The sequence below is a fragment of the Mesorhizobium sp. M7A.F.Ca.MR.148.00.0.0 genome, assembly GCF_003997735.1.
GTDB lineage: Bacteria > Pseudomonadota > Alphaproteobacteria > Rhizobiales > Rhizobiaceae > Mesorhizobium.
In genome coordinates this window covers 1-110,038 of the sequence record NZ_RZTB01000001.1, presented here as the reverse complement: position 1 = coordinate 110,038, position 110,038 = coordinate 1, and the positions used below count along the sequence as shown (strand labels likewise).

Annotated in this window: 123 protein-coding genes, 2 tRNA genes and 1 pseudogene (1 of these 126 cut by a window edge); 71 read left to right on the top strand and 55 right to left on the bottom strand. The window is 61.6% G+C overall.

Translation table 11 applies throughout. The annotated features are described in order from the left end of the window. Positions 1–704, bottom strand: partial view of a DUF2336 domain-containing protein gene (locus EOB49_RS00635; RefSeq protein WP_127379841.1) — the 5' portion only. It extends 421 nt beyond the left edge of the window; the window shows 704 of its 1,125 coding nt (coding positions 1–704); it begins with the start codon at positions 702–704; its stop codon lies off the left edge, out of view. Positions 705–854: 150 nt separating this feature from the next. Here EOB49_RS00635 and EOB49_RS00630 point away from each other — a divergent pair, with 150 nt between their 5' ends. Together EOB49_RS00630 and EOB49_RS00625 are read left to right on the top strand one after the other, a co-directional pair. Beyond that, on the top strand, positions 855–1,307 hold the full coding sequence (locus tag EOB49_RS00630; protein WP_127379840.1) for a MaoC family dehydratase: 453 nt from the start codon (positions 855–857) through the stop codon (positions 1,305–1,307). Between the two features lie 3 nt (positions 1,308–1,310). Continuing rightward, positions 1,311–2,192 (top strand): CoA ester lyase, encoded by an 882-nt coding sequence (locus EOB49_RS00625; RefSeq protein ID WP_127379839.1) that lies wholly within the window; start codon positions 1,311–1,313, stop codon positions 2,190–2,192. Between the two features lie 7 nt (positions 2,193–2,199). Here EOB49_RS00625 and EOB49_RS00620 read toward each other — a convergent pair whose 3' ends face one another. Then, positions 2,200–2,874 carry an isoprenylcysteine carboxylmethyltransferase family protein gene (locus EOB49_RS00620; RefSeq protein WP_127379838.1) on the bottom strand — a complete coding sequence of 225 codons (675 nt, stop codon included), beginning with the start codon at positions 2,872–2,874 and terminating at the stop codon, positions 2,200–2,202. A gap of 107 nt (positions 2,875–2,981) precedes the next feature. Between EOB49_RS00620 and EOB49_RS00615 the strand changes: the two genes are divergently transcribed. Then, positions 2,982–3,713, top strand: coding sequence for a TetR/AcrR family transcriptional regulator (locus EOB49_RS00615; RefSeq protein ID WP_127379837.1), 732 nt, complete (start codon positions 2,982–2,984; stop codon positions 3,711–3,713). On the opposite strand, the gene EOB49_RS00610 is transcribed toward EOB49_RS00615, so the two are convergent. Next, the gene (locus EOB49_RS00610) at positions 3,710–4,318 is read right to left on the bottom strand and encodes a flavin reductase family protein (RefSeq protein ID WP_024505354.1); all 609 of its coding nucleotides are present in this window, start codon (positions 4,316–4,318) and stop codon (positions 3,710–3,712) included. The two genes, EOB49_RS00615 and EOB49_RS00610, sit on opposite strands and share 4 nt — an antisense overlap. Then, positions 4,319–4,903, bottom strand: a complete 585-nt coding sequence (locus EOB49_RS00605) for a nitroreductase (protein WP_127327453.1) — start codon at positions 4,901–4,903, stop codon at positions 4,319–4,321. 152 nt (positions 4,904–5,055) lie between these two features. Between EOB49_RS00605 and EOB49_RS00600 the strand changes: the two genes are divergently transcribed. Next, positions 5,056–6,018: a hypothetical protein gene (locus EOB49_RS00600; protein ID WP_127270173.1), complete on the top strand. Its 963-nt coding sequence runs from the start codon at positions 5,056–5,058 to the stop codon at positions 6,016–6,018. Between the two features lie 23 nt (positions 6,019–6,041). Here the strand turns inward: EOB49_RS00600 and EOB49_RS00595 are convergent, their stop codons facing one another. The 5 genes from EOB49_RS00595 to EOB49_RS00575 all read right to left on the bottom strand — a co-directional run bounded on the left by EOB49_RS00595 (position 6,042) and on the right by EOB49_RS00575 (position 10,812). Then, positions 6,042–6,980, bottom strand: coding sequence for a GNAT family N-acetyltransferase (locus EOB49_RS00595; protein ID WP_127327454.1), 939 nt, complete (start codon positions 6,978–6,980; stop codon positions 6,042–6,044). A gap of 84 nt (positions 6,981–7,064) precedes the next feature. Next, positions 7,065–9,041, bottom strand: coding sequence for a threonine--tRNA ligase (gene thrS / locus EOB49_RS00590; protein WP_127379836.1), 1,977 nt, complete (start codon positions 9,039–9,041; stop codon positions 7,065–7,067). 176 nt (positions 9,042–9,217) lie between these two features. Further along, entirely contained in the window at positions 9,218–10,045 is an 828-nt protein-coding gene (blaOXA, locus tag EOB49_RS00585) for a class D beta-lactamase (protein ID WP_127379835.1), read from the bottom strand. Between the two features lie 148 nt (positions 10,046–10,193). Then, a complete protein-coding gene (gene yidD, locus EOB49_RS00580; protein ID WP_127379834.1) occupies positions 10,194–10,568 on the bottom strand; it encodes a membrane protein insertion efficiency factor YidD in 375 nt (124 codons plus the stop codon). 79 nt (positions 10,569–10,647) lie between these two features. Beyond that, positions 10,648–10,812 (bottom strand): hypothetical protein, encoded by a 165-nt coding sequence (locus EOB49_RS00575; RefSeq protein WP_127322935.1) that lies wholly within the window; start codon positions 10,810–10,812, stop codon positions 10,648–10,650. 91 nt (positions 10,813–10,903) lie between these two features. Here EOB49_RS00575 and EOB49_RS00570 point away from each other — a divergent pair, with 91 nt between their 5' ends. Next, entirely contained in the window at positions 10,904–11,821 is a 918-nt protein-coding gene (locus EOB49_RS00570; RefSeq protein WP_127379833.1) for a LysR substrate-binding domain-containing protein, read from the top strand. Between the two features lie 18 nt (positions 11,822–11,839). On the opposite strand, the gene EOB49_RS00565 is transcribed toward EOB49_RS00570, so the two are convergent. Together EOB49_RS00565 and EOB49_RS00560 are read right to left on the bottom strand one after the other, a co-directional pair. Continuing rightward, complete coding sequence (locus tag EOB49_RS00565) at positions 11,840–12,286, bottom strand: cell envelope integrity protein TolA (protein ID WP_127379832.1); 447 nt, start codon at positions 12,284–12,286, stop codon at positions 11,840–11,842. Between the two features lie 2 nt (positions 12,287–12,288). Then, positions 12,289–12,735, bottom strand: coding sequence for an iron-sulfur cluster assembly scaffold protein (locus EOB49_RS00560; protein ID WP_127379831.1), 447 nt, complete (start codon positions 12,733–12,735; stop codon positions 12,289–12,291). A 240-nt stretch (positions 12,736–12,975) separates the two neighbouring features. On the opposite strand from EOB49_RS00560, the gene folE reads away from it, so the two are divergent. From folE to EOB49_RS00545, 3 genes are all read left to right on the top strand, one after another. Next, positions 12,976–13,611, top strand: a complete 636-nt coding sequence (gene folE, locus EOB49_RS00555) for a GTP cyclohydrolase I FolE (protein ID WP_127379830.1) — start codon at positions 12,976–12,978, stop codon at positions 13,609–13,611. Between the two features lie 34 nt (positions 13,612–13,645). Next, positions 13,646–14,107, top strand: coding sequence for a phosphoribosyl-AMP cyclohydrolase (gene hisI, locus EOB49_RS00550; RefSeq protein ID WP_127321550.1), 462 nt, complete (start codon positions 13,646–13,648; stop codon positions 14,105–14,107). An 84-nt stretch (positions 14,108–14,191) separates the two neighbouring features. Further along, positions 14,192–15,163 carry a patatin family protein gene (locus tag EOB49_RS00545; protein WP_127267650.1) on the top strand — a complete coding sequence of 324 codons (972 nt, stop codon included), beginning with the start codon at positions 14,192–14,194 and terminating at the stop codon, positions 15,161–15,163. A gap of 7 nt (positions 15,164–15,170) precedes the next feature. On the opposite strand, the gene recJ is transcribed toward EOB49_RS00545, so the two are convergent. The 8 genes from recJ to EOB49_RS00505 all read right to left on the bottom strand — a co-directional run bounded on the left by recJ (position 15,171) and on the right by EOB49_RS00505 (position 22,376). Further along, positions 15,171–16,955, bottom strand: coding sequence for a single-stranded-DNA-specific exonuclease RecJ (gene recJ / locus EOB49_RS00540; RefSeq protein WP_127379829.1), 1,785 nt, complete (start codon positions 16,953–16,955; stop codon positions 15,171–15,173). Between the two features lie 180 nt (positions 16,956–17,135). Then, a complete protein-coding gene (locus EOB49_RS00535) occupies positions 17,136–17,369 on the bottom strand; it encodes a DUF6434 domain-containing protein (RefSeq protein ID WP_127321553.1) in 234 nt (77 codons plus the stop codon). Positions 17,370–17,442: 73 nt separating this feature from the next. Next, entirely contained in the window at positions 17,443–18,426 is a 984-nt protein-coding gene (gene glpX, locus EOB49_RS00530) for a class II fructose-bisphosphatase (protein ID WP_127271399.1), read from the bottom strand. A gap of 204 nt (positions 18,427–18,630) precedes the next feature. Continuing rightward, positions 18,631–18,798, bottom strand: a complete 168-nt coding sequence (locus tag EOB49_RS00525) for a Thivi_2564 family membrane protein (protein WP_127379828.1) — start codon at positions 18,796–18,798, stop codon at positions 18,631–18,633. 71 nt (positions 18,799–18,869) lie between these two features. After that, entirely contained in the window at positions 18,870–19,226 is a 357-nt protein-coding gene (locus EOB49_RS00520) for a hypothetical protein (RefSeq protein ID WP_127379827.1), read from the bottom strand. Positions 19,227–19,358: 132 nt separating this feature from the next. After that, entirely contained in the window at positions 19,359–20,672 is a 1,314-nt protein-coding gene (locus EOB49_RS00515; protein WP_127379826.1) for a homoserine dehydrogenase, read from the bottom strand. Between the two features lie 47 nt (positions 20,673–20,719). Continuing rightward, positions 20,720–21,937, bottom strand: coding sequence for an LL-diaminopimelate aminotransferase (locus tag EOB49_RS00510; protein WP_023810473.1), 1,218 nt, complete (start codon positions 21,935–21,937; stop codon positions 20,720–20,722). A gap of 46 nt (positions 21,938–21,983) precedes the next feature. After that, positions 21,984–22,376 carry a hypothetical protein gene (locus EOB49_RS00505; RefSeq protein WP_127379825.1) on the bottom strand — a complete coding sequence of 131 codons (393 nt, stop codon included), beginning with the start codon at positions 22,374–22,376 and terminating at the stop codon, positions 21,984–21,986. Positions 22,377–22,473: 97 nt separating this feature from the next. Between EOB49_RS00505 and phaC the strand changes: the two genes are divergently transcribed. The 3 genes from phaC (at position 22,474) to EOB49_RS00490 (ending at position 26,140) form a co-directional block, all read left to right on the top strand. After that, positions 22,474–24,309, top strand: a complete 1,836-nt coding sequence (phaC, locus tag EOB49_RS00500) for a class I poly(R)-hydroxyalkanoic acid synthase (RefSeq protein ID WP_127379824.1) — start codon at positions 22,474–22,476, stop codon at positions 24,307–24,309. Between the two features lie 216 nt (positions 24,310–24,525). Further along, entirely contained in the window at positions 24,526–25,773 is a 1,248-nt protein-coding gene (locus tag EOB49_RS00495; RefSeq protein WP_127379823.1) for a YcbK family protein, read from the top strand. A 292-nt stretch (positions 25,774–26,065) separates the two neighbouring features. Then, positions 26,066–26,140 (top strand) — tRNA-Glu (locus EOB49_RS00490). A 378-nt stretch (positions 26,141–26,518) separates the two neighbouring features. Here the strand turns inward: EOB49_RS00490 and EOB49_RS00485 are convergent. Together EOB49_RS00485 and EOB49_RS00480 are read right to left on the bottom strand one after the other, a co-directional pair. Then, positions 26,519–26,821, bottom strand: a complete 303-nt coding sequence (locus tag EOB49_RS00485; protein WP_127327465.1) for a DUF1330 domain-containing protein — start codon at positions 26,819–26,821, stop codon at positions 26,519–26,521. A 114-nt stretch (positions 26,822–26,935) separates the two neighbouring features. Continuing rightward, entirely contained in the window at positions 26,936–27,178 is a 243-nt protein-coding gene (locus tag EOB49_RS00480; protein WP_127379874.1) for a hypothetical protein, read from the bottom strand. Positions 27,179–27,343: 165 nt separating this feature from the next. Here EOB49_RS00480 and EOB49_RS00475 point away from each other — a divergent pair, with 165 nt between their 5' ends. Beyond that, positions 27,344–27,535: a hypothetical protein gene (locus EOB49_RS00475; protein ID WP_164762344.1), complete on the top strand. Its 192-nt coding sequence runs from the start codon at positions 27,344–27,346 to the stop codon at positions 27,533–27,535. A gap of 36 nt (positions 27,536–27,571) precedes the next feature. Here EOB49_RS00475 and EOB49_RS00470 read toward each other — a convergent pair whose 3' ends face one another. Genes EOB49_RS00470 through EOB49_RS37240 form a run of 3 tightly spaced genes read right to left on the bottom strand, consistent with a single transcriptional unit; the run spans position 27,572 to position 28,926 of the window. Then, a complete protein-coding gene (locus EOB49_RS00470; RefSeq protein ID WP_127270088.1) occupies positions 27,572–27,979 on the bottom strand; it encodes a TadE/TadG family type IV pilus assembly protein in 408 nt (135 codons plus the stop codon). After that, positions 27,969–28,394: a TadE/TadG family type IV pilus assembly protein gene (locus EOB49_RS00465; RefSeq protein WP_127270090.1), complete on the bottom strand. Its 426-nt coding sequence runs from the start codon at positions 28,392–28,394 to the stop codon at positions 27,969–27,971. The genes EOB49_RS00470 and EOB49_RS00465 overlap by 11 nt, the downstream gene beginning before the upstream one ends. Positions 28,395–28,413: 19 nt before the next feature. Beyond that, on the bottom strand, positions 28,414–28,926 hold the full coding sequence (locus EOB49_RS37240) for a hypothetical protein (protein WP_245472385.1): 513 nt from the start codon (positions 28,924–28,926) through the stop codon (positions 28,414–28,416). Positions 28,927–29,102: 176 nt separating this feature from the next. On the opposite strand from EOB49_RS37240, the gene EOB49_RS37235 reads away from it, so the two are divergent. After that, complete coding sequence (locus tag EOB49_RS37235; RefSeq protein WP_245472384.1) at positions 29,103–29,453, top strand: hypothetical protein; 351 nt, start codon at positions 29,103–29,105, stop codon at positions 29,451–29,453. Positions 29,454–29,500: 47 nt separating this feature from the next. Here the strand turns inward: EOB49_RS37235 and EOB49_RS37230 are convergent. From EOB49_RS37230 to EOB49_RS00440, 5 genes and pseudogenes are all read right to left on the bottom strand, one after another. Continuing rightward, positions 29,501–29,596, bottom strand: a pseudogene (locus EOB49_RS37230) (hypothetical protein); the annotation flags it as partial. A gap of 327 nt (positions 29,597–29,923) precedes the next feature. Continuing rightward, the gene (locus EOB49_RS00455; protein ID WP_023810460.1) at positions 29,924–30,187 is read right to left on the bottom strand and encodes a DUF6074 family protein; all 264 of its coding nucleotides are present in this window, start codon (positions 30,185–30,187) and stop codon (positions 29,924–29,926) included. Positions 30,188–30,405: 218 nt separating this feature from the next. Next, complete coding sequence (locus tag EOB49_RS00450; protein ID WP_127271426.1) at positions 30,406–30,702, bottom strand: DUF982 domain-containing protein; 297 nt, start codon at positions 30,700–30,702, stop codon at positions 30,406–30,408. Positions 30,703–30,862: 160 nt separating this feature from the next. Next, a complete protein-coding gene (locus tag EOB49_RS00445; protein WP_127379822.1) occupies positions 30,863–31,102 on the bottom strand; it encodes a hypothetical protein in 240 nt (79 codons plus the stop codon). A gap of 111 nt (positions 31,103–31,213) precedes the next feature. Then, positions 31,214–31,636 (bottom strand): hypothetical protein, encoded by a 423-nt coding sequence (locus tag EOB49_RS00440; RefSeq protein ID WP_127379821.1) that lies wholly within the window; start codon positions 31,634–31,636, stop codon positions 31,214–31,216. Positions 31,637–31,835: 199 nt separating this feature from the next. Here EOB49_RS00440 and map point away from each other — a divergent pair, with 199 nt between their 5' ends. Then, entirely contained in the window at positions 31,836–32,663 is an 828-nt protein-coding gene (gene map, locus EOB49_RS00435; protein ID WP_013532002.1) for a type I methionyl aminopeptidase, read from the top strand. 26 nt (positions 32,664–32,689) lie between these two features. Here the strand turns inward: map and EOB49_RS00430 are convergent, their stop codons facing one another. Genes EOB49_RS00430 through EOB49_RS00420 form a run of 3 tightly spaced genes read right to left on the bottom strand, consistent with a single transcriptional unit; the run spans position 32,690 to position 35,672 of the window. After that, positions 32,690–34,015 carry a HAMP domain-containing sensor histidine kinase gene (locus EOB49_RS00430; protein WP_127379820.1) on the bottom strand — a complete coding sequence of 442 codons (1,326 nt, stop codon included), beginning with the start codon at positions 34,013–34,015 and terminating at the stop codon, positions 32,690–32,692. Beyond that, complete coding sequence (locus EOB49_RS00425) at positions 34,012–34,773, bottom strand: response regulator transcription factor (RefSeq protein ID WP_032900681.1); 762 nt, start codon at positions 34,771–34,773, stop codon at positions 34,012–34,014. Before EOB49_RS00425 ends, EOB49_RS00430 begins: the two co-directional genes overlap by 4 nt. Before the next feature lie 41 nt (positions 34,774–34,814). Then, complete coding sequence (locus EOB49_RS00420) at positions 34,815–35,672, bottom strand: MipA/OmpV family protein (RefSeq protein ID WP_127379819.1); 858 nt, start codon at positions 35,670–35,672, stop codon at positions 34,815–34,817. A gap of 234 nt (positions 35,673–35,906) precedes the next feature. Here EOB49_RS00420 and radC point away from each other — a divergent pair, with 234 nt between their 5' ends. From radC to EOB49_RS00385, 7 genes are all read left to right on the top strand, one after another. Next, on the top strand, positions 35,907–36,668 hold the full coding sequence (gene radC / locus EOB49_RS00415; protein ID WP_127379818.1) for a DNA repair protein RadC: 762 nt from the start codon (positions 35,907–35,909) through the stop codon (positions 36,666–36,668). A gap of 154 nt (positions 36,669–36,822) precedes the next feature. Then, a complete protein-coding gene (locus EOB49_RS00410; RefSeq protein ID WP_127321125.1) occupies positions 36,823–37,707 on the top strand; it encodes a cytochrome c oxidase subunit II in 885 nt (294 codons plus the stop codon). A 24-nt stretch (positions 37,708–37,731) separates the two neighbouring features. After that, positions 37,732–39,501, top strand: a complete 1,770-nt coding sequence (gene ctaD / locus EOB49_RS00405; RefSeq protein ID WP_127321124.1) for a cytochrome c oxidase subunit I — start codon at positions 37,732–37,734, stop codon at positions 39,499–39,501. Continuing rightward, a complete protein-coding gene (locus tag EOB49_RS00400; RefSeq protein ID WP_127379817.1) occupies positions 39,498–40,202 on the top strand; it encodes a cytochrome c oxidase subunit 3 in 705 nt (234 codons plus the stop codon). The genes ctaD and EOB49_RS00400 overlap by 4 nt, the downstream gene beginning before the upstream one ends. 12 nt (positions 40,203–40,214) lie before the next feature. Continuing rightward, positions 40,215–40,937, top strand: coding sequence for a heme-copper oxidase subunit III family protein (locus EOB49_RS00395; RefSeq protein ID WP_127379816.1), 723 nt, complete (start codon positions 40,215–40,217; stop codon positions 40,935–40,937). Between the two features lie 9 nt (positions 40,938–40,946). After that, complete coding sequence (locus tag EOB49_RS00390) at positions 40,947–41,348, top strand: cytochrome C oxidase subunit IV family protein (RefSeq protein WP_127379815.1); 402 nt, start codon at positions 40,947–40,949, stop codon at positions 41,346–41,348. Between the two features lie 177 nt (positions 41,349–41,525). Beyond that, positions 41,526–41,999, top strand: coding sequence for an aminoacyl-tRNA deacylase (locus EOB49_RS00385; RefSeq protein ID WP_127379814.1), 474 nt, complete (start codon positions 41,526–41,528; stop codon positions 41,997–41,999). Between the two features lie 49 nt (positions 42,000–42,048). Here the strand turns inward: EOB49_RS00385 and EOB49_RS00380 are convergent, their stop codons facing one another. From EOB49_RS00380 to tig, 5 genes are all read right to left on the bottom strand, one after another. Further along, on the bottom strand, positions 42,049–42,861 hold the full coding sequence (locus EOB49_RS00380) for a DUF2189 domain-containing protein (protein WP_127379813.1): 813 nt from the start codon (positions 42,859–42,861) through the stop codon (positions 42,049–42,051). Between the two features lie 337 nt (positions 42,862–43,198). After that, positions 43,199–44,170 carry a heme o synthase gene (cyoE, locus tag EOB49_RS00375; protein ID WP_127379812.1) on the bottom strand — a complete coding sequence of 324 codons (972 nt, stop codon included), beginning with the start codon at positions 44,168–44,170 and terminating at the stop codon, positions 43,199–43,201. A 137-nt stretch (positions 44,171–44,307) separates the two neighbouring features. After that, a complete protein-coding gene (locus EOB49_RS00370; RefSeq protein ID WP_127323209.1) occupies positions 44,308–44,688 on the bottom strand; it encodes a cytochrome c family protein in 381 nt (126 codons plus the stop codon). Between the two features lie 192 nt (positions 44,689–44,880). After that, positions 44,881–45,405 (bottom strand): hypothetical protein, encoded by a 525-nt coding sequence (locus EOB49_RS00365; RefSeq protein ID WP_127379811.1) that lies wholly within the window; start codon positions 45,403–45,405, stop codon positions 44,881–44,883. Positions 45,406–45,565: 160 nt separating this feature from the next. After that, positions 45,566–47,032 carry a trigger factor gene (tig, locus tag EOB49_RS00360; protein WP_127270945.1) on the bottom strand — a complete coding sequence of 489 codons (1,467 nt, stop codon included), beginning with the start codon at positions 47,030–47,032 and terminating at the stop codon, positions 45,566–45,568. 375 nt (positions 47,033–47,407) lie between these two features. On the opposite strand from tig, the gene EOB49_RS00355 reads away from it, so the two are divergent. After that, positions 47,408–47,492: transfer RNA gene (locus EOB49_RS00355), tRNA-Leu, on the top strand. Positions 47,493–47,582: 90 nt separating this feature from the next. Here the strand turns inward: EOB49_RS00355 and EOB49_RS00350 are convergent. Further along, a complete protein-coding gene (locus EOB49_RS00350; RefSeq protein ID WP_127379810.1) occupies positions 47,583–48,161 on the bottom strand; it encodes an NUDIX domain-containing protein in 579 nt (192 codons plus the stop codon). A 223-nt stretch (positions 48,162–48,384) separates the two neighbouring features. On the opposite strand from EOB49_RS00350, the gene EOB49_RS00345 reads away from it, so the two are divergent. From EOB49_RS00345 to EOB49_RS00335, 3 genes are all read left to right on the top strand, one after another. Beyond that, positions 48,385–49,488: an NADH:flavin oxidoreductase/NADH oxidase gene (locus EOB49_RS00345; RefSeq protein WP_127321241.1), complete on the top strand. Its 1,104-nt coding sequence runs from the start codon at positions 48,385–48,387 to the stop codon at positions 49,486–49,488. 247 nt (positions 49,489–49,735) lie between these two features. After that, positions 49,736–50,014, top strand: a complete 279-nt coding sequence (locus EOB49_RS00340; RefSeq protein ID WP_127379809.1) for a DUF982 domain-containing protein — start codon at positions 49,736–49,738, stop codon at positions 50,012–50,014. A gap of 30 nt (positions 50,015–50,044) precedes the next feature. After that, the gene (locus tag EOB49_RS00335) at positions 50,045–50,284 is read left to right on the top strand and encodes a DUF2188 domain-containing protein (RefSeq protein WP_127379808.1); all 240 of its coding nucleotides are present in this window, start codon (positions 50,045–50,047) and stop codon (positions 50,282–50,284) included. Between the two features lie 151 nt (positions 50,285–50,435). Here the strand turns inward: EOB49_RS00335 and EOB49_RS00330 are convergent, their stop codons facing one another. Next, positions 50,436–50,717 (bottom strand): hypothetical protein, encoded by a 282-nt coding sequence (locus tag EOB49_RS00330; RefSeq protein ID WP_084016230.1) that lies wholly within the window; start codon positions 50,715–50,717, stop codon positions 50,436–50,438. Positions 50,718–51,037: 320 nt separating this feature from the next. Here EOB49_RS00330 and EOB49_RS00325 point away from each other — a divergent pair, with 320 nt between their 5' ends. From EOB49_RS00325 to EOB49_RS00290, 8 genes are all read left to right on the top strand, one after another. Beyond that, positions 51,038–51,781 carry a competence/damage-inducible protein A gene (locus EOB49_RS00325; RefSeq protein ID WP_127327513.1) on the top strand — a complete coding sequence of 248 codons (744 nt, stop codon included), beginning with the start codon at positions 51,038–51,040 and terminating at the stop codon, positions 51,779–51,781. 81 nt (positions 51,782–51,862) lie between these two features. Further along, complete coding sequence (locus EOB49_RS00320; RefSeq protein WP_127379807.1) at positions 51,863–52,696, top strand: universal stress protein; 834 nt, start codon at positions 51,863–51,865, stop codon at positions 52,694–52,696. 132 nt (positions 52,697–52,828) lie between these two features. Beyond that, positions 52,829–53,329, top strand: a complete 501-nt coding sequence (gene gpt, locus EOB49_RS00315; RefSeq protein ID WP_057145797.1) for a xanthine phosphoribosyltransferase — start codon at positions 52,829–52,831, stop codon at positions 53,327–53,329. 211 nt (positions 53,330–53,540) lie between these two features. Beyond that, positions 53,541–54,029, top strand: a complete 489-nt coding sequence (locus EOB49_RS00310; RefSeq protein WP_023810435.1) for an NUDIX hydrolase — start codon at positions 53,541–53,543, stop codon at positions 54,027–54,029. Positions 54,030–54,264: 235 nt separating this feature from the next. Beyond that, entirely contained in the window at positions 54,265–54,576 is a 312-nt protein-coding gene (locus tag EOB49_RS00305) for a PilZ domain-containing protein (RefSeq protein ID WP_127322526.1), read from the top strand. A 598-nt stretch (positions 54,577–55,174) separates the two neighbouring features. Then, complete coding sequence (locus EOB49_RS00300) at positions 55,175–58,957, top strand: vitamin B12-dependent ribonucleotide reductase (protein WP_127379806.1); 3,783 nt, start codon at positions 55,175–55,177, stop codon at positions 58,955–58,957. Next, on the top strand, positions 58,930–59,163 hold the full coding sequence (locus tag EOB49_RS00295) for a type II toxin-antitoxin system HicA family toxin (RefSeq protein ID WP_245472377.1): 234 nt from the start codon (positions 58,930–58,932) through the stop codon (positions 59,161–59,163). Before EOB49_RS00300 ends, EOB49_RS00295 begins: the two co-directional genes overlap by 28 nt. 4 nt (positions 59,164–59,167) lie before the next feature. Further along, positions 59,168–59,374 (top strand): type II toxin-antitoxin system HicB family antitoxin, encoded by a 207-nt coding sequence (locus EOB49_RS00290; protein ID WP_127293307.1) that lies wholly within the window; start codon positions 59,168–59,170, stop codon positions 59,372–59,374. A 340-nt stretch (positions 59,375–59,714) separates the two neighbouring features. On the opposite strand, the gene fghA is transcribed toward EOB49_RS00290, so the two are convergent. From fghA to EOB49_RS00255, 6 genes are all read right to left on the bottom strand, one after another. Then, positions 59,715–60,545 (bottom strand): S-formylglutathione hydrolase, encoded by an 831-nt coding sequence (gene fghA / locus EOB49_RS00280; RefSeq protein WP_127269460.1) that lies wholly within the window; start codon positions 60,543–60,545, stop codon positions 59,715–59,717. Between the two features lie 102 nt (positions 60,546–60,647). Next, on the bottom strand, positions 60,648–61,457 hold the full coding sequence (locus EOB49_RS00275; RefSeq protein WP_127379805.1) for a formylmethanofuran dehydrogenase subunit C: 810 nt from the start codon (positions 61,455–61,457) through the stop codon (positions 60,648–60,650). Beyond that, positions 61,454–62,362, bottom strand: coding sequence for a formylmethanofuran--tetrahydromethanopterin N-formyltransferase (gene fhcD / locus EOB49_RS00270; protein ID WP_127379804.1), 909 nt, complete (start codon positions 62,360–62,362; stop codon positions 61,454–61,456). The genes EOB49_RS00275 and fhcD overlap by 4 nt, the downstream gene beginning before the upstream one ends. Next, positions 62,350–63,981, bottom strand: coding sequence for a formylmethanofuran dehydrogenase subunit A (locus tag EOB49_RS00265; protein ID WP_127379803.1), 1,632 nt, complete (start codon positions 63,979–63,981; stop codon positions 62,350–62,352). The genes fhcD and EOB49_RS00265 overlap by 13 nt, the downstream gene beginning before the upstream one ends. After that, entirely contained in the window at positions 63,975–64,838 is an 864-nt protein-coding gene (locus EOB49_RS00260; RefSeq protein ID WP_245472374.1) for a tungsten formylmethanofuran dehydrogenase, read from the bottom strand. Before EOB49_RS00260 ends, EOB49_RS00265 begins: the two co-directional genes overlap by 7 nt. A 342-nt stretch (positions 64,839–65,180) precedes the next feature. Then, positions 65,181–65,561, bottom strand: a complete 381-nt coding sequence (locus tag EOB49_RS00255) for a 4a-hydroxytetrahydrobiopterin dehydratase (protein ID WP_127379801.1) — start codon at positions 65,559–65,561, stop codon at positions 65,181–65,183. Positions 65,562–65,717: 156 nt separating this feature from the next. Between EOB49_RS00255 and EOB49_RS00250 the strand changes: the two genes are divergently transcribed. The 7 genes from EOB49_RS00250 (at position 65,718) to fae (ending at position 72,284) form a co-directional block, all read left to right on the top strand. Beyond that, complete coding sequence (locus tag EOB49_RS00250) at positions 65,718–66,689, top strand: beta-ribofuranosylaminobenzene 5'-phosphate synthase family protein (RefSeq protein WP_127379800.1); 972 nt, start codon at positions 65,718–65,720, stop codon at positions 66,687–66,689. Between the two features lie 29 nt (positions 66,690–66,718). Beyond that, positions 66,719–67,612: an NAD(P)-dependent methylenetetrahydromethanopterin dehydrogenase gene (locus EOB49_RS00245; RefSeq protein WP_127269828.1), complete on the top strand. Its 894-nt coding sequence runs from the start codon at positions 66,719–66,721 to the stop codon at positions 67,610–67,612. Positions 67,613–67,745: 133 nt separating this feature from the next. Beyond that, a complete protein-coding gene (locus tag EOB49_RS00240) occupies positions 67,746–68,720 on the top strand; it encodes an ATP-grasp domain-containing protein (RefSeq protein ID WP_245472372.1) in 975 nt (324 codons plus the stop codon). After that, entirely contained in the window at positions 68,717–69,673 is a 957-nt protein-coding gene (gene mch, locus EOB49_RS00235) for a methenyltetrahydromethanopterin cyclohydrolase (RefSeq protein WP_127379798.1), read from the top strand. The genes EOB49_RS00240 and mch overlap by 4 nt, the downstream gene beginning before the upstream one ends. Before the next feature lie 135 nt (positions 69,674–69,808). Continuing rightward, positions 69,809–70,756 (top strand): RimK family alpha-L-glutamate ligase, encoded by a 948-nt coding sequence (locus EOB49_RS00230; RefSeq protein ID WP_127379797.1) that lies wholly within the window; start codon positions 69,809–69,811, stop codon positions 70,754–70,756. 11 nt (positions 70,757–70,767) lie between these two features. Continuing rightward, positions 70,768–71,628, top strand: coding sequence for a triphosphoribosyl-dephospho-CoA synthase (locus tag EOB49_RS00225; RefSeq protein ID WP_127379796.1), 861 nt, complete (start codon positions 70,768–70,770; stop codon positions 71,626–71,628). 149 nt (positions 71,629–71,777) lie between these two features. Beyond that, entirely contained in the window at positions 71,778–72,284 is a 507-nt protein-coding gene (fae, locus tag EOB49_RS00220) for a formaldehyde-activating enzyme (protein ID WP_013532036.1), read from the top strand. A 137-nt stretch (positions 72,285–72,421) separates the two neighbouring features. On the opposite strand, the gene EOB49_RS00215 is transcribed toward fae, so the two are convergent. Then, a complete protein-coding gene (locus EOB49_RS00215; RefSeq protein WP_245472370.1) occupies positions 72,422–73,216 on the bottom strand; it encodes a HisA/HisF-related TIM barrel protein in 795 nt (264 codons plus the stop codon). On the opposite strand from EOB49_RS00215, the gene EOB49_RS00210 reads away from it, so the two are divergent. Then, a complete protein-coding gene (locus EOB49_RS00210) occupies positions 73,166–74,203 on the top strand; it encodes a hydantoinase/oxoprolinase family protein (RefSeq protein WP_127379794.1) in 1,038 nt (345 codons plus the stop codon). The two genes, EOB49_RS00215 and EOB49_RS00210, sit on opposite strands and share 51 nt — an antisense overlap. Positions 74,204–74,223: 20 nt before the next feature. On the opposite strand, the gene EOB49_RS00205 is transcribed toward EOB49_RS00210, so the two are convergent. The 4 genes from EOB49_RS00205 to EOB49_RS37225 are packed head-to-tail and all read right to left on the bottom strand — an operon-like array spanning position 74,224 to position 78,590. After that, complete coding sequence (locus tag EOB49_RS00205; RefSeq protein ID WP_127379793.1) at positions 74,224–74,814, bottom strand: DUF447 domain-containing protein; 591 nt, start codon at positions 74,812–74,814, stop codon at positions 74,224–74,226. Positions 74,815–74,818: 4 nt separating this feature from the next. After that, complete coding sequence (locus tag EOB49_RS00200) at positions 74,819–76,213, bottom strand: DUF6513 domain-containing protein (RefSeq protein WP_127379792.1); 1,395 nt, start codon at positions 76,211–76,213, stop codon at positions 74,819–74,821. Next, entirely contained in the window at positions 76,206–76,757 is a 552-nt protein-coding gene (locus EOB49_RS00195; protein WP_127268111.1) for a flavoprotein, read from the bottom strand. The genes EOB49_RS00200 and EOB49_RS00195 overlap by 8 nt, the downstream gene beginning before the upstream one ends. A 3-nt stretch (positions 76,758–76,760) precedes the next feature. Next, positions 76,761–78,590: a (5-formylfuran-3-yl)methyl phosphate synthase gene (locus tag EOB49_RS37225; protein ID WP_127379791.1), complete on the bottom strand. Its 1,830-nt coding sequence runs from the start codon at positions 78,588–78,590 to the stop codon at positions 76,761–76,763. Between the two features lie 250 nt (positions 78,591–78,840). On the opposite strand from EOB49_RS37225, the gene EOB49_RS00180 reads away from it, so the two are divergent. From EOB49_RS00180 to EOB49_RS00155, 6 genes are read left to right on the top strand one after another with little or no spacing between them, the layout of a single operon-like run. Beyond that, a complete protein-coding gene (locus EOB49_RS00180; RefSeq protein WP_127379789.1) occupies positions 78,841–80,070 on the top strand; it encodes an ABC transporter substrate-binding protein in 1,230 nt (409 codons plus the stop codon). Between the two features lie 21 nt (positions 80,071–80,091). Next, a complete protein-coding gene (locus EOB49_RS00175) occupies positions 80,092–81,063 on the top strand; it encodes a YVTN family beta-propeller repeat protein (protein ID WP_127268107.1) in 972 nt (323 codons plus the stop codon). A 29-nt stretch (positions 81,064–81,092) separates the two neighbouring features. Then, complete coding sequence (locus EOB49_RS00170; RefSeq protein WP_127269840.1) at positions 81,093–81,536, top strand: hypothetical protein; 444 nt, start codon at positions 81,093–81,095, stop codon at positions 81,534–81,536. 56 nt (positions 81,537–81,592) lie between these two features. Further along, positions 81,593–82,381 (top strand): ATP-binding cassette domain-containing protein, encoded by a 789-nt coding sequence (locus EOB49_RS00165; protein ID WP_127327532.1) that lies wholly within the window; start codon positions 81,593–81,595, stop codon positions 82,379–82,381. A gap of 35 nt (positions 82,382–82,416) precedes the next feature. After that, positions 82,417–83,253 (top strand): ABC transporter permease, encoded by an 837-nt coding sequence (locus tag EOB49_RS00160; protein ID WP_050580490.1) that lies wholly within the window; start codon positions 82,417–82,419, stop codon positions 83,251–83,253. 32 nt (positions 83,254–83,285) lie between these two features. Continuing rightward, positions 83,286–83,882: a hypothetical protein gene (locus EOB49_RS00155; RefSeq protein WP_245472368.1), complete on the top strand. Its 597-nt coding sequence runs from the start codon at positions 83,286–83,288 to the stop codon at positions 83,880–83,882. A gap of 16 nt (positions 83,883–83,898) precedes the next feature. Here EOB49_RS00155 and EOB49_RS00150 read toward each other — a convergent pair whose 3' ends face one another. Both EOB49_RS00150 and EOB49_RS00145 read right to left on the bottom strand, forming a co-directional pair. Further along, a complete protein-coding gene (locus EOB49_RS00150; RefSeq protein ID WP_023810407.1) occupies positions 83,899–84,099 on the bottom strand; it encodes a hypothetical protein in 201 nt (66 codons plus the stop codon). A gap of 201 nt (positions 84,100–84,300) precedes the next feature. After that, complete coding sequence (locus tag EOB49_RS00145; RefSeq protein ID WP_127319312.1) at positions 84,301–85,239, bottom strand: LysR family transcriptional regulator; 939 nt, start codon at positions 85,237–85,239, stop codon at positions 84,301–84,303. 124 nt (positions 85,240–85,363) lie between these two features. On the opposite strand from EOB49_RS00145, the gene EOB49_RS00140 reads away from it, so the two are divergent. Genes EOB49_RS00140 through gph form a run of 10 tightly spaced genes read left to right on the top strand, consistent with a single transcriptional unit; the run spans position 85,364 to position 95,343 of the window. Continuing rightward, positions 85,364–86,410 carry a class 1 fructose-bisphosphatase gene (locus EOB49_RS00140; RefSeq protein WP_023810405.1) on the top strand — a complete coding sequence of 349 codons (1,047 nt, stop codon included), beginning with the start codon at positions 85,364–85,366 and terminating at the stop codon, positions 86,408–86,410. 8 nt (positions 86,411–86,418) lie between these two features. Next, entirely contained in the window at positions 86,419–87,291 is an 873-nt protein-coding gene (locus tag EOB49_RS00135; RefSeq protein ID WP_027036917.1) for a phosphoribulokinase, read from the top strand. Between the two features lie 10 nt (positions 87,292–87,301). Continuing rightward, positions 87,302–89,314 (top strand): transketolase, encoded by a 2,013-nt coding sequence (gene tkt, locus EOB49_RS00130; protein ID WP_127379788.1) that lies wholly within the window; start codon positions 87,302–87,304, stop codon positions 89,312–89,314. An 11-nt stretch (positions 89,315–89,325) separates the two neighbouring features. Continuing rightward, positions 89,326–90,405 carry a class II fructose-bisphosphate aldolase gene (fba, locus tag EOB49_RS00125; protein ID WP_127379787.1) on the top strand — a complete coding sequence of 360 codons (1,080 nt, stop codon included), beginning with the start codon at positions 89,326–89,328 and terminating at the stop codon, positions 90,403–90,405. A gap of 21 nt (positions 90,406–90,426) precedes the next feature. Beyond that, complete coding sequence (locus tag EOB49_RS00120) at positions 90,427–91,920, top strand: ribulose-bisphosphate carboxylase large subunit (RefSeq protein WP_013532056.1); 1,494 nt, start codon at positions 90,427–90,429, stop codon at positions 91,918–91,920. Between the two features lie 18 nt (positions 91,921–91,938). Beyond that, the gene (locus EOB49_RS00115) at positions 91,939–92,373 is read left to right on the top strand and encodes a ribulose bisphosphate carboxylase small subunit (protein ID WP_013532057.1); all 435 of its coding nucleotides are present in this window, start codon (positions 91,939–91,941) and stop codon (positions 92,371–92,373) included. Between the two features lie 7 nt (positions 92,374–92,380). Continuing rightward, positions 92,381–93,319, top strand: coding sequence for a CbbX protein (gene cbbX, locus EOB49_RS00110; protein WP_127379786.1), 939 nt, complete (start codon positions 92,381–92,383; stop codon positions 93,317–93,319). Positions 93,320–93,379: 60 nt separating this feature from the next. After that, entirely contained in the window at positions 93,380–94,066 is a 687-nt protein-coding gene (rpe, locus tag EOB49_RS00105) for a ribulose-phosphate 3-epimerase (protein WP_127379785.1), read from the top strand. A 21-nt stretch (positions 94,067–94,087) separates the two neighbouring features. Continuing rightward, the gene (locus tag EOB49_RS00100; RefSeq protein WP_127379784.1) at positions 94,088–94,645 is read left to right on the top strand and encodes a thioredoxin family protein; all 558 of its coding nucleotides are present in this window, start codon (positions 94,088–94,090) and stop codon (positions 94,643–94,645) included. Continuing rightward, the gene (gph, locus tag EOB49_RS00095) at positions 94,642–95,343 is read left to right on the top strand and encodes a phosphoglycolate phosphatase (protein ID WP_127379783.1); all 702 of its coding nucleotides are present in this window, start codon (positions 94,642–94,644) and stop codon (positions 95,341–95,343) included. Before EOB49_RS00100 ends, gph begins: the two co-directional genes overlap by 4 nt. Positions 95,344–95,390: 47 nt before the next feature. Here the strand turns inward: gph and EOB49_RS00090 are convergent, their stop codons facing one another. Continuing rightward, on the bottom strand, positions 95,391–95,771 hold the full coding sequence (locus EOB49_RS00090) for a cytochrome c family protein (protein WP_127321093.1): 381 nt from the start codon (positions 95,769–95,771) through the stop codon (positions 95,391–95,393). Positions 95,772–96,134: 363 nt separating this feature from the next. On the opposite strand from EOB49_RS00090, the gene EOB49_RS00085 reads away from it, so the two are divergent. From EOB49_RS00085 to EOB49_RS00060, 6 genes are all read left to right on the top strand, one after another. Then, a complete protein-coding gene (locus EOB49_RS00085) occupies positions 96,135–96,344 on the top strand; it encodes a hypothetical protein (RefSeq protein WP_127269602.1) in 210 nt (69 codons plus the stop codon). Between the two features lie 33 nt (positions 96,345–96,377). After that, positions 96,378–97,364, top strand: a complete 987-nt coding sequence (locus EOB49_RS00080) for an ABC transporter substrate-binding protein (RefSeq protein ID WP_127327540.1) — start codon at positions 96,378–96,380, stop codon at positions 97,362–97,364. Continuing rightward, positions 97,361–98,185: an ABC transporter permease gene (locus tag EOB49_RS00075; protein WP_127379782.1), complete on the top strand. Its 825-nt coding sequence runs from the start codon at positions 97,361–97,363 to the stop codon at positions 98,183–98,185. Before EOB49_RS00080 ends, EOB49_RS00075 begins: the two co-directional genes overlap by 4 nt. Continuing rightward, positions 98,154–98,894, top strand: a complete 741-nt coding sequence (locus EOB49_RS00070) for an ATP-binding cassette domain-containing protein (protein WP_127269606.1) — start codon at positions 98,154–98,156, stop codon at positions 98,892–98,894. The genes EOB49_RS00075 and EOB49_RS00070 overlap by 32 nt, the downstream gene beginning before the upstream one ends. Before the next feature lie 34 nt (positions 98,895–98,928). Beyond that, positions 98,929–99,900 carry a quinoprotein relay system zinc metallohydrolase 2 gene (locus EOB49_RS00065; RefSeq protein ID WP_127379781.1) on the top strand — a complete coding sequence of 324 codons (972 nt, stop codon included), beginning with the start codon at positions 98,929–98,931 and terminating at the stop codon, positions 99,898–99,900. Between the two features lie 117 nt (positions 99,901–100,017). Next, complete coding sequence (locus tag EOB49_RS00060; protein ID WP_127379780.1) at positions 100,018–100,881, top strand: quinoprotein dehydrogenase-associated SoxYZ-like carrier; 864 nt, start codon at positions 100,018–100,020, stop codon at positions 100,879–100,881. A 124-nt stretch (positions 100,882–101,005) separates the two neighbouring features. Here EOB49_RS00060 and EOB49_RS00055 read toward each other — a convergent pair whose 3' ends face one another. Further along, positions 101,006–101,359, bottom strand: a complete 354-nt coding sequence (locus tag EOB49_RS00055; RefSeq protein ID WP_127269861.1) for a hypothetical protein — start codon at positions 101,357–101,359, stop codon at positions 101,006–101,008. A gap of 664 nt (positions 101,360–102,023) precedes the next feature. On the opposite strand from EOB49_RS00055, the gene EOB49_RS00050 reads away from it, so the two are divergent. From EOB49_RS00050 to pqqE, 8 genes are all read left to right on the top strand, one after another. Beyond that, a complete protein-coding gene (locus tag EOB49_RS00050; RefSeq protein ID WP_127379779.1) occupies positions 102,024–103,925 on the top strand; it encodes a methanol/ethanol family PQQ-dependent dehydrogenase in 1,902 nt (633 codons plus the stop codon). Positions 103,926–104,101: 176 nt separating this feature from the next. Continuing rightward, entirely contained in the window at positions 104,102–104,626 is a 525-nt protein-coding gene (locus tag EOB49_RS00045) for a c-type cytochrome, methanol metabolism-related (protein ID WP_127327544.1), read from the top strand. Continuing rightward, positions 104,598–105,491, top strand: a complete 894-nt coding sequence (locus tag EOB49_RS00040) for a substrate-binding domain-containing protein (RefSeq protein ID WP_127379778.1) — start codon at positions 104,598–104,600, stop codon at positions 105,489–105,491. The genes EOB49_RS00045 and EOB49_RS00040 overlap by 29 nt, the downstream gene beginning before the upstream one ends. Continuing rightward, positions 105,488–106,048, top strand: a complete 561-nt coding sequence (locus EOB49_RS00035; protein WP_127267403.1) for a PQQ-dependent catabolism-associated CXXCW motif protein — start codon at positions 105,488–105,490, stop codon at positions 106,046–106,048. Before EOB49_RS00040 ends, EOB49_RS00035 begins: the two co-directional genes overlap by 4 nt. A 414-nt stretch (positions 106,049–106,462) precedes the next feature. Further along, positions 106,463–107,401, top strand: a complete 939-nt coding sequence (pqqB, locus tag EOB49_RS00025) for a pyrroloquinoline quinone biosynthesis protein PqqB (RefSeq protein ID WP_127379777.1) — start codon at positions 106,463–106,465, stop codon at positions 107,399–107,401. Continuing rightward, positions 107,398–108,156 carry a pyrroloquinoline-quinone synthase PqqC gene (pqqC, locus tag EOB49_RS00020; protein ID WP_127379776.1) on the top strand — a complete coding sequence of 253 codons (759 nt, stop codon included), beginning with the start codon at positions 107,398–107,400 and terminating at the stop codon, positions 108,154–108,156. The genes pqqB and pqqC overlap by 4 nt, the downstream gene beginning before the upstream one ends. Continuing rightward, positions 108,153–108,449: a pyrroloquinoline quinone biosynthesis peptide chaperone PqqD gene (gene pqqD / locus EOB49_RS00015; RefSeq protein ID WP_127327547.1), complete on the top strand. Its 297-nt coding sequence runs from the start codon at positions 108,153–108,155 to the stop codon at positions 108,447–108,449. Before pqqC ends, pqqD begins: the two co-directional genes overlap by 4 nt. Then, positions 108,446–109,567, top strand: coding sequence for a pyrroloquinoline quinone biosynthesis protein PqqE (pqqE, locus tag EOB49_RS00010; protein WP_127379775.1), 1,122 nt, complete (start codon positions 108,446–108,448; stop codon positions 109,565–109,567). The genes pqqD and pqqE overlap by 4 nt, the downstream gene beginning before the upstream one ends. Positions 109,568–109,586: 19 nt before the next feature. Here pqqE and EOB49_RS00005 read toward each other — a convergent pair. After that, positions 109,587–110,038: hypothetical protein (locus EOB49_RS00005; protein WP_127379774.1), on the bottom strand; the 452-nt coding region annotated here is incomplete at its 5' end.

Here is a 110,038-nt window from a genome sequence, read left to right as displayed (position 1 = left end):
TGTTCTTCCTGGCGCGTGCCCTCGATCAGCGTCACCGAGGCCTTGACGCAGGCGTCGCGCATGACGCGGTCGGCTCGCGCCGCGCCCATCATCGCCATCACCAGTGGCGACGTTTTCAACATTTCGCCGAGCTTGACGAGCAGCATATGCCGACAGTCGGCCGGCAGCCTGATATCCGATATCAGCGCCTCACGCACCAGCGGCAGGTGCCCATGCCGTTCCGCCATGCGGCGGAAGCTGAGCGAGGCGATGTCGGCGCCGCTGTTGGCGAGCAGCACGGCGCAGGCGTCCGCCTCGCCGATCTCGGCGATGGCCGCCGACAGCGCCATCGAGACGACTGGCCGGTCGGCGATCAATTTCTGTGTCGCCTTCGGACTTGAAGCCACGCGGTTGATCAGGTCGGCGTCGGTGAGCATCGGCGAGCGGGCCAGCACCACGCCGGCGACTTCCGGCTGGTCGGAGGCCAGCACGCTGATGATCTGCATTGGCGCGTGGTGGCTCATCGACAGCGCCTCGGCCATCGCCAGCCGCACCTTCGACGAGGCATCGTCGAGCAAAAGCGTCAGCGCCGCCTCGGCGGCGCAACGGTCCTCGAAAGGCAATTCGGAATTGATATAGGCCCGGGCCAGAGCGCTCGCCGCCGCGGCACGCTCCGACACCCTGGCCGTGTAGATCCATTTCAGGAAATGCGAAACAACAACCATGCCCGCCTGCTTACGCCCCTTGTCAGAAGCTTCTGACCCCACTGACGACCGTAGGCAGAATTGGTTTACGAACCGTTCACCATGTTCATTAACTGGCTTGCGAGGCTGATTTGCAGCGCCTATCACCGTCAAGCACCTGAGGAGAAAGAAATGGGCGGGCTTTATCTCGAAGAGTTCGTTGTCGGCCATGTCTTCCAGCACACGCTGCGCAAGACCGTTACCGAAAGCGACAACATGCTGTTTTCGGTAATGACGCTGAACCCGCAGCCGCTGCATATCGACTTCGATTTCGCCGCCAAGAGCGAATGGGGCAAGCCGCTGGTCAACTCGCTGTTCACGCTCGGCTTGATGATCGGCATTTCGGTCAATGACATCACAGTCGGCACTACGGTCGCCAATCTCGGCATGAAGGAGACCGTGTTTCCGCATCCGGTCTTCCATGGCGACACCATCCGGGTCGAGACGACAGTCATCTCGGTGCGCGAATCCAGGTCGAAACCCGATCGCGGCATCGTCGAATTCGAGCATCGCGCCTACAACCAGCATGGCGATCTCGTCGCCAAATGCACCAGGCAAGCGATGATGCTGAAGAAGGCGATCTGACGCATGCGTTCGCTGCTGTTCGTCCCTGGCGATTCCCAGAGGAAACTGGAAAAAAGTTTTGGTGCCGGCGCCGACGTGATCATCGTCGACCTCGAAGATTCCGTGGCGCCGCACAACAAGGCGCTGGCGCGCGAGGTGGCGGCGCGCTTCATCCTGGAACGCAGGGCGCAAACCAGTTCAGCCATCTATGTCAGGGTCAATGACCTCACGACCGGCCTGACGGATGACGATCTGGCGGCGTTGGTGCCGGCACGACCCGACGGCATCATGCTGCCCAAGTCGAACAGCGGCCAGGATGTGCAGCATCTGTCGGCAAAGCTCAGGGTGCGCGAGGCCGAAAATGGCTTGGCCGACGGCGCGATCAAGATCCTGCCGATCATCACCGAAACGCCGGCAGGCGTGCTGGCGGCGGCGACCTATGCCGGGACAAGTGCGCGGCTTGCCGGCCTCACCTGGGGCGCTGAAGACCTGTCGGCGGCGATCGGCGCGCGCAGCGTCCGCGACGAGCATGGCCGCTACACGGACGTGCTCCGCCACGCTCGCACCATGACCATACTTGCCGCCGGTGCGGCGGAGGTCGCGGCGATCGACACCGTCTTCCCGAATTTTCGCGACATAGCGGCTTTCGAAGTGGAATGCACGGAGGCCGAGCGCGATGGCTTCACCGGCAAAATGGCGATCCATCCCGATCAGGTGCCGGTCATCAACGCCGCCTTCACGCCGTCGGCCGAGGCCGTGAGACAATCGGCAGCAATCGTCGCCGCGTTCGCGGCAGCGGGAAATCCCGGCGTCGTCGGCATTGACGGCAAGATGTTCGATCGACCGCATCTGCGGCTAGCCGAGCGGCTTCTGGCGCGGGCAAAGGCGGCAGGTGTTTCCGCCTGAGCGCCTGCTACCAAACCAATGGGATCAGGCGGTAACGGACCCGGGCCACATAGTCGTCATAGCCGCGCAGGCCGGTGCGAAGCGTCTTCTCTTCAATGAAGGTGCGGATGGCCAGGAGAACGACGATCACGAGTACCGACGCCAGCCCCCACCAGGAACCAAGCAGAAGTGCAGTGCCGGCGAAGAAAAGGATGGCGCCGGCGTACATCGGATGGCGGACGTAGCTGTAAGGCCCCGTGGAGATCACACGTTGTCCGCGTTCATCCTGGATCTTCACCACGGGCGCCGCGAAACTGTTCTCCAGCATCGTCAGATAGCAGATCCAGATTCCGAGCAGCAGGACGAGCACGCCGACCACCTGCACCCAGACGGGAACCACGGACCAGCCGAAACGGACGTCGAACCCCATGAATATCTGCGAACCAAAGATGGCGAACAGTAGTATGGACAGCAGGACCTTGTCGGCCGTGTCCTGATTCTTCTGGATAGGAGAACTCAACCGCTCATTCATCAGGCCGGGATCGCGCCTTGCCAGCGCCACGCCCAAGGTGAGACTGAGCCCCACCATCCCCACCAGATAGACCCAGGCCCCCGGCCAGCGCAGCGTGCCGGCCGACAGGAAGAGCAAGGCGCCCATGGCGCCAAACCAGACGAATGTTTGGAGGACCAATTTCGCGATCATGATCGACCTTTCATGATATCCGCTCACTGCACTGGCAATTTCAGACCATTGGTCTACCATACCGACCATCGGTCTGTAATTCAAGCGAACTGTGCAGAAGGTTCATCATGCCCCGTGTCATCAAGCATCCAGAGTTCAGGCGAGAAGAGCTTCTGGACCATGCCCAGACCCTTTTCCTGACGCAGGGCTATGACAAAGCGAGCCTCAACGACGTGATTGCGTCCGCCGGCGTCTCGAAGGGCGCCTTCTATCACTACTTCCCCTCCAAGGAGGCTCTTCTGGAAGCATTGGCCGATCGCTTTGCAAGACAGGCACTGGCTGGGGTGCAAGACATAATCGACGATCCGGACCTAGACCCGCTTGGCCGCCTGAATGGCCTGCTCAGCCAGTCGCGGCGGGCAAAGATCGAGACCGCGCCCGAAGCTTGGACTCTTTTCGAGACGATGTTTCGGCCTGAGAATCTGGTGCTTTTCCACCGTATCAATCTGGCCGCCAGCGCGTCGTTTTCACCTCTGCTGGTCAAGATCATCAGGCAAGGGATCGAAGACGGCACTTTCAGGACCTTCGATCCGGAAGGTGTTGCCGACATCGTCATGCAGTTCGGCATGGCCACGCATGACGTCGTTGCCAAGGCAATTGCCGGCGGCAGCGACGCCGACATGGAGATCGCGATCGAGGCCCTGGAGAAACGCGTCAGGCTCTACGAGATCGCTCTCGACCGCATACTGGGCCTGCCCGATGGAAGCATCCGGATCGGCGAGCCCGGCTATGTGCGCACCGTCATGACGGCCAGGCGGCGAAAGAGTGCCGGCAAGGCGCTGGCCAAGCCTGATATCTAGTCCTTGTCCCAGCGCGGCCGGCGCATCGAAAACACCTCGTCGACGCTGGCATAATCCATATAGCCGAGACGGGCGACATTGCCGGCCTTGGTGATGTCGAACAGGCCGTCTGTCAGGAAGGCGTCGTCGATGTGCACGCCGACCACTTCACCGGCAACAATCACAGCGCTTGTCGGCGATCCGTCCAGCGCCTTTGGCCGAAAGACTTCCGTCACCCGGCATTCGAGCGCGGCCGGCGCTGCCGCCACGCGCGGCGGCGCCACCAGCCGAGACGGCGCCATGGCAAGATCGGCATAGACGAACTCGTTGACGCCGCGCGGAGCATTGACCGATGTGCGGTTCATCTTCTCCGCGAGATCGCGGCTGACGAGATTGGCGACGAACTCGCCGGTTTCCTGGGCGAAGGAGGCGCTGTCCTTCTCGCCTTCGGAGGAGAACCAGACGATGAAAGGCCGCGTAGAAACGGCATTGAAGAAGGAGTATGGCGCGAGGTTGATCTCACCAGCCCTGTTCAGTGTCGAAATCCAGCCGATCGGACGCGGCGCCACGATCGCCTTCGAAGGGTCATGCGGCAGGCCGTGGCCCTTTGAGGGTTCGTAGAACATTCAGCCCGCCCACGGCCCCGAATAGTCACTGTACAGCTTTGCCGGATCGGGCCGGGGCCGCTCCGGTGCCGGGCCGGCATAGGAGCCGATATGGATGAAGCCGATGACCCGCTCCTGCGGCGCCAGCCCCAGCAGCGCCCTGCCCTCCGGCACATCCGAATACCAGTTGCTGATCATGTTGGTGCCATAGCCCAGCGCATTCGCTGCTATCATCAGGTTCATCGCCGCCATGCCGCCCGACAGGAACATTTCCCATTGCGGGATTTTTGGATTGTCCCTGGGGATCGAAACGACGCCGATCACCAGTGGCGCGCGCGAGAATCGCGCCAGTTCCTGGTTGCGGCGGCCTTCGGACAAGGGACCTTCCCGGTGCTCTGCAAGCGCTGCCAGTTGCCTGCCGATCTCGACGCGGGCGTCGCCACGGTAGAGGATGAAGCGCCAGGGCTCCAACCGGCCATGGTCAGGCACCCGCGAGGCAGCAGTGATCATCGTCGCGATCTCCGCATCGCTCGGCGCCGGCTCCTTCAGATCGGGGATCGGTGCGGAGTTTCGGGTGAGCAGGAAGTCGATGATCGGCGACGCCATGGGCGCAAGTCTCCTGGACATTCTGTTTTGAGCTGAAGCGCGCCATCGGGAATTCGGGCGGCTCGGGCATTGGCGCGGGATACGCCGGAGGGAAGAGTCGTTTCAACTCTTAAGCCTTGAAATTGCCACCGCCATGGGCTTCAACGCAAGGCATGTTTGAGGGGACTGTCCGTCTTTTCCTGGTCTGGCTCGGCGCGCTGATATTCATGGCGCCGGTTTCGCTTGCCGTGGCGCAGAACGTCGACGGTGTCACCGACCTGAAGCTTCCGGGAATTTCGAGCTACGCGACGCCGAAAGGCGAGACGTCACTGGCGCTGAGCGGCGGCGGCGCCATCACATTGTCCGCCCAACTGACCGACAAGGGTTCCGACATCACGCGCGGCATCGTCTGGCGGGTTTTCAAGCCCGAAGCCGTCAACGGCAAATTGCCGATGGTTGCCTCCTCCCATGGCGGCACCGCCGTCTTCCAGCTCGAACCCGGCAGCTATCTGGTTCACGCCTCCTACGGCCGGGCCGGCGCCACCAAGCGCATCACTGTCGGCAAGGACGCCAAGCGCGAAAGTCTCGTGCTCGACGCCGGCGGCCTCAAGCTCGACGCAGTGCTGTCCGGCGGCGTGCGCATTCCACCAAAGAAGCTGCGATTTTCGATCTACGAAGGCACCGCCGAGGCCAATGGCGACCGCGCGCTGATCATTCCCGATGTCGAGCCCAACAGCGTCGTGCGGCTCAACGCCGGCATCTACCATGTCGTCTCGACCTATGGCGCGGTCAACGCGGTCATCCGCTCCGACATCCGTGTCGAGGCCGGCAAGCTGACCGAAGCCACCGTCGAGCACCACGCCGCCGAGATCACCATGAAGCTGGTGCGCGAAACCGGTGGCGAGGCAATCGCCGATACGTCCTGGTCGCTGCTCAATGAATCGGGCGATCCGATCAAGGAAACCGTCGGCGCCTTCGCCTCGATGGTGCTGGCCGAGGGCGACTACACCATCATCGCCAAGAACCGCGACCGCATCTATCAGAAGGATTTTACGGTCGTGGCCGGGCAGAACCAGGAGATCGAGGTTCTGGCCACCGAGGCCGCGGCGATGGATCCCGAAGAAGGCGCGGACTAACCTTCCGCGGCAGGTTTCCTGGTTCAGGCTGCCATCTTGGTCCGCGCTGGCAGGAACGGAATCCGGCGGCGCGCCACGATTGGCGCCAGATCGAACACGCCGCGATACAGCCGGTCGAGCAATGCCTTGCGGTCGCGCAACGGCTCCAGCTCGCTCCAGCTCAGCACATCGCCGACGCGCACGTCTATCGCCTTGCCGGACAGCCGCGCGAATTCGTGGATGAGCAGCGACGTGCGCAGCGTCAGCGAGGCCTTGCCGACGAATTTCGCCACCCGGCCGTCGCGCTCGGCCATGTTCATCGGCCCGCTGACCAGATGGAACAGCCTGCCGTTCTGCCCGGAAAAATGCATCGGGATGACCGACGCCCTGGCGTCCTGGACGAGACGGGCGGGAAACATCTTCCACGGCAAGTCGCGTGCCTGACCGAAGCCCTTCGGCGCGGTGGCGACACCGCCGGCCGGAAACACCACGATGGTGACGCCTTCCTTCAACAGCCGCACCGCCTCATGGCGCACGGCCATGTTGTTCTTCAGCGCGTCCTTGGTCTCGGAAAAGTCGATTGGCAGCGAGTAAGGCTCCATCTCGCGGATCTTGAGCAGGTCCTTGTGAATCATTACCCGGAACGGGCGTCCGAGCTGCTCGACCAACGACAGCACGGCAATGCCGTCACCAATGCCGAACGGATGATTGGCGACGATCACCAGCGGCGTGTTCGGCAACTGTGCCGGCGGCCACTGATCCGATGTCCGCACGCGGACGTCGATCAGTTCGAGCATACGGCTGAACACGCGTTCGCCTGTCGGCACGACCTGGCGGCGCCAGAAATCATAAAGTGCTGTGTAGCGGTCGCGGCCCGACAGGCCTTCAACCGAATGAATGAACCAGCGTGTCAGCGCCGGCTGGCGCGGATTGGCATAGGAAAGCTCGGGAAAGGGTCGTTCGCGCAATTTCAACTTGAGCATAAGGGCTGGTTACAAGGTCGGCGTGACAGGGATATGAAAATGGCGGTGGATCGCTCCACCGCCATTTGGTCGAAACTATGCCAATCAAGCCGCGCGTTTGCGCCGGCGGTCGGGTGTAACAGCTTCTTCGGCCAATTGCGCGACCGCCTGGTCAAGGCCAAGCGATTCCTGGTCGCGTGAGCCCAACCGGCGCATGTTGACGGTCTTCTCTTCGGCCTCGCGCTTGCCGCAGACGAGGATGACCGGAACCTTGGCCAGCGAGTGCTCGCGGACCTTGTAGTTGATCTTCTCGTTACGCAGATCCGCTTCCGCCAACAGCCCTGCGGCCTTCAGCTTTGCCACCACCTCGGTCGCATAGCCGTCGGCGTCAGACGTGATCGTCGCCACCACCACCTGCAGCGGCGCGAACCACAGCGGGAAGTGGCCGGAATAGTTCTCGATCAGGATGCCGAGGAAGCGCTCCATCGAGCCGCAGATGGCGCGGTGCACCATCACAGGCTGCTTCTTCTCGGAATCGGAGCCGATATAGAAGGCGCCGAACCGTTCCGGCAGGTTGAAGTCGACCTGCGTCGTGCCGCACTGCCATTCGCGGCCGATGGCATCCTTGAGCACATATTCGAATTTCGGTCCGTAGAAGGCGCCCTCGCCCGGATTGATGGAGGTCTTGATGCGATTGCCGGACCGTGTCCTGATCGTCTCCAGCACGCTCCCCATGATCGCCTCGGCATGATCCCAGGCTTCGTCGGTGCCGACGCGTTTGTCGGGCCGCGTCGACAGCTTCACGCTGATTTCGTCAAAACCGAAATCAGCATAGGTCGACAGGATCAAATCGTTGATGCGCAGGCACTCCGCGGCCAGCTGCTCCTCGGTGCAGAAGATGTGCGCATCATCTTGCGTGAAGCCGCGCACACGCATCAGCCCGTGCAGTGCGCCCGACGGCTCGTAGCGGTGCACATTGCCGAATTCCGCAAGCTTCACGGGTAGATCGCGATATGACTTCAACCCATGCTTGAAAATCTGCACATGGCCCGGACAGTTCATCGGCTTCAACGCGAAGACCCGGTCGTCATCGGTGTCGTCGCCGGCGACCGTCACCTTGAACATGGCGTCGCGATACCAGCCCCAGTGGCCTGACGTCTCCCACAGGCTCTTGTCGAGAACCTGCGGCGCGTTGACCTCCTGATAGCCTTGCTCGTCGAGGCGGCGGCGCATGTAGTTGACCAGGTTCTGGAACATCTTCCAGCCCTTAGCATGCCAGAAGACGACGCCCGGTCCCTCTTCCTGGAAATGGAACAGGTCCATCTCGCGGCCGATCTTCCTATGGTCGCGCTTCTCGGCCTCCTCCAGCATCATCTGGTAGGCTTCGAGCTGCGCCTGATCAGCCCAGGCCGTGCCGTAGATGCGGGTCAGCATCGGGTTGTTCGAATCACCGCGCCAATAGGCGCCGGCCACCTTCATCAGTTTGAAGGCATTGCCGATCTGCCCGGTCGAGGCCATGTGCGGGCCACGGCAGAGGTCGAACCAGTCGCCCTGCGCGTAGATCTTGAGATCCTGATCCTCGGGAATGGCGTCGATCAACTCCAGCTTGTAGCGTTCGCCCTTGTCGGCAAACACTTTTTTTGCCTTGTCGCGCGACCAGACTTCCCTGGTGAACGGCTTGTTGCGCGCGATGATCTCGCGCATCTTCTTCTCGATCACCGGAAAATCGTCGGGCGTGAACGGCTCGTTGCGGGCGAAGTCGTAATAGAAGCCGTTCTCGATCACCGGCCCGATGGTCACCTGCGTTCCCGGCCATATCTCCTGCACGGCTTCCGCCAGCACATGGGCCGCGTCGTGGCGGATCAGCTCCAGCGCGCGCGGGTCGTCGCGGGTGACGATCTCGACCTTGCCGGACTTGCCGAGCGGATCGCTGAGATCGCGAACCGTGCCGTCGATCGCATAGGCGACCGCCTTCTTTGCCAGCGATTTCGAGATCGATTCGGCGAGGCCAGCACCGGTCATCGCCGCGTCGTATTCGCGGACGGAGCCATCGGGAAATGTCAGAGAAACGGAATTCAGCATATATATCTCCTATCCAGTCCCGCAAACGAGCGCGGGTGGTTGAAATGCATGTCGCCCAAAAGTGTGTGGCGGTTTTGGGGTTACGGCATGCATAGGGAAACGCCGGATGCGTCCGGCAGCGGCTGTCTTTTATGGACAGATTCCGCCGCCGTAAAGCCCGGCTCAAATGTCAGCGTTCATTTGATGAGGAGCGGCAAATCCTTCAGGAACGCAGCCCGGGTCTTGAGGCCCTTTGGCATGTCGGTACGGTTGGCATCGACGACAAGCCGCGCAAAGACGATCTGGCGGCCATCCTTGTTCGCCCATCCGACGAACCAGCCAAGCGAGCGCTTGTCCTGGACCTTGTCGGCGTCGTTGCGCAGCCTGGTGCTGCCGGTCTTGCCTTGCACCGTCCAATCCCCGGCCTGGAAGATCGGGATGATGGCTGATGTCATGTCGTAGGCCTTGGCCGAGACAGGCAGCTTGCGGGCCAGCAGCTTGCGCAGGAATTCGACCTGCTCGACCGGCGTGATCTTGAGCGAGGAATTCACCCAGGACTTGGTCAAACCATCATTCTTGCCGGGATTACCGGAAACATCGGCATTGCCGTAGTCGAATTTCGAGGCATAACCGGCAAAACTCTCAGACCCAAGCCGGCGGGTGATTTCCCGGGAAAACCACAGGATCGAATCTCGCTCCCAGACCACCGGATCGACGGTCTTCTGATCCCGCTTCACCGAGTTGAATTCAGGCTTGTAATCCCAGCTCGGCGTGTGCTCGTCGCTAAGGATCCCGCTGTCATAGCCGATCAGCGACAACGGCACCTTGAACGTCGAAGCCGGGCTGAACCGCTGGTCGCACACCCCGTCCTGGTAAAGCGTCTTGCCGCTCGCCGCATCGGCGATCACCGTGCACTGCACGTCCCCCAGCGGCGCCGATTGCGCGCGCAACGGAAATCCCAGCAGCCAGGCGAGCAGGAACAGTATCCCGGCAAAGATGAAGGGAAGACGGTCGAAATTGCGCATTTGTCTGCTCGCTCAAGAAGGGGGTTCGCGAGCGGCTTAGCGGGGTCTCTTGTCTCGATTTTGTCTCAAATGCGCAGTCTTTGTGCAGGCTGTTGTTAACCCTACCGGATCGTAAACGGGCAGAGCCGCCGGTACCTGACCGACGCGATCACCCCTGCGCTTCGCCGCGCTTGCTGCCGATCCGCCAGTACCGCCATGGCGTGAACCAGACATAACGATCCTCCAGCACCTCCGGCACGCGGTCGATGCCATGCGTGCCGAATGGCCCGCAGCGCAGCACGCGGAAGAATCCCATCCAACCGCCGGCCCACAGGCCATGGCGGGCGATCGCCTCATGGGCATATTCTGAACAGGTCGGCAGATGCCGGCAGGAATTGCCGACAAAGCCCGACAGCGTCAGCTGATAGAGGCGCACGAGCGACGTGCCGAGGAGACGGCCCGGCGTCTTGCGCCATGGACCGGGCCAGTTGCGGCCGCGTTTCGGCGGCCGGGCGACATGCGCATGTCCATGCTGGTCGCGCACCACAGTCTCCGTATCGCGTTTCCCAAGCGATAGATGTGAGCTTCCACTGGAGAACGCAATCCCCACTCCTTGCGCGCAGTCAGTCGTCACGGGCGGAACGGCGAAACGGCTGCCAGTCAGCCGAAGCCACCCACCGGCCACGACTGGTCGGCTCTTCGTAACGCTTTTCATGCTGTCTTCTGTCACGCCATTGAAACGTTGCGATCCGCATGACATCGCCAAAGATGCTCAGCAACTGGATCATGGTCGGTCTCCTTTGATGCGATTAGACCGCCGCTGGCCTTCGCCTTCAAACGAGTATAATTTCCACTTCGGATAATCCTGGGTTATGCGAAATGAAGCGTGGGCGCCTGCCGCTGACGGCATTGAGGAGCTTCGAGGCGGCGGGCCGGCATCTGAGCTTTAGCCGGGCCGCCGAGGAGCTTTTCGTCTCACAGGCGGCGATCAGCCGGCAGATCCGGGAACTCGAAACCTTCCTGCGCCAACCCTTGTTCGAACGTCACCATCGCCGTGTCGAACTGACCGACACCGGGCGGCGTCTGCTGGAGCAGCTTGTCAGAAGTTTCGACGCCATCGACACCTTGCTTGGAGAACTGGTGGCGACACCGGCGCAGTCCGTGGTCCGCGTCAGTGTCGAGCCGTCGCTTGCATCCGTGTGGCTGGTGCCTCGCATCAACCGGTTTCGCCAATTGCGGCCCGATATCGACGTCTCCCTCGAAGTCGATCCAAGGCTGATCGAGTTCCGCAGCGATCAGCCGGAGCTTGCCTTGCGCTTCAGCGCGCATGCCACCTCGTGGCCGCGCAGCCAGGCTGAGCGGCTTGCCTCGACGGTCGATTCGCCGGTCCTGTCGCCGGCGCTGCTTGCCTCTGGCCCCGCCCTCGATAAGCCGATCGATCTTGCCCGCTACACGCTTCTGCACGAGGAAAACCGTCAAGGCTGGGCGCGCTGGTTCCAGGCGGCCGGCGTGCCCGCCGACGCCATACCGGCGCGCGGGCCGATGCTGGCGGATGCGTCGCTTTCAAAACAGGCCGCCTTGCTCGGACATGGCGTGGCCTTGGGCGATCTCTTGCAGATCGGCGGGGAAATCGCATCCGGCGCGCTGGTCAAGCCGTTCGACATCGACGTCGCATCCGGCGCCTATTGGCTGGTGGCCAGAAACTTGCGCGACCTCTCGGAACCGGCCGCCGCGTTCGCCGACTGGCTCAGAAGCGAATTTGCCGAAAGCAGGCGGGTGCTGGAAGCGCAGGCTTGAACCTTCCGGCCGGGCCCGCTACTTGGCCTTCTTGCGGTATTTTTCGAAGAGTTTGTCGAGCGTATCCGCGGCCGGAAGCTCGCCCGGTGAGTCTTCTCCCGGGTTGAATGTGAGGATGACATCGCGCCACATATCGTAGTGGGCAGCATATGATGTCAGCCTGGGAAATGGCGCGCAGCGTGCGATGGCCCGGACGGCGGACTCGGCAACCTTGTCCGGCGGCGTCGTCACAGGACCGAGGATTTTTGGCGGGCCTGCGAGTGACCCGTCCTTGTTCAGACTGATCTGGACGCGTGCAATGCTGTGGGTGTTTGCAGGCATGTTCCAACAATGCTGGATTGCCTTCATGAGATAGTCGCCGATATCGCGCTCGACCGCTACGTCTGCCCGGCTCGGGGTCCCGCTCAACGCGAGTGAGCCAGCAAGGCTCCCGGCAAACACCAGGCTTTGGTAGCCAAACCCCAAGGTCAGGCCGCTTCTTCGGCGCGCTTCTTCTCGATCTGGCCGATGGCGTCGACCACGGCATCGAAAGTCAGCATGGTCGAAGCGTGCCGCGCCTTGTAATCGCGCACCGGCTCCAGATATCTGAGATCCGCAAAGCGACCGTCCGGCGGGGCGCCATTTTCCTTGAGCATCTTCAGCATGGTGTCGCGCACCGCGCGCAATTCCTCGGCGCTCGCGCCGACGACATGCTGCGCCATGATCGATGACGACGCCTGGCCGAGCGCACAGGCTTTCACGTCATGGGCAAAGTCCGTGACCACGCCGTCCTGCATCTTGAGGTCGACGGTGACCGTGGAACCGCATAGCTTGGAGTGAGCCTTGGCGGTCGCGTCAGGATGATCGAGACGGCCGATGCGGCCAATGTTCCCGGCAAAACCGAGAATTTTCGCGTTGTAGACCTCGTTTATCATTATTTTCCAATCCGTCGCCGCCAAGCGAACAGCGATTGCCGCTGTCGTGTCTTCCTTTCGCTCGCTATGACCTTATATAATGCTGGCAGTCCGGTATCGACAAGAACGACGAAAGCCAATGTCCTTGCCGGGAAGTTCACGCCACTTACGGGGCTGGAAACTGGGCGAGTTTCCGACGCCGAAAGGTCGTGGTCCGTTCAACTCGTTCCTCCGCCGAGAGGGACTACGGGAGACGCCTTTATGGATGCCGTCATCAAGAAGCTCATGCCACAGTCAGCCTATATGGAAAAGCCGGTCACCGACCGGCCAAGTGAAGCCGAAGTCGAAGCCGCCGTGCGCACGCTTTTGCGCTGGACCGGCGACAATCCGGACCGCGAAGGCTTGGTCGACACGCCGAAGCGGGTGGCAAAGGCCTTTCGCGAAATGTTCGGTGGTTACGACATGTGCCCGGCCGACGAGCTCGGCCGCACCTTCGAGGAGGTCGCCGGCTACGACGACCTGGTCATCGTCAAGGACATAACATTCCATTCGCATTGCGAGCACCATATGGTGCCGATCATCGGCAAGGCACATGTCGGCTATCTTCCGGACGGCAAGGTCGTCGGCCTGTCCAAGATCGCCCGCGTCGTCGATATCTTCGCCCACCGCCTGCAGACGCAGGAGGCGCTGACGGCGCAGATCGCCGGCGTCATCCAGGACGTGCTCAATCCGCGCGGCGTCGCCGTCATGATCGAGGCCGAGCACATGTGCATGGCCATGCGCGGCATCCGCAAGCAGGGTTCAACCACGCTGACCTCGACCTTCACCGGCGTCTTCAAGGATACGCCCGAAGAGCAGGTTCGTTTCGTGACCATGGTGCGTGGCGGCGGGATCTGAATGGCCCTGCGACTTCGCTAGATAAGGACCGGCGATGTCGGCATTGGAATTCCCGAAAGCTTCGTCAGACAAGAAGGCCATGGAGGAAGGCGCGGTGTTTTCACCACGCTTCGATGCCGCTGGCCTCGTCACGGTCGTCGTCACCGATGCCGCGGACGGCATGCTGTTGATGGTGGCGCACATGAACGCGCAAGCGCTGGCGCTGACACTGGAGACAGGCATCGCCCACTACTGGTCGCGCTCGCGCAACGTGCTTTGGAAAAAGGGCGAAACATCAGGCAATTTTCAGCATGTCGTCGAGATGCTCACGGATTGTGACCAGGATGCCATATGGTTGCGCGTCAAAGTGTTAGGCCACGACGCAACCTGTCACACTGGCCGGCGTTCATGCTTTTATCGGACGGTGGGGCTGATCGATGGCAAGGGGACGCTTGCCGACGACGGCAGCAAGCCGCTGTTCGATGCGGTAAACACGTATCGGAAACCACCAGCTTGAACCTTCTGCCTGACACCAACCACACAGATTCATCATTTCGATACGGCCCGCTCGTATAGTGGCCGTAGGACAAGGGAGATCATGATGCTCGAGTGGGCGTCATTGCGTAACAGACCAGATGTCAGGGAGGCCAACGGCCTATCCTCGTCAGGCGGCGCGTCCGAAACCAACTCCCAGAAGAAAACAGCCATTTCGCTCGCCTTGGGTGGCGGTTGCGCCCGCGGCTGGGCGCATATCGGCGTGCTGCGCGCGCTCGACGAAGCCGGCATCGAAGTGTCGATGATCGCCGGCACCTCGATCGGCGCGTTGGTCGGCGGCTGCTATCTCGCCGGCAAACTGGACGAGCTCGAAGAATTCGCCCGCAGCCTGACCAAGCGACGCATCTTCGGCCTGCTCGATCTCAATTTGCGCGGCAGCGGTCTGTTCGGCGGTATGAAGCTCGATGCAAGGCTGCGCGAGCACATGGCCGGCATTCGTTTCGAGGACCTTGCCAAGCCGTTCGTCGCGGTCACCTCCGAAATCCGCACCGGCCACGAAATCTGGCTGTCGAGCGGCTCATTGATCACCGCCATGCGCGCCTCCTACGCGCTGCCCGGCGTGTTCGAGCCGGTGAATTGCAACGGCCGCGTGCTGGTCGACGGCGCGCTGGTCAACCCGGTACCGGTTTCGGTCTGCCGCGCCTATGAGCAGCCGCTCGTCGTGGCGGTCAACCTTCACTATGATCTGTTCGGCCGCGCCGCCGTCATCAAGCACAGCGCCGGCGAGCTGGTCGTTGAAAAGGACGCGCCGCGGCCTGGTCAGATCGACGCCGAGCGCCAGTCGCATCAGACGCGGCTCGGCATCACCGGCGTCATGGTCGAGGCCTTCAACATCATTCAGGACCGCATTTCGCGCGCCAGGCTTGCCGGCGACCCGCCTGACATGTCGCTGCAGCCGAAGCTCAGCCATATCGGCCTGACCGAATTCCACCGCGCCGACGAGGCGATCAACCTCGGCTATCAGGCGACGATGGCGCAGATCGGCGAACTGACCCGGCTGCAGACCGTTCTCGCCTGATCAAAGCCTACGCACGAGCCGCATCGCTGATGCGAAACTGCACGGTGCGGTTGCCGTTCCAGTAGTTGCCTGACAACGAACCGGCGACGTGGATCGTCTTGCCCCGGTTCTTGAACAGGAATTCGCCAAGTGCGGTTTCGACAGCGCGAAAGGCGATCGCCTGGATGCGGCCGCCGCTTTCCGATTGCAGTTCGACGCGGATGTGGTTGGTGCCGACCGGCCGCGCATCGGCCAATCGGTGGCGCGGCAACGCGAAAACAGGGGCCACATGCCCAGCACCGAAGGGTCCGGCCTGTTCCAGCGCGTCGAGCAGGCTGAGCGTCGCGCCTTCAGCGGCAAGTGCGCCGTCTATGGCCAGGCTTTCCTCGCCCTGCAGGCGAAACACGTCGGCTGCCGCCCGTTCTTCGAAAAACGCCCTGAGTTCGCCAAGCCTTGCCCGCTCCACGGTGATGCCCGCCGCCATGCCATGGCCGCCGCCCTTGACGATCAGACCGGCAACGGCCGCCTCGCGCACCAGCCGGCCGAGGTCGAAACCCGAGACCGAGCGGCCCGAACCGGTGCCGATGCCCACAGCATTGAACGCGATGGCGAAGGCGGGCCGCCGGGCATGATCCTTCAATCGCGAAGCGAGCAGGCCGACAATACCCGGATGCCAGCTGTTGGAGGCGGTGACGACGATAGCCGGGCCATTGCCGCCGGCGAGCTCTGCATCGGCCTCGACGCGCGCCGCCGCGAGCATCTCCTGCTCCATCAACTGCCGTTCCTGGTTGAGCCGGTCGAGCGTCTCGGCAATGGTGCGCGCCTCGACCGGGTCGTCGGTCGCAAGCAGCCGGCTACCAAGTGCGGCATCGCCGATGCGTCCGCCGGCATTGATGCGCGGGCCGATCAGATAGGCCAGATGGAAAGTGCTGATCGGCTCGCCGATGCGCGACACGCGTGCCAGTGCCGCCAACCCTTCATTCTTCTGCTGGCGCGCCATCTGCAGCCCCTTGACCACGAAGGCGCGGTTGACGCCGGTCAGCGGCACCACGTCACAGACTGTGGCCAATGCCACGATATCAAGCAGCGAAAGCAGGTCCGGCGACGTAGCATCGGCCATGCGGCCGCGCAGGATCCTGGCCGTCTGCACAAGGGCGAGGAAGACCACGCCGGCGGCACAGAGATGGCCCTGCCCGGAAAGGTCGTCGTCGCGATTGGGATTGACGACGGCAATTGCCGCCGGCAAGGCACCGCCGACCTGGTGGTGGTCGAGCACCACGACATCGGCCCCGGCCTCATTTGCCGCATCGATGGAAACGGCGCTGTTGGTGCCGCAATCGACAGTGACGATCAGTGTCGCGCCACGCGAAACAAGTTCGCGCATGGCATCCGGGTTGGGCCCATAGCCCTCGAAAATACGATCCGGAATGTAGATTTCCGACGGCACCGAGAAATGCGTGAGGAACCGCTTCAGCAAGGCCGACGAGGCGGCGCCGTCGACATCATAGTCGCCGAAGATCGCCACCTTTTCCTTGGCCATCACCGCGGCGGCGATGCGGGCCGCCGCCCTGTCCATGTCCGTCAGCGATGCCGGATCCGGCAGAAGATCGCGGATCGTCGGGTCGAGAAACCGCTCGGTCTGTTCGGCGGTAACACCACGGCCGGCAAGCACCCGCGCGACGATGTCGGGCACGCCATGGCCTTGCGCGATGGCGAGCGCAATCATGTCCTGGCGTTCTGTCAGCCGATGTTCCCAGGAAACCCCTGATACTGACTGCCTGACATCGAGGAAGAGGCGTTTTTCGCCGGTCATACGCTTTGCCAACTCATCGTTGGCCGCACGATAATGCATGTCGCCCACAGGTGGGCAGCGGTTTTGGGGCGACGACCTGCATTGGCAACAATTTTAAGCGCGTCGCGTTCACGCGACGCTCTATAGGCCAAAGGCAGGCAAAGCCAAGCGATTCACGGGTGCGCGCGGTCCCGAAATAAGTCAAGAAAACTGCGCTTTCCGCTTTTCAGCCTGGCGCCGAAGCCATTCGTCGGCCGCATCGCCCATCGTCTTTTCCACACCGTCCTTGAGCCAAGCCATGAAAGGCCGGTCGAACCTGAATGCATCGCCGCATTCCCGGATGAGAAAGCGACGCACATTCTGGGTGTTGCGATAGGACTTTGTGATGGCGGTGGCACGCGAAATCGGATCCGCATGCCAGTCGAACGGTTTCATCGTCAAATCCTTGCAGCCAGCATCGGATGCGCCCGAATGGCTAGCAATTGCAAGGTAGCTTCGCAAGCGAGCGTCAGAACTTATCCAAATCCTGATGGCGGGCCTTGATCTCGCGCACCGTCCGCGACGACGAGCGCAGCACGATCGTGTGGGTGGTGATGTAATTGTGGCCGAACTTGACGCCAGCCAGCATGTTGCCGTCGGTGACACCGGTGGCCGCGAAAAGCACATCGCCGCGCGCCATGTCCTCCGTCCGATAGACCCGTTTCGGATTGGAAATACCCATCTTTGCCGCGCGAGCAACCTTTTCCGGCGTGTCGAGGATCAGCCTGCCTTGCATCTGGCCGCCGGTGCAGCGCAGCGCGGCAGCGGCCAGCACGCCCTCTGGTGCGCCGCCAGTGCCGAGATAGATGTCGATGCCGGTTTCTTCCGGATCCGTGGTGTGGATGACGCCGGCGACATCGCCATCGCCGATCAGCCGGATCGCGGCACCCGTGGCGCGCACGGCATCGATCAGCCTGGCATGACGTGGCCGGTCGAGAATGCAGGTGGTGATATCCGATATGGCCACGCCCTTCGCCCTGGCGAGGCTGGCGATGTTCTCGGCCGCCGAGGCGTCGATGTCGATGACGCCGTCCGCATAGCCCGGACCGATGGCGATCTTGTCCATGTAGACGTCGGGCGCAAACAGCAGGCTGCCCTTTTCGGCGATCGCGATGACCGCGAGTGCATTGGGCAGGTTCTTGGCGCAAATCGTCGTGCCTTCGAGCGGATCGAGCGCGATATCGACGGCCGGACCTTTGCCGGAGCCGACTTCCTCGCCGATGTAGAGCATCGGCGCCTCGTCGCGCTCGCCTTCGCCGATCACCACAGTGCCCTTGATGGCAAGCCGGTTGAGTTCCTGGCGCATGGCGTCGACTGCGACCTGGTCGGCCGCCTTTTCGTCGCCGCGCCCGCGCAGCCTGGCGGCCGCGACGGCGGCTCGTTCGGTGACGCGCACCAGTTCCATGGTGAGTATCCGGTCAAGGCCGGCGACGATGTTCTGGGCCACATTCATCTGGTGATTTCCTCGTTGGCAATGCGGCCTCCCGCCGGAGGCGGGCCTGTTTTGTCAAACCAGCATGACAACGGCAAGACCTACCGAGGATTTTATCGAATACCCAACAATATCAATCGATTAAACCGCATCCTGAAACGAGACTGGCCCGATCGCCGTGCGCCGGGCCAGTCTCAAAACGGTAAAAATGGCGGCGTTCGCGGCCTAGAAAACCGCGAGGTATTTGAGCAGTGAAATGATGCCGATGATGATGACGATGACCTGAACTAACTGTCTCATCCGGCCATCGAGCGGCAGGCGTTGAACCAGATAGAGAACGAGGATGATGACGAGGAATGTGATCAGGATGCCGATCAATGCTGATGAAGCCATGGTGCCCTCCTTAAAAGTGATTTGCTGAAAACAAGAGAGTGGGCCGGAAGCCCGGCCCTATCGCGCTGCGGTCAATACCAGCGGCGGGAGGTATCGTTCGTCGATTGACCAATGGCGAAGCCGGCCAGAAAGCCGAGCAGGCCGATCACGCCGACCAAAGCTGTCGTCGTACCTGGATTTTCACGCGCGACCTCCGAAACAGCCTGAGCCTGGCTGCGCAGCTGTTGCGCCGTACGCGAAGCGCGGCTCGCGGCCGTGTCGTACAACTCGGACGCCTGTTCGCCGGCGTCGTCGAGCATCTCCGCGCCCCGCGCCGAAATGCTCTTGTTGATCTTGGTGATCTCCTTGCGCAAATCGGCAATCTGCTTTTCCAGCGTCTTCTGGATGTCGTCGATATTAGGGGTGTCGGACTTGTTGGTATCGGCCATGAAGCGGTTCCTCTGGTTGCTGACCAAGAGAACGGCGACGACACCAATTCGTTCCCGCGTGGCGGCTGTCCCCACCAGACCAGACCTCAATGCCTGCGGGATTCCTGTCCCGCAGGGCCTATCGGGCGAAAGCTACCCTGCCCGCTCGATGCGGATGACCTGCGGCTTGTCGGTCAGATGGCCATCCTTGGTGATGCCATCGACGGCCTTGCGCACAGCAGCCTCGGTCGTCTCGTGGGTGACGAGGATCACCGTCTTCTGTGCCGCCGCCTCGCCATTGACCGCGTGCTGGACGATCGATTCCAATGAAATGTCATTATCGGCCATGCGCTTGGCGATTGCCGCGAAGACGCCGATGCGGTCATGCACGGTCAACCGGATGAAATAGCCGCCGGCATGGCTGCGCATCTGCGCCTTCTTGTAGGGTTTCAGCTCCTTCGCCGGCCGTCCAAAGACCGGACCATGCTGGAAGCCTGGCTGGCTCTTGGCGATGTCGGCGATGTCGCCGATGACGGCCGAGGCGGTGGCGTTGCCGCCAGCACCGGGGCCTGACAGCAGCAGTTCGCCCAGAATGTCGGTCTCGATCGCCACCGCATTGGTGACGCCATGCACCTGCGCGATGACCGATGCCGTCGGCACCATCGTCGGATGCACGCGCTGCTCGATGCCGCTCTCGGTGCGCTGGGCGACACCCAGCAGCTTGATCCGGTAGCCAAGATCGGCGGCCGCGCGGATGTCGGCCTGGGTGATGTTGGAGATACCTTCCATATAGATGTCGTTGGCGGCGATCCTGGTGCCAAAGGCAAGGCTGGTCAGGATCGACAGCTTGTGCGCGGTGTCGTGGCCCTCGATGTCGAACGTCGGATCGGCTTCGGCATAGCCCAGCCGCTGCGCGTCCTTCAGGCAAGCATCAAACGAGATGCCCTCGGCCTCCATGCGCGTCAGGATGTAGTTGCAGGTGCCGTTGAGGATGCCGAACACGCGCGTAACCGAATTTCCGGCCATCGCCTCGCGCATGGTCTTGATGACGGGAATGCCGCCCGCCACCGCCGCCTCATAGTTGAGCAGAACACCCTTTTTCTCGGCGATCTCGGCCAGCGCCACGCCATGCTTGGCCAGCAGCGCCTTGTTGGCGGTGACGACGTGACGGCCGGCTTCGAGTGCCGCTTTCACCGACGAGCGCGCCGGGCCCTCGTCGCCGCCGATCAGTTCGACGAACACGTCGATTTCTGCGGTCTGCGCCATCTTGACCGGATCGTCGAACCACTTTGCCGAGCTCAGATCGACGCCGCGATCGCGCTTCTGGTCGCGCGCCGAGACGGCGGTGACGATCACGTCACGGCCGCACTGGCGGGTCAGTTCCACCGCTTTGTCGCGCAGCACGCGCGCCACCGACGCGCCAACGGTGCCGAGGCCGGCAATTCCAACACGCAATGCTTCAGCCATGTCCGGCGACGTCCCTCAAAGTCAGATCGAATTTGCGTGCGGCAAGCTTACCGGTGAGCGGAGAGCGGCACGACATTGTTGGGCTGCTTGGCGCTGGTCGACAGGAAGCGCTTGATGTTGCGCGCCGCCTGCCGGATCCTGTGCTCGTTCTCGACCAGAGCGACGCGCACGAATTCGTCGCCATGCTCGCCGAAGCCGACACCGGGCGCCACGGCCACGTCGGCATGTTCGATGAGCAGCTTGGAGAATTCGAGCGAGCCGAGATGTCGGAACGGCTCCGGGATTGGCGCCCAGGCGAACATCGATGCCGCCGGTGCCGGAATGGTCCAGCCAGCGCGGCCGAAGGCATCGACCATCACGTCGCGGCGTTTGTGGTAGATGTCGCGGACTTCGGCGATGTCGGCGCCGTCGCCATTGAGCGCATGTGCCGCCGCCACCTGGATCGGCGTGAAGGCGCCGTAGTCGAGATAGGATTTCACCCGCGTCAGCGCCGAGATCAGCCGCTCGTTGCCGACGGCAAAGCCCATCCGCCAACCGGGCATGGAGAAGGTCTTCGACATGGAGGTGAATTCGACGCAAACGTCGATCGCGCCAGGCACCTGCAGCACCGAGGGCGGCGGATTGCCGTCGAAATAGATCTCCGAATAGGCAAGGTCGGACAGGATAATGATGTCGTTCTTCTTGGCGAAGGCGACCACATCCTTGTAGAAATCGAGCGAGGCGACCAGCGCCGTCGGGTTCGACGGATAGTTGAGGATCAGCGCCAGCGGCTTCGGGATCGAATGCTTGACTCCGCGCTCGAGCGCCGGGATGAAGCCGTCGTCCGGCTCCACCTGCAGCGAGCGGATGACGCCACCCGACATGATGAAGCCGAAGGCATGGATCGGATAGGTCGGGTTCGGGCACAGGATCACGTCGCCGGGCGCCGTGATCGCCTGCGCCATGTTGGCGAAGCCTTCCTTCGAGCCAAGCGTGGCCACCACTTGCGTGTCGGGGTTGAGCTTCACGCCGAAGCGCCTGCCATAGTAGGCGGCTTGGGCGCGACGCAGGCCCGGAATGCCGCGCGACGAGGAATAGCGATGCGTGCGCGGGTCGCGCACGACCTCGCACAATTTGTCGACGATAGCCTTGGGCGTCGGCAAGTCCGGATTGCCCATACCGAGGTCGATGATGTCGGCGCCACGCGATCGGGCGCTGGCCTTGAGCCGGTTGACCTGCTCGAACACGTAAGGCGGAAGCCGGCGAACCTTGTGAAATTCTTCCATGGCAGTTCCAGACAGCGAAGGGGGGTGTTGGGCGCGCGCTATATACTTATTTGCAGGTAGGGTCGAGGGCGGGGTCGCATTTGGCTTCGATCTGCTTCAGCGTTTCGTCGCCATGCTTCTTGGCCAGATCCGTCAGCGCCGCCTGGTTGGCGACCTTCGGGCCGCCGCCCTTTGCCGCCTGCGCATTCTCATCCGCCTTCAATTGCGCGAGCTTGGCGTTCTTCTCGGCTTCGGTGAACTGAGGCGCCGCCACTTGCGGCTTGATGTTCAGGTTCGGAAAGGTGCCGGTATCCTTCGGCCCCGTACCCGCAGCGACAGGCGTCGGGCCATTCGTGTTGGTGCTCGAGCACCCGGCAATCCCGATGAGGACGATCGCCGCGCCGATGCGGCAAAAATGTCCAGCACCGAAAAAAACAGTTTCGCCAATAATAATCGTCATATTGTTTCCCTGGCAGCCGAGGTAGAGCGAGATTGGCCCGGTCGGATGTCCCATGTTAATATGTCAAGAAAAGGCCTCGGGAGGAACCCCGCCAACCATGTCCAAAACACCCGATTCGGGCAAAGCGGAAGATGACGAGCCTTCGACCGTCGAGCAATATCTGGTGAAGGACCCGGAACGCTTCGCCCTGAACATGGCGCGCATGATCGAGCAGGCCGGCAAGGCCGCTTCCGCCTGGGCCGAGCCGCGCGAAAAAGGCGACGTGCGCGACTATGTCGCTGAGCCCGTTGTCGATATGGTGAAGACCTTTTCCAAGCTCAGCGAATACTGGCTTGCCGATCCGCAGCGCGCGCTGGAAGCGCAGACGCGGCTGTTTTCCGGCTATATGACGGTCTGGGCCAACGCCATTCAGCGCACCAGCAACGCCGCGCAAGACACCGAAGACGCGGTCAGGCCGGAGCGCGGCGACAAGCGGTTCCTCGACCCGGAATGGGGCCGCAACGCCTTCTTCGATTTCCTCAAGCAGGCCTATCTCGTCACCTCGCGCTGGGCGGCCGATCTGGTCGAGCACGCCGAAGGCCTTGACGAGCACACCCGCCACAAGGCCGGCTTTTACGTCAAGCAGGTGTCCAACGCCATCTCGCCGTCGAATTTCATCCTGACCAATCCGGAACTGTTCCGTGAAACCGTCGCGTCGAACGGCGAAAACCTGGTGCGCGGCATGAAGATGCTGGCCGAGGACATCGCCGCCGGCAAGGGCGACCTGAAGCTGCGGCAGGCTGACTACTCACCCTTCGAGATCGGCAGGAACATCGCCACCACTCCTGGCAAGGTGGTCGGCCGCAGCGACGTCGCCGAAATCATCCAGTACGACCCGGCGACCGAGACGGTGCTCAAGCGGCCCTTGCTGATCTGCCCGCCATGGATCAACAAATTCTACATCCTCGATTTGAACCCGCAGAAATCCTTCATTCGCTGGGCGGTTGAACAGGGCCACACCGTGTTCGTCATCTCCTGGATCAATCCGGACGAGCGCCACGGCACCAAGAGTTGGGAAGCCTATATCCGCGAGGGTCTGCAATACGGCCTCGACACCGTCGAGAAAGCCACCGGCGAACGCGACGTCAACGCGATCGGCTATTGCGTTGGCGGCACGCTTCTGGCGGCGGCACTGGCGCTGATGGCGCAAGAGGGCGACGACCGCATCAAGTCGGCGACCTTCTTCACCACGCAGGTCGACTTCACCCATGCCGGCGACCTGAAGGTGTTCGTGGACGAAGAACAGGTCGCCGCTGTGGAAAAGTCGATGAGCGAAAAAGGCTATCTCGACGGCACCAAGATGGCGACCGCCTTCAACATGCTGCGCTCAGGCGACCTGATCTGGCCCTATGTCGTCAACAACTACATGCGCGGCAAGGATCCCCTGCCCTTCGACCTGCTCTACTGGAATGCAGATTCCACCCGCATGGCGGCGGCCAATCACTCTTTCTACCTGCGCAACTGCTATCTTGAGAACAATCTTTCGCAAGGCACGATGGAACTGGCGGGCCACACGGTCTCGCTCGGCGACATCACCATCCCGGTCTACAACCTCGCCTCCAAGGAAGATCACATCGCGCCGGCGCTTTCGGTGTTCCTCGGTTCAAAATATTTCGGCGGCACGGTCGAGTATGTGATGGCCGGGTCGGGCCATATCGCAGGGGTCGTCAATCCGCCGGCATCCAACAAATACCAGTACTGGACCGGGGGTACGCCGACGGGCGACTTCAGCCAGTGGATAGCCAATGCCACCGACCATCCAGGATCCTGGTGGCCGCACTGGCAAGACTGGATAGAGGCCAAGGACAACACCCGCGTGCCTGCCCGCAAACCGGGCAAGCATATGAAAACCTTGGGTGATGCTCCCGGCACCTATGTGAAAGTACGTGTGTAACGGACTGTAATGTGTGGTGAGTTGACGGACCGCCAAAAGCGGGCGAAATGGTGTCGTCAACCATCAAGCGGCCGTAATTCGGCAATCACCGCAAAAATACTTTCAGGCTTGCGGATTTGACACAGGTCTCGTTTCCGGATCGGAGACAAAGGTCACCCTGGCACCAACGCATGCGTGTGGCGCCAAGGATATACCGACCGGACATCGAGGGGGAATTTGACTTTGAAATCAGCAGGATGGAGCCTCGCAAAGGGAGAACGCCGCGCCATTGTGGCAGCGCTCTGCTCCTTGCTTCTGGCCTCCTGCACTTCGGCTGGCGACCCGACAATGTCGGTCGGAATGCCCGGTTACAATGCCACCGCATCGGATATGAATGCTGCCTCAAGTGGCAAGTCGGCCGCTGTCGCCGATTCGTCCGAGGTCACGACCGAGCAGACGACCGTGATGACGGCGAGCGATACGGCGCTGCCCGAGAAGGTTGCCTATGTGCCGGTGGCCAATCCGCAAGCCGCCTTTCCGCTGACCACGCCGGCCGGCGCCGAAACGATTGCCGGACAAACGCCGCAATCCTTGCAGCAGCAAGCACAGACGGCGCAGCAGAGCGATGCGGTCGCCCAACAGATTGCAGTGGCCGATGCCGGCGCCAAGGCGCCGAAGCCGGCAGCCGCTCCGGCCATGAACAATCCTGTCTACGTGACTGCTGGCGAGATGCCGCAGGTCGAAGCGCCAAAGAAAAAAGGTTTCTTGGCCTCGATGTTTGGCGCCACGCCGGCCTCGGAAGCACCCGCGCCGCTTATCAACACCCGGTCGGGCGAGCAGCCCTCGGTGCAAGCCAAGTTGGCGCCAGCAGCAGCAAAGCCGATCATCACGCTGGCCTCGGCCAATTCCACGGCAAAACCGGTGCAATTGGCTTCGCTCGGTGGCGATAGCGGCCACATCACGGGCAGCGATGCCCTGCCCGGCGTGCGCCAGACGGCCCTGTTCGAGATCAAGCGCAAGTCCGGCCTCGACGACGAAAGCGACGTCGACCTCAACGAGGATGAGGGGCCAATCGGCGGCTCCTATCAGGTTGCGTCAGCCGCCGGCATGGCCCGGTTGGCGCCCAACGGGCTGCTCAAGCAGAACGAAAGCGTCGATGTGGCCTGCCTGAAGCCGTCGCTGGTGCGCGTGCTGAAGACGATCGAAGGCCACTACGGCCGCAAGATGACGGTGACGTCAGGCTATCGCGACCCGGCCCGCAACCGGCGCGCCAACGGCGCCAAGAATTCGCTGCACATGTATTGCGCCGCCGCCGATATCCAGGTTCCCGGCGTTTCGAAATGGGAACTGGCGAGCTACATCAGAAGCATGCCCGGCCGCGGCGGCGTCGGCACGTACTGCCACACAGAATCGGTTCACGTCGACGTCGGCCCCGAGCGCGACTGGAACTGGCGCTGCCGCCGGCGCAGCGGCGGTGACGGCTAGTCTAGCAGACGGTCTTAGGCCTATTAGCAGCCAAGATCGTACCGGTGACCATTCTGAGCATTCGGGATTAGCCGAAGCCTCCCACAAACTTCGTCATCCTAGAGCGAAGTAGGGCGAGGCTCCGTCGCGGAGACCCTGGGATGACGAAACGATGGGTGTCGCCGCTAATTGTCAAAGCCTGCCAACCCTCGGGAAATCGTTGATTTGGCTGGCCCGGAAAAAAGTTGTCCAAGGTGGCACCTGACGGGTTGCCGGTTGCGCACAACGCCAGTATAAGCCGCTTCGTCTGAGCGCGCCCATCGTCTAGCGGTTAGGACACCGCCCTTTCACGGCGGTAACAGGGGTTCGATTCCCCTTGGGCGTACCAGAAGAATAATGCGTTTAGCGCAAACCTCCCTCCCAATGTGGCCAATTTCGCCTGGCTCTCTGCCGCGGTCGTCAACTGACGCGCAGTCTTCCGCGATCACACCATAGGCTAACGCGGCCACACAGGTCATAATCCTGCTACAAAGTGGTCGATTCCTCAGGGATGTAGCCGCTCCAAGAGCCCGCCGCAGGTCGCCCCCGTGGCGGGCTTTTCATTGCACGGTCGAGTTGGGTTCTCGGGCACCGCGACAATGAGAAAGCCCCGCAGTGGTAAGCCCGCATTTATTGCCTGGTTTCCCGGCTTTAAACAGCTGACTGCGAGGTGTACGGATTCGGGCAAAAAAGCCGGATACTACCTGATTAAGGCGAGCCACCACGGTCAAAGAGTGGGTGTTGCAACCCCCTCGAGCGCAATGATCCTGGTGTTGGCGCAACGCTTCCGGATTTCAATAAGGCGGGCGTATTCCGGCGAATTGTACCAGCCCATCAACGACGTCATGTCGGGGAATTCGATAATAACCAAACGGTGTGGCTCCCAATCGCCCTCCAAGACCTTGGTCGCACCGCCACGACCTAGATATCTCCCACCATAACGCTCCTCGGTGGCTGGCACATCCCGCCGGTATTCCTCGAACGCGGCAGCGTCCTTTACGTCTACATCCGCGATCAGATAGGCGGCCATTTGCGCTTCCTCCTTCTCGACGGCGCCCGACCGTTACGCTCCGGTCGCGGGGGCGACGCCCGCCGGTCAAGACGCCCCTCTTCAGCGCTTCAACCGGCATCCGCCAACGCGAAGTCAAAAGCCGGTTACAATCCACGGATTGGCGTCGTATCCGAGGCGCGGCTCTGCCTTTGCGCCGCTATCTTCCGATTTGGCGGTTCCCGTGAAACCACAGTCCAGATTTGGAGCGGGCTTCTTGGCTGACGGGTTGGTGGAACACAAGGCGGCGGCGTCACTGACCGCCGCCTTCTTTTCCTTGGCAACAGCGATACCAGCCGCAGCGAAAACGACAGCCACGCAAAATACAGCCACTCTCATTGGAACCCCCATATTGCACCCGACAGATGGTCGGACATGACCTAGCGTCACCTTAATATTAGCACTACGAAATATATTATCTAGCCCCGTGCCATCAAAAGCAGGCTGAGTGCCAAGCTTGCATCGTGACCGCCAAAACCGGTGCCGATCTGGACACCAGCCGGCATGAGTCGCATTCTGCTCGTGGAGAAGGACGTGGATCGACAAAACACAGGGGCTGATCAGGCCAAACGCTGGCGGGACCAGGCCCTGCGCAGTCGCCGGAGGCGTCTGTCACACAACATTGTGTCGTGGGCGCTGATCCTCATGGCGATAACCATTCTCGGCGGTCTGATCGCGCTCAAGGCGTACAAGTAAGCAGAGCCCCAGCGCGCGAGGCTATCAGGCCACAGCCTAGCCGCTGCCAAGCAGCGGCACCGTAACGGTTGTCGCGTAGTTGATCGGGAAGGAACTGAAGTAGGGGAAGTCGATGACGAAGGCATAGGCCGCGGTCAGATGCGCCATGCGGAAGCCGCCGCTCACGGGGTCGATGGCGATGGTGACGTTCACGTCCTTAAACCCCAAGGCTTGCAATTTCTGCGTGGCGATCGATTGAATGTCGGCCTGGGTCAGCGTGTTCTTAAGCTGCAGCGAGCGCGCTGACGTCTCCAGCGTATAGCGAACACTGGAGACCGAGTGCATCGACCAGCCAAAGGCGAAGATCCCGAACAGCAGCATGACGAGGAAGGGCGCGATCAGCGCGAACTCCAGCCCGGCCCCGCCCGATCGATCCCGCCGGAACGCGCTTACCCTAGCGGACACGGATCGTCTCCTGGTGACCGATTACAGTGGAAGTGGCAAATGGGCCGAAGGCAATTGGCGGCACCCAGGTGCCCGATGCCTGTATCTGGACATAGACCGCCGGCACCTTCGGCCCACTGCACATGGTGGACGCGTCGACCACCGTCGCCCCGCACATACGGATGCGGCTTAGCGTGACCTGGCCGTCTTCCGGCCGATTTTCCCAACTCGCAATGGCAAGGGCCTGGGTCGCCGCATCATCGGTCGATCCGCTCATGACCAGGTTCGCGGCGGTCTTCACACCGGCGCGCATCGACAGTGAACTCGTTACGTAGGACCAGCCGTCCAGAATACCAAGCAGCACCAGGCACAGAATCGGCAGCACCATCGCGAACTCGACCGCCGCAACGCCCGAATCATCGCCAAGGATCGGCATCGATCGGCGCTCCACGAAGCTACTCGACCAGCGCCACGGACGGCGCGGCCGGAATGTCGTCTATTCCGAGGCTTGAGCAATCCTGATTGATGGTTGAGTTGCCGGACCATTGGATCGTATCGGCGACGACCCGGGTGCAGCCGCCTTTGCCCGAGAAGTTGCCAAGATAGTTCACTTGCTGCTTGGGGAAGTAGATGGCTCCGGTCAAAAGCGAGTCCGCTGTGCCGTTGAATGTGCTGGATGCGCTGTTACCGGTCCTGTCGCCGTAGAACAGAACGCCTGAATAGCTGCCCGAAGTCGGCGCGCTAAGCTGCACGGAGGCATTGCCGTTCATGCTGACCGTCGAACTGCCCGACATGAAGATGGTCACCCCGCTGCCGGTGATGGCAGCGTTGGCGTTTATCTTGAAGCTGCCCTGGACGACATAGACGCCGGGCGAAAGCGTGACATTGCCCTTCAGGTTCATGCCGCTGCAATAGGTGCCTGGACCGAGCGTCGCCTTGTTGTCGTTCTGGCAGGGGGTCGCGGCCACCGGGGCCGGCAGGTCGACAAAGGGATCGCCGGCAGGCAGCGCCTGGGTGATCGGGACCGCGCAGACGGTGGTGACGGGGTTGCTGAGAGAGAGCGCCGCCCGCAGAGATCACGCATTTGGCCTGGAGACCCGCCGAGCCCTGAAGCTTGACGGCGTCGGAAGCAATGGAATTGGACATGACCGAGCAGCCGTTGAGCTTGACGCTGGTGCTGCCGGAAAACAGCGCCGCCTGCGAAGCTGACGGATCGAGCGCGAGCATGCAGGCACTCGAGGCGTCGGTAATGACGGCCACCGCCCTCGCCTGTTCGGGAACCTTTTCTTGTGTGAAGATCAGGGTGAACATCCGGTCGAGTTGCTGGCTGACGATCACCTCGACCGCTTTTTTCGCCGTATTCGGTCCGGACGCCGGCGGCGTATTGACGACGATCGTGCCCGAGCCCAGCCCGTTCGACGCCGCGGACTGGGTCGCGGCCGCGACGATCGTCGGCTTGTCGGAACCCGAGATCTGTTCGAGCGCACCGGCATAGGCGGCTGCATCGGCCGTCGCCTGTAACCTCAGGCTGTTGTAGTACCAATAGGAGGTCTCGACGCCGAAGCCCGCAGCGCCGACAACGACCGGCAAGGTCAGAGCAAAAATGGTAGCGACGTTTGCGGCCGTGCTCCGGCGCATGGCGTCCATTACAAGCCGAACACGGGTGAAGCTACTCAAGGCCATGGTTTAAATTAGAAAGCACGCATAAATGAACGAATGGCTAAAAAGTTCGTTGCATTTTTGAGCAGTGGTCCATTGGCTTCAAAAAAGAAGTGTTTCGCTGGCTGATCAACGCGCAAGCACATCGATGTCTCAGAGTGGGCCGCCCCTCAAGGCCGGCGGGAAATTGCCGGATTCGCAACCGAGACCGCGCGAACAACGACCGGGTCTTCGAAAAACACACCGGAGTAAACGTATTTACAAATTACTGATGCATGTATGGAGGATGGAGGTTCAGGATTTGCTTCAAGCGGAAAGAATTGGCATCGACTCCGCGACCGTATCAGCCAACATCTCTCGCTGCACGGCCAGGAAAAACCTGCGCACTTCATCGCTGGCTGCTGTTCTGTCCCTGCCGGACCCGACGACGAGATCGAGCAACTCCGACGCCTTGGCTCTCCAGAACGAGGTGGCGGTCTCGCCATGCAGGTTGCCGAGCTTGGCAGCAACCTCCCTGACCAAGAATACCTGACGGTCGATCGGGAACGCACGGACTTTTTCTGGGGACATCTTCCAAACCATGAGACTGACGCAACGAATCAACCATTGCCAACAAGCAATGGCGTAGCCGGGAAGGTGGAAACGGAAGCTTAACGGCGCTGAGGTGGGTGCAACGTGGGGCGGTCGTCGGGGACGAAAAGGGCGCAGCCCTACGCACGCGCCATCGCCGTGTGCGTTCAACGCGATTGTTGACGTAGGAATCGGGGCAAGCGAAACGGCGTCGGCCCTCAGGCCTGGAGCGCCCTCGCCTCACCGCCGCGCTTGCGCGGCGTCATCATGTCTCTTGCCATTAGTCCGCTCGCCCGGCAAAACGCCATGAACGCCCGGCAGGCGTCCTCGGTCTTGACCACGTCCACCGTGGCGCCAAAGCAGGCGTTGAACGCTTTCTGATAGATCGGGCCCTGACGGCGCGCAGGCCAGTCCTGGAGAAAATCGAGCGCCTGTTCGACGCCATAGATCTCCTCGACCGGCAGACCGGGTCCAGGCGCTATGCGCACCGGCACCTCGAATTGCAGTCTGTCCATTTCCTGTCTCCCGAACCGGCGTCACCGCAGCAACGCCGTTCGTCGTCAAAAGTTGCTTTGATCGGCTTTGACCCAGAAATGTGTCGTCACTTGGGTCGCTGAACCGCCACGCCGCCCAGAATAGATCGCGCTCCCGAGATATGTCTTGGGCGACATACGCTCACTGGTTCGCCGGATCCGCCTCCGCGTCGAAGGCCATGCGACAGGCGGTGATCAGTACAAATACCGTCGGCACGGCGAAGATGCCGCCGAGAACAAGGGCCGCCATCGCCGACAGGCCGAGCGTCTCGGCAACCGCCCAATAGACGGTTCCGATGCAGATGAGCGCCTGGACGCAGAGGAACGTGGCAGCCGAGGCCGCGCGCGACAGGGTTTTGAAAGTCTTGATGCGTTGTTGCATTGAAATAATTCGGAAATGACGCGCCGCGCGACCGCTGCGCGGCCGACAGCCGCCGCACGATCACGACGCGAACAGGAATAGCGATGAGGTGGGGGTACGGCCCTGGGCCGCTCAGGCCGTGATGGCCGGGGGTGCGCGCGGCTGGTTGGTGCTCGCTCCGGGAACCGAGGCGGCCCCATATCCCGAAACCATCGCTCTTTGCGATGTCCGTTCGGCCCAAAGAAAAACAGCGTCGGGGACCGCAAGCGCGGGATGGCCGCCGGCGAACTTGACCAGGACCGGACGGCCGGCACGAACCTCCAGCGCTTGCGCCTTGCCGGTGACACGCAGCAGCGCCGCCACCTCGCCCGACCGCTCGACACCGACACTGGCACCGCTTGGCGCAGAGCCCGCAATGCCTGACGCCACCGGCAGGCCGAAGCACAGCATCGCCAGCAGCACCATGCCCATCAGGCATGAGCACGCTGCCGTCAGCGGCGCTTCAGGCCATCCGGTTTGCCTGGCCGCCGCGAAGGGACGCGATCTCGAAAACATCACCCGCCCTAACGCACCATGGCCAGAAAGGGAAGCAAACCGGGCAAAACCGGCAAGACATCGCCCATGCGAGGCAAATATCCGGAAGCGCGCGGCCGCATCAGACAGTTCTTCCTTGAACCTTTTGCCCTCAAGTGCCAAATCTGGGGAAATTTCCACGCTGGCTCTCCTGCAGAGCCCTACCCGCTACACGGACAAAATGGTCACCTATCTCGACGCTGCCACGGCCCCGCTCAGAAATACCGGCCAGATCCGCCTCTATGGCGAGGACGGCTTTGCCGGCATGCGCAAGGCATGCGATCTCACGGCACGCTGCCTCGACGAGTTGGTGCCGATGGTCCAGCCCGGCGTCACCACCGAAGCAATAGACCGCTTCGTCTTCGAATTCGGCATGGACCACGGCGCGCTGCCGGCGACGCTCAACTATCGCGGCTACACGAAATCGTCCTGCACCTCGATCAACCATGTCGTCTGCCATGGCATTCCCGACAACAAGCCGCTCAAGGATGGCGACATCGTCAACATCGACGTCACCTACATCCTCGACGGCTGGCACGGCGATTCTTCGCGCATGTATCCGGTCGGCACGATCAAGCGCGCCGCCGAGCGGCTGCTCGAAGTCACGCATGAATGCCTGATGCGCGGCATTGCAGCGGTCAGGCCGGGCGCCCGCACCGGTGCCATCGGCGCCGCCATCCAGACCTTTGCCGAAGGCGAGCGCTGCTCGGTGGTGCGCGACTTCTGCGGCCACGGCGTCGGCCAGTTGTTCCATGACGCGCCGAACATCCTGCATTACGGCAGCGCCAATGAAGGCGTCGAGATGCGGCCAGGCATGATCTTCACCATCGAGCCGATGATCAATCTGGGCAGGCCGCATGTGAAGGTTCTGTCGGACGGCTGGACTGCGGTGACGCGCGACCGCTCGCTGTCGGCGCAGTACGAGCACACGATCGGCGTGACCGACACAGGGTGCGAGATTTTCACGCTGTCGCCCAAAAAGCTCGATCGCCCCGGCCTGCCGGCTTAGAGCGCGTCTGCCCGGCAGGAGGCCGTCTATGCCGACTGCACGCCAGCGGCATTCGGCAGGTCGATGGTGACGACCAGTCCGCTGGGCTGGTTGTCCTGCAATTCGATCCTGCCGCCGTGGCCCTGGACGATGTCGGCAACGATCGAGAGGCCCAGACCGAAGCCATGCTTCGATGCAATGCCGCGCGACGCATCTTCCTTGAAGAATGGTTCGAAAACACGGGCGCGTGCCGTCATCGGAATACCCGGCCCGCCGTCCCCTACCGTGATGCGCGCCGCCGTGCCGGTCGCCGTCAAGGCGACCGTGACGTTGCCAGCGAATTTAACCCCGTTGTCGCAGAGATTGGCGATCGCACGCGCCAATGCATTGGGCTTGCACCAGCCCAGGAGCCGGTCCGGCCCGGAATATGAGACAGGAAATCCGACATCTGAGAATTCGGCGCAGGCGGTTTGCAGAACGCTGGCAATGTCGGCGAGCTGCAGCTTCTCCGTCGAAACATCGTTGCGCAAATAGGTCAGGGTCTCGTCGATCAAGATTTCGATGTGCTGGACATCGGACAGGATTGCGGTTCGGATGGGGCCATCATCCATACGCTCGGCGCGAAGCCGCAGCCGCGTCAACGGCGTGCGCAGATCATGACTGACGCTGCGCAACATGCGTGTGCGGTTTTCGATCATCGTGCGGATGCGCGTCCTCATCCTGTTCAGGGCGCGCGCCAAGCCCACCATTTCAATGGAGCCGTGTTCGACGAAGAGCTGTTCGCCATTCTCGATCTCGGCCGAACCGACTGCTGCCGAGATGCGCTTCAATGGATCCGTCACGGCCCAAACCGCAAACAGCCAGATCAGCACGGGCAAGGCGACGAAAGCCATGAACCTGTAGAACGAGGCACGGACGAGGCCCGATGTCAGCCAGGAATCGGGCATGCCGAAATGGGCCAGGACGTCCTGCTGGTCCAAGTCGATGACAAACGCGTATCGGCCGCCGATCCTTAGCCAGCGTCCATCAACCGTCCCCCTGTCGATACGCAAAAGCCATTCGACACTTCGCCATTGCAGATAGGACTGGGGAATGCCGGCTATCTGGTCCTTGGGCAATATCTCGAAATCAAAGCCGGCCCGCTTTGCTGTCGCCAGAATTGCGCCACGCGCCTCCGCCGGCGTTTCTAGCAACAAGGCAGCAACAACGCCTGCACGCCTTGCGTTATCTTCCGCTGCGGGAAGGTCGACGTTCTCTATGAAACTCTCAACGACCGAACCGACGAACATGATCACGATCACCGCGATGAAAATGATCGCCACAAACTGCCCACGCACGGACTGCGGCAGGAAACGGCGGAGGATATCACTCATGCTTCCTCCACCGTCGCGGTGAAGATATAGCCACCCAACCGAACGGTCCTCAAAAGCACCGGATCGCGCGCATCCTTTTCGATCTTCCTGCGGATTCGACTGATATGGACATCGACGCTACGCTCGATCGGCCCCGCGAGCCCGGCATGGGTTACGCCCAGAAGTTCCTCGCGAGAGAGAACCCGGCCCGCATTGCGACAAAAGGCAAGCAACAGGTCGAATTCATGCGTCGTGGTCGTAACCCGCGCATTGTTGGGGTCATGCAATTGCCGGCGTATTGGATCGAGGCGCCAGCCGTTGAAACGGAGCACCTTCGACCAGTCCCGCTCGTCTGGAGCATAGGCTGTACGGCGCAGCAGCGCCCGTATCCTGGCCGTCAGTTCGCGCGCGCTGAACGGTTTCGTCACATAATCGTCGGCGCCGATTTCCAGCCCGAAGATGCGGTCGATTTCCTCGCCGAGCGCGGTCAGCATCAGGATCGGAATGTTGGTTCCGGCACGAAGACGGCGGCAGATGTTGAGACCATTTTCGCCCGGCAGCATGACATCGAGCACGATGAGATCGAATTTCTGGTTGCGAAGCGCGGCGTTCATCTGGACGCCGCTCTCGGCAATTTCCACGATCATGCCGTTGTCGGTGAGCGTCTCGCCCAGCATGCGCGCGATCTCAAGATCGTCTTCGACAATGAGGATGCGCGAACCTTGCCTGGCCGACCTGGATTCGGCGCTCAAATCGCTTTGGTGCCGTTGCTGTGCCATTCCGGAGTTTGTCTAGCCTGCATTTGGTGCCTGGGTAGGCGTCAGAACCGATATCCGACGAGAAGCATCCCTGAAGGCTGGATCTTTTCGAGGACAACAGGGCTGTCGGCAGCATCACCCAAGAGAACACCGACCCCCGCTTCGCCGCGCACCATCCAGCTCTCGTCGAGCATATATGTGGCGGAAATCGAAAAATCGGCGCGCTTCAAACCGGCGCCGGCATCATAGCGCGCCAGCCCCGAGCGAGCCGATTGTTCGGGCGTGACACCAAAATAGGCCTGCATGTAATTTTCGTCGGCAAAGACAGCGGACGCGCTGGCGCCGATCATCAACGATTGAGACAGAGGCCGGGTCACCTCGATCCCCACCCTGCCCTCCAGGCCATCGCTGCCGCCGATGGTCTTGTCGAGTTGCGCGAATATCTCGGCCGGACCGAACTTCGCCGCTGCCTTCACGCCGACCGTCGCGCCCATGTCGACGTCCCCCAAGCCGCGCAGATGGTCGGAGTCGTCTTCCTTGCGGCCCATCTCGTAGCCAAGCCGAGCGCTGAACGCGAACGGTCCTTGTTCATAGACGGCGATGTTGGCACCTGTCGGGTCGATCGTCACCGTATCGAGGAATGTCGCCGTGACGAAAGGCACCGGCATGATCTTGAACTCATTGCTGCCTTCATATTTGGGGACGATGATGGCGCCGCCGCCAAGCACGACATGCCAGTCGGCCAGCTTCTGTTCGAAACGCCCGAAACGGGAAGGCTCGGGCGGCAGGGTAAAATCATCGGAATTCACCGCAATGGCGTCTGCCGCCAGCGCGCCCTCCGAATGCATCGAAAGCAGGATTGCCATGGCCGCGAGAGATGCCCGGCCGGCCAACAGTCCAGAGTCAATTTTGGCGAACATGCGCGCTCCAGTATAGCGAGGCAACGAGCCTCCGATGGCGCCAACATGTCAGGTGAAAGTGGCCGCATGCGTTAAGTGATGTTAAGTTTTGTTGCGCAATCGTGGTTTCATCTTGCCGTATGAGAAAGCCATAGCGACGATCTGCCGTGGGACGTCTCGCGATCGGGGAACAAGACTGTTTCAATCCCGGCCAGAACAGTTCTAATGTCTGCGCTGGAGCAATGTGGGCGGTGTATGGGGAACACAAACGACGACGACGAGCGGAGTTTCTTCTCCGAAGCGCCGATGCGGCCTGCGGCGAAAGCCAAGGCGACGCTCGACGAAAAGCCGCATTACCTCGGTCACCGCGACCGACTGCGCGAGCGTTTTGCCCTGGCGGGTCCGGACGCCCTGCCCGATTACGAACTTCTGGAACTTCTGCTCTTTCGCCTGATCCCTCGTGCCGACACCAAACCGGCGGCCAAGGCGCTGCTGGCGCGCTTCGGCACGCTGGCCGAAGTGCTCGGGGCGCCGGTTGGCCTCTTGCAGGAGGTCAAGGGCGTTGGCCCTGCGGTGGCGCTCGATCTCAAGATCGTCGCGGCAACCGCGCAGCGCATGGCGCGCGGAGAGGTGCAGGGTCGCGAAGTCCTCTCGTCCTGGACACAGCTTCTTGCCTATTGCCGGTCGGTCATGGCCTTCGAGGCGCGCGAGCAGTTCCGCATCCTGTTCCTCGACAAGAAGAACGCGCTGATCGCCGACGAGGTTCAGCAGACAGGCACCGTCGACCATACGCCCGTCTACCCGCGCGAGGTGGTCAGGCGCGCCCTCGAACTCTCGGCCACCGCCATCATCCTGGTCCACAATCACCCGTCGGGCGACCCCACACCCTCACGAGCCGATATCGAAATGACGAAGGAGATCATCGAGGCGGGCAAGCGGCTGGGTATTGGCGTGCACGACCATATCATCATCGGGCGGAAGGGATATGCCAGCATGAAGGGCCTGCTGCTGATCTAGGAACGGCCCTTCTCGAAGGTCGCTGTAGCAAAAAGGCGGTATTTTTCCCGTCAAGATAGTCGGCTCTGGAATTTCGATCGCAAAAAGAGCTATGATGAACTTGGCATTCGCCGGGACAGCTTCGATCGCCCTTTGAATGCCGGGAGGACGGGACATGGCCGTAGCGCTTGTACTCGTTTTGATCGTTGTGGGCTCGGTGCTGTTTCACCTGCTGAGTCCATGGTGGTGGACGCCTATTGCCTCGAACTGGGGCTATATCGACAACACCATCAGCATCACCTTCTGGATCACCGGTGTCGTCTTCGCCGCCGTGGTTCTGTTCATGGCCTATTGCGTCTTCCGCTTCCGTCATCGGGAAGGGAATCGGGCTGCCTACGAACCGGAGAACAAGCGCCTCGAATCGTGGCTGACGATCGTCACCGCGGTCGGGGTTACGGCGTTGCTGGTTCCCGGCCTGTTCGTCTGGAGCCAGTTCGTCAACGTTCCCAGCGACGCAACCGTGGTCGAAGTCGTCGGCCAGCAGTGGCAGTGGAGTTTTCGTCTGCCTGGCAAGGACGGCAAGCTTGGCAGATCCGACACCCGCGAGGTCACCGCGGACAATCCGCTGGGCGTGATCGCCGGCGATCCCAACGGTCAGGACGATGTCGTGGTCGAAGCGGCTGATTTGCATTTGCCGGTCGGCAAGCCGGTCAAGATGCTGCTCCGCTCGATCGACGTGCTGCATGATTTCTACGTGCCGGAGTTCCGCGCCAAGATGGACATGATCCCGGGCTCGGTCACCTATTTCTGGTTCACGCCGACCAAGACAGGAACCTTCCAGGTGCTGTGCGCCGAGCTTTGCGGCCAAGGCCACCCTCTGATGAATGGCATCGTCATAGTCGACACCGAGCAGGACTATGTGGCCTGGCTCGACCAGCAGCAGACATTCGCGCAATTGTCGGCGCCCCAGCAGACGGGCTCGGCGCAACAGGCGCCGGGCAAGGCAACGGCATCAGCTTTAAAAGTTGCGGCAAAACTCGAAACTGTCGGGTCCCGCTGAAAAGGGCACGGAGGAACTCCTCCTATGGTCGATATCACGCCTGCAGATGCGGTCCCGGCCGCCGAAGTCCCGGAAATGGAACTCTACCATCCGCACAGCTGGTGGACGAAGTATATCTTCTCGCAGGACGCCAAGGTCATCGCCATCCAGTATTCGGCGACGGCGACGGCAATCGGCATGGTGGCGCTGGTGCTGTCCTGGCTGATGCGGCTGCAGCTCGGTTTCCCCGGCACGTTCGACTTCATCACCCCGGAAGCCTATTACCAGTTCATCACCATGCACGGGATGATCATGGTGGTCTACCTGCTCACGGCGCTCTTCCTGGGCGGCTTCGGCAACTACCTGATCCCGCTGATGGTCGGAGCTCGCGACATGGTTTTCCCCTATGTTAACATGCTGAGCTACTGGATCTATCTGCTTGCCGTGGTGGTTCTGGTGTCGAGCTTCTTTGCGCCCGGCGGACCGACGGGTGCCGGCTGGACGCTTTATCCGCCGCAAGCCATCATGACCGGTACGCCAGGCGGCCAGGACTGGGGTATCATCCTGATGCTTGTCTCACTGATCCTGTTCATCATCGGCTTCACCATGGGCGGCCTGAACTATGTCGTGACGGTGCTGCAGGCCCGCACGCGGGGCATGACGCTGATGCGCCTGCCATTGACGGTCTGGGGCATCTTCACCGCTACCGTCATGGCGCTGCTCGCCTTCCCGGCGCTGTTCGTCGCCTGCGTGATGATGTTGTTTGACCGTGCGCTCGGCACCTCCTTCTTCATGCCGGCGATCGTCGAGATGGGCGAACAACTGCAGCATGGCGGCGGCAGCCCGATCCTGTTCCAGCATCTGTTCTGGTTCTTCGGTCACCCCGAGGTCTACATCGTGGCACTGCCGGCCTTCGGCATCGTCTCCGACCTGATCAGCACCCATGCGCGCAAGAACATCTTCGGCTACCGGATGATGGTCTGGGCGATCGTCGGCATCGGCGCGCTGAGCTTCGTGGTCTGGGCTCACCACATGTATGTCAGCGGCATGCACCCCTATTTCGGCTTCTTCTTCGCCACCACGACATTGATCATCGCCGTGCCGACCGCCATCAAGGTCTACAATTGGGTGCTGACGCTGTGGCGCGGCGACATCCATCTCACCATACCGATGCTCTTTGCCCTGGCCTTCATCGTCACCTTCGTCAACGGCGGCTTGACCGGCCTGTTTCTTGGCAACGTCGTCGTCGACGTTCCATTGTCGGACACGATGTTCGTGGTTGCGCATTTCCATATGGTCATGGGCGTCGCTCCAATCCTCGTGATTTTCGGCGCAATCTACCACTGGTACCCCAAGGTAACCGGTCGGATGCTGAATGAGACGCTCGGCCAGTTCCACTTCTGGGTCACGTTCCTAGGCGCCTATCTGATCTTCTTCCCCATGCACTATCTTGGCCTGGTGGGCCTGCCACGGCGCTATGCCGAACTGACCGACATGACGATCATGACGGAATCGGCCCACCACCTGAACTCCTTCATCAGCATCATGGCGTTCATCGTCGGCTTTGCCCAGATCGTGTTCCTGTTCAACCTGATCTGGAGCATCCGTCACGGCCGTGAGGCCGGCGGCAATCCCTGGCGCGCCACGACGCTCGAATGGCAGACGTCCGAAACCCCGCCGGCCCACGGCAATTTCGGCAAGGATCTGCCGATCGTCTATCGCTGGGCCTATGACTACAGCGTGCCGGGCGCCAAGGAGGATTTCATTCCGCAGAACGTGCCAGGCTCCTTCGGCACCTACAAGGAGCCGGCATGAGCGTCATCCTGGTCTTCCTGCTGGTGGTCGTCGCCTTTGTCGGATGGTGGCTTTCCCATCAGCGGCTGATGTCGAAGCCATGGCTCGAGCAAGGCATGGCCGAGGATTTTGTCGCCCTCGACCGCTCGGCGCTGCCGACGGCTAAGATCGGCCTCGGTGTCTTCCTCGCCGTTGTAGGCTGCCTGTTCGCGCTGTTCACCAGCGCCTACTTCATGCGCATGGCGCTGTCGGACTGGCAGCCGCTGCCGCTGCCGCGCCTGCTCTGGCTCAACACCGGCGTGCTGGTGCTCAGCAGCGTCGCGCTGCAATGCGCCTCGGCCGCCGCGCGCAAGCGGCAGAGCGATATGGTCAGACTCGGCCTCGCCACAGCCGGGCTCACGGCGCTTGCCTTCCTGGTCGGGCAGTTGGTGGCATGGCGGCAGTTGGCCGAAGACGGCTATCTGCTGAGCTCCAATCCGGCCAACAGCTTCTTCTACCTAATCACCGGCATGCATGGCCTGCACATACTCGGCGGGCTGGTCAGTCTCGGCAGAACGACTGCCGGCGCCTGGAATGAAGCGCGGCCGGAACGGCTTCGCCTCGGCGTCGAGCTGTGCGCCATGTACTGGCATTTCCTGCTTTTCGTCTGGCTCGCCATATTCGCCCTGCTTGCCGGCTGGGGCGCTACGTTCATAGACATTTGCCGACAATTGCTGACCTAAGGGATCAAGCGGATGTCCGAGACGACAATGACGCATATCAGCCAAACGACGCCCCGGCCAGCGGGTTGGCAAGGCATTGCCGCCGACTGGTCCTCGGATCAGCGGGCGTTCAAGAACGTGTCCTGGGGGAAGGCCATGATGTGGATCTTCCTGCTCAGCGACACCTTCATCTTCGGCTGTTTCCTGCTCTCCTACATGACCGCGCGTATTTCGACGCGCGTGCCGTGGCCCAACCCGAGCGAGGTCTTTGCGCTGCACATAGGCGGCTCGAATGTTCCGCTAATCCTGATCGCCATCATGACCTTCGTGCTGATCTCGAGCAGCGGCACGATGGCCATGGCGGTCAATTTCGGCTATCGCCGCGACCGCCGGAAGACGGCAATTCTGATGCTTCTGACCGCGGCACTCGGCGCGACCTTTGTCGGCATGCAAGCCTTCGAATGGACCAAGCTGATCACTGAGGGGGTGCGGCCCTGGGGCAACCCCTGGGGCGCCGCACAATTCGGTTCGTCTTTCTTCATGATCACCGGTTTCCACGGCACCCATGTGACGATCGGGGTAATCTTCCTGCTCATCGTGGCGCGCAAGGTCTGGCGCGGAGACTACGACACCGGACGGCGCGGCTTCTTCACCAGCCGCAGGGGTCACTACGAGAGCGTCGAGATCATGGGGCTCTACTGGCACTTCGTCGACCTGGTCTGGGTGTTCATTTTCGCTTTCTTCTATCTTTGGTGAGAGGCAGATATGGCTGAAGCAACCGCAAACGGCCTCGGACAACACGGACTTGGCGCTGGTCACGCCCATGAAGCTCGGACGGCTGCCCCCCATGCCGAGGTCCATCAGGAACACCCGATCAAACTCTATCTGGTGGTCTGGGCATGGCTGTTCATCCTAAGCGCCTGTTCCTACATGGTCGATTATTTCGGCCTCCACGGCTATCTCAGATGGTCGCTGATCCTGATCTTCATGATGCTCAAGGCGGGCCTGATCGTCGCCTTCTTCATGCACATGGCTTGGGAGCGGCTGGCGCTGACCTATGCGATCATCCTGCCGCCGATACTGGTGCTTGTGTTCGTGGCCATGATGGTCTTCGAAGCGGATTACACGCTTTTCACCCGGTTGGTGTTTTTCGGAGACGGGCCCTGAATCAAGAGCTGGGTGAGATCCAGCTGCCCCGACTTCAGTTGTGCGACGATGCTGCTTGCCGTTCGGTTGCCTTGAAACAACGGGCGGCTGGTCCATTTTCCAGATATCGGAAGCGACATCGGCAGAATGACTTCTCTCGTTCTACGCGCGTCGCGAAGTCTGGCAAGGGAGGCCAAGATGACGATCGCAAACAGATTAAGGGCTTTCATCGACGGCAAGGGAATTTCCTACGACACCGTCGCCCATCATCGCACTTCAACAAGCCGGCAGTCGGCAATAGCCGCGCATGTGCCCGGCAGCATCCTGGCGAAATCCGTGGTCGTTCACCACGAGCTTGGCTATACGCTGGCCGTGGTTCCGAGCACCCACAGGATCGAACTTGGCAGGTTGCAAGATGTCATGGACAAGCGTCTCGGACTCGCCTCCGAAGACGAGGTGGTTTCGCTCTTCGATGATTGCGACACCGGCGCCATTCCGCCGATCGGCGCTGCCTATGATGTACCGGTGATTGTCAAAGAAAGCCTCGCCGATGCCGCCGACGTCTACTTCGAAGGCGGCGACCATAGAACGCTGGTGCATGTCAGTGGCGCGGATTTCCGTAACCTGATCATGGGCGCACACCAGGCTCGCTTCAGTCACCCGGCTTACTGACAGTTTCGATCAGAACCGCCCCCTCGCCTGTGCGGCGAGGAGACTTCGCTCAAACCGCCGGCCTTGCGGGCGGCTCCACGACCTTGCGGTAGACATGCCAGGTGGCGTGACCGAGGATCGGCAACACGACAGCCAGCCCGACGAACACCGGCAGCGAGCCGATAATCAGGGCGACGGCGACGATCAGGCCCCACACGGCCATGGTGATCGGGTTCGCCAGCACCACACGCACCGAGGTGTGGATGGCTTCGTAGGCGCCGACGTCCCGGTCGAGCAACAATGGGAAGGCGACGACCGTTGTGCACAACACCACCACAGCGAAGACCAAGCCTATGGCGTGCCCCAGGATAATCAGCGTCCAGCCACGTCCGGTGGCAAATATTTCATTGATGAAGCCGGATATCGATTCAGGCGGAGCCGGGCCGAAAAGGTATTGGTAGAACATCTGCGCGGTCAAAAGCCAGGTGATGAAGATTGCAAACAGCATGATGCCGACCGCGGCAATGGCCGGCAGCGCCGGAGAATTCCTGACCTCGAAAGCATGCCTCCAGGAGGAGTCCACGCCGGCTTCCCGTCTGCGGCTGATTTCATAGAGGCCTATCGCCGCGAATGGGCCAATCAAGGCGAAACCGGAGACCAGCGGAAACAGCAACGGCAACGCATTGGCGCCCGAAGTCCAGGCGGCGAGCACGACACCCACGAGCGGATAGATCAGACAGAGAAAAACGATATGTGACGGTTTGACCATGAAATCGTCGACGCCCCGCCTGAGCGCGTCGAAAAGGTCGGAAACACCGATTTTTCGAATTTTGGTATGTTCCAGCGTCTCGCTGGCGCCTGCTATCACATGAAAGCTAGCCATGACCATTCCTCCAGACCAGGTCCGGTAAGGTCGCGGCTTCGCGGTGCTGCCGTTTGCGTGGCCACGCAAAACCGCGACCTGCACCGCAATCAACATACTCTCTTGCCAGAGACTTGTCGCCCTTTGTCAGAAGGGTCCCGGCGGTTCGGCTAGCTCTGGTGGTCTTTTTTCGATATTCTCGGGTTCAAAGGTGAAGGTCATGGATGGAAGGACGCTTCTCATACTCGGCGTCGGCGTGGTCGCCCTGCTGATCCTGGGATTCTGTGCGATTCCTTCGTGATGTTCGAGCCGATTCTGGTCCGCAACGCCTTCAATTCGGCAGTACAGACTGGCTGCCTCATCCGACCAGTATTCCGTTAACAGCGGTCTTGCCGTCAACTCCAGTTGACGTGGACGCTCGCATCGCGATCGTATCGGCAAGCAGTATGGCAAAGATCGCGAAAAGATAGAAAATCGAGAAGGCAAACAGCGCCTTTGCAGGCTTCATCTCCTCTTCGGGAGCGATCAGGACCTTCCAGGCGTGCCAGATGAAACCCGCGCCCAATGCAGTCGAAACAATTCCATAGAACCCACTCGCGAATCCGAACGCCCAGGGCAGCACGCCGATTGGCGCCAGGAGCAGCGAATAGGCGAACATCTGTTTTCTGGTCGAGGCCAAGCCAACCACGTTCGGCATCATCGGGATACCCGCAGCGGCGTAGTCGCCGACCTTGAACAGCGCGAGTGCCCAGAAATGCGGCGGCGTCCACAGAAAGATGATCAGAAACAGGATGAAGCTTTCAACGCCGATCGCGCCAGTGGCGGCCGCCCAGCCGATGACAGGAGGAAGGGCACCCGCCGCGCCGCCGATGACGATGTTCTGCGGCGTCGAGCGCTTCAGCCACATCGTATAGATGACAATGTAGAAGAAGATGGTGAAGGCCAGCAGCGATGCGGCAAGCCAGCCCACCAGCACGCCGAGCGTGATGACCGAAAGTGCGGAAAGCACCAGGCCGAAGCCGAGGGCTTCACCCGGCGTGACGCGGCCTGACGGAACCGGCCGCTTTGATGTGCGCGACATCAGCGCGTCGATGTCGGCGTCGTACCACATGTTGAGAGCCCCGGCCGCTCCTGCTCCGATCGCAATCGCACCGATTGCAATCACGGCGATGACCGGATTCATCGCACCGGGCGCCGCCATCAGGCCAACGAACGCAGTGAATACAGCAAGCGCCATGACCCGCGGCTTTAAAAGCGCGAAGAAATCACCCGCAGTCGCTTCCGAGAGGCGGATGTCGGTATCCTTGAGGCGGTTTTCCCTAGTCGACATCTCTGATGGAAGCACCTGGGCCATGATCCGAACTAAAGGCGCGAGCGAAAACTGAAAACCGGTCTTTGCTTACGCTGCCCTAGTTCGGATAAGATCACAGTAAAACAAGAGGTTAAACGCAGGACGGAGGTGTCAGGTCACTTGGAGAACGTTTTCAGATAGGCAATGACGTTGGCCACGTCCGCATCGTTCTTGAGGCCGGCAAACGCCATCTTGGACCCTTTTACCATGGCCTTGGGATCGTGAAGATAGGTCGTCAGTGTTGATTCATCCCATTTGAGGCCGGATTTGCCGGCCGCAATCATGGCATCGGAATATTTGAAATCTGGATGCGTCCCCGCGGTGCGGCCGATGACGCCGTGCAGCGATGGACCGATCTTGTTCTTGTCCTCCTCCACGATGTGGCAGGCCTTGCATTTGGCGAAGACCTTCTCGCCAGCAGCAGCATCCTGAGCCTGCGATGGACCGGCGACGAAGGTTGCAACAGAGATGACGGCGAAAAACGCGACTAAGCGCATGACTTTCCTCCCTGATCGTCAAATGTGCCCGAGACGATCCGCGCGTGCCGATCACACCAGCAATAGGCCTTGCACGGCGGAACAGATTATCCGCTTCTCCCCCCAAATGGAATTACGGCACCTATATACCACAGAGTCTGGCCGGCGGGTAGAAGAGGTCGACCGTACAAGGTTGAGGTGGCCTACAGTGGCTCAAGGTACATCCGTGTTGCAGCTGCCGGCTACCTGGTTGACCGCTTCGCCGAACCCGGCGAGGTCGAAATCGGCCTCGCCGCGCCCCGCCAGCAGCCCGAACCGCCACGAAAGCTGGAGCCGGTTCGCGGCGACAAGGCGCCTGATGCCATCGGCGCCATCGCGCACCAGCATCCGGCCGCGCGGCCCGACCGCCCAGCTTTCATCGAACTTGCTCTCCTGATCGACCGTGATCGACATGGTGATCTTGCGGCTGGCCGAAACAGCGTCGTTCAATTGCAGCCATTCAGTCCAATGCGGCTCGCCGTTTGCCCGGCAGGCAATCGTCAGGATCGGGCTGTAGCTCAAGGCACCGCCGCCGGTGATCAGCTTGTTGGTTGCGTAGAGCGAGGCCGTGACAAGGCCGTCTTCACTCGTGCCGAAGCGCCAGTTGTCAGGCACCGTGCCGGCCTGGGCGATGCCGCAGACCGAGACAAGGACCAGCGCGATTGCCGAAGCGTGTCCCAATTCGACGAACAGTCTCAACACGCCCTCCAACAACCAAGCGGCTTGCAATAGAAGCGCAGATAATGATCAAAGCTTGGTCGCCACAGGCCGCCGCTCGCGAAGCATGGCGGCTGTTGCAGTTTGGCAACGAAAAAGGCCGCCTCGAGGGCGGCCTTCCTGTTTCAGCGGAGCGCTGGTGTTATTCGGCGGCCTTCTTCTTCGGCGCGGCCTTCTTCTTGGGCTCTTCCGCGTCGTCGGCCTTCTTGGCGTCGGCCTTCTTGGCGGCGGCTTTCTTCGCCGGCTTCGCCTTGACGGAGGTCTCGTCCTCTTCGTCGTCGGCCATCAGCTCTTCCTTGCTGACCTTGACGTCGGTGACCGAAATCTGACCGAGCAGATGGTCGACCACTTTTTCCTCGAACATCGGCGCCCGCAGCGTGTTCAACGCTTCCGGGTTGTTGCGGTAGAACTCGAAGACTTCCTGCTGCTGGTTGCCCGGATAGCGGCGCACCTGCTCGAACAGGCCGCGCTGCAGCTCTTCGTCCGATACGGTCACGCCGGCCTTCTCGCCGATTTCAGCCAGCACCAGGCCGAGACGCACGCGGCGCTCGGCAAGCCGCAGATACTCGGCACGCGCCTCTTCTTCCGTCGTCTCTTCGTCGGCGAAGGTGCGTCCGGCTGCTTCCAGGTCACGATTGACCTGCGCCCAGATGTTGTTGAACTCGGCGTCGACGAGCTTCGACGGCGCCTCGAACGAATAAGCCGCGTCGAGCTGGTCGAGCAGCTGGCGCTTCACCTTCTGGCGCGTCATGGCGCCGAACTGGTTCTCGATCTGGCCGCGTACGACGTCGCGCAGGCGCTCCAGCGACTCCAGGCCGAGGTTCTTGGCGGTCTCGTCGTTGATTTCCAGCGCGCCGGGCTGGGACACTTCCTTGACGGTGACGTCGAAGGTCGCTTCCTTGCCGGCAAGATGCGCGGCCTGGTAGTTTTCCGGGAAAGTCACGGTGACCTGCTTTTCGTCACCGGCCTTGGCGCCGACCAGCTGATCCTCGAAGCCGGGGATGAATTCCTTCGAACCCAGCACCAGAGGCTGATCGGTGCCCGCGCCGCCATTGAAGGCTTCGCCGTCGATCTTGCCGACATAGTCGATGGTGACGCGGTCGCCATTGGCGGCCTTGCCGGTCTTCGGCTCGTAGCTGCGCGCCGATTCGGCAACACGCTGGACCTGCTCGTCGATCTCGGCATCAGGCACGTCGAACACCTGGCGTGTCACCTTGATGTCGGAAAAGTCCTTGATCTCGATCGCCGGGATGATCTCGTAGTTGAGGCGGAATTCGAAGTCGGCGCCGCCGGCCAGGATCTTCTCGGCTTCCTTCTCGTCCTCGGTCATGATGACTTCGGGCTGCATGGCAGCCTTTTCACCACGCCCGGTAATGATCGAACGGGTCGAATCGTTGAGGATTTCGTTGACCACTTCGGCCATGAACGACTTGCCGTAGACCTTGCGCAGGTGTTGTACCGGCACCTTGCCTGGGCGGAAGCCGTTGATGCGGACCTTGTTGCGGGCATCCGAAAGCCGCGCCATCAGCTTGGCTTCCATGTCACCGGCCGGCACGGTGATCTTGATCTCTCGCTTGAGACCGGAGTTGAGCGTTTCGGTGACCTGCATCGTAAAACCTTTGTTTTCACCAATGAGACTGCCACGGCCTCTGCCGTTCACAGCCTGCCGGTATATTCTTGCCGGGAATGGCTTTTGGTACGGAACCTGGCGACTTGACCGAAAACCCGGCTCAAACTCTCCCAAACTGCGTTCCAAAATGTGAATAAGTTCTTGTTTTTCCTACTTCTTATCACATTCTGCAGAAGCGGATCGTCGCGTCCCGTCACATTTGACACGCCTTTTGTCACAGGCGAGGCCAATTTTCAACAGTCTTCGCATCCCGGCGAATAACCAGCATTTGGACCTGACCACATCTTGTCCCTGACCTCTACGTCTTGTCTCCGACATTGACAGAATGATGGCCACATGGGATTGCCGGTCCATGCGGATGTGGCGGAACTGGTAGACGCCCTGGATTTAGGTTCCAGTGCCGAAAGGCGTGGGGGTTCGAGTCCCTTCATCCGCACCACCCTTCGCTCTTCGAGCTTCGGGTGGCGGGCCACCCGAATAGATGAAGGAGTGTCCTCCCGAAGCCTTGGCTAAGGAGGACCGGCGCCGTTCAGGCGGCGATCGGGTTGAGCTTTAGATGCTGGATCAGGATAATGGTCTTGGCGTCGATGATCCGGCCATCGGCGATGCCGGCCAGCGCCTCGTCGAGCGGCATTTCCAGAACCTCGATGTCCTCGCCCTCTTCTTGCGCGCCGCCGCCGGCCGAGATGCGGTCGGCGGGTGAATAACGGGCGATGAAGAACCAGAGACGTTCGGTGACGCTGCCGGGGCTCATATAGGGCGAAAACAGCCGCTCGACGTTCTGCAGCCGGTAGCCGAGTTCTTCCTCCGCCTCCTTGCGGATGCAGGTTTCGGGATCGTTTTCGTCCAACAGGCCGGCACAGGCCTCGATCAGCGGCTCGCGGTGGCCGGTGACGTAGGCGGGATAGCGGAACTGGCGCACCAGAAGCACGGTCGAACGCAAGGGGTCGTAAGGCAGGATCACCGCGCCATCGCCGCGATCATAGGTCTGCCGGATTTGCGTCTCCCACTGCCCGTCGCGCCGGCGGTAGTCGAGGACGGTCTTCTTCAGGACGGCCCAGTCGTCGGAGAGGATTTCCTCCGAACGGACGCGAATACGATCTTCCATCGTGGTCTCCATGCAAAAGCGCGTCGCGCTTTATGCTCCTGTTTTATGCATGTCGCTCTCCCAAACCGGGCCACTTTTGGCGCCATGCATTGCCGAGGCGTATCCGCGAACCGGCATTTCGGCAATCCCGTCAGTGATTGGTCCAGAACCCCTTTCACCGCCTCGTGTCTGGCGCAGGCGCCATCGGTCGCCTAAATAGCTGCGAACCCTCCCGGAGTTTCTCATGACAGCGTCGCTTTTCCAGTCGATCACCCTCGACGGCCTCACTTTCCCCAACCGTATCGCCGTCGCGCCGATGTGCCAGTATTCCGCCGACGACGGCTCGGCCAGTGACTGGCATCTCCATCACTGGATGAACCTCGCAATGTCCGGCGCCGGCATGGTCACGGTCGAGATGACCGATGTCGAGCGGCGCGGGCGTATCACCCATGGCTGCCTCGGCCTTTATTCCGAAGACAATGAGGCCGCCGCCCGCCGCGCACTGGACGCCGCACGACGCGTCGCCGCACCCGGCACGAAATTCGGCTCCCAACTCGCCCATGCCGGCCGCAAGGCTTCGAACCGCAAGCCGTGGGAAGGCGGCGGGCCACTGCAGCCAAATGAGGATCCCTGGCAGACCGTCTCCGCCTCGGCCATCCCCTACGACACCGGTTGGAACGTGCCGCACGCACTGGAGGACGAGGAGATCCTGCAACTGATCGAGCGCTTCGCCGAAGCCGCAAGACGGGCCGAACGCGCCGGCTTCGATTTCATCGAACTGCATGCCGCGCATGGCTATCTGATCTTCCAGTTCCTGTCGCCCTTGTCCAACCAGCGCACGGACCGCTGGGGCGGCTCGCTGGAAAACCGCATGCGTCTTGTCGTCGAGATCGCCAAGGCGGTGCGCAAGGCTACGCCAAAGCTGATGCTCGGCGCGCGGCTGTCGGTGATGGATTGGGTCGATGGCGGCTTCGACGTGGCGGACGCGATCGAAGTGGCCAAAGCGCTCAAGGATGAGGGCGTTGCCTATCTCTGCTGCTCGAGCGGCGGCAATTCGCCGTTGCAGAAATTGCCCACCGGCCCCGGCTATCAGGTGCATCTGGCGGAAGCGGTGCGCAAGGGTGCTGATATTCCGACCCGTGCCGTCGGCCTGATCGACGACCCCAAGCAGGCCGAAGCGATCCTCACCGAGGGCCGCGCCGACATGGTGGCGCTGGCGCGGGCCTTCCTGGCCGATCCGCGCTGGGGATGGCGTGCGGCGGCCACATTCAGCGAAACGATTCACCCGGCGCCGCAGCTTGCCCGTTCGGTGACCACGATGCAGCATTGGATGAAGGCGACGGGCTGAACGGTCCGCGCTCCCGACACGCGCGCCCTCCTGCCTCCAGACGGCCTGACGGTGCTTCGCTGCTATTCCGTCCGCAAGCTGTTGGCGTGGAGTGGGCGTGGCTGGGCTTGGGAGGAACCCTGTTCAGGGCATTCTTGCCGGTTGCGGCGCAGACCGCAGGTGTAGAGCCTTCAAACAGCCTCTGAGACGTTTGGGCGCAGGCTGACGGCCATGGTTGCAACCAAATTGGCTGCTTTGCGTTGCGGCCATGATGGACAACAAACCTTTTGAAGTGCCGGTCGTCGTCGAACTTGGCCACGTCGGCAAATATCGCCGCATCCGCAGCGCCCAGGAGGCCGCGGAATGCCTGATGACGGTGTGGCCGCTCAATCGCGGCCCGCGCCATCGTGATGCCCTCGACACTTGCCTCAAAGTGCTGGAAGGTTATCGTTCGACAGCAGATGCGCGCCGGGCGCTGATTGAAGCCGCCAAGGAATCGGAAGTGCTGGTGCCCGACGACAGACTGCCCGACGACCGGCTGCATTGAGCAGACGGACCTTTCAACCGGAGGTTTTCCATGGCGAAGCTGACTTACAAGATCGTCGAACATGACGGCGGCTGGGCCTACAAGGTCGGAGCGACCTTTTCCGAGACGTTCCCTACGCATCAGGACGCATTGCGTGCGGCCGAAATCGCCTCGGCCGAGCAGCAGATCGCAGGAGCGACCGACGGCATCCAGTATGAGGACGCCGAAGGCAAATGGCACGAGGAACTGGCCGACGGCCGCGACCGGCCGCAGACAGAAGTGTCAGATTAATTCGCTATCGCGGTTGATGTTGAGCGGTCCGGCAGGCGCCGACCGCAGCGCCGTCCGAGAGAGGACGCGCCATCGGCCAGCGATTGGCCTTGCGGACTAGCCCTTGAACATCCAGAAAATCGGTATCCGCTTTTCGGAAATCGCGTTCTGGCTATTTGCCGCAATACTGATCGTTGACGTTTTGCCCAGCGTTAGCGTCCGGGCCTGGCGTGTTGTGGGCACATGGGCCTATCGCGCCGGTATTGCCTTGGGTGTTCAACCCGGAGCCGTCACTGATGCTTCCCGTGGTATAGGGATCGACAGTTGTCTGGTCGTTGTTGCCGAATAGCCACCAGTCGCGATTGTTGGAATACCTGTCGTCCAGTGACTGCGCCATCGCCGATGTTGCGAGACCGATCGTCAGAACAGATGCTGCGAGAATTTTTGTAACCATTGAATCACTCCGTATCTTAGCCGCTTTGGTGCGACACTCATAAAACCCGGTAGTCAGCCGAATGGTTCCTTGAAATTGTCGTGAGGCCCAGGTGAGGCCCTGACCAGCAAAGCCCGGCCGGCGATGCGCTCGATGAACGCGGCGGTTCGCTCCGGGACGACGAATTGCTGCATGTGCCCTATTCCCTCGAACGGTTCGAACCTAGATCCTTGACGTCATCGGCCGCCTTGGCGGCGCGAAGATGACATTGCGGCTACCGTCGCGCCGCGCTATCTCAGACCACTCGCCTTCCCAGGCCATACGCCTTGCCGGAGCCTTCCATGCCTGAAATCGTGACCGCCGCCATGCTCGTCATTGGCGATGAGATTCTGTCCGGCCGAACCAAGGACAAGAACATCAGCCATCTCGCCGACATCATGACGGCAATCGGCATCGACCTGAAGGAAGTGCGTGTCGTCCCTGACGAGGAAGAGGAGATCATCGCCGCGGTGAATGCCGTGCGCAGCCGTTACACCTATGTGTTCACCACCGGCGGCATCGGTCCGACGCATGACGACATCACGGCCGATTCCATCTCCAAGGCTTTTGGCGTGCCTTGCGAATACGATGCCCGGGCCTATGCGATGCTGGAAGCAAGCTATGCCGCGCGCGGCATCGAATATACGCAGGCCCGCAAGCGCATGGCACGGATGCCGCGCGGCGCCGATCTCATCGACAATCCGGTGTCGGTCGCGCCCGGCTTCCGCATCGGCAACGTCCACGTCATGGCCGGCGTGCCATCGATTTTCCAGGCCATGCTCGACAATGTCGTGCCGACGCTGAAGGCCGGCACGAAGATGCTTTCGGCAACCGTGCCCTGCCCGTTCGGCGAAGGCCTCATCGGCGGGCCGTTGGGTGATATCCAGAAAGCGCATCCCGATACGATCATCGGCTCCTACCCGAAATATGGCGACGGCAAGTTCTGGACCGAGCTGGTCGTGCGTGCCCGCAACCAGGAGGCGCTGGACGCCGCCCGCGCCGACGTCGAGGCGATGGTCGCCGGCTTCGCCAGCAATCCCGGCTGATCTGGTCCAGACCGGAACAAAGCACGACGCTGCAACGTTTCCCCGGCACGAGTTCACCAGCTCGTAAATCGAGGGATTGTCATGCGATTCAAAACCATCGTCGCCATTCTGCAGAACGAGCGGGACGCCGAGCGCGTGCTCGACTGCGCCATTCCGCTCGCCACCCGGTTCCAGAGCCATCTGGTCGGCATCCACGCCGAAACGCTTCCCGTGCCCTACACCTCTGCCACAGGCTTTCCCGACACCGAATTCCTGCAGGTTTCGGCAGACATGAACCGGGAACGGGCCGAGAAATTAAAGGCGCTGTTTCTCAGACATATCGAGGATTCCGGTCTTTCCTTCGAGTGGCGAAGCCTGGAGAGCTTTTCGGGTGACAGCGCGCTGACCGGGATTTCGAGCGTGCGGGCCGCCGACCTGATCATAGCGGCGCAGCGCGAAACGGGCGGCGATTCCAGCGCGGACGTGGACACGCTGGTCTACGATGCCGGCCGGCCGGTGCTGGTGGTGCCGCACGAGGGTCCGCTGATCACCACCTTCAAACGCGTCTTGCTCGCCTGGAACGGCAGCAAGGAAGCGGCGCGGGCCGCCTTCGACGCGCTGCCCTTCATCATCGAAGCCGAGAAGACTGACATATTGGTTATCGACCCTCCTGAAACGCTCGACGACAGCCCGGAGGCCGCCGGCGCCGAAATCGCGTCGGCGCTGTCGCGCCACGGCGCCACCGTCAGCGTCTCGGTGCAGCAGTCGGGCGGCAATTCGGTCGATGACATCATCCAGACCAGAATCGCGGAAACCGGCGCCGATCTGCTGGTGCTCGGCGCCTACAGCCACTCATGGCTGCGTCAGCTTCTGTTCGGCGGCGTGACGCGCAGCGTGCTGCGCACCGCGCCGGTGGCAGCGTTCCTGTCGCGGTAGGTCCACAGCGATCGCTGGGCCTTGCCTTTGCCAAGGCCCTTGCTCTTGCCAAGATGGGGGCTTTCCAGCTAATTCCGCGCGCATTCCCCTGTTTTCCTGCGCGCGATCCCCGCGTGCTGTGGAGTGCGCGACATGTCCCTTCCCGAAAAAGCCTTTCCGGTCTCCTGGGACCAGTTCCATCGCGACGCCCGGGCGCTCGCCTGGCGGCTTGCCGGCGCTAACAAGGGACAATGGAAAGCGATCGTCTGCATCACGCGAGGCGGGCTGGTCCCCGCGGCGATCATCTCGCGTGAACTCGGCATCCGCGTCATCGAGACGGTCTGCGTCGCCTCCTATCACGACTATACCAGCCAGGGTCAGCTGCAGGTCCTCAAGGAGATCACCCCTGCCCTGCTCGCCGAAGACGGCGCCGGCGTGCTGATCATCGACGACCTGACCGACACCGGCAAGACGGCGGGCATCGTCCGCGCGATGATGCCCAAGGCGCATTTCGCCACCGTCTATGCCAAGCCGAAAGGCCGGCCGCTGGTCGATACTTTCGTCACGGAAGTCAGCCAGGACACCTGGATCTATTTCCCGTGGGACATGGGCTTCACCTACCAGAAGCCGATCGCCGACGACCACGCCGGCTGATTCGTAACTACCTGCCTGTTACAGACCAGCAGCTTGCACCGGCATGATTTGCTTTCGCAAACAGGTCCGGCAGGGCCGGATATTTTGCGAAATCGGCGTCTATTGGCGGAAATCGGCCAGGCGAATGAAATTTTTTACTTTTATTGCCGACAATTAGCCGTAAGATTCGTGAGACGGCAAACGATTCCGGAGGCTGGGGCTAGCTTCTTCGATGTTGACGAGGCCAACGACACACAATCATCTGGCCGAAAGGGTCCGACGGCTCTTCGGCACGGCGCCGTGCCGCCTGCAGGTTGCCGCCCTGCCCTGGCGCGACACGGGCGACGGCGTCGAAATCATGCTGATCACCAGCCGCGATACTGGCCGCTGGGTATTGCCCAAGGGCTGGCCAGAGGCCAGGGAGCCGCTCTGCGAGGCCGCGGCGCGCGAAGCCGGCGAGGAGGCCGGGCTGCGCGGCCGTGTCTCTCATCTTGAAGCCGGCCGTTACTTCTACGCCAAGGTCCTGGCTTCCGGCGAAGAAGTGCCGTGCGAGGTCCTGGTGTTTCCACTGCATGTCGACAAAGTCGCGGACCGCTGGAAGGAAAAACACTCACGCACCCGCAAATGGGTCCGTGCGAGCGAAGCGGTGCGCATGGTCAACGAACCCGACCTTTGCCAGATCATCGCCTATTTCTGCGCCGACCCGCACAGCTTCTCCTGACGGGCGGCCACACCGCTCTCTTTGCAAAACGGGACTGGCTTGCAAAGGCTAATGCATGTCGCCCAAAAGTGACCTCGGTTTTGGGAGAACGACATGCATAAAAGCAAGGACCTAAAGCGGGTCGCTTGAATCCGTTCAAGCGCGACACGCTTTAGACACGCGTTGCCGTGCTTCGACATGAATGCTTTGCTAAGGAATCAAGGGTAGGATTCGGCAGCTCTGGTATTTTTGATCGATGGCGAATCCCGCAAATCCAATTCCAAACGAGTCCGACGACCCCCAGCGCGAGCATCGTCCGCGCGTGCTCAAGGGTGGGTCGATCATCACCGGAATTTCGAATTCGGAAGTCGGTTGCACGCTGCGCAACCAGCACGACGGCGGCGCCGAACTGAAGATACCGCTCGAAGCCCGGGTCCCAGATCGGTTCCTTCTCTATGTGCCGCTCGACGGCATTGCCTATCGGTGCGAGGTCCGCTGGCGTCGCAACGACCGTATCGGGGTGCAGTTCACCGGCACCGAGCCAAAGCCCCGGCTGCATTACGGCTGACGCCCGGGCAAGCTTGCGCGCGGAAAATCGTGATCCGCGCCTGCATACTATCCCCGTTATCCACATATGTGACACACAAGATGTTGGGGTCACAAAAGCTACGCAAACGAATCCTTGACGGCGCAAAACGAGTCGCCTTTTATAGGCCATGTGCTCCTGTTGAGAGTGCGACCGGAAAGTTCTGAGCCCGGTCTTTTTCCCGGATTATGTGCGTTTTTGCTCGCATTTCCGCCTGTTTACGAGGCCGGCGGAAGCGTTGGGATTGTGGGGCGGTTGGGGACGATAGGGACAATTGTCGGGCTTGAATAAATTGTCTGTTAATACTATATTTAGTGTTTGCAGGTAGGTTCGACGCTAGATAGTGTGAATTTCCCTCGATCGAGGGAATCGGAAAAAATCAGTTTTGAGGGACCCGCGGGTTCGTCGGCGCGTTGGACAGATACTTCGCAAGGAGTTTGACCAGCAGGGCCGGCGGAGACCGCGAAAATGGAGAGCCGGCCGTTTTCGAACGCCGGCAGACGGCGGACATGCGCGTTTCGCATCGGGGGCAGAAATCCCTGGAGGAAAGCGCTATATATAGACAAAAGGGACCGGACCAATGCGCATCGAGCGTCGTTTCACCAAGCCAGGACAATCTGCCTATGCGGAGATCGAATTCCGCAAGGCGCTTTCGGAGATTAAGAATCCGGATGGTTCGGTGGTGTTCCGCTTGGACAATATCGACGTGCCGGCGCAGTTCTCCCAGGTCGCAGCCGATATCCTGGCGCAGAAATATTTCCGCAAGGCCGGTGTGCCGGCGCGCCTGAAGAAGATCGAAGAGAACGACGTCCCCTCCTTCCTGTGGCGCTCCGTCGCCGATGAGACGGAACTTGCCAAGCTGCCGGAAGCCGAGCGCTACGGTTCCGAGATCGACGCCCGCCAGGTCTTCGACCGGCTTGCCGGCACCTGGACTTACTGGGGCTGGAAGGGCGGCTACTTCAAGGGGTCGGAGGAAGACGCGCGCGCTTTCCGCGACGAGCTTGCCTACATGCTCGCCACCCAGCGCGTCGCGCCGAACTCGCCGCAATGGTTCAACACCGGCCTGCACTGGGCCTATGGCATCGACGGCCCGAGCCAGGGCCACTTCTATGTCGACCCGTTCACCGGCAAGCTGACCAAGTCGAAATCCTCCTACGAGCATCCGCAGCCGCATGCCTGCTTCATCCAGGGCGTACAGGACGACCTCGTCAACGAGGGCGGCATCATGGATCTGTGGGTGCGTGAAGCACGCCTGTTCAAATACGGCTCCGGCACCGGCTCCAACTTCTCGCTGCTGCGCGGCGAAGGCGAAAAACTGTCCGGCGGCGGCCGCTCGTCGGGCCTGATGAGCTTCCTCAAGATCGGCGACCGCGCGGCGGGCGCCATCAAGTCGGGCGGCACGACGCGCCGTGCCGCGAAAATGGTCATTGTCGACGCCGACCACCCCGATATCGAGGAATTCATCGACTGGAAGGTCAATGAAGAGCAGAAGGTCGCCTCGCTGGTGACCGGCTCGAAGATCGTCAAGAAGCATCTCGAAGCGATCATGAAGGCCTGCGTCAACTGCGAAGGCAATGGCGACCACTGCTTCGACCCGGCCATCAACACCGCGCTGAAGCGCGAGATCAAGGCGGCCAAGAAGTCCGCCGTGCCGGAGAACTATATCTACCGCGTCATCCAGTTCGCCAAGCAAGGCTATTCGTCGATGTCGTTCAAGACCTACGACACCGATTGGGATTCGGACGCCTACCTCACGGTTTCGGGCCAGAACTCCAACAATTCGGTGTCGCTGAAAGACAATTTCCTGCGCGCCGTCGAGGACGATGCCGACTGGCACCTGACTGCCCGCAAGGACGGCAAGGTGCTGAAGACGCTGAAGGCCAGGGATCTCTGGGAAAAGATCGGTTACGCCGCCTGGGCGTCCGCGGATCCCGGCCTGCATTTCAACACGACGATGAACGACTGGCACACCTGCGCATCGGCCGGTGCGATCCGGGCGTCCAACCCGTGCTCCGAATACATGTTCCTCGACGACACGGCCTGCAATCTCGCCTCGATCAATCTGCTGCCCTACCGCAACGCCGACGGCACGATCGACATCGCAGCCTACGAGCACACCGTGCGGCTGTGGACCATCGTTCTCGAAATCTCGGTGATGATGGCGCAGTTCCCGTCGAAGGAGATCGCCAAGCAGTCCTACGAATACCGCACGCTCGGCCTCGGCTATGCCAATATCGGCGGCCTGCTGATGACGTCGGGCATTCCCTACGATTCCGATGAAGGCCGCGCCATCTGCGCCGCACTCACCGCAATCATGACCGGTGTCGCCTATGCCACCTCGGCCGAGATGGCCGGCGAACTCGGCGCCTTCGCCGACTACGACCGCAATGCGCAGAACATGCTGCGCGTCATGCGCAACCATCGCCGTGCCGCCTATGGCGAGAAGCAGGGCTACGAGAAGCTTGCCGTCAACCCGGTGCCGCTGGTCGCTTCCGACCTGAAGCAGCAGGACCTCGCGACCCACGCCAAGGCCGCCTGGGACCGCGCCATCGAACTCGGCGAGGAGCATGGCTACCGCAACGCGCAGGCGACCGTGATCGCGCCGACCGGCACGATCGGCCTGGTCATGGATTGCGACACCACCGGCATCGAGCCCGACTTCGCGCTGGTGAAGTTCAAGAAGCTGGCCGGCGGCGGCTATTTCAAGATCATCAACCGCGCCGTGCCGGAAGCGCTGCGCACGCTCGGCTATTCCGAAGCCCAGATCGCCGAGATGGAGGCCTATGCGGTCGGCCACGGCAACCTCAATCAGGCGCCGGCCATCAACCCCGGCGCGCTCAAGGCCAAGGGCTTCACCGAGGACAAGATCGCCGCGCTCAACGCAGCCTTGAAGTCGGCCTTCGACATCAAGTTCGTCTTCAATCAGTGGACGCTCGGCGCCGACTGGGTGAAGGAGAATTTCGGCTTCACCGACGAGCAGCTCAACGATTTCTCGTTCGAGATCCTGCCGGCGCTCGGCTTCTCCCGGAAAGATATCGAGGCCGCCAACATCCATGTCTGCGGTGCGATGACGCTGGAAGGCGCGCCGTTCCTCAAGGCCGAACACCTGGCGGTTTTCGACTGCGCCAGCCCGTGCGGCAAGATCGGCAAGCGCTCGCTGTCCATCAACAGCCACATCCAGATGATGGCGGCTGCACAGCCCTTCATTTCCGGCGCCATCTCCAAGACCATCAACATGCCCAACGATGCGACGGTTGAAGACGCCAAGGGCGCCTACATGCTGTCGTGGAAGCTGGCGCTGAAGGCCAACGCGCTATACCGCGACGGCTCGAAGCTGTCGCAGCCGCTCAACTCCTCGCTGCTCGCCGATGGCGAGGACGACGAGGACGAAGCCGTCGAGCAGCTGCTCGCCGCACCTGCGGCAGCACGTGCCGCACAGATCACCGAGCGGATCGTCGAGCGCATCATCGAGCGCGTGTCGCGCGAGCAGGAAAAACTGCCCGGCCGCCGCAAGGGTTACACCCAGAAAGCCAAGATCGGTGGCAACACCATTTTCCTGCGCACCGGCGAATATGACGATGGCCGTCTCGGCGAGATCTTCATCGACATGAACAAGGAAGGCGCGACCTTGCGTGGCCTTCTCAACAACTTCGCCATCGCCATTTCGCTGGGCCTGCAATATGGCGTGCCGCTCGACGAATATGTGCACGCCTTCACCTTCACCAAATTCGAGCCGGCCGGCATGGTGCAGGGCAACGATGCCATCAAGAGCGCGACGTCGATCCTCGACTACGTGTTCCGCGAGCTGGCGATTTCCTATCTCGGGCGCAACGATCTCGCCCATGTCGACCAGTCGGACTTTTCCAACACCGCACTTGGCCGTGGCATCAGCGAAGGCAAGACCGATGCGGTTTCCAAGGGCCTGACTCGTGGCGCATCGCCGGTGAAGCTGGTGTCGCGCGTCAGCGGCAACGACCCGAAAGGCTTTGCGGCCCCCTCGGGCGCCCCTGCTCGCTCGGCACCGACCGCCTTCTCCGGCTCCAACGTGCTGGCGCTGAAGCCCGCCAGCGACGAAGCGGTCGCCTACAAGCGCGACTATGAGGAGCGGGCAAAGGAACTGGCCGAAGACATCGCCTTCGAGGAAGCGGCGGGGGTTGCTTCAGACGCCACGGCAAGCTTGTTCACCGACGCCGCGGCCATCGAGGCGGCGGAAGCCAAGAAACTCGCCAACGACCGCCGCGCAAGGTCTCTGCTCCAGGGTTACACAGGCAATTCCTGCTCCGAGTGCCAGAACTTTACCATGGTGCGGAACGGGACTTGCGAGAAGTGCGACACGTGCGGCTCGACGAGCGGGTGCAGCTGAGGTCTAGTGCCACCTCGGCTTACAGTCGCGAGATCATTCGCCTGCTGGAGGCCGACGGCTGGTATCTGGTTGCAACCAAGGGCAGCCATCGCCAATATAAGCATGAAGTCAAAGCCGGCCGCGTCACCGTGGCTGGCAAGCCGTCTGAAGAGGTTGCGCCAGGAACACTGAACAGCATTCTCAAGCAGTCAGGTTTGAAGGAGTGATGACATGCGTTACGCGGTGGTGATTGAAAAAGCAGGAAGTAATTTCTCTGCCTATGTGCCGGACCTACCCGGCTGCATCGCGACAGGTGCCACTGTGCCTGAAGTGGAAACCGAGATTCGCGACGCAATACGCTTTCACATCGAAGGTTTGCGAGCCGATGGGCTGGATGTGCCCAAGGGTGTCAGCCTCGCGGAATACGTAGAGGCATAAAATCCCTGCAATCAGGATTCTCGGCATCTACCCCGCCGGCAACACCTGCAGCGTCTGCTCGTCAAACAGCGGCTCGTCTTGGCCGACGCGCACGAACAGCACCTTAATCCCCTCACCCGCCGGCACCTCGAAATCTGGATGCCGTCAGGCATTTCGCCCCCTGGCGCCGCAGGGCGGCTCCGGGATCTCATCGGGGCTGGCTACTGCTTTCAGTTCTTTCGCGTGGGCGGCGTCGGGGCTGAATGTTTAGCGCTTGACGCAGGCGGGGACTCTGCCCCCGGCGTAAGGCGTCGGATTCAATAACTTGTTTGCATCTGGCTATGCCTTCGGCCTGCCCAGATCAAAGCCTCTCAGCATGCCATCTCAGATGGTCGTCCATGAAACTGGAGATGAAAAGATACGAGTGATCGTATCCATCCTGCATCCGCAGCTTTAGCGGAATACCTGCTTTGGCGCAGGCCGCTTCAAGCAGCCAAGGCCTCAGCCCGTCGTCAAGAAATCCGTCCGACGTTCCCTGATCGACCAAGAATTCGGGGAAACGGTATCCGTCGTCGATGAGCGACGTCGCGTCGCAGGTTCGCCACGAAGCCTCATCCTTCCCGAGATATTTCTCAAAAGCCGGTCTCGACCAGCCGGCGGTGCTTGGCTGGGCGATCGGGGCGAACGCCGAGCAGCTCTTGAAACGCTGCGGATTCTTCAAGGCAATCGTCAGCGCGCCATGCCCGCCCATCGAATGGCCAAAGATTGCCTGGCGCGCCATATCGGCTGGAAATTCAGCCGCGATGAGAGCCGGCAACTCCTCGGTCACATAGGAATACATGCGATAGTTCTTCGCATAAGGCTCTTGCGTCGCATCGAGATAGAAGCCGGCGCCGGAGCCGAACTGCCAGTTGTCTTTTTCATCCGGAATGTCGGCGCCGCGCGGGCTGGTGTCGGGACAAACGACGATCAGGCCAAGCTCGGCGGCCATGCGCCTGTACTCGCCCTTGTCCATTACATTGGCGTGGGTGCACGTCAGGCCTGAGAGATACCACACAACGGGACAAGGCGCCTCCCGCGCCTGCGGAGGTTTGAAAACGGCAAAAGTCATGTCGCAACGGCAACTCGTCGACAAATGGGAATAGACGCCCTGCACGCCGCCATGGGCCTTCGTTTGAGAGATGATTTTCATGTGTTCTCCACGTTGCGGGTCGGATGACGGTCGGCCCCACCACTGCCACCCAGCGGCAAGCACTTGCGTCCTGCCATCCTATGGTTCTTGTGTCGACGGATCTCAGCGCGGAAAAAGAACCTCGCCCATTCCGAGCACTGCGTTATCCCCGCCATATTTGCGCGGTGCGCTCCCCAGAAGCGGCCGTTTCAAAATGCCCTCGGCGATCAGATGACGATCGATGATGGCGGCGAAAACGCTCTCGGGTGCGCCACATTCGACGAAGCTCGGCGACATGCGTGCCGGCGTGCGATCGAGAAGGATCGAACCGCGACGCATCAAATAACCGGGCATCTCGCCGGTGCCACCGGCCACCACCAGGGTGCCGGCGATCATGCGGCTGCCGGCATGGTCGCCGGAGCCTTTCAGCACCGCGATCAGGCCGCGCCGCATGCGGTCTGCGGCGAAGGCGCCCGCCTTGCCCCTGACGATCAACACACCGCCGTTCATGCCGGCCAGTTCCCCGACGAGCGGCGCACCGAGGTGGTCGCCGGCATTGCCTGTTATCTCAAGCCTGCCGCCACGCATGCCGGAGCCGGCGTATGGACCCGCATTGCCTTCGATCTTGAGCTTGCCACCGCGCATGGCGCGCCCGGCCTGGGCGCCCGCATTGCCAACGAGGCGGACCGACCCGCCCCGCATGCCTTGCGCCACAAGGTCAAGGCGCGTGCTTCCGCCTTCGAACACGATGCTTGTCGGATCGCTGCCGGCGACGCGAAAAATGTCGCCCACCTTCGATCCGTGCTTCGACATGCCGATCTGGATTCTTTCGACGTCGCGCCTTTCGATCCCGGCCAGCCGCTCCGGCGTCAGCGGCGACAGGTCAAGGCGCTCCGGCGGCTCGGCAACCAGGGTGAAGGTCAGCGCCTTCATGGCAGCATATCCTTCAGCGAGTAGATGAATTTCCCGAGCTTGCCGCCGTAATTGCCGGCGCTGATCCGAACCGCGCCTTTTTTCGGTCCGATCTCTATCACAGCCTTGATGCCGGCCTTCATCGCGGCGGCAACGGCATCATTGGTCTCACCATCGATGACGATTTCCAGGACGGCGTTGATGTCGGGACCGAGCTCACTCGCGACGACGCCGCGCAGCGTCGGCGCGTAGGCTTCGTTGGCCGAAGCGATCATGCCTTTGTATTTGCCACCTATCTTGGAACCCGAACGGGCAATGCCGCCCGGAAACGGCACGATGGCGCCAGGCACCATGCCGATCGCAGCGACCGCGGCCTCGGCAGCGGCCAAAGCGTTGGCGCTGCTTTGCGCCATGACAAAGAAATTGCCGCCACCGACAGCTTCCTTCGTCAGTCCGGTCGTTGCTTCGCACAGGAACTCGCCATCCATGACGGGAATACGCCAGAAATGCCTGTCGCCGATCTTCTTGGAGATTTGCCAGCCGTCGCCGAAATAACGCAGCGCCGAACCGAGCTTGAGCTCGGCGCTGCCTTGCAGCCCGGCAAAGCAGGCGGAACCCGGCGAGGTCAAAACGCACTGGCCCACACGATTGAGCAGTTGTTTCTGCAATTCGTCCGTTCCCATCGCGAAAATCATGACGCGGCAGCCTGGCCGGCCATCCGGTGTGGCCGATTGCGGCAGGTCGAGATCGATTGCCGCTTCGCAGCCGCAACCGATCACCGAGGTGGCGAAGCCGGTCATCGTGATCGCCGCCTGGCGAGCCCATTTCCGGCTCGGCGCGGTGATGACGATGGCGGTTGCGCGCATGCCGAAGGCTTCCGCGAAGGTATCGTCGATCGTTACCCCATTGACGCTCATGTTCGGCATGGCACCTCGCCGAATGGCTGTTCGCGCGCAATCGCCGAATCCGGAAAATTGAACCAGTCCAGCGACAGGCCGTAGCGCTGCTGGTGATAGTCCTCGAGCCGTCGCACCATCGCCTTGTCGACAGGCGGCTTGAGCCTCAATGCCTTGCCCCAGCGGTAATGGATGATTTCCCCGTCTTGCACGACGAGATCGCCATCCTTGAAAACATACGCCGCCTGTCCGAGCATTTTCGCGATACTGCGGTCCCTGCGATAGACAGCGATGTCTGCTATTGCACCGGCGCCGAGATGGCCTCGATCCGTCAAGCCGAGCAGCTTGGCCGGCGCCGCGCGCGTCATGATGGCGATTTCCTCGAACGTGTATTCGCGGTCGATTGCGGCCAGGGTAGAGAGCGCCAGGGCGGATCGTGAAAGTCCAGCGGTCATTTCGGCGCGCGCTTCCCGGCTCATCAGCAGTTCGAACAGCGCCGGATAAGCCGTAAAAGGTGCACCGTTGGGATGATCGGTGGTGAAGAACACACGCCAGGGATCGTCGATCAGGAGAAAAAGCTCGAGCCCGATCGCCCACTGCATCGTGCCGTAGAAGTCCTTGCCATAGCTGTAGGGCACGATGCCGCCGCCATTGCCGTCACCATCATGAATGACGGTCTTTTTCGGGTGCGCGCTGCCACGCGCCGAAAACTGCCGCATGACGTCGGAGGAGACCGTGACCGTCTGGCCGAACATGACCTGGCCGATATCGATGGTGACTTCCGGCGTCGCGTTGACCAGTTCGGCAAGCCGTGCGGCGGCGGAAGAAAACCCGCGTTTTCCTTCCGTGCCATAGCCATAGAACTGGAGGTGGGCGAGATGCAGCGGCAGCCCATCCGCCGCTGCGATCGTCGCAGCCGCCGTATCCGCCGATCCGGGGCTGCCCAGATTGTTGCAATGGACATGCAGGGGATGCGGCAGGCCAAGACTGTCGACGGCGGCCTGCAGCGTCTTGACGATCTTGCGCGAACTGACGCCATAGGAAGGCACGACATCGTCCAGCGAGAAGGTGCGGACGTTCTCCTTGAAGGCGGCCGCCGCACCGGCGTTGATCACCTTGACCCCAAGCGCTCGCGTCGAAGCGACCGTCCAGGCGACATAGTCCTCGATCATCGTGGAGGGGGCGTCGTCGCGGATCATCGACAGAAGGAAATCGTCATTGCCGAGAATGGCGAGGGTTGCTTTGTCGATGATCGGGATGTCAGCCAGTTCGAGATGCGTGTGAAGCGCCGCTCCCGGCGACATCGCCGGCTCGACCACCGTCGTAAAGCCCATCTTTGCGTAGAGGCAGCCCGTCTGGAACGTCGACCAGCCGGCATTGGAGAGCGGCGTCATTGCTGGCCTCAGCTGATGGGCGGCATGCTGTTCGGGCAAGAGCAGCCGCGCGGTGTTCACATTGCCGCCACCGATGTGGGAGTGGATGTCGATGGCGCCAGCCATCACGATGCAGCCGCTGGCTTCTATGGTCCGGTCGGCCGCCCCTCCCGCCGGCGCCGGGACGATCTTGTCGTCCTTGATCCAGAGGTCGCCTTTGCCGAGACGGCCGTTGACGGGATCGATGATGTCGCCGCCGGCGATTTTCGTCAGCATGGCAGTGGCTCGGCGAAAGCGTGGCTAGCGATCAGGCGGATGATCGTCGCGGCGGAGGGCAATTGCGAGGCCGCTTGCGCCTCGGTCGACCTGAGCGAGCCCGTGCGGCTGGAATAGACAACCGCATCGTGATCAAGCCCAGCCTCGCCGATGGCGATGGTGACTGCGGCACCGGCAACCGGCTCTTGCGTTTTCGTCAACGCAATCAGTGCCATGCGGCGCTTTTTTTCCTTCGGCTGGGCCGTTGCGGCGGAGATCCGCAGGTGCAGGTCGGCTTCGCCGGCAGCGATCATGCGCGCCACATCGCAGCGCCAGGGATCGAATTCCGGGAAGCCGCGCGCAAAGCCGGTGCGCAGCGGAAAACCTGTCATCCAGGCCGAGGCGAGCGTGCTACCCCAGCCGTTTTCGTTCGCCGGCAGATGAAGGCCGGATGCGCGCGAGTTGCGATTGAGATCGGCGATCAGTCCTTGCAGCATCTCCAATGCCAGGCCTTCGGCGGCGTGGCCTGAAAACAGGAACACGGGAAAACGCGCGGCCGCCAGAGCTTTGGCGAAATCATTGAAATTCGACACCGGTTGCGATGTACGCCGCCCTTTGTACTGTGTCCTCAGCGCCGCCAGCGTGGCGGCGAGGCTAGCTTGGCCACAGGAAAGTCGCGTTGCCTCGCGCCCGCCGTTCAGCGGCGGCACAGACATCCCGTTCGGGCCTACCACGAAGAACGCGCGCTGGTTCACGGTCGAGAGGTCGGGAACCGTCCCGGCGAGTTCGCCAACAAGACTATGATGGATCCGCGGGAGCTCGCCCACGATCACCACGACATCGGCACGCCGGCGCGTCTCTCCGGGGGCGACGGTCATTGCCCCCCTGTCCGTAAAAAGCGCAGTCTCCCGGGCAAGTGCCGCGCCATCGGCATGGTCGTATGCCGCGCCAGCCCTCTCAGCCAGCGCGATCGCCGCCCTCGTGCCGTCTATATCCGTATCAAAGCTGAAAACCGGGCACCGACTTGACGACAGTAGCGACGCGGCATGCGCAGCCGCGCGCTCAATCAGCGCTTCCCGGTTGCCGATCCAAGCAACCGCCATTCGCTAAACTACTTTCTGGTGCCGGCCCGATCCTAGACGAAACTGGATTGGCCGTGAACCCCACCTTGCAGCGGATCAGCGAATGTTTTCATACGCGTCAACAAATTCCGACCCTGCCTAGTCATATTTGACATAAGCGAAGCGTTGATCGGTCAGCGGAGTGCCCTCCAGTGCCCCGTTTTCCTTGGCCGGCTGCCACTGGACAACATCCTCGATCTTTTTCGCCAACTCGAAATCCTTGTCGGTAATGCCTTTCGCCGCGTGGTTCGTCAGGCGCACCTCAACCCAGGCATAGGAGGCGGTGATATCGGGATGGTGCCACGCCGCCTCGGCGAGATGGCCAACCGTGTTGATGACCATCAGCGTCGATTTCCAGCTGTGGGTCTTGTATTTGCGCCGGATCCAGCCGTTTTCGTAGCGCCATTTTGGCAGCTCCTTCTCAAGCCGCTCGGCGATCTCGGCTTCCGAATAGACCTTTTCCTTGACTGTCTCGTTCATCTCGACCTCCGCGAATTGCTCGGTCTGTCTACACGCCGGAGCCAGCAAACACGTGGATGCATTCTCTTTGGCTTGCCCCATCGACGAAAACAGTTATCATGGTACCGGGCACCTAAACTTCCATGATGCATCCATGATGCACCCATCGGGGGGCAGATGTCGAATTCTGTTACCATACGAGTGCCCGCTCGCCTGCACCTTGGCTTCCTTGATCTCAATGGCGATGCCGGACGGCGGTTCGGCAGCGTCGGGCTTCCATTGAGCGCACCCGAAACCGTCGTCACCCTGTCGCGGTCCGGCGAAACCATCGTCGAAGGCTCCGAGAGCACCCGCGCCAGCGAGCATCTGTCGACGCTCTGCAAGCATCTCGGCATTCGCGGCCATCACCATCTGGTGGTCGAGCAGTCGATCCCCAGTCATGCGGGTCTGGGATCCGGCACGCAGATCGCCCTTGCCGTCGCCTCGGCGTTGCGCACTCTCCACAATTTGCCTCTGGATATCGCCGGCGATGCGAGCCTGCTCGAGCGGGGCGGCCGATCCGGCATCGGCATCGCAAGTTTCGAAGATGGCGGCGTCATAGTCGACGCCGGCAAGAACGACCGCGGCGGAACGCCTCCGGTCGTCGCGCGGCTGCCGTTTCCGGAAGAGTGGCGCGTCATCCTCATCCTCGACCATTCCGGGCATGGACTGCATGGCGCTGCCGAGGTCGCGGCGTTTCGTTCGCTGCCGCCATTCCCAACGGCAGGCAGCGGGGAGATCTGCCGGAGGGTGCTGATGGGCATTATGCCGGCTTTGGTCGAGCGGGACCTTCCGGCATTCGGCGCCGCCGTCACCGCGATACAGATGCTGATCGGCAGCCATTTCGCCCCGGCGCAGGGCGGCGTGTTCACCTCGAAGCGGGTCGAGATGGCGGCCCACCGTCTCAATGAAGCAGGCGCCGTCGGCATCGGCCAGAGTTCCTGGGGGCCGACAGGCTTTGCCTTCGCGCCATCACATGACGCCGCACTCAAGTTCGTCGACGCGGTTCGGAGGACAGCAACTGAGGACGGCCTTGAGATCAAGATCGTCAAGGGCAGGAACTCCGGCGCGAAGATCAGCTCAACCAGGCTGAATCTCGTCGGCAGCTGACGCTCCCGTTTCAGGCAGAAAGGCAAGAAATGGCCCGCAAACACATCCTGCACATGCTGACACCGTTGAAGCAGATGAGCCCCTTCGACGTGAACATGGCGCTCGACGCAGGTTTCGACGCCGTCGTCCCCTATGTCGATGTAAGCCTCGCCGAAGTGACAGGCCTGGTCCAGGACGCGATCTTTTCGCGCCCGCCGGATGCGGGTGTCGACACCGGCATCTTCATCGCCGGGAAGGACGCCTCGTTGGCGCTCGACATGTTCGACGCCGCGAAGAAGGCGATGGTGCCGCCTTTCCAGGTTTCGGTGTTTGCCGATCCGGCCGGCTCGTTCACCACGGCCGCGGCGATGGTGGCCAAGGTCGAAAAGGCGCTGGAGAAGAAATTCCAGCGTGCGCTCAGGGATACGAGGGTGGCTGTTTTCGGTGCCACCGGCGTCGTCGGCTTCTGCACCGCCGTCATCGCGGCAGGGGAAGGTGCCCGGGTCACACTTGTCGGCCATGACGGCATCGAGAGGGTCAAGCAGATCGCTGCCGAGATCGAAAGCAGATTCAACATCATCGTCGATGCCGCTGACGGATCGAGCGACGCACGCAAGACAAAGCTGGTCGAGGCGAACGAAATTATCCTGGCTTGCGCCAAAGCTGGCGTCCAGGTGGTCTCCAAAGCCCAGTTGAAAGGCAATGACCTGCTTATTGCGGCCGACGTCAATGCGGTTCCCCCGGCCGGTATCGAAGGATTGGCCGTCAATGCCAATGGTGATCCACTCGAAGCGGCAAAAGCTGTCGGCATTGGTCCGCTTGCCATTGGCAATGTCAAATATAAGGTCGAATTCGGTCTCTTCAAAAGAATGATCGAATCCGAAAAGACGATCACGCTCGATTTTCAGGAAGCGTTTTCCCTTGCACGCGAGATTGCCAAGTAACGCCGGATCTCTCTTGATCGCGGCAATTTCAGGCCGGGCGCTGGCCGCCGCCGCGCGCCGCGCCGGCTATCGTCCGCTGGTTGCCGATTTCTTTTGCGATACGGACACCGTCGCGCTCGCAGAACGTGCGACGATGCTGCCGGGCGACCTGCAGAGGGGCATCGACGGCGAGCGCATCGTCGACACGCTTCGGCGATTGGCTGGCGACGACCAGCCGGTCGCCATTATCCTGGGCTCAGGGTTTGAGCGGATGCCCGAGGCCGTGGACGAGATCGCGCGACACTTTCCGCTCGCAGGCAATGGCGGCGCCGCAATCCGCAGGATCAAGGATCCGCAGTTGCTGGCCGATGATTGCGCCGAACTTGGCATCCCGCATCCGCAATTGCGATGGGACCAGCCGCCTGATCGGGAGAACTGGGTGGTCAAGACCGCGGGCGGCGCCGGCGGCGGGCACGTCAGACGAGCAGCCGGAGAAAGCCCGACCGCCGGCCGCTATTTCCAGCGCTTCGTTGCCGGACGCAGCATTTCGGCCCTGTTCGTCGGCAACGGGCAAACCGCGCACGTCGTGGGCTTCAGCCAACAATGGACGTCCCCCTCCCCGACAGCGCCCTATCGCTATGGCGGCGCCGTGCGGTTGAGACGCTTCGATCGCAGACAGGCGGCGGTGATCGGCGGTTGGCTCTCAAGTCTGACGCGGCGCGCCGGCCTGGTTGGATTGTGCAGCGCCGATCTTATCCGCGGGCCGGACGGCTACAAGTTCATCGAAATCAATCCGAGGCCAGGCGCCACCCTGGACATTTTCGACGATGTCGACGCGCCATTGATCGAAGCGCATCTGCGCGCCGCGACGGGTCAGGTCTTCCGCTTGCCGCGCTTCGTCGATTCGATGGCGTCGATGGTGACTTACGCCGCGACGCCAATCACTCACTTTCCGTCGATCGCCTGGCCTGAATGGACAGCGGACCAGCAGTCGGCTGGCACCCGTCTGATTGCCGGCGACCCTGTCTGCACGGTCTTCGCGCGCGGGCCGAGCGCCCAATCGACCAAGCGACTCATCAAGGGACAAGCCAGTCAATTGCAACTCCAATGGGAAGGAGACCGGACATGAAAGACGGTTCGGCATTCCTGAACGACAATGCACAGCGCATCGTTGACGGCATGATCGGCGACGCCGAACGCCTGCGCATCGTCGTTTCCAGGGGGCCATTGGGCGAGCGCCTGATCGATGCCGGCGCCAAGACCGTAGGCAGCGTCGAAGCCGGGCTGCGCATGGCTGAGGCCGCGATGGGCGGTCTCGGCAGCGTTTCTGTGTTCATGGATCGCGCGTCACAGCAATGGCCGTTCACTGTCGAAGCGCGATCTTCGCAGCCGGTGCTAGCCTGCCTGGGCAGCCAATATGCGGGCTGGAACCTGTCTGGCCAGGACTATTTCGCGATGGGATCTGGGCCGGCGCGCGCCCTCGCCCGGGTCGAACCGCTGTTCGAAACACTTTCCTATCGCGACATCGCATCGTCCGCGGTGCTTATCCTTGAGACGGCCGAACCGCCTCCCCGCGCGATCGTTGAGAAAGTGGGCAAGGCAACTGGACTGGCGACGGAAAAGCTCACCTTCCTCTATGCGCCGACACAAAGTCTTGCCGGCGGCGTGCAGATCGTTGCGCGCGCGCTCGAGGTTGCCCTGCACAAGATCAACGATCTCAAATTCCCGCTGGAGAACGTTGTCGACGGCATCGGAACGGCTCCGATCCCCGCCCCCCATCCGGATTTCCTGACCGCCATGGGCCGAACCAACGATGCCATCATCTATGGCGGCAGCGTCCAACTCTTCGTGAAAGGATCGGCGAAAGAAGCTGGCAAACTCGCGGAAAAACTCCCAAGCAGCGCCTCACGGGACTATGGCCAACCTTTCGCTGAGATCTTCACGCGGTTCAAGGGCGATTTCTATGCCATCGACCCGCTGCTGTTCAGCCCGGCCGAAGTGATCGTGACAGCGATCGAAACCGGCGATACGTTTCGCGCCGGTCGACGTGATCTGGAAATGCTCGAACGGAGTCTCGGCTAAGAGGATGGCGGTGCAAAGGGATTCGTCCGTCATTCGCCTGCCCGACGACTGCATTTCGTGCAGCCCTGCCGCGGACGCGGCCATTGGGGCGCGGAATCGCTCACGCCTCCTAGGTTCCCGCACCCGAGGCGCCACATGATCCCTCGTATCCTGATCGTCAGCGACAAAGTGGACACTGGCTCGAACGGCCTGGCGGCAGGGCTTGGTCGGCGAGGCGCCGCCGTTGCAGCCGTGCCGCTGGCGGCGATCGCATTCGACACCAGCAGCCCGAGCGGGCTTTCGATCCCTGGCTTCGGCGGCACGCTGCCCGACGCCGTGGTCGTCCGTTCGATCGCCGCCGGATCGTTCGAAGCGATTACCCGGCGCCTCGGCGTGCTGCACGCGTTAAGCAGACTGTCGGTTCCCGTGTGGAATTCCGCGCAGGCGATCGAGCACTGCGTCGACAAGTCGATGACGACATTCCTCTTGAAAAATGCCGACCTGCCTACGCCACCCACCTTTGCCGTGGAAGGACTTGCTGCCGCCGCGGAGATCGCGGCGCAAGAGCTTCCGCGGGGGCCGCTGGTGCTGAAACCATTGTTCGGGGCGCAAGGCCGCGGGATAAAGCTGATCCGCACGCTCTCGGACCTGCCGGCTGCAGAAGAGGTGAACAGCGTCTACTACCTTCAGCAATATGTGCCGCGTGCCGGTCCGCCTTTCCGGGATTTTCGCGTCTTTGTCTGCGCCGGCGAGACCATGGCGATGATGAGCCGCATCAGCGACGACTGGATCACGAACGTCAACCGGGGCGGCGTGCCGGAACAGGTTTCCGATCATGGCAAGGCGGAACTGGCCTCGCTGGCTGTCGCTGCGTCAGCCGCGGTCGGCGCGGATTTTGCCGGCGTGGACATCGTGCGGGCTGACGACGGCAATCTGTTCATACTCGAAGTGAACAGCATGCCCGCCTGGTCGGGATTGCAATCGGTGGTCGCCGTGAATATCGCCGAGGCAATCGCCGATGCCTTGCTGAAACTCCTGGCCGACCGTGCCGAAGCGGCCGCCGCGCCGCGGCCCTACCGTTTTGCCGCGCCTGCGAATTCGTGAGGGCCGGTAGGATGGCGCTGTCGCGTGAACGCCTCCGGGCCAGCTACAAGGATGCCTGCAGGATGGAGATCGGAGCCCTCAAACCGGGCAACGTCCATCTGTTCGCCGACGGACACGGAATGTCCGCCGCCCAGTTCATGATGAGTGCGGAGGTTTCCTCCGGGCCGCTGACCGATCCTCGTCTGCCGGTCGGACAGCGCATGCTGGAGGCCGTGCGCGCGACCCGACTGGCGGTCGCAACCAATACCAATCTCGGAATCATCCTTCTGGCAGGGCCACTGATATGCGCCGCCGAAATGGGCGGTGACAGACTGCAGGACAATCTCGACTCGCTGCTTCGGGCTTTGAGCGTGCAGGATACCAAGGCGGTATTCGAGGCGATCGTCACGGCCGCGCCAGGCGGCCTGGGAGAAGCCGCCAACGATGTGCGGCAGGAGCCAAAGGTCCATTTGTTGGACGCGATGCGGGAGGCCGCCGACCGCGACATGATCGCCCGCCAGTACGGCAGCTGTTTCGGCGACGTGTTCGGGGTCGGGCTCGTTGCGCTGGATGGAGCGTTGGCACGTGGAGAAACCGGCATGTGGCCGACGGTATTCGTCTACATGGCGTTTCTCGCCGGCTTCCCCGACAGCCATGTGATGCGCAAGCACGGCGTTGACGTCGCAAATCAAGCGCGGCAGGAAGCCATTGCCGTTCAGGCGGCGCTCCATGCCGAGGGCGACGAGCCGTCGCGCATTCGCCTGCTCATGGAGTTCGACCGCCGGCTGAAGGCCGACAACATCAATCCCGGCACCTCGGCCGACCTCACCGTGGCTACTCTTTTAGTCCACACCCTCGCCCTCACCTTGCATAATCGCGGCGTTGGTGCTTGACTTCCAAAAGCGGAAGCTGTGCTTCCGCGGCTATCTAGCCAACCGGTCCGGGCAAATCCGGACGCTGCCAACAAGGATAGCTGTCCATCGAGCGCCTGCTCGGTTGCAGCGTCCGTGGACATCATAATTGTGTCTTGGAGGAAATTGGCATGGCAAAAATATCAAAGGTTATGGTCGGTGAATCGCTGGTGGGAGACGGCAACGAAGTCGCGCATGTCGACCTGCTCATCGGCCCGCGGGGGAGCGCGGTCGAAACGGCATTCTGCAACGCGCTTACCAACAACAAGGATGGCTTTACTTCGCTTTTGGCGGTGATCGCGCCCAATCTTCAATGCAAACCCAACACCGTGATGTTCAACAAGGTCACGATCAAGGGCGCCAAGCAGGCGGTCCAGATGTTCGGCCCGGCGCAGCACGCCGTGGCAAAGGCCGTGCAGGACAGCGTTGCGGACGGGACCATTCCGGCCAACGAAGCGGACGACGTGTTCATCTGCGTCGGGGTGTTCATCCATTGGGACGCGGCGGACGACGCCAAGATCCAGAAATACAATTACGAGGCGACAAAGGAAGCTATCCAGCGCGCCGTTGCAGGAACCCCGACCGCCGCCGAAGCAACGGCCCAGCGCGACAAGGTCAAGCATCCGTTCGCAGCCTAGACAAGAGACAGCCCCGCACAGGAAAAACCCTCTTCTGAGACGGATGGTCTGTTGCGCCGGCTGAAAAAAGTTCTGGGCTTTTGAAACGTCACCTCCCGAAGGGCGCACGTCCTTCGGGAGCCGACGAGCAACGATGATCAGGCGCCGAGTGATGCGAGGCGGCCGGGTGTGAGCGTAGCGTTGTGCAATGAGGTTGCGACCAGCGCCGCGGCGACACCCATCGCGGACAAGGCGCCGATGTCGGTCTCATCTCGGACGCCGCCGGCCGCGATGACAGTGCGATTTCCGGCCTTGGCCTTGACCTCCTGCAACCGCCCGAAGTCAGGGCCGGCGGCGGCACCGACCTTGGCCAGCGTCATGACAATCACCTTTTGCGGCCAAAGCTCGGGCTCTTCGAGAAGAGAACGCGGTCCGCAAAAACTATCGCCGATGAAATCAAGGGACAGGATGAGATCGGGATGATCGCGAAAACGCCGCAGCAACATGTCGTCCCGCTGCGATTCAGAGCCAAGAACAGGAGACAGGGAGCGTTCGGCAAGAGCCGCCAAAAGTGTCTTTTCGTCGGCCACGCCGGCATCGACCCAAAGTTCCGGCGGCTCCGCCATCGTCCTCAGCCGGGCGAGTGCGTCGCTGTTTGGCGCTCCGCCTTCGATAGCGTCCAGATCTGCGATGTAGAAGGTCGAAAAAGGATAAAGCCCACGCAGTCCTTCAGCGACCGCGACGACATCAGGGCTTCGGCTGAGAGGCGTAACGATCGGCCTGTAGCGATCGCGTTTTCCCTGCTGGGCGCGAACCACCACGCCGTCCTTCAGGTCGAGAACCGGAATGATACGCAACGCTTTTCTCACCGACCAATTGCCCCCGTCATGAAAGCTTGAAGCGTGGAAAAAAGAAAGGGCATCATTGCCGGTTTCGACATTGGCGGCGCGCATCTGAAGGTGACCCGCGCACAAGACGGTCGCATCGTTGAGGCGGTAACGATCGCAACGCCGCTCTGGCAAGGCCTGCACAAGCTGGCTTCAGCCCTCGACGAAACGGCTCCGATCTACGCGGGTGCGGATCTCAACGCATTCACCATGACAGGCGAACTGTCGGACATCTTTCCGTCCCGCGATGTCGGCGTAGCGGCTCTGCTGGGTCAGATTTCCACCCATTTCCCCACAGACAAAAAGCTGGTCTATGCCGGACCATCCGGTTTCGTCGGGGTCGAGCAGGCAGCGCAGTTAGGCGCCGATGTGGCTTCTGCCAATTGGCACGCGACAGCCTTGTTGGTGGCAAAACTCGCCGGCGATGCCCTGTTCGTCGACATGGGCTCAACCACCACCGATATCATTGCCATCAAGAACGGCGCCGTGGCCAATGACGGCTACACCGATGCCGGACGGCTTCTAACCGGCGAATTGGTCTATACCGGCTTTACCAGGACATTCCTGTTCGGCGTAGCCTCGTCGGCTCCCGTCCATGGCAGGCTAACGCCGCTGATGAACGAGTATTTCGCCTCGATCGCCGACGCGCATCGCATCCTGGGCGTGCTCGACGAGGACGACGACAGGCACCCTCCCGCCGACGGCAAGGAAAAGACCGTGGACGGCTCGATCGCGCGGCTGGCGCGCATGGTGGGGCGCGACGCCACTGACCTGACCCCGCCGGAATGGGGTGAAGTCGCGCGCTGGTTCAGCGAGCAGCAACTGCGCAAAGTGCACGATGCAGCGTCTCTGGTTGCCGGGACCTTGCCGCGGGATGTCCCGATCGTCGGGGCCGGAATCGGTCGCTGGCAGATCAGGCGACTGGCCGAACGCATGGAACGCAGCTACGTCGATTTCGCCGACATCATCCCCGCGGATGACACCGTTCGAGGGCAAGCGAGCAGCGCGGCACCTGCGTCCGCGGTGGCACTTTTGGCGGGATATCCTTCGTAAGCAGGTTGCGGCGCTCGCGCCTATGCTCGCGCGTCCTCGCTACCGGAACCTTTGGCGGTCAAGTGATCGCTGACACGCTGCATCAGCCAGCCCCAGGCTTCCTTTTCACCGTCGCCTGCTGTCTTTTCGATGGCGATCGAAAGGTAGGCGATTTCGGCCTCGATCTTGTCGCGCGGCAGCATGCCGAGCCGGCTGACCAGGATGGCCAGCTCAAGCACCGCCGCCTTGGCTCGGTTGAGGCCGGTGAACGGCGCAAGTGCTTCCTCCCGCACCACGCGGCAGAAATGGCGGGGGCGCACGCCATTGTCATCGACCGCCTGGACCTCGAGGCCCGAATACGCCAGTGCCGCCTCGAGCCGCGGCACCGGAAACCCGTCAACCGGAACGGTTGGCCAATGCTTGCGGCCTGTCAGGCAGCCGGCAAAGACACGCACGTCGTCGGTATAATTGGCAATGGCGAACGGCACTTCGGCGAGATTGTCGAGCGTGACCGACGGCCGGAAGGGCGCAATCACCCAGCCGTCATTCTCGGCGATAATGCCGATCGGCGCGATGTGGACGTTGCCTGCCTTGTTGACCGTCGTGATGATCGATTCGCGAATGTAGGGCATGGTCCTAGCGCTCTTTCCTTGCGCGGAGCGTCTGGCCCGGCTCGGCAAGACGGGTACGGTCGGTTTCGGGAGCCGGCGCGGCAACGCCCCATGCGAGCGGTTCGTCCTGCACATAACGCTTGCCGAGGCGCCACGCGATCTCCGCCTTCATCAGCTCCGCGCCGAGGTAAAAAGCGTGTGCGCCATCGGCGTTGACGTCCAGCCCGGCAAAAAGTTCGAACGCATCTGTGGCAACCGCATGCCCTTTGCTATTGAAAACATGGATGCCGTCCTCCGCTACCGCGATACGGAAGTTGGCGTCGCGCACCTGGGCCGCCAATGCCTCGATATCGTCGGTTGAGGCTGTGAAAGGCTTGCGATCGTGGACCTGCAACAGGCCTGGGTGATAGCCGCGCGGCAACGCGCCGTCCGTGCAAGCAGCCAACATGACGCGGCGGGCGATATCGTGCTCCTCGATCGTCCGCACCGTGTGTGGGCTGACATGCACCGCCAGCACGTTTCGGATCCGGAGTTCCGAGCAGAGTCCCGCTAGAACGGCCGTGACACCAGAACTGTCCGCGTCGGTCAATTCGGTGAGATTGCCGGTGCCCATCAGCAATTCGACGTCCGGCCAGCGGCGCCGCGCCTCGATGAAGCGCCCGAGTGAAACGGCGAAGCCGAAATGGATCGGGTCGAGCACGGGATCGGCAATGAAGGCAACGCCGGCCTTTAGCGCGGCTTCGATGGCCCGGCCGAGCGAATCCAGATCGCCAGGCGTGGACGGTATCAACACTGCCGTAGCCCCGTGGTCGAAGATCAACGGCAGCGTGTTCTCATCGAGGCTGAGAAGATAGTCCGCGCCGGCGCGTGCCCCGATCGTCAGTTCGTCCACGCTGGCCGAATCGACGCTGACCATAAATCCCCGTGCCTTGAGCGCTCGCACAGCCTCCGGCAGCAATGGAAACGGCGTCTCCGGCAGGCAGCCCAGATCGATGACATCGGCGCCGGCCGCGGCCAACATCGAGGCCCTCGCCATCAGCGCCTCGACCGACAGCATCGGCGCATCGACGATCTCGGCGAAGATGCGCATATCGTGACGCGTCAGATCCGGCGGTTTGCCCGCCCGGCCAAGGAAGGCCGGCAGGTCAGCGATCTCGTCGGGGCCGCGCACAAAGGGCACGCCGAAATGCTCCGACAGGTGCTCGATGTTGCCCCGATAGCGTCCGGGCAGGACGACGCGGCCGACGTCTCCTGTCAGAGTGAGCCGACGCTTCACAATGTCCTCGCTCATCAGCGCGGCGACCTTGACGCCGACGTCGACGATTTCCCACGCGAATTCGGTTTTTCCCAGCCCGGCAAGCAGCCGTTCCAGCCTCGCCTTGGCCAGATGGCCGGTAAGAAAAACCAGCCGCTCAGCCATCGCTTGCGAGTTCGGCCCGGCGCCGTGTGAGCGAGGCTTCGAGATCAGCGAGCGATTCGACCACCTGGGTCCGCTCGAAACTCTTCAACTGCTTGGTATTTTCCAGGTCGATCCTGCGCGGATAGACCTTGACCAGCCCGTGCGGTGCCTGGGTCTCGAGTTCCGGCGCGGTGTCGCAAGCAAAGACGATGGCTGGCACACGGCACTTTCCGGCTTGGGCAAAGACATTGGTGGCGAGCGTGTCCGAAATGCCATGCACGCATTTGGCGACCGTGTTGGACGTGGCCGGCGCCACCACGACCGTGTGATAGACACCGTGGTAGAATTCGCCGACAGGGATCGCACTCGCGGTCTTGTCGTGCAGCACGCGCGTCGTCTCCGGGAAATCAAGTTTAAGCTTGTACATGCGCAACACTTCGTTGGCAGCCTTCGACACGAAGACATCGCAATGTTCGAGTTGGCGAACAAGTGCGAAGCTCTCCGTAAAAAAATGCCCGGAACCCGTCAAAACCCATGCCCAGCGCGGCACATGCAGCTTCACCATCGGCTATCCCGCCTTCTTTGCCGACGACCCTGTTGAAGCCACGATCCTGGTGCCGGGCAGCTTGCCCAACGCGAGCATCGCGCCGGCCTCGGCAGCATCCTTCGGACCGGCGAGATGGAAATCGACGCCGTCGGGCAGCATGGCGGCAAAACCCGGGTCGACAATGCCTCGGGTCCTCAGGCTGTCAGCGGTATCGCCATCGAAGAATGCACCGGTCTGCTTGATAAGCAACAGCGCGTTTGCGCCAAGCTTGCCGGCAAGCCAGGCGGCCAGAGAATCGGAGGTAATGTCCCACGAGGCCGGAACATCCAGCGCCGGCAGTGCCAGTGACGACGGCAGCCACACCGGAACCTTGCCCGCCTCCAACGCTCGCCCAATCTCGTCCAACGACCGTGCCGGCGTCAGCCTTTCGTCCCGGTCGAGGATGACATGGCCGAACTGTTCCATGGCCAGGATCGCCATGGCATGTGCGGCGGTGTCGGAAAAATCCATGCGTGTCTGCGTCTTGCGCACATGATCGGCAAAGAGCCCTCCGCCGGGCACGATGACGATCGGCAGCCTGGAACCCGCCAGCGCTGCGATCCAGCTCTTCATCTCCGCCGCATGGGCCGTGCTGCCGCCAAGCTTGACGATGGCCCGTCGGAGCATTTCGGGGCGTTCCTGGCGCGGCCGGAAAACAACGCTCCGGTCTTTTCGGCCGGCAGTGCCGGAGGCAGCGCCGCGTCCCGCCGATTGGCGCTTGCGTTCGATCTCGACGCCGACACCGCCAGGGCCGAGCTCGAGCTTCTCCACCCTTACCGTGACACGCACGACACGCTGGTTCTCCAGGACGTGCGCTGCCACCTGCTCGGCCAAAGCCTCGCTGAGCTGGATATGTCCCCGCGCGACGATGGTGCGAATGCCGTCCATGATGATGTCATAAGAGAACACATGGCGCATGTCCTCGGGATGGTCCGTGATTTGCAGCACGTCGGCGGCCACATCAAAGCGCACTTTTTGAGTATGGCCATGCTCGAAGCTGTAGGCACCGATCTGGACCGGCAGAACAAAATCCCGCACAAAAATCCTGTCCGTGCCCAATGTCGGGTCGGTGTCCGGCGAATAGCCTCTCGCCGCCAACAGGCGATAGTCGATACTCGATTGACCGCCGGTCCCGGATTCCGCCGGGATCAACTCGCGAATCTGCGAGACCGCCTCGGCGCTGATCGAACTCGTGCGACCGGAATGGCCACACAGCGCCCCCCGAAAGCCGAGAAAATCTGGAGCGAAAGGCAATAGGCGCGGAATATCCGGAGCTTCCAGCGATCCACTCAGGCCGACCATCAGACCGAGCGATTTCGTTCGGTCGACGAATCCCGGAATACGCTCCGGCGGCAGATGATCGAGCAGCCGGCCCTTCCCCTTTTGCGCGGTATCGACCATCACGCCATGGAAGCGATGCCTGGCGAATATCGGCAGAAGCTCGAAGTCCGGCGCCAGATCGGCAAACAGCACGGCAATCAGCTTCGTTCGTGCGGCGAGCGGTTCGAGCGCCTGTGCGCAGGCAGAGATATTCGCCGAAGGGAAAAACCCGATCTTCACATAGTCGACGCCGGTCGCCGCGATCTCTTCGGCCTTGATGCGGATCGTTTCGGGTTCCATCGGCAGGTCGCCGCAGACCGCGCTGACCGGAGCCCGACCAGCGATGAACGAAATCGTTCGGCGCATGGTTTCCGTGGACACCGCGCCCAGAGCTCCCGCCTTCGGGTCCTTCAGGTCGACGATGTCGACACCTCCAGAAAGAGCGATCTCCGCCTCTTCGACGCCGGTGACGCTTGCCAGCATTCTGGTCATTTGAACAGTTTCTCCAGTTTGGAGGACAAGACGTTTTTATAGAGGCAGTCGATCCCCCTGCGCCACGTCTCGCCGGTGTTGCCATGCGAATCGACGCTGGCGACCTTCCGCACCGTTCTGGCAGGCGCGAAAAGTCTTCCGATAGGGTTTGATAAATTTTGCGGGTCGGCTAAGTTGATCATGGGCACCTTGACTTGGCGCGGGTCCGGCAACCGTCGAACCTTTGCGCAAGAATGGGTAATTACTATCGATGACGAGCGCGGTGCCAGGCACTCTCGCTGCCTTTTTGTGCTTTTTTTCCCTGACCGTCAACGTTTCCGACGCGACAGGCCAGGAAACGGTGGCGAAGCCGGAAAAAAAGACAACCGAAATCAAGATAGGCTATTTGCGGGCCTACGCACCGCAATTGACGCTTTCCATGCTCGACCTGCCGCCACGTAACGAAGGTGTCGCCGGCGCCGAGGTGGCGATCGGCGACAACAATACGACCGGAAAGTTCACCAACCAGAAATTCAGCCTCGACGTGACCGAGATCAAGCCCGACGGCGACGCGGTTCAGGCATTCGAAGGCATGATCGCCAAGGGCGACCGCTATGTGGTCGCCGATCTTTCAGCCAAACAATTGCTGTCGATCGCCGACATCGCCCGCGACAAAGGCGTGCTGATCTTCAACGTCGGCGCCACCGACGACAGCCTTCGCGAGGAGGACTGCCGCGTCAACGTTTTCCATGTCGCGCCGACGCGCAGCATGCTGGCCGATGCGCTGGCGCAGTATCTCATGGTGAAGAAGTGGCCGAATTGGGTGCTGCTCTATGGGTCGCATGAGCAGGATCGTCTCTACGCCGATGCGTTGCGCCGCGCGGCAACCCGCTTCGGCGGCCAGATCGTCGCCGAGAAGGAATTCAAGGATACGGGCACAGCCAGGCGCACCGACACCGGCGCCACGCAGATACAGCAGCAGATTTCCGTGTTCACGCAAGATCTCCCGGAGCATGACGTGGTGCTTGTCGCCGACGAAAGCGAGGTTTTCGGGACCTACGTGCTATATCGCACCTGGACGCCGCGGCTGGTCGCCGGCACGGCCGGTCTGGTTGCATCGTCGTGGCATCCCGCCAGCGAACAATGGGGCGGTATCCAGATGCAGAGCCGCTTCCTGAAGACGGCGAGCCGGCGGATGCTTTCAAAGGACATGTCGGCTTGGACGGCGGTGCGTGCCGTCGGCGAGGCCACCACGCGCACCAAGGGCGACGATGCGAAAAAGATCAGCGACTACATGCGCTCGGACGACTTTTCGGTTGCTGCTTTCAAGGGGCAGAAGCTGACCTTCCGCAAATGGAACCTCCAGCTTCGCCAGCCGATCTTGCTTGGCGATACCAAGTCCGTCGTCTCGACATCGCCACAAGAGGGCTATCTTCACCAGGTCTCCGAACTCGACACGCTCGGTGTCGATCAGCCGGAAACGAAATGCGCTCTCAAGTAGAGTCAATCGGGAGGAATTTGCGTGCAGAAACGAGCTTGCGCATTCGCCATTCTCGCGGCCGGCCTGACGGCCAGTCCGGCATCGGCCTATACGGCCTACGTTTCCAACGAGAAGGACAACACGATGACCGTTGTCGACACGGCGACGATGCAGGTGGTGAAGACAGTTGAAGTCGGCCAGAGACCTCGCGGCATCACCATCTCGCATGACGGCAAGTTCGTCTACCTATGCGCCAGCGATGACGATACGGTCCAGATCATCGATACCGCGACGCTTGAAATCGTCGGCACGCTGCCATCCGGCCCCGATCCCGAATTGTTCGTGCTCTCGCCGGACGGCAAGACGCTTTATGTCGCCAATGAGGACGATAATCTCGTCACCGCCATCGACGTCGAAAGCAAGCAGGTCCTGGCCGAGATTCCTGTCGGCGTAGAACCGGAAGGCATGGGTGTCAGCCCCGATGGCAAGACCATGGTCAACACCTCCGAAACCACCAGCATGGCGCATTTCATCGACACCAGCACGCATGAGGTGACCGACAACGTGCTGGTCGACACGCGCCCGCGCTTCGCCGACTTCAAGCCCGACGGCTCGCAGGTCTGGGTCAGCGCCGAGGTCGGTGGCACTGTCAGCGTCATCGACAACGCCAAACGCGAAGTGGTGAAGAAGATCCAGTTCGCGATTCAGGGACTGCGGGCCGAAACCATCCAGCCGGTAGGCATCGCCATCACCGCCGATGGTAAGAAAGCCTATGTCGCGCTCGGCCCGGCGAACCATGTCGCGGTGATCAATACCGACACCTACGAGGTGGAGAAATACATCCTCGTCGGCCAGCGTGTCTGGCATCTGGCCTTCACGCCCGACCAGAAAACGCTGATCACCACGAATGGCAATTCCAACGATATCACCTTCATCGACACGGCCACCGACGAGCCGGTCCAATCGCTCACTGTGGGCCAGCAGCCCTGGGGTGTGGTCATTTCGCCCAAATAGCAGACATTGATCATCGGGAGGCTCAAGACATGAAACTTTTCCGCAGGTTTTTCTTCGCCGCGCTCGCCGGATTCGTCCTTGCTCCGACCGGAGCAAGCGCCGACGACGCAACACCAAAACCGTCGCGTGCCAGCAAGAACCTGCCGGAACTGATTATTGGTTCGGCCGATTCCACTTACGCCGTCAATCAGAAGGATTTCGAGCTGATCGCCGGCCAGGGCTATCGCTGGAAGATCACCTCCAAGGGCGGTTTCGAATACAAGTTCGTCACCGACCTCTTCCGCAATGTCTGGATGGACCAGATCGTCATCAACGATTTGGAAGTGCATATGGACGGCGGACCAGCCTGGCTGGAATTCGACGACGCGGGAACGATCCAGGTGCAGTTCCATACCGTTCGCCCGGGCGAATATACCTGGTCGGTTCCCGACCTTGCCGACAAGGGACTGAAGGGCAAGATTACGATCAAGTGAGACAAAAGGCGATCAAGGCGCCAGATAGCCAACGCGTCCTGAAGGAGCGGCCCGGCATGCAGCATATGAGGACAAGCGGTCCGGGAGAAGAGGTGGCGGCGCTCGATGTCGGTGCCGTCAGCCATTCCTATGGCCAGAAGCGGGCGCTCAACGACGTCTCCTTCTCGATCGCGCCGGCGACTTTCACCGTTCTGCTCGGCCTCAACGGGGCCGGCAAGACAACGCTGTTCTCACTGATAAGCCACCTCTACGACACGCGTCACGGATCGATCCGCATCTTCGGCCATGACATTCGCCGCGCATCCGGCGAAGCACTCAGACGCGTCGGCATCGTGTTCCAGGCACGCACGCTCGACCTCGACCTCAGCGTCTACCAGAATCTCTCATACCACGCCTCGCTGCATGGCATTGGCGGACGCGACGCTCGCCAGCGCATTGCCGCGCTGCTTGAAGCGGTCGACATGCAGGGCCGCCAGCATGACAAGGCACGCAGCCTCTCCGGCGGTCAGATGCGGCGCATCGAAATCGCCCGGGCGCTGTTGCACCGCCCTTCCCTGCTCCTGCTTGACGAGGCGACCGTAGGCCTCGACATCGAGTCTCGCGCGGGCATCCTCGCCACCATCCGCAAGCTCGTCCAAGCCGAGGGCATCGGCGTGCTCTGGGCCACGCATCTGATCGACGAAGTCGAAGACGCCGACCATGTCGTCATACTGCGGCGGGGTGATCTGGTCGCGAGCGGCAAGGTGTCGGATGTGATCCGTGCGAATGGTGGAAGTTCGATTCGCGAAACCTTTTCGAAGCTCAGCCGCGTCGATGCGGCGGGCATGGCGGAGACGTCGCCATGAGCGCTCCTGCGATGCCTGGAAAGCTCGCCGGCATCATGCCAGTGCGGTCTGAACCATTCGGCCTGCGCCACTATCTCATTTGCCTGAAAGGCGTCGTCCTGCGCGAATGCCTGCGCTTCCTGCACCAGCGCGAACGCTTTATTTCCTCGCTGGTCCGGCCGCTCGTCTGGCTGTTCATCTTCGCCGCCGGCTTTCGCCAGGTGCTCGGCGTGTCGATCATCCCACCCTATAAGACCTATGTGCTTTACGAGGTCTATATCACGCCGGGCCTTTGCGGCATGATCCTGCTGTTTTCCGGCATGCAGTCTTCGCTGTCGATGGTCTACGACCGCGAGATGGGCAACATGCGCATCCTGCTGGTCAGCCCGTTTCCGCGCTGGTTCCTGCTGGTGTCGAAGATGCTCGCCGGCGTGGCCGTATCGATCGTGCAGGTCTACGCGTTCCTGATCGTTGCCTGGTTGTGGGGCGTCAAGGCGCCGCCACTCGGCTACCTCTATGTGCTGCCGGCACTGTTCCTGTCGGGCATGATGCTTTGTGCGCTCGGCATGCTTTTGTCTTCGCTGATCAAGCAGCTCGAAAACTTCGCCGGCATCATGAACTTCGTCATCTTTCCCGGCTATTTCGCGTCTCCGGCGCTGTATCCCTTGTGGCGCATCCAGGAGGCGAGCCCGCTGCTCTACAAAATCTGCCTCTGCAACCCGTTCACCTATGCCGTCGAACTGATCCGCTTTGCCTTCTACGGGCAGATCGAATGGCTGTCGCTGGGCGTCGTGGCCGGCTGCACGCTGCTGTTTCTGGGCGGCGCCATTATCGCATACGACCCTTCGCGCGGTTTGGTGATCCGCAAGCAGGACATGGGAGGAAACGCCTGATGGCGCGAATGAGACTTGTTCACACTCTCGTTGTGGTCGCCACGCTTGGCTCGATGGGAGGCGCCGGCGCGGCAAACACCGATCCCGACTGGCCCTGCATACAGCGTAAGGTGCCACGGCTCTCGCTTGGCCAGATCTGGAATGGGCCGGAGCTTCCTGCGACCGCGAAAGATTGGGCGAAGGATGCCCGTGTGTCGGCGCTTGTCGAAGCGGTGGCGGCCCGGCGGACGCCGATTGCCGAAGCCCAAAAAGAGATCAAGGATTTCGCGACTTCCCTGCCGGCCGAGCAGGTCGCACCAAAAATGACGATGCTGGTGCAGGGAATGTTCGACCATATGGACGCCGAGCGTTCGCACGTGATCTCCGGCATCTCCCGCTATGCGCACAAACAGCTCGAAATGGCGGCACAGTTGCGTAAGGAAGCATCCGAAGTCGACGCGCTGCGCGCCAAGGCCGATGCGGATCCGGACGAAGTCGAACGGCGAACCGACCAACTGAATTTCGCGACGCGAATTTTCACCGAACGGGTCCAGTCGCTGACTTATGTCTGCGATGTGCCCACGATAATCGAGCAGCGGCTTTACCAGTTGTCGAAGACCGTCTCGGAAACGCTCGTCGTCAAGAAATAGACCTTGGCCGCCTGCCTCATGACCCCCTGCCAGGCAGCACACGCCAGCGCTGCACGAAATAACCGGGATGCGTCTCGATCCACCGAGCCACCAGCGGCTGCGCCTGCATGAAGGCAGTCCCGGGATTCATCGCCAGACCGTCTACCATTTGTTCGCGTTGTTCGCAGGTCCGCGGTACATCCGTCAGACAGACCATCATAACGAGTGTGTAAAGCATTACCCCTTTTCCCCATCGAATTCCCGAACCCTACCCGGGAGGTTTCCGAACAGTCTGCAGGGGTTGCACATACAGATCGCTTACGGGTGTGAAAGGACGTGGCCCCCGCTCTTTCGCACTGCAACATAACATATCGCTTATATAACACCAACGATCGCGGGCGTTCTCCACCGGACTTTCATCCGTTGCGTTCGTGCAATGTCATCCCGCCTTGTCTGGATACAGCTTTCCGAAAAGGGGCAGGTACATCGCGCCCTTGCGCATCAGGAAATCGTTGAACGTGGCCATGGCCGGCGAGATTGCGTGATCGGTTCGCATCACTGAGAACCATTGCCGGCGGATCGGCATGCCGACAACGTCGAGGATGACAAGCCGGCCTGCTTCGGTTTCCGCAGCGATGGTGTGGGCAGAGATGAAGGCGATGCCCAGGCCGGCCATGACCGCCTGCTTGATCGTTTCGTTCGACGCCATCTCGACACCGAGATCGTCGATGCGGCCAGGCACGTCGCTCAGGAATATTTCCAGCGAGATGCGGGTTCCGGAGCCGGGCTCGCGAATAAGGAAATGCTCCTCCGCGATGCGCTCCTTGGAGATATCTCGCGCCGCGACCAACGGATGGTCTGGCGGCGCGATGATGACCAGCGGGTGATCGCCGAAGACCGAAGCACGCACCGGGACCTCTTTCGCCGGGCGCCCCATCAGCGCGATGTCGATGTCGTGGTTCCTGAGGTTGTCGATCGTCTGGGCGCGGTTGCCGATGGCAAGCCGCATGTCGATGTCGGGATGGTCCTTCATGAACGCAGCCATCAGCCGCGGCGCGAAATATTTGGCGGTGGAAACGACGCCGAGCCTCAGGCTGCCGGTGCGTACGCCCTTGATGGCATCCATCTTGTCTTCGAGCAAACCTAGATGCTCCTCGATAACCTGCGCTGTCTCGACGAAAGCCCGACCTGCGGCAGTGGGACGCATGCCGTCCGACGTTCGGTCGAACAGAGCCAGCTGGAATTCTTCCTCCACTTGCCGCAACTGGATTGTCAGTGCTGGAGGAGACAGACCTAACATCTTGGCCGCGCTGACAATTTTGCCGCACTTGATGATTGCCTGGACGGTCTTGAAATGCTTGAGCGTGAGGTTCCTCATGCCGCATACTAAATTATTTTTACTAGCTAAGTAAGGTTATTGAATTTTACTTATCTCCCGACGTTTGTTTCCATTCCTCCAGTCCAGCCGCTCCGAGGAGATGCGGCCGGACCGGGAGGTTACGATGCCAGCGGCAACGCTCGACGCTTTTCTGAACTCCTATCTCGGCCAGCCTGACGAATTCCGCTCGGCAGTTGTGACGACCGTCCGTCAGTTGACACAGGCCGCCATCAAGGTCCGCAACACCATCAATCAAGGGGTGCTCGGCGCCGCCTTTGCCGAAACCCGTGGCGCCAATGCCGATGGCGACGTCCAGAAGGATCTCGACGTCTTCTCCGACGACATCTTCCTCGACGCCATGCGCCGGGCGCCTGTCGCGCTTTACGCCTCCGAGGAACTGGAGCAGCCGGTCCTGCTCGACAGGCAAGCGCCACTCGCCATCGCGATCGACCCGCTCGACGGCTCTTCCAACATCGACACCAACGTCTCGATCGGAACGATCTTCTCGCTCCTGACCGCAACTGGCGCGCCGGACGCTGATCCGGCCGCCTCTTTCTTGCAGGCGGGCGTGAACCAGCTAGGCGCTGGTTTCTTCATCTATGGGCCGCAGCTGGCACTCGTCCTGTCGCTCGGCAGCGGCACGCATGTCTTCGTCTTCTCGACAAGGCTCGGCACCTTCGTCCAGGCCTATGAAAGCCGGATCATTCCGCAACGCACTCAGGAATTCGCCATCAACGCCGCCAACTACCGGCACTGGGACGAGGCCGTGCGGCTCTATGTCGACGACTGCCTGGAGGGCACCGAAGGACCGCGCGAGAAGGATTTCAACATGCGCTGGATCGCCTCTCTGGTTGCCGACTGTTACCGCATATTGATGCGCGGCGGCGTTTTTCTCTACCCCGGCGATCGGCGCAAGGGCTATGGTCAGGGACGGCTGCGCCTCGTCTACGAGGCCAACCCGATCGCCTATCTCATAGAACAGGCTGGTGGTGCCGCCACCGATGCAATCAACCGAATCCTGGAAATCGAACCCGAGAGCCTGCATCAGCGCGTGCCGATGATCTTCGGGTCGGCGCGGGAAGTCGCGCGCATCACCCGCTACCACACAGAGCCGAGCAACATCGGCGAGCGTGCGCCGCTGTTCAGCCGCCGCGGCCTGTTCAGAGCCTGAGCAGCACCATGTCAGCCAAGCACCCCATCATCACCATCACCGGGTCGTCGGGCGCCGGCACGACCTCGGTCAAGCGCATCTTCGATCTGATTTTCCGGCGCGAGAACATCGAGGCCGCTTTCATCGAAGGCGACGCCTTCCACCGCTACGATCGCGCGGCGATGAAGGCAAAGGTGGCTGAGGAGGAAAAGGCCGGCAACCCGAACTTCACCCATTTCAATGCCGCGGCCAACGAACTCGGAATTCTCGAAGAGGTGTTCGCGGAATATGGCCGCCGCGGAACCGGCAAGACCCGCACCTACATTCACGATGAGGAAGAGGAAAAGCAGCACGGCACGCCACCGGGAACCTTTACCGAATGGCGCGAATTCGCTCCCAGCGACCTGCTCTTCTACGAGGGACTGCACGGCTGTGTCGTCACCGACACGATTAATCTAGCCAAGCATGCGGATCTCAAGATCGGGGTCGTGCCGGTCATCAATCTCGAATGGATCCAGAAGATCCATCGCGACCGTTCGACACGCGGCTATTCCACCGAGGCGGTGATGGACGTGATCCTGCGCCGGATGCCCGACTATGTCCGCTACATCGTCCCGCAATTCTCGCAGACCGCCATCAACTTCCAGCGCGTGCCGATCGTCGACACGTCCAACCCGTTCATCGCGCGCTGGATCCCGACGCCCGACGAATCGATGCTGGTTATCCGCTTCGCCAATCCGCGCGGCATCGATTTTCCGTATCTGCTGTCGATGATCCACGACTCGTTCATGTCGCGGCCAAATTCCATAGTGGTGCCAGGCAACAAGCTCGATCTTGCCATGCAACTGATCCTGACGCCGCTCATCCTGCAATTGATTGAACGCAAGAGCCGTGTGTCGTGAGGAGGATGCAATGACCAGCCAAACAGCACTGAAGCCCGTCACCACAACCGCTCCCGTCTCGGAGCGCGACATGGCGAACGCCATTCGAGCGCTGGCGATGGACAGCGTCCAAAAGGCGAATTCGGGTCACCCTGGCATGCCGATGGGCATGGCCGACGTCGCAACGGTGCTGTTCAACCGCTTCATCAATATCGATCCGTCGAGGCCGGACTGGCCCGACCGTGACCGTTTCGTGCTTTCAGCCGGCCACGGCTCGATGCTCCAATACGCGCTGCATCATCTGCTCGGCTATGAAGACATGCAGATCGAGGAATTGCAGCGATTTCGGCAGTTGGGCAGCCGCACCGCCGGACATCCGGAATACGGCCATGCGCTTGGCGTGGAGACCACCACCGGACCGCTCGGACAGGGCATTTCCACGGCGGTCGGCATGGCGCTGGCGGAACGCATGCTTGCCGCCCGCCACGGTGCCGATCTGGTCGATCATCATACCTATGCCATTGCGGGCGACGGCTGCCTTCAGGAGGGCATCAGTCACGAGGCGATAGACCTCGCTGGTCACCTGAAGCTTTCCCGCCTGATCGTCTTCTGGGACGACAATGCGATTTCCATTGACGGGCCGACCTCCCTCTCCACGTCGATGGACCAGCCGGCGCGCTTCAAGGCCGCCGGCTGGGATGTCCAAAGTGTCGCCGGGCACGACATGGAGGCAGTCGCCGCGGCAATCGAGGCGGCGCGGCGGTCGGATCGGCCATCGCTGATTGCCTGCCGCACAGTGATCGGCATGGGTGCCCCCAATCTCGGCGGTTCGGAGAAGACGCACGGCGCACCGCTGGGTGAAGCAGAGATCGCCGCGACACGCGAAAACATCGGCTGGGCGCACGCGCCGTTCGATGTGCCGGATGATATCCTTTTCGCCTGGCGCGAGATTGCCGGTCGCGGCGAAGCAATGCGGCGCGCATGGGAGCAGCGGCTTGCCGCCTCACCGCGGCGCGAGGCTTTTGAAAACGCCGTCGCCGCCGAACTGCCTGATACGGTCTTCGACGCGCTCGACGCCTTTCGTCGCGAACATGTCGAGAAGGCAACCAAGGTGGCGACGCGAAAAGCCTCCGAAATGGCGCTGGAGGCCATCAACGGCGCAACGGAGTTGACCGTCGGCGGCTCGGCCGATCTGACGCATTCGAATCTGACGATCACCAAGGGCATGAACCGCATTGCACCGGGTGACTATGCCGGCCGCTATATTCACTACGGCATTCGTGAGCACGGCATGGCGGCCGCCATGAACGGCATCGCGCTGCATGGCGGTTTCGTGCCCTATGGCGGTACGTTCCTGTGCTTCGCCGATTATGCGCGCGGCGCGATGCGGCTCTCGGCGCTCATGGGCCAGCGCGTCATCTATGTGATGACACACGATTCCATCGGCCTCGGCGAGGACGGCCCGACGCACCAGCCGGTCGAGCACCTTGCGATGCTGCGTGCCACGCCTAATCTCAACGTCTTCCGCCCGGCGGATGTCATCGAAACGGCGGAGTGCTGGGAACTCGCGCTAAAGAGCAAGGATCGGCCGAGCGTCCTGGTGCTGTCGCGCCAGAACCTGCCGATGCTGCGTCGGTCGCACAGCGACGAGAACCGCTCCTGCCAGGGCGCTTACATCCTGCGGGAGCCGGCAAGGCACCGCGCCGTCACCCTGATCGCCACCGGCTCGGAGGTCGAGATCGCGGTTGCTGCCGCCGAAAGGCTGGAGACCGAGCATGGCGTCGCCGCCGCCGTCGTGTCGATGCCGTGCTGGGAGCTTTTCGAGGAGCAGGAAAGCGCCACCCGCAAGGCCGTCCTCGGCTCGGCGCCGCGCGTCGCGGTCGAAGCGGCAGCCCGGCTGGGCTGGGACCGCTGGATCGGCGAGACCGGTGCTTTCGTCGGCATGACCGGCTTCGGCGCCAGCGCCCCTGCCCCCGACCTCTACCGGCATTTCAACATAACGTCCGAAGCGGTTGCTGCAGCGGCGCTGAAGCTCATCATCTAGGAGGATTCACAATGGCTCGCATCACCCTTCGCCAGCTTCTCGACCATGCCGCCGAGCACGGCTACGGCGTACCGGCATTCAACATCAACAACATGGAACAGGGCCTCGCCATCATGGAAGCGGCCAAGGCCTGCGACGCGCCTGTCATCATCCAGGCTTCGCGTGGCGCCCGATCCTATGCCAACGACATCATGCTGGCCAGGATGATGGAGGCGCTGACCGAAATCCACCCGGCCATCCCGCTATGCATCCATCAAGACCACGGCAACAGCGAGGCCACCTGCCTTTCCGCGATCCGCCACGGCTTCACCTCGGTGATGATGGACGGATCCTTGATGGCGGACGCCAAGACGCCGGCCAGCTACGACTACAACGTCGCCATAACCGAACGCGTCGCACGCATGGCGCATTGGGTCGGCGCTTCCGTCGAAGGCGAACTGGGTGTGCTCGGCTCGCTGGAAACCGGTCAAAGCGAGGCAGAGGATGGCCACGGCGCCGAAGGCGCGCTTTCCAACGACCAGTTGTTGACCGATCCCGATCAGGCGGTCGACTTTGTGACCGCAACCCAGGTCGACGCGCTGGCGATCGCCTGCGGCACCTCGCACGGCGCCTACAAATTCACCCGCAAGCCGGACGGCGACATCCTGGCCATGCAGGTGATCGAGGCGATCCACGAAAAGCTGCCCAACACGCATCTCGTCATGCACGGCTCTTCCTCGGTGCCGCAGGAGTTGCAGGACATCATCAACAGATACGGCGGCGAGATGCCCCAGACCTTTGGCGTTCCGGTCGAGGAGATAGAGCGCGGCATCCGCTACGGCGTGCGCAAGGTCAACATCGACACCGATTGCCGCATGGCCATGGCCGGGCAGTTCCGCCGCGTCGCGACGGAAGACCCGCGCGAGTTCGATCCCCGTAAATTCCTGAAACCCGCCATGGACGCCTTGCGCGACCTTTGCCGGGACCGGTTCGAGCGTTTCGGCACGGCGTCCAACGCCTCGAAGATCAAGGTCATCGCCATGGACGAGATGGCGAAACGTTACGCCGCGGGAAAACTCGATCCCCATATCGCAACCGCGAAAGCCGCCTGAGCAATAAACAGGAGACCTGTCATGAACAAGATCGACATACTGCCAGCGGGAACGCTCAAGGAAGGCAAGGAACGCTACAAGTCAGGGGTCATCCCCTACAAGAAGATGGGCTACTGGGAGCCGGACTACAGGCCCAAGGAAACCGATCTGATCGCCATGTTCCGGATCACGCCGCAACCCGGTGTCGACCACGAGGAGGCGGCGGCGGCCATCGCCGGTGAATCCTCCACCGCGACGTGGACCGTGGTGTGGACCGACCGACTGACCGCGTGCGAGCTCTATCGCGCCAAGGCGTTCAGATCCGAGCCGGTGCCGAACACCGGTCCCGGAACCAAGACCGAGCAACAGTACTTCGCCTACATCGCCTACGACCTCGACCTGTTCGAGCCGGGCTCGATCGCCAATCTGACCGCATCGATCATCGGCAATGTGTTCGGCTTCAAGGCAGTCAAGGCGCTGCGGCTGGAAGACATGCGTATCCCGGTGGCGTACCTCAAAACCTTCCAGGGGCCGGCGACCGGTATCGTGGTGGAGCGTGAGCGGCTCGACAAGTTCGGCCGGCCGCTGCTCGGCGCGACGACGAAGCCGAAGCTCGGCCTGTCGGGACGCAATTACGGGCGCGTCGTTTACGAAGCGCTGAAGGGCGGCCTCGACTTCGTCAAGGACGACGAGAACATTAACTCGCAGCCCTTCATGCACTGGCGCGACCGCTTCCTCTACTGCATGGAGGCCGTGAACAAGGCGTCGGCCGCCACCGGCGAGGTCAAAGGACATTATCTCAACGTCACCGCCGGCACGATGGAGGAGATGTACGAGCGCGCCGAATTCGCCAAGCAGCTTGGCTCCTGCATCGTCATGATCGACCTCGTCATCGGCTACACGGCGATCCAGTCGATGGCCAAGTGGGCGCGCCGCAACGACATGATCCTGCACCTGCACCGTGCCGGCAACTCGACCTATTCGCGCCAGAAGAACCACGGCATGAATTTCCGCGTCATCTGCAAATGGATGCGCATGGCCGGCGTCGACCACATCCATGCCGGCACGGTGGTCGGCAAGCTGGAAGGCGACCCGCTCATGATCAAGGGATTTTATGACACGCTGCGCGAGGAGCGCACGCCGCAGAACCTCGAAACCGGGCTGTTCTTCGATCAGGAATGGGCCTCGCTCAACAAGGTGATGCCCGTCGCCTCGGGCGGCATCCATGCCGGCCAGATGCACCAGTTGATCCACTATCTCGGCGAGGACGTCATCCTGCAGTTCGGCGGCGGCACGATCGGCCATCCGGACGGCATCCAGGCTGGCGCGACAGCCAATCGCGTCGCCTTGGAAGCGATGATCCTGGCCCGCAACGAGGGGCGCGATTATTTGCGCGAAGGGACCAAGATCCTCGAACAGGCGGCCAGATGGTGCACGCCGCTGAAGGCTGCCCTGGAGACCTGGAAGGACGTCACCTTCAACTACGAATCGACCGACACGGCCGACTTCGTGCCAACCGCAACGCCCAGCTTCTAGACGAAAGGAACCGTCGTCATGATGACCAATCCGGGAAACAAGGTCACGCAGGGACAGTTCTCGTTCCTGCCCGACCTGACCGATGAGCAGATTTCGGCGCAGATCAAATACGCGCTAAAGAACCATTGGGCGGTCAGCGTCGAGTACACGGACGATCCGCATCCGCGAAATACCTATTGGGAAATGTACGGCAACCCGATGTTCGACTTGAAAGATCCGGCGGGCATACTGCTCGAGGTCAACGCTTGCCGGAAAGCCTGTCCGAACATGTATGTGCGGGTAACCGCCTTCGATTCGACCAAGGGCTGGGAAGCGCCGCGCATGTCGTTCATTGTCAACCGGCCGCCCAGCGAACCCGGGTTCCGGCTGCTGCGCCAGGAGCGCGACGGCCGCAGCCAGGGTTATTCGATCGTGCCTTATGCGACCGACAGGCCCGAGGGCGAGCGGAGCTAGCTGAACCATGCTGAACGCGATGACCAAGGACGCTGCCGCACAGGACGCGACGGTTGATCTGCAGGCCGAGTTCGAGGCGTCCAACATCGACGAGGTCATGGACAAGCTCGACCGTGAACTCGTTGGCCTGAAGCCGGTCAAGACCCGCATCCGCGAGATCGCCGCTCTCCTCCTGGTCGACCGGCTTCGCCGCAAGTTCGGGCTGACCTCGGGCGCTCCGACGCTGCACATGAACTTTACGGGAAATCCCGGCACCGGAAAGACCACCGTGGCGCTGAGGATGGCCGAAATCCTGCATCGTCTGGGCTATGTCCGCGAAGGCCACATGGTCGCCGTGACGCGCGACGATCTCGTCGGCCAGTATGTGGGCCACACCGCGCCCAAGACCCGCGAGGTGATCAAGCGTGCCATGGGCGGCGTGCTTTTCATCGACGAGGCCTACTATCTCTACAAGCCCGAGAACGAACGCGACTACGGCCAGGAATCGATCGAAATCCTGCTGCAGTGCATGGAGAACAACCGTGACGATCTGGTTGTGATCCTTGCCGGCTACAAGAACAAGATGGACCGCTTCTTCGACAGCAATCCCGGCATGCGTTCGCGCGTCGCCCACCATCTCGATTTCCCCGACTACGGTGTCAGCGAACTGAAATCGATCGCCGAGATTATGCTCGCGGAGCAGAATTATCGCCTCAGCGAGGCGGCGTCCCGTGCGCTCGAAGAGTATCTTCCGATCCGCATGAGGCTGCCGCATTTCTCCAACGCGCGTTCGGTCCGCAATGGGCTCGACCGGGCGCGGCTGCGGCAGGCCAACCGGCTTTTCGCATCGCGCAGCCGGGTGTTGACCAAAGCCGATCTTATCACCATCGAGGAATCCGACATTCGCGGCAGCCGCGTGTTCGCGGAAGGGAAACTCGAAGGCGAACCGGAGACGAAGATGCGCTGACGGGATGGAGCCGGCTGGCGCAGCGACCAACACCCGCAGACAGAATTGGAGACGACGACCATGGTCACCAGGACAATCATCGCACCCTCCGTGCTTTCCGCGGATTTCTCGCGGCTCGGCGACGAGGTCGAAGCTGTCGTGCGGGCGGGTGCCGACTGGATCCATCTCGACGTGATGGACGGCCATTTCGTGCCCAACATCACCTTCGGTCCGCCGGTGATCAAGGCGATCCGCGACCGAACGGACAAAATTTTCGACTGCCATCTGATGATCGCGCCGGCCGACCCCTATCTGGCCGCCTTCGCCGACGCCGGCTGCGACATCATCACGGTGCATGCCGAGGCCGGGCCGCATCTCGATCGTTCCCTGCAGGCGATCAAAAATCTCGGCAAGAAGGCCGGCGTATCGCTGAATCCTTCGACGCCGGAGAGCGTCATCGAGTATGTGCTCGACAGGCTTGACCTGGTGCTGCTGATGACGGTCAATCCAGGCTTTGGCGGCCAGGCCTTCATTTCCGCGGTCATCGAGAAGATCAGGCGAATCAAGGCACTGGTTGGCCACCGCCCGATTGACATCGAAATCGATGGCGGCGTCACGGCCGAAACCGCCCCGCTGGTCGCCGCGGCCGGGGCCAATGTGCTGGTCGCCGGGTCGGCCGTGTTCAAGGGGGGCACCGAGGCGGCTTATCGCGCCAACATTGGAGCCATCCGACAGGCGGCCGACGGTGCGATCCGGAAAGCCGCATAAACAATTCCATCGGAGGCAAGCATGGCGGCCGTCCCCCCTGTCTGCGATTTCGGCTGGCGCGCCATCGATGCCGTTTTGCCTGGCGTCGACGGCAGGTCGCATTCGATCTTCAGCCAGGCCGGCCCGAACGGCCTGGTCGTGGCCTTCATCTGCAATCACTGCCCTTATGTGAAGGCGGTGATTTCACGTATCGTGCGCGATGCCAACGATCTCAAGGCCGAAGGTATCGGCTTTGTCGCGATCAACTCAAACGATGCCGACACCTACCCGGAGGATTCCTTCGACCAAATGAAGCTCTTCGCCACGACGAACGGCTTCAGCTTCCCTTACCTACACGACCACCGCCAAACTGTGGCGCGCGATTACGCAGCCGTGTGCACTCCCGATTTCTTCGGGTTCAACAGCGAGTTGGGACTGCAATATCGCGGTCGGCTGGACGCCTCGCGACGAGAAGCCGGAGCGCCCGGGCTGAGACGCGACCTGTTCGAGGCGATGAAGCAGGTTGCCCGAACCGGCGACGGGCCGCTGGACCAGATCGCCTCGATCGGCTGCTCGATCAAGTGGAAGGATGCCGTATGAACGTCGGCGCAGGTAGGCCGCTTCGATCGCCGAAGGCGATCCTGTTCGATCTCGACGGCACGCTGGTCGACTCGGCACCGGACATAGCGGCCGCCGTCAACGAACTGCTGGCCAGTCGCGGTCTGCCGCCGCTGCGCCTGGATCAGGTCACGGCCATGATCGGCGGCGGCGTCAGGAAATTGATCGAGCGAGCCTTCGCGGCGTCGGGAGCGCCACTGCTCGGCAACGCTCTCGATGAGGCCAACCGCGTCATGGCGCCTATCTACCGCCGGCATCTGACCGGCCTGACAAGGCTGATGCCTGGAGTCAGGGAGGCTCTCACCCACTTTCATTTGGGCGGAGTAAGCATGGGGGTGGCAACCAACAAACCGCAGTTGGCGACCCGCGAAATCCTGCTTCATTTCGGATTGACGGAATATTTCGGCGCAATCGTTGGCGGAGACGCGGTGACATACCTGAAACCGGCGCCCGACGCCCTGCTGCTGGCGTTGGCACAGCTTGGGGTCGACGCCGGCGACGCGCTGCTGGTCGGAGACAGTGGCGCCGACCTGGGCGCCGCACGCGCCGCCGGCATGCCCGTCATTCTGTTGCGCGGCGGCTACAGCCACATTCCGGTGGAAGAGCTTGGCGCCGACCTCGTTTGCGACAGCCTTTTCGATCTGCCTTCGGCCATGCAGAGGCTGCAAGCCGATGCGTGATCAAGGCGTCCGCCGGCCGAACGCAAATTCGAACGGCCGGCTGCGCTCTATTTCGAGAATTGCTTCAGATAGGCAATGACATTGGCGATGTCTTCGTCCTGCTTGAGGCCGACAAACGCCATCTTCGTTCCTTTGATCATGGCCTTGGGATCGTGAAGATAGGTCTTCAGCGAGGGCTCATCCCATTTGACGCCGGATTTGCCAGCCGCGACCATCGCCTGAGAATAGCTGAACCCCGGGTGTGTCCCAGCCGTTCGGCCTATGACGCCGTTCAACGACGGGCCGACCTTGTTCTTGTCCTGGTCGGCGGCATGGCAGACCTTGCATTTGGCGAAGACCTTCTCACCAGCCGCCGCATCCTGGGCCTGGGATTGGCTCGCGATGAAGGGCACAACGGACATGACTGCGAAAAATGCGATTGCGCGCATGGTATTTCCTCATTGATCGTCTGGGTGCCCTGGACGATTTGCGCATGCCGATCCTTTGATCCGTCTGCATGCGCCTTACGCGGTGGAGTGGAATATCCGCTTCTCCCGTGGAGCCGCGCCGCGTGGCTCAGAAGCTAATTGGCATGTTGTGAAAGTCAATCGTACAAAGGTTTAGAGGCCTGGGTGCTCAAGAGACCTGTCCATTCGTCTTTGTTGACGGCTATCCGGCGAGCGCGTAGCTTGACCTCATTCCGGTTTCTCCATTGGCACCTCGGGAAATCCGGCAAGCGGTGATTTTGTCCTCGCTCCTGGTTGGGCTGGGCTCGCCGATATGGGCGTTTGGGAACGCGCAAGAGGTGCTGAATGGACATGGTCGATCTCATATTGACGGTTTGCCTCAGCGCCAATCCGAGCAATTGCCGAGACGAACATCTCTATTTCGAGAGCCGCGGCACTCTGTTCCAATGCATGATCCTTGCCCCCAGCGAAATCGCGAAATGGTCTCAAGAACACCCGAACCTCAAGGTCATGCGCTGGAAATGCGCATTTCCGAGCAAGGAACGAGCCATCTGATTTGGCTGCGCGGAACCCTGGGGAGGAGGTGTCATGATGGTTTCACGGCGCATGACGCTGCGTCTAGCGGTTCTCGGGACAGCCGCTGTTCTTGCTACCAGGCCGGTCGTTGCGGCAGCCAGGATTCGCCTCGGTGTGCTGAAGTTTGGAACCGTGAGTTGGGAACTCGATACGCTAAGGCGGCACAAATTCGATGCCGCCAACGGGATCGATCTGGAGATCATCGACTTCGCCGGCGAGGATGCAACCAACGTCGCGATGCTGGCTGGCGCGATCGACATGATCGTCTCCGACTGGCTATGGGTCTCGCGCCAGCGCTCCGAAGGCGGTGACGTCACATTGACCCCCTATTCGACCGCCGTGGGGGCGATCATGGTGAAGGAGGACTCGCCGATCCGGACGATCGCCGATCTCAAGGACAAGAAAATCGGCGTCGCCGGCGGCCCGCTCGACAAGAGTTGGCTGCTTATCCAAGCGCTGACCAGACGCGATCTCGACGTCGACCTGTCGGCAACCAGCGACATCGTCTTTGGCGCGCCGCCGCTGATTTCGGAAAAGGCAATACAGGGCGAACTCGATGCGGTGCTGAATTTCTGGCATTTTTGCGCCCGTCTCGAGGCCAATGGCTTCCGTCGACTGATCGGCGTGAACGACGCGGCAAAGTCGCTCGGGGCTCTGGGACCCGTTTCGGCCCTCGGTTACGTCTTCCATGACCAATGGGCAAACGAGAACCCGGATGCAGTCAGGGGTTTCGTGAGGGCGTCCGCGCAAGCCAAGGACTTGCTGGCCAGATCCGATGACGAATGGCTGCGCCTGGCGCCGATCATTCGCGCTGAAGGCAAGGAACTGGAAAAACTGCGCGATCGCTACCGCCAGGGCATTCCCAGACGGTCGGTCGCCGAGGAAGCGGCCGACGCCGGCAGGCTATACCATGTGCTGGCGGCGGTCGGCGGCGCGAAGCTTGTCGGCAGCGCGCCGGAAATGGCGCCCGGCACGTTCTGGCAGGATCCCCGGAAATGACCGCATTGGGAACCGACGGCACGCGTGATGCCCCGCCGAGCATATCCGGCCGACGCAGTCTGGCGACGGCACTCGTGCCCGCGCTGACCGTAGCGATCTCCCTGCTCGGGCTTTGCCTGCTGTGGAACCTTGCGGCAAGCGTCTGGCCAAGCCGTGCCTTTCCAGGACCTGGGCAGGTCTGGCAGGTGCTTCTCAGGGAGGCTGCGAGCGGCGACCTCTTTTACCATCTCGGCGTGACTCTCGGCCGGGTCGCCGCGGCATATATCGTCGCCATGATCGTCGGATCCGTCATCGGCGTTTTGCTCGGCAGCCATCGTCGCGTCGACCGTTTTTTCAACCCGTGGGTGATCCTGTTCCTCAACATCCCGGCGCTGGTGGTCATCGTCCTCGGCTACATCTGGTTCGGCCTCAACGAGGCGGCGGCGATCGGCGCGGTGGCGGTGAACAAGATCCCGAATGTCGTGGTGACGATGCGCGAAGGCGCCAGGGCGCTTGATCCAAGTTACGCCGAAATGGCCACCGTCTATCGCTTCGGCCGCCTTGAACGCATCCGCCATATCCTGCTGCCGCAATTGCAGCCCTATCTTGCCGCCGCATCGCGATCCGGCATTGCCCTCATCTGGAAGATCGTCCTGGTCGTCGAACTGCTCGGCCGCTCGAACGGTGTCGGCTTCCAGATCCATCTCTATTTCCAGCTCTTCGATGTCGCCGCCATCCTTGCCTACACGCTGGCTTTCGTGGCGGTGCTGCTTGTCATTGAACTCCTCCTGGTGCAGCCCGTTGAACGACATGCAACCCGTTGGCGCCGTCGTCCCGCTTAAGGTCGACATCGCCGAAAAGACCTTCAGGTCCACGCGAGGCGTCTCGATCACGGCGCTTCAGGACCTTTCCTTCGAGGTCCGGCAAGGCGAATTCGCCTGCTTGCTGGGACCGTCGGGCTGCGGCAAAACCACCACGCTGCGTATCCTGCTTGGCTTGGACAAAGACTTTTCCGGCTCCTTTCAGTTGCCGCAAGGAGGTTCGAACCGCATCGCCGCCGTATTCCAGGAACCGACCCTGCTGCCGTGGCGAACGGTGGAACAGAATGTCAGGCTGGCGTTGCCGAAAAGCTTGAGAGCGAAAAATCTGGACGGGCTGTTCGACACGCTCGGCCTCGCCGGCATGCGCTCGCTCTATCCTGCCGAACTGTCGCTCGGCCTTGCGCGCAGGGCAGCACTTGCCAGGGCTTTCGCCACCGAGCCGGCGGTGCTTTTCCTGGACGAACCTTTTGTCTCGCTCGACGAACAGACCGCCGAGCGGCTTCGGCATCTGCTTTTGACCGTGTGGTCGGCACGGCCGACGACCGCCTTGATGGTGACGCACAATCTACGCGAGGCACTGATGCTGTCGGACCGCATCATCGTGCTCGCGCCACGGCCAACCCATGTGCTCGGCGTGTTCGACGTACGGCTGCCACGGCAACATCGCAATTCGCAGGTGATGAGCGACCTCCTGCGGTCGTTCCATCATAGATTTCCGGACGTCACCTGATCGCCTGCAGGCGAAATGCATATCGGAGGCCCTCATGTCGGTTGATCGGCTAAGACGCAGGCTTGTGAGTGGCTTCACCTGCACCGCTGCCAGCGCCGCCTTGCTGCCATGCTGCCTCGGACGAGCCGTTCTGGCCGCAGGCGCCAGCTTGCGGTTCTCGACCAGGCAAATCGCCGACGGCGTCTTCGCCTTCCAGGGCGCGGATGAATTGATGACCGCCGCCAACAACGGTGCGATCTGCAATCTGGGCGCCGTCATCGGCACCGATGCGGTTGCCGTCATCGACAGCGGTGGCAGCCTGATCGAGGCGCAGGCCTTTCTCGCCGCGATCGGAAAGCTGACAGCAAAGCCGGTTCGCTTCCTGGTCAACACCCACATGCATCCCGACCACATCTTCGGCAATGCGGCATTCCGGAAGATCGGCGCGACCATCGTCGGTCACCGCAATCTGCCGCGTGCTCTCGAAGCGCGTGGAGCGTTCTATCTGCACAACTATCGCGAACAGCTTGGCGAGGCGTTGATGGAGGGGATCGAGATCGTGCCGCCGACCATGCTGGTCGACGATCGCCTGCAACTCGACCTCGGCGGGCGCATGATCGAACTGCGGGCATGGAAGGCGGCGCACACCGACAACGACCTGACCGTATTCGATACCGCGACCAGAACGCTCTTTGCCGGCGATCTCGTGTTCATGGGCTCCTTGCCGACGCTCGACGGATCACTGCTTGGATGGCTCCGCCAGATGGATGCGCTCACCGCGATCGACGCCGCGCGCGTCGTTCCAGGTCATGGTCCTGTAACGGCCGACTGGCCACAGGCGCTGGCGGGGGAGCGACGCTATTTCGAGATTCTGGCGCGCGATATCAGAAAGGCGATCGCCGACGGAACGCCGCTGCGCGAAGCAGTCAAAACCGCTGGCGAAACCGAACGGGATAATTGGCACCTGTTCGACGACTACAACCAGCGCAACGCAACGGCCGCATTTGCCGAACTCGAGTGGGAATAGACGATGCCGACATGCGTCCAGCAGCTGTAAGGCACGGCGATTTGCCAAGGCGTCGCCAAAGGCTTATCCTCAACGCCAGCCTGGGCACCACCTCTCTGCATTGGTGGAGGCATCGAAATGCAAAATCACCCTTACTCGAGCCGGCAGCTCGCTTTGCCGCTCGCATCCGTTTTTGTCGCGATCGTCTTGGCCATCGGCACGCTGCTCGGTTCCTCCGGAACCGCCAGCGCACAGCAAACAACCGCGTCCTCGGACAGAATCTGGCATGACTTGAAGGGCGACGTGTTCGGCGATCGGGCAATTCTGGTCGATACCGGCGTCGTCAGGATCGAAGCGCCGAAGCGGGCGCAGGATGCCGCCATCGTGCCCGTGGACATCTATCTCGATCCAGCCAAGGCGCCGGACGGCATCAAATCCGTTACCTTGATCATCGATGCCAACCCTGCACCGGTGGCGGCAACGTTCCAGCTCGGCAAGGATGCCGGCGTGACGCATCTGTCGACGCGCGTGCGCGTCAACGACTATTCCTATCTGCGTGCCATCGCTGAGACGCAGAGCGGCCAGCTCCATATGATGCAGACCTTCGTCAAGGCATCAGGCGGATGCTCCGCCCCTGCGGTCAAGAACCAGGACGAGGCCAACGCGACGATGGGTCAGATGAAGCTGCGCCAGTTCCCGCCCAAAGAGACGATGACCAAGACTGAGGAACTGCAGTTGATGATCCGGCACCCTAACAATTCAGGCCTGCAGCGCGATCCGCTGACCCAGTATTTCATACCGGCGCATTTTGTTCAGAAACTGTCGATCTCGCAAGCCGGCCGGCCGATCCTCTCCATGGAAGGTGGAATATCGATTTCGGAAGACCCCAATTTCCGGTTCGATTTCACCGTGCATGGCAACGGCGAAATCCAGGTGGAAGCGACCGACACGGATGGCAAAACATTCCGCAATCAGTGGCCCCTGGAGACAGCAGGTCTCTAAAGTATCCCTCTTGCGCCGTAATGCCGGGTGCTTGCCAGCTCGATCCCCGAAGTGAAGCTCATTTCGGGAGGATCATGTCCAGGCAAAGGATGGAACTCTATCCGGCTTGCGGAGGGAGCAGGCTCTAAAAGCAGCGCACGTCGGCTTCCGACTGCGCGCGCTTCAATTCGGTACGGGCGGCCTTCGCCGGTGCGCTTTCGCGAAACAGCCCAGCGTTTTCGCCTGTGGTCAAAGACATACTCTTGAAAGTCTCGGCCCTCTCATAGTGGTCGTACGGAAGGATCGAGGCGATGACGTCGATCGAGCAGGAACAGCTTTCCAGCGCCTTACGTGTCTGGCCGTTCGTCTGCATGCAGCCGAGCACGTAATCGGCAATCGTTGCTGTCGGGTAATCTCCCGCGGCGCCCGCCGGGTTTGCGAAGGCCAACGGCGCGGCCAGGAGCAGCGGCAAGGTCGAAAATCCAACATATCTGATCATGGGAAAACCTCCGGTTAGCCTGGGCGCGATGTGCCAAGTCGGGATCACCGTGGCAGTTGGCAACGAGCCGCAGAGTCAGTCAAGCGCCCATGGCTTCCGTATACGACCAAAGGAGGAATGCGGTACTCGTCGACCGTGGTTCCGCATGGCGGCCTGATGGCCCGCTCCACACCCCAACTCCAACGATCATCTCATGCTTGGCCCACTATCGATTCCCCATGCAGCACGTAGATGGCTAGGCCGAGACATCGAAGTGAATACCGCTAAATAAAATCCTTGCTTAGGTGAAATGTAAAACTCAAAAAATAATCAAATTTTATGCGGCCAACCGTTACTTAGCTAGTAGAAATACTTTATCTAACAAATACCCTCCTAATTATTTCCTTATATTGCACCGCATCATTTAGGATATTGCGGTGCAAAAAGACACCCAGGCTTTTTTGCTTGCCTAGCGTTTTGCGATGACATAGCCTCACCCTGTTTCCGGCTTCAAGGGCGTCACCGTCATTAGGGAGCGGCGACAGTCTTTCGTAGGCCAAGGTGAGGTGGGCAGTAACGGTGCCCTCTGCACATCTGGCTTAGGTCGTGACACGCTGCCGGAAATATTTCCCCCCCGTGAATCGCTTGGGCTGATTCATCACTATGAACCTCGGGAGGAATTCGGATGCGTGTACTTACGAAAGCTACCTATATTCTAACCACTGCGGCGTTTCTGTCGCTCGGCGCGGCCTATACGGCGTCGGCTAACGAGGACCTTGCAAAGCTGGCTTCGGATTCGAAGAACTGGGCAATGCAGACGGGTGACTACGCCAACACCCGCTATTCCAAACTCAACCAGATTACTGCGGACAATGTGAAGAACCTGCAGGTCAAGTGGACCTTTTCCACCGGCGTGCTACGAGGCCACGAGGGTGGACCGCTTATCATCGGCGATGTGATGTATGTCCACACGCCTTTCCCGAACAATGTCTTTGCGCTCGACCTCAAGAATGACGGGAAGATCCTCTGGAAATACGAACCCAAGCAGGATCCCAACGTCATCCCGATCATGTGTTGCGATACGGTCAATCGCGGTGTTGCCTATGGTGACGGCAAGATCATTCTCAATCAGGCCGACACCACGGTCGTCGCCCTCGACGCGAAGACCGGCAAGGTCGTCTGGTCGGTCAAGAACGGTGACCAGACCGATGGCGGCAAAGGCGAATCCGGTACGGCTGCCCCCGTCGTCGTCAAGGACAAGGTGCTCATCGGCGTCTCCGGCGCCGAATTCGGCGTTCGCGGCTGGCTGGCCGCCTACAATCTGAAAGATGGCAAACTCGCCTGGAAAGCCTATTCGGAAGGTCCGGACGCAGACACCCTGATCGATCCCGAAAAGACCACGCATCTCGGCAAGCCGGTGGGCAAGGACTCCGGCACGAACACCTGGGAAGGCGAGCAGTGGAAGACAGGCGGCGGCACGACATGGGGATGGTATTCCTATGATCCCAAGCTGAACCTGGTCTACTATGGCACCGGCAATCCCTCGACGTGGAATCCCGTACAACGCCCCGGCGACAATCGCTGGTCGATGACGATCATGGCCCGCGATGCGGACACGGGTGTTGCCAAATGGCTCTACCAGATGACCCCGCATGACGAATGGGACTATGACGGCATCAACGAGATGATCCTCGTCGATGGCATGGACGTCAACGGCGCCAAGCACGACGTGCTGGTGCATTTCGATCGCAATGGCTTTGCCTACACCATGGATCGCGCCAGCGGCGAACTTCTCGTCGCCAAAAAATACGATCCGGCTGTGAACTGGGCGACCGAAGTCAACATGGACCCAAAGAGCGATCAGTATGGCCGCCCGCAGGTCGTGGCGAAATATTCGACCCAGCAAAACGGCGAAGACACCAACTCGACCGGCATCTGCCCGGCCGCGCTTGGAACCAAAGACCAGCAGCCGGCCGCCTACTCGCCGAAGACCGGGCTGTTCTATGTCCCGACCAACCATGTCTGCATGGACTATGAGCCTTACAAGGTAAGCTACACCGCCGGTCAGCCCTATGTTGGCGCCACCGTGTCGATGTACCCGGCCCCTGGCGGCGACGGCAGCATGGGCAACTTCATTGCCTGGGATGCAGCCAAGGGTGAGATCGTCTGGTCGAAGCCCGAGATGTTCTCGGTGTGGTCTGGCGCGTTGGCCACGAATGGCGACGTCGTCTTCTACGGCACGCTCGAAGGCTACATCAAGGCGGTCGATAAGGACGGCAAGGAACTCTACAAGTTCAAGACCCCGTCCGGCATCATCGGCAACATCACGACCTACGAGCAGGGCGGCAAGCAGTACATCGCCGTTCTGTCGGGTGTTGGCGGCTGGGCAGGTATTGGCCTGGCAGGCGGCCTGCTTTCGCCTGACAACGCCGCTGCCTGGCATGGCGCCGTCGATCAGGGCCGCGCCCAAGGCGACGAGGCCGCGGTCGTTGGCACCGCTGGTCTTGGTGCCGTCGGCGGTTACGCTGCACTTGCCGACTACACGACGCTGGGCGGTCAGCTCACCGTCTTCGGTCTCCCGGATTGATGCGCTGGGAACCTTGAGAACGCCTCAGGTCTTGTGAGACCAAAGGCTTGAAGAACGAGAGCCCGGATCATCCGGAAGCCATGGCCGGGCTCTCGATTCGGTTACGCACCCAAAACACCGATCAATGCCGGTCGCGCCAGCAAAACCGTGTCCATTGGCAAATGAAGGAAGTTTGAATGTCCGTTCGCATTGTAATTTCGGCTTTGGTCCTGGCTCTGCTGCCTCTGGCAAGCTCAGGCGTCGCCCAGGCCGACGACAGCATGGAAAAAGCCAAGGCGGTGAAGGAAGAAGGCGGCAAGTATTTGGATGCGGATGGAAATCCGACCTACAAGATCGAAAACGGAACCGTCGATTGGTACACGTTCAGCGGCTACCGCCGGTATCACTCCGATTGCCATGTCTGCCACGGACAGGATGCAACAGGTTCGAGCTATGCGCCGGCTTTGGTCAACAGCCTGAAAAACATGGATTACGGCACGTTCCTCTCGATCGTTGCCGAGGGCCGCAAGAATGTCGGCGGCGGCAAGGAAAACGTCATGCCTGCCTTTGGCGACAACAAGAATGTCTATTGCTACATGGACGACCTCTACATCTACCTGCGCGCGCGCGCAGATGGCGCGGCGCCCCGCGGACGGCCGCCCAAGCACGAAGACAAGGCCCAGGCGGCGAAGGATGCCGAAGCATCCTGCATGGGTGGATGACATGATTGGCCGCGATGCATTGAAGCTGCGCGTCGTTCTGCCGATCCTCGGCACACTCGCCTTGCTGCCGTCGAATGCGCATGCGCAAAGCGCCGGCCTTGGTGCGGCGGGAGAACTGGTCGATCCCGGCATCTTGCGCGTCTGCGCCGATCCCTCGAATATGCCCTTCACCGACAAGAGCGGCGAAGGATTCGAAAACAAGCTGGCAGAGCTGGTTGCCGCGAAAACCGGGCGCAAGTCCGTCTCCTACACCTGGTTTCCCACGATCACCGGCTTCGTGCGCAATACGTTGGGGGCCAACCGATGCGACATCATCATGGGCTATGCCCAGGGCGATGAGCTGGTGCAGAACACCAACGCCTACTATCGCTCCGCCTATGTGCTTGTGCATCCGAAAAGCCACGATATGGAAGGCGTGGAAACGATCGAGGATCCCAGACTCAAGGGCAAGACGATCGGCGTCGTTGAAAGCACGCCGCCAACCGCCAACATGGCCGCCAACAAGCTCCTGCGGACCGCCAAGATCTATCCGCTTGCGGTGGATACGCGGGTCACCCCATCCATGGGGGAGGTCATGATCAAGGACATGCTGGCACACAAGATCGATGCGGCGGTGCTGTGGGGACCGATGGCAGGTTACTATGCCAAGGAACTCGGAGCCGATGTGACGATCGTTCCACTGGTGAAGGAAAAAACCGGCTCGCGCATGTCTTACCGCATTACCATGGGCGTACGTCCGTCCGACCAGGAATGGAAGCGGACGCTCAACCGGGTGATCAGGGAAAACCAGGCGGAGATCACCAGGATCCTGCTGAGCTATAACGTGCCGCTGATCGACGAACACGACAACCTGATTACCCAATGAATGGAAGGGAGACTATTTTCTTGCTGGTCGCCGCGAGCCTTCTGGGTCTGACCGAGCCGACATGGGCTGGCGATGTCGCCGAACCCAGCGGTTTCCGGATGGACGACTATCGGGCGCCGGTGCCGCGGACGCTGCAAGGCGCGAGGGTGGTGACGACGGTGGAAGCGGAAGCGCTGTGGCGAGCGAAAAAGGCGATCTTCTTCGACGTGATGCCGGACACGCCCAAACCGACCAATTTGCCGGCAGGAACCATATGGAGGGACAAGGTCAGAAAGGACATCCCAGGCAGCATATGGCTGGCCAATGTGGGATACGGCGCTATTTCGCAGGAGACCGCCAGCTATTTTCGCCAAGGCCTCGAGGCCAAGGCCGGGACGGACAAGTCGCGCGCGATTCTGTTCTACTGCATGACGAATTGCTGGATGTCGTGGAATGCGGCGAAACGGGCGGTCGAGTGGGGCTACAGTTCGGTAATCTGGTATCCGCTCGGCGCTGATGGGTGGGAAGATGCAAACCTTCCACTGGAGGAGAAAAAACCCTACACAACGAACAATTGAAGTAAGGACTGCAATTATTCTCGATAGTTTGTTTTCAACTTTCAAAACCTATTGTTTCATTTGTCCATTTTGAGACTTGATGGACGAGCCATTGCGTCGGTGCCCTGCAATGGTTGGCTAACGACAGGATCGGTCCCTTCGGGCTGGTATAAGAGGAGAAATGTCATGAAGAAGAACTGGAAAAAACCGACCATGTGTCAGGTTGCCGCTGGCTTCGAAATTTCACGGTATCTGCCTGCTGAAATTACTCCCAAGAAGTAGGCCGCAGAGGTGCGCGTCCCTGGCGACAGGGGCGCGCATCCCCTCGCCGCATGGGATTTTCGTGAAAGATTTTGACGCACGCAAAGCGCGCGAAGCGTTTTTTGTGACTGCAAATTGCCTGCAGGTCAGAGAAGCCGGCGCGCGGGCATTTTCATGCATTTGAGGATCATCGGATCGGCGGCGGGCGGCGGCTTTCCGCAATGGAACTGCAACTACCGTCTGAGTCGTGCGGCTCGCACCGGCATGGCCGGGGTGCATTCACGAACCCAGTCCAGTATCGCCGCCTCCGCGGACGGGTTCGGCTGGGTTCTTTTCAATGCCTCGCCCGACATTCGCCAGCAAATCGCTGCAACACCTGAACTGCAGCCTGCGGGCGATGCGCCGCTGCGCTCCACCCCTATTCGCGCGGTGGTGCTGACCAACGCCGATGTCGATCATATCGCTGGACTGCTCAGCCTGCGCGAGCGGCAGCCTTTCGCCATCTATGCAACGGCGCAGGTTCTGGCGACGCTGGAGGCGAATTCGATTTTCCGTGTTCTCGATCCAGCGCTTGTGCCGCGGCGCATCCTGCCGCCGGCGAAAGAATTGGCCATTTGCGACGCAGAAGGCCGCGAGACCGGCGTAATGATCGAGCCCTTTCCAGTGCCCGGGAAGATAGCACTCTATCTGGAGGATAGAGACCATCCGGATGCCAATTTCAACTCCGACGCAGGTGATACGATCGGAGTCCGAATTGCCGGCATCGGCAGCCGCGGCTCCGTCTTCTATATCCCAGGCTGCGCACGCATCGATGCGGCCTTGCGCGCGCGTCTCGCCGATGCCGCCTGTCTTCTGTTCGACGGCACGGTCTATACCGACGACGAGATGATCGTCGCCGGCGTCGGTCAGAAAACCGGCGCGCGGATGGGGCATCTGGCGATCTCGGGAGAATCGGGTTCGATCGCCGGCTTGGCCGATGTGAAGGTCGGCCGTCGTGTCTTCGTCCACATCAACAACACCAACCCCATCCTTGACGAGAACTCCGCCGAGCACGCGGCGGTCAAGGCGGCAGGCTGGGAAATCGCAAGCGACGGTCTTGAGGTGGAATTTTGAGCGACTTCCGCGATGCAGCCAAAGGCGGACTCTCCACGAGCGCTCTCGAAGCCGTATTGAGGCAGGTTGGCGCCGAGCGCTATCACAATCGCCATCCCTTTCACCACAGGATGACCAGCGGCGCATTGTCGAAGGCCGAGATGAAGGCCTGGGCGCTGAACCGCTATTGCTATCAGGCGGTCATCCCGCGAAAGGATGCCATGATACTCGTGCATGCCGAGGATCCAGCGTTTCGCGCCGCGTGGCGCAAGCGGATCGAGGATCATGACGGCGAGGACGGCTGGAGCGGCGGTATCGCGCGCTGGCTGCATCTGGCAACTTCGCTCGGCCTGGACGCCGAGGCCGTGAAGAGCGAAAGGCTGGCACTGCCGGCGACGCGCTTCGCGGTGGGCGCTTACCTTTCCTTTTGTACAAACCGGACGTTGTTCGAGGCGGTCGCGTCCTCGCTGACCGAGATGTTCTCGCCACTCATCATCGGCGAGCGGGTGCCGGCAATGCTGGCCAAATACGACTACATCACCGAGGATACACTGGCCTATTTCAGGCAACGGCCCGAACAGGCCTCACGTGACGCCGACTTCGCCCTCGCCTACGTGCTCAGCCACGCCGATACAGCGGAGCGCCAGCAGCAAGCAATCGATGCACTGGTGTTCAAATGCGATATACTCTGGGCCATGCTTGACGCGCTTCAACACGCCTATGGCGAGCAGGGAAACATACCGCCCGGCGCCTTCCAGCCCGAGGCAGCCCAATGATGGCGCTGCGCGAAAGAGCCGTGGTGTCGTTGCGATCGGTACCTTCGCTGCCGAAACACGTGCGCATACAATACGATTCCGTGCGGCAGGCATTCGCCGTGCTTTCACCGGAAAAGATATTCTGGCCGAACGATGTCAGTCTCGACATATTGCGCCGCTGCGATGGACGGTCCACGGTCGGCGATATCATTGCCGGCCTTGCCGCGGATTATGAGGCCGAACAGGAGGCCGTGGCGACCGACGTCATCGCCTTCCTGCAGGAATGGTCGGACAAGCTGCTGGTGAGGCTATGAGCACGCCCCTCCTCCCTCCAATCGGCATGCTGGCGGAACTGACGCATCGCTGCCCGCTGCAATGCCCTTATTGCTCCAATCCGCTGGAACTGCTGAAGGCCAATCGCGAACTCGACACTGAGACCTGGCTCGCCCTGTTCTCGGAGGCCGCCGATCTGGGAGTGCTCCAGGTGCATCTGTCCGGTGGCGAGCCGACACTGCGCCGCGACCTCGAGCAATTTATCGCAGGGCTTGCGGGGCGCGGTGTCTACACCAATCTGATTACCGCGGGCGTTGGCATCGTCGAGGGCCGTATCGAGGCATTTGCCGAAGCCGGCCTCGACCATCTGCAACTGAGCTTTCAGGGCGCGCGGCCGGCGACCACCGATCGCATCGGCAACCACAAGGGCGCTCACGAAAAGAAGCTGGAAACGGCACGCCGCGCGCGCACTGCCGGTCTGCCTCTTACCATCAACGCACCGATCCATCGCCATAACATCGAGGAAGTGCCGGAATTCATCGATCTCGCCCTTTCGCTGGGCGCGGAGAGGCTCGAGATCGCCAATGTGCAGTATGCCGGCTGGGCGTTGACCAATCGCGACCAACTGATGCCCGAGCGGGAAGCGGTCGACAGGCAGGCGGAGATCGTCGCGGAGGCACAGGAGCGGTTGGCCGGCATCATCAACATCGATTTTGTGACGCCGGACTATTTCGCGATCTATCCCAAGCCGTGCATGGGCGGCTGGGCGCGGGACGCCTTCATGGTGACGCCTGACGGCACCGTACTGCCCTGCCATGCCGCACAGACGATCCCGTCGCTCAGCTTCGAGCGTTTCGAACCACGCAGGCTGTCCTCGATCTGGGCCGATTCACCGGGGTTCAATGCCTTTCGCGGCACGGACTGGATGCAGGAACCCTGTCGCGGCTGTGAGCGGCGCGAGATCGACTGGGGCGGCTGCCGCTGCCAGGCGATGGCGATCGCCGGCGATGCCGCTGCAACGGACCCGGCTTGCGCGAAATCGCCGATCCATGCTCGCATGGCAATGCTGATCGACGAAGCCAAGCGCATTGCCACAGCCCCTTCGAGAGAAGAACCATTCGTCTACCGGCGGATCGGTGCCATGACCGAATCCGTCTGACCTGGTGAGAAAGCGCTTCTCACCCCCTCCGGAAAACGCGAAGCGTCTGCTCGTCAAACAATGGCTCGTCCTGGCCGATGCGCACAAACAGAAGCCTGTGCCCCTCACCCGCCGGCACCTCGAAATACTGGATGCCGTCAGGCATTTCACCCCAGTCGCCGCAGGGCGGTTCGGGAACCTCGTCGGAACTGGCAAGCGCTTTGAGTTCTTCCGCATAGGAGGCGTCAGGGCTGAATGAGTAGCGTTTGACGCCTGCAGGCTCCGTGCCCTGCGTGTAAGGCGTCAGCACGCAGCGGGCGCTGACCGCCTTGTCGGTCTTTTCGAGGAACAGGCGGCGCAAGGCAGCCTCGGCAGTTTCACCTGATATGATGTCGAACAGTTCAACGAGAGGATCGGCCGCGCCGCCGTCGCTGTATTTGATGGCAAGCGCGTTGTCGGCGAATTCGAAATGGATCTGGCGGAAGCCGAAGT

Excerpts from the sequence above, each read along its gene's own strand:
- EOB49_RS00560 (WP_127379831.1), bottom strand. The coding sequence starts at position 12,735 with ATGATAAACGAGGTCTACAACGCGAAAATTCTCGGTTTTGCCGGGAAC.
- EOB49_RS00250 (WP_127379800.1), top strand. The coding sequence starts at position 65,718 with ATGTCGAATTCTGTTACCATACGAGTGCCCGCTCGCCTGCACCTTGGC.
- EOB49_RS00570 (WP_127379833.1), top strand. The coding sequence starts at position 10,904 with ATGAAGCGTGGGCGCCTGCCGCTGACGGCATTGAGGAGCTTCGAGGCG.
- tig (WP_127270945.1), bottom strand. The coding sequence starts at position 47,032 with ATGCAGGTCACCGAAACGCTCAACTCCGGTCTCAAGCGAGAGATCAAG.
- EOB49_RS00300 (WP_127379806.1), top strand. The coding sequence starts at position 55,175 with ATGCGCATCGAGCGTCGTTTCACCAAGCCAGGACAATCTGCCTATGCG.
- gpt (WP_057145797.1), top strand. The coding sequence starts at position 52,829 with ATGTCCCTTCCCGAAAAAGCCTTTCCGGTCTCCTGGGACCAGTTCCAT.
- EOB49_RS00060 (WP_127379780.1), top strand. The coding sequence starts at position 100,018 with ATGCAAAATCACCCTTACTCGAGCCGGCAGCTCGCTTTGCCGCTCGCA.
- EOB49_RS00240 (WP_245472372.1), top strand. The coding sequence starts at position 67,746 with ATGCTGCCGGGCGACCTGCAGAGGGGCATCGACGGCGAGCGCATCGTC.
- EOB49_RS00335 (WP_127379808.1), top strand. The coding sequence starts at position 50,045 with ATGGCGAAGCTGACTTACAAGATCGTCGAACATGACGGCGGCTGGGCC.
- mch (WP_127379798.1), top strand. The coding sequence starts at position 68,717 with ATGAAAGACGGTTCGGCATTCCTGAACGACAATGCACAGCGCATCGTT.
- recJ (WP_127379829.1), bottom strand. The coding sequence starts at position 16,955 with ATGACCGGCGAAAAACGCCTCTTCCTCGATGTCAGGCAGTCAGTATCA.
- EOB49_RS00255 (WP_127379801.1), bottom strand. The coding sequence starts at position 65,561 with ATGAACGAGACAGTCAAGGAAAAGGTCTATTCGGAAGCCGAGATCGCC.
- EOB49_RS00510 (WP_023810473.1), bottom strand. The coding sequence starts at position 21,937 with ATGGAAGAATTTCACAAGGTTCGCCGGCTTCCGCCTTACGTGTTCGAG.
- EOB49_RS00425 (WP_032900681.1), bottom strand. The coding sequence starts at position 34,773 with ATGGCACAGCAACGGCACCAAAGCGATTTGAGCGCCGAATCCAGGTCG.
- EOB49_RS00430 (WP_127379820.1), bottom strand. The coding sequence starts at position 34,015 with ATGAGTGATATCCTCCGCCGTTTCCTGCCGCAGTCCGTGCGTGGGCAG.
- cyoE (WP_127379812.1), bottom strand. The coding sequence starts at position 44,170 with ATGTCGACTAGGGAAAACCGCCTCAAGGATACCGACATCCGCCTCTCG.
- EOB49_RS00535 (WP_127321553.1), bottom strand. The coding sequence starts at position 17,369 with ATGAAACCGTTCGACTGGCATGCGGATCCGATTTCGCGTGCCACCGCC.
- cbbX (WP_127379786.1), top strand. The coding sequence starts at position 92,381 with ATGCTGAACGCGATGACCAAGGACGCTGCCGCACAGGACGCGACGGTT.
- EOB49_RS00275 (WP_127379805.1), bottom strand. The coding sequence starts at position 61,457 with ATGAAGGCGCTGACCTTCACCCTGGTTGCCGAGCCGCCGGAGCGCCTT.
- EOB49_RS00310 (WP_023810435.1), top strand. The coding sequence starts at position 53,541 with ATGTTGACGAGGCCAACGACACACAATCATCTGGCCGAAAGGGTCCGA.
- EOB49_RS00245 (WP_127269828.1), top strand. The coding sequence starts at position 66,719 with ATGGCCCGCAAACACATCCTGCACATGCTGACACCGTTGAAGCAGATG.
- EOB49_RS00215 (WP_245472370.1), bottom strand. The coding sequence starts at position 73,216 with ATGCGCGCCGCCAATGTCGAAACCGGCAATGATGCCCTTTCTTTTTTC.
- EOB49_RS00595 (WP_127327454.1), bottom strand. The coding sequence starts at position 6,980 with ATGCTCAAGTTGAAATTGCGCGAACGACCCTTTCCCGAGCTTTCCTAT.
- EOB49_RS00630 (WP_127379840.1), top strand. The coding sequence starts at position 855 with ATGGGCGGGCTTTATCTCGAAGAGTTCGTTGTCGGCCATGTCTTCCAG.
- EOB49_RS00195 (WP_127268111.1), bottom strand. The coding sequence starts at position 76,757 with ATGGTGAAGCTGCATGTGCCGCGCTGGGCATGGGTTTTGACGGGTTCC.
- EOB49_RS00420 (WP_127379819.1), bottom strand. The coding sequence starts at position 35,672 with ATGTTCGCCAAAATTGACTCTGGACTGTTGGCCGGCCGGGCATCTCTC.
- EOB49_RS00065 (WP_127379781.1), top strand. The coding sequence starts at position 98,929 with ATGTCGGTTGATCGGCTAAGACGCAGGCTTGTGAGTGGCTTCACCTGC.
- EOB49_RS00260 (WP_245472374.1), bottom strand. The coding sequence starts at position 64,838 with ATGACCGTCGCCCCCGGAGAGACGCGCCGGCGTGCCGATGTCGTGGTG.
- pqqD (WP_127327547.1), top strand. The coding sequence starts at position 108,153 with ATGATGGCGCTGCGCGAAAGAGCCGTGGTGTCGTTGCGATCGGTACCT.
- fba (WP_127379787.1), top strand. The coding sequence starts at position 89,326 with ATGGCTCGCATCACCCTTCGCCAGCTTCTCGACCATGCCGCCGAGCAC.
- EOB49_RS00090 (WP_127321093.1), bottom strand. The coding sequence starts at position 95,771 with ATGCGCGCAATCGCATTTTTCGCAGTCATGTCCGTTGTGCCCTTCATC.
- EOB49_RS00625 (WP_127379839.1), top strand. The coding sequence starts at position 1,311 with ATGCGTTCGCTGCTGTTCGTCCCTGGCGATTCCCAGAGGAAACTGGAA.
- EOB49_RS00320 (WP_127379807.1), top strand. The coding sequence starts at position 51,863 with ATGCGATTCAAAACCATCGTCGCCATTCTGCAGAACGAGCGGGACGCC.
- EOB49_RS00040 (WP_127379778.1), top strand. The coding sequence starts at position 104,598 with ATGCCGAAGCATCCTGCATGGGTGGATGACATGATTGGCCGCGATGCA.
- EOB49_RS00620 (WP_127379838.1), bottom strand. The coding sequence starts at position 2,874 with ATGATCGCGAAATTGGTCCTCCAAACATTCGTCTGGTTTGGCGCCATG.
- EOB49_RS00465 (WP_127270090.1), bottom strand. The coding sequence starts at position 28,394 with ATGCCGATCCTTGGCGATGATTCGGGCGTTGCGGCGGTCGAGTTCGCG.
- EOB49_RS00070 (WP_127269606.1), top strand. The coding sequence starts at position 98,154 with ATGCAACCCGTTGGCGCCGTCGTCCCGCTTAAGGTCGACATCGCCGAA.
- EOB49_RS00145 (WP_127319312.1), bottom strand. The coding sequence starts at position 85,239 with ATGAGGAACCTCACGCTCAAGCATTTCAAGACCGTCCAGGCAATCATC.
- EOB49_RS00055 (WP_127269861.1), bottom strand. The coding sequence starts at position 101,359 with ATGATCAGATATGTTGGATTTTCGACCTTGCCGCTGCTCCTGGCCGCG.
- EOB49_RS00480 (WP_127379874.1), bottom strand. The coding sequence starts at position 27,178 with ATGAGAGTGGCTGTATTTTGCGTGGCTGTCGTTTTCGCTGCGGCTGGT.
- EOB49_RS00445 (WP_127379822.1), bottom strand. The coding sequence starts at position 31,102 with ATGCAACAACGCATCAAGACTTTCAAAACCCTGTCGCGCGCGGCCTCG.
- EOB49_RS37235 (WP_245472384.1), top strand. The coding sequence starts at position 29,103 with ATGACCGAGCAGCCGTTGAGCTTGACGCTGGTGCTGCCGGAAAACAGC.
- EOB49_RS00140 (WP_023810405.1), top strand. The coding sequence starts at position 85,364 with ATGCCAGCGGCAACGCTCGACGCTTTTCTGAACTCCTATCTCGGCCAG.
- EOB49_RS00440 (WP_127379821.1), bottom strand. The coding sequence starts at position 31,636 with ATGTTTTCGAGATCGCGTCCCTTCGCGGCGGCCAGGCAAACCGGATGG.
- EOB49_RS00080 (WP_127327540.1), top strand. The coding sequence starts at position 96,378 with ATGATGGTTTCACGGCGCATGACGCTGCGTCTAGCGGTTCTCGGGACA.
- EOB49_RS00390 (WP_127379815.1), top strand. The coding sequence starts at position 40,947 with ATGGCTGAAGCAACCGCAAACGGCCTCGGACAACACGGACTTGGCGCT.
- EOB49_RS00325 (WP_127327513.1), top strand. The coding sequence starts at position 51,038 with ATGCCTGAAATCGTGACCGCCGCCATGCTCGTCATTGGCGATGAGATT.
- hisI (WP_127321550.1), top strand. The coding sequence starts at position 13,646 with ATGTCGGCATTGGAATTCCCGAAAGCTTCGTCAGACAAGAAGGCCATG.
- EOB49_RS00200 (WP_127379792.1), bottom strand. The coding sequence starts at position 76,213 with ATGGCTGAGCGGCTGGTTTTTCTTACCGGCCATCTGGCCAAGGCGAGG.
- EOB49_RS00485 (WP_127327465.1), bottom strand. The coding sequence starts at position 26,821 with ATGGCCGCCTATCTGATCGCGGATGTAGACGTAAAGGACGCTGCCGCG.
- EOB49_RS00230 (WP_127379797.1), top strand. The coding sequence starts at position 69,809 with ATGATCCCTCGTATCCTGATCGTCAGCGACAAAGTGGACACTGGCTCG.
- phaC (WP_127379824.1), top strand. The coding sequence starts at position 22,474 with ATGTCCAAAACACCCGATTCGGGCAAAGCGGAAGATGACGAGCCTTCG.
- thrS (WP_127379836.1), bottom strand. The coding sequence starts at position 9,041 with ATGCTGAATTCCGTTTCTCTGACATTTCCCGATGGCTCCGTCCGCGAA.
- EOB49_RS00165 (WP_127327532.1), top strand. The coding sequence starts at position 81,593 with ATGCAGCATATGAGGACAAGCGGTCCGGGAGAAGAGGTGGCGGCGCTC.
- folE (WP_127379830.1), top strand. The coding sequence starts at position 12,976 with ATGGATGCCGTCATCAAGAAGCTCATGCCACAGTCAGCCTATATGGAA.
- EOB49_RS00135 (WP_027036917.1), top strand. The coding sequence starts at position 86,419 with ATGTCAGCCAAGCACCCCATCATCACCATCACCGGGTCGTCGGGCGCC.
- EOB49_RS00450 (WP_127271426.1), bottom strand. The coding sequence starts at position 30,702 with ATGGACAGACTGCAATTCGAGGTGCCGGTGCGCATAGCGCCTGGACCC.
- EOB49_RS00115 (WP_013532057.1), top strand. The coding sequence starts at position 91,939 with ATGATGACCAATCCGGGAAACAAGGTCACGCAGGGACAGTTCTCGTTC.
- EOB49_RS00045 (WP_127327544.1), top strand. The coding sequence starts at position 104,102 with ATGTCCGTTCGCATTGTAATTTCGGCTTTGGTCCTGGCTCTGCTGCCT.
- radC (WP_127379818.1), top strand. The coding sequence starts at position 35,907 with ATGGGGAACACAAACGACGACGACGAGCGGAGTTTCTTCTCCGAAGCG.
- EOB49_RS00050 (WP_127379779.1), top strand. The coding sequence starts at position 102,024 with ATGCGTGTACTTACGAAAGCTACCTATATTCTAACCACTGCGGCGTTT.
- EOB49_RS00575 (WP_127322935.1), bottom strand. The coding sequence starts at position 10,812 with ATGATCCAGTTGCTGAGCATCTTTGGCGATGTCATGCGGATCGCAACG.
- blaOXA (WP_127379835.1), bottom strand. The coding sequence starts at position 10,045 with ATGCGCAATTTCGACCGTCTTCCCTTCATCTTTGCCGGGATACTGTTC.
- EOB49_RS00370 (WP_127323209.1), bottom strand. The coding sequence starts at position 44,688 with ATGCGCTTAGTCGCGTTTTTCGCCGTCATCTCTGTTGCAACCTTCGTC.
- pqqB (WP_127379777.1), top strand. The coding sequence starts at position 106,463 with ATGCATTTGAGGATCATCGGATCGGCGGCGGGCGGCGGCTTTCCGCAA.
- EOB49_RS00545 (WP_127267650.1), top strand. The coding sequence starts at position 14,192 with ATGCTCGAGTGGGCGTCATTGCGTAACAGACCAGATGTCAGGGAGGCC.
- EOB49_RS00075 (WP_127379782.1), top strand. The coding sequence starts at position 97,361 with ATGACCGCATTGGGAACCGACGGCACGCGTGATGCCCCGCCGAGCATA.
- EOB49_RS00120 (WP_013532056.1), top strand. The coding sequence starts at position 90,427 with ATGAACAAGATCGACATACTGCCAGCGGGAACGCTCAAGGAAGGCAAG.
- EOB49_RS00400 (WP_127379817.1), top strand. The coding sequence starts at position 39,498 with ATGAGCGTCATCCTGGTCTTCCTGCTGGTGGTCGTCGCCTTTGTCGGA.
- EOB49_RS00265 (WP_127379803.1), bottom strand. The coding sequence starts at position 63,981 with ATGCTGACGAAAATCGCCGGCGGCGACATCATCGATCCCGTCAACGGC.
- EOB49_RS00180 (WP_127379789.1), top strand. The coding sequence starts at position 78,841 with ATGACGAGCGCGGTGCCAGGCACTCTCGCTGCCTTTTTGTGCTTTTTT.
- pqqE (WP_127379775.1), top strand. The coding sequence starts at position 108,446 with ATGAGCACGCCCCTCCTCCCTCCAATCGGCATGCTGGCGGAACTGACG.
- EOB49_RS00345 (WP_127321241.1), top strand. The coding sequence starts at position 48,385 with ATGACAGCGTCGCTTTTCCAGTCGATCACCCTCGACGGCCTCACTTTC.
- EOB49_RS00600 (WP_127270173.1), top strand. The coding sequence starts at position 5,056 with ATGTTTGAGGGGACTGTCCGTCTTTTCCTGGTCTGGCTCGGCGCGCTG.
- EOB49_RS00385 (WP_127379814.1), top strand. The coding sequence starts at position 41,526 with ATGACGATCGCAAACAGATTAAGGGCTTTCATCGACGGCAAGGGAATT.
- rpe (WP_127379785.1), top strand. The coding sequence starts at position 93,380 with ATGGTCACCAGGACAATCATCGCACCCTCCGTGCTTTCCGCGGATTTC.
- EOB49_RS37225 (WP_127379791.1), bottom strand. The coding sequence starts at position 78,590 with ATGACCAGAATGCTGGCAAGCGTCACCGGCGTCGAAGAGGCGGAGATC.
- EOB49_RS00610 (WP_024505354.1), bottom strand. The coding sequence starts at position 4,318 with ATGTTCTACGAACCCTCAAAGGGCCACGGCCTGCCGCATGACCCTTCG.
- EOB49_RS00035 (WP_127267403.1), top strand. The coding sequence starts at position 105,488 with ATGAATGGAAGGGAGACTATTTTCTTGCTGGTCGCCGCGAGCCTTCTG.
- EOB49_RS00395 (WP_127379816.1), top strand. The coding sequence starts at position 40,215 with ATGTCCGAGACGACAATGACGCATATCAGCCAAACGACGCCCCGGCCA.
- EOB49_RS00160 (WP_050580490.1), top strand. The coding sequence starts at position 82,417 with ATGCCAGTGCGGTCTGAACCATTCGGCCTGCGCCACTATCTCATTTGC.
- EOB49_RS00350 (WP_127379810.1), bottom strand. The coding sequence starts at position 48,161 with ATGGAAGATCGTATTCGCGTCCGTTCGGAGGAAATCCTCTCCGACGAC.
- EOB49_RS00170 (WP_127269840.1), top strand. The coding sequence starts at position 81,093 with ATGAAACTTTTCCGCAGGTTTTTCTTCGCCGCGCTCGCCGGATTCGTC.
- EOB49_RS00605 (WP_127327453.1), bottom strand. The coding sequence starts at position 4,903 with ATGGCGTCGCCGATCATCGACTTCCTGCTCACCCGAAACTCCGCACCG.
- tkt (WP_127379788.1), top strand. The coding sequence starts at position 87,302 with ATGACCAGCCAAACAGCACTGAAGCCCGTCACCACAACCGCTCCCGTC.
- EOB49_RS00290 (WP_127293307.1), top strand. The coding sequence starts at position 59,168 with ATGCGTTACGCGGTGGTGATTGAAAAAGCAGGAAGTAATTTCTCTGCC.
- fghA (WP_127269460.1), bottom strand. The coding sequence starts at position 60,545 with ATGAAAATCATCTCTCAAACGAAGGCCCATGGCGGCGTGCAGGGCGTC.
- EOB49_RS00205 (WP_127379793.1), bottom strand. The coding sequence starts at position 74,814 with ATGCCCTACATTCGCGAATCGATCATCACGACGGTCAACAAGGCAGGC.
- EOB49_RS00100 (WP_127379784.1), top strand. The coding sequence starts at position 94,088 with ATGGCGGCCGTCCCCCCTGTCTGCGATTTCGGCTGGCGCGCCATCGAT.
- EOB49_RS00225 (WP_127379796.1), top strand. The coding sequence starts at position 70,768 with ATGGCGCTGTCGCGTGAACGCCTCCGGGCCAGCTACAAGGATGCCTGC.
- EOB49_RS00505 (WP_127379825.1), bottom strand. The coding sequence starts at position 22,376 with ATGACGATTATTATTGGCGAAACTGTTTTTTTCGGTGCTGGACATTTT.
- map (WP_013532002.1), top strand. The coding sequence starts at position 31,836 with ATGGTCACCTATCTCGACGCTGCCACGGCCCCGCTCAGAAATACCGGC.
- fae (WP_013532036.1), top strand. The coding sequence starts at position 71,778 with ATGGCAAAAATATCAAAGGTTATGGTCGGTGAATCGCTGGTGGGAGAC.
- EOB49_RS00410 (WP_127321125.1), top strand. The coding sequence starts at position 36,823 with ATGGCCGTAGCGCTTGTACTCGTTTTGATCGTTGTGGGCTCGGTGCTG.
- ctaD (WP_127321124.1), top strand. The coding sequence starts at position 37,732 with ATGGTCGATATCACGCCTGCAGATGCGGTCCCGGCCGCCGAAGTCCCG.
- EOB49_RS00525 (WP_127379828.1), bottom strand. The coding sequence starts at position 18,798 with ATGGCTTCATCAGCATTGATCGGCATCCTGATCACATTCCTCGTCATC.
- gph (WP_127379783.1), top strand. The coding sequence starts at position 94,642 with ATGAACGTCGGCGCAGGTAGGCCGCTTCGATCGCCGAAGGCGATCCTG.
- EOB49_RS00615 (WP_127379837.1), top strand. The coding sequence starts at position 2,982 with ATGCCCCGTGTCATCAAGCATCCAGAGTTCAGGCGAGAAGAGCTTCTG.
- EOB49_RS00150 (WP_023810407.1), bottom strand. The coding sequence starts at position 84,099 with ATGCTTTACACACTCGTTATGATGGTCTGTCTGACGGATGTACCGCGG.
- EOB49_RS00085 (WP_127269602.1), top strand. The coding sequence starts at position 96,135 with ATGGACATGGTCGATCTCATATTGACGGTTTGCCTCAGCGCCAATCCG.
- EOB49_RS00520 (WP_127379827.1), bottom strand. The coding sequence starts at position 19,226 with ATGGCCGATACCAACAAGTCCGACACCCCTAATATCGACGACATCCAG.
- EOB49_RS00515 (WP_127379826.1), bottom strand. The coding sequence starts at position 20,672 with ATGGCTGAAGCATTGCGTGTTGGAATTGCCGGCCTCGGCACCGTTGGC.
- EOB49_RS00340 (WP_127379809.1), top strand. The coding sequence starts at position 49,736 with ATGATGGACAACAAACCTTTTGAAGTGCCGGTCGTCGTCGAACTTGGC.
- EOB49_RS00455 (WP_023810460.1), bottom strand. The coding sequence starts at position 30,187 with ATGTCCCCAGAAAAAGTCCGTGCGTTCCCGATCGACCGTCAGGTATTC.
- EOB49_RS00305 (WP_127322526.1), top strand. The coding sequence starts at position 54,265 with ATGGCGAATCCCGCAAATCCAATTCCAAACGAGTCCGACGACCCCCAG.
- EOB49_RS00380 (WP_127379813.1), bottom strand. The coding sequence starts at position 42,861 with ATGGCTAGCTTTCATGTGATAGCAGGCGCCAGCGAGACGCTGGAACAT.
- EOB49_RS00330 (WP_084016230.1), bottom strand. The coding sequence starts at position 50,717 with ATGGTTACAAAAATTCTCGCAGCATCTGTTCTGACGATCGGTCTCGCA.
- EOB49_RS00475 (WP_164762344.1), top strand. The coding sequence starts at position 27,344 with ATGAGTCGCATTCTGCTCGTGGAGAAGGACGTGGATCGACAAAACACA.
- glpX (WP_127271399.1), bottom strand. The coding sequence starts at position 18,426 with ATGAATGTGGCCCAGAACATCGTCGCCGGCCTTGACCGGATACTCACC.
- fhcD (WP_127379804.1), bottom strand. The coding sequence starts at position 62,362 with ATGCCGAACATGAGCGTCAATGGGGTAACGATCGACGATACCTTCGCG.